At 43.0% G+C, this 115343-nt stretch carries 107 protein-coding genes (2 of these 107 only partly in view); 50 read left to right on the plus strand and 57 right to left on the minus strand.

Annotated features, from left to right (window positions below; genetic code table 11):
• Window positions 1–2258, minus strand: the 5' portion of a protein-coding gene (locus tag FPZ43_RS06000; RefSeq protein ID WP_146380948.1) for an NADP-dependent malic enzyme. The gene continues 52 nt to the left of window position 1, outside the view; 2258 of the gene's 2310 nt are visible here — the first part of the coding sequence; its start codon is at window positions 2256–2258; its stop codon lies off the left edge, out of view.
• Between the two features lie 117 nt (window positions 2259–2375).
• Here FPZ43_RS06000 and FPZ43_RS06005 point away from each other — a divergent pair, with 117 nt between their 5' ends.
• Window positions 2376–2882 carry an SMI1/KNR4 family protein gene (locus FPZ43_RS06005; protein WP_146380949.1) on the plus strand — a complete coding sequence of 169 codons (507 nt, stop codon included), beginning with the start codon at window positions 2376–2378 and terminating at the stop codon, window positions 2880–2882.
• A gap of 59 nt (window positions 2883–2941) precedes the next feature.
• Here FPZ43_RS06005 and FPZ43_RS06010 read toward each other — a convergent pair whose 3' ends face one another.
• The 10 genes from FPZ43_RS06010 to FPZ43_RS06055 all read right to left on the minus strand — a co-directional run bounded on the left by FPZ43_RS06010 (window position 2942) and on the right by FPZ43_RS06055 (window position 13489).
• Window positions 2942–4192, minus strand: a complete 1251-nt coding sequence (locus FPZ43_RS06010) for a lytic transglycosylase domain-containing protein (protein ID WP_146380950.1) — start codon at window positions 4190–4192, stop codon at window positions 2942–2944.
• A gap of 60 nt (window positions 4193–4252) precedes the next feature.
• Window positions 4253–5677 (minus strand): Asp-tRNA(Asn)/Glu-tRNA(Gln) amidotransferase subunit GatA, encoded by a 1425-nt coding sequence (gene gatA, locus FPZ43_RS06015; protein ID WP_146380951.1) that lies wholly within the window; start codon window positions 5675–5677, stop codon window positions 4253–4255.
• A gap of 107 nt (window positions 5678–5784) precedes the next feature.
• Complete coding sequence (tatA, locus tag FPZ43_RS06020; RefSeq protein ID WP_146380952.1) at window positions 5785–5967, minus strand: twin-arginine translocase TatA/TatE family subunit; 183 nt, start codon at window positions 5965–5967, stop codon at window positions 5785–5787.
• 32 nt (window positions 5968–5999) lie between these two features.
• A complete protein-coding gene (locus tag FPZ43_RS06025; RefSeq protein ID WP_146380953.1) occupies window positions 6000–6488 on the minus strand; it encodes a Sec-independent protein translocase subunit TatA/TatB in 489 nt (162 codons plus the stop codon).
• A gap of 59 nt (window positions 6489–6547) precedes the next feature.
• Complete coding sequence (locus tag FPZ43_RS06030) at window positions 6548–7855, minus strand: murein hydrolase activator EnvC family protein (protein ID WP_146380954.1); 1308 nt, start codon at window positions 7853–7855, stop codon at window positions 6548–6550.
• Between the two features lie 18 nt (window positions 7856–7873).
• Window positions 7874–8665 (minus strand): DUF4292 domain-containing protein, encoded by a 792-nt coding sequence (locus FPZ43_RS06035; protein ID WP_146380955.1) that lies wholly within the window; start codon window positions 8663–8665, stop codon window positions 7874–7876.
• A complete protein-coding gene (locus FPZ43_RS06040) occupies window positions 8643–10376 on the minus strand; it encodes a tetratricopeptide repeat protein (protein ID WP_186461771.1) in 1734 nt (577 codons plus the stop codon). Before FPZ43_RS06040 ends, FPZ43_RS06035 begins: the two co-directional genes overlap by 23 nt.
• A 55-nt stretch (window positions 10377–10431) precedes the next feature.
• Window positions 10432–11931: an oligosaccharide flippase family protein gene (locus tag FPZ43_RS06045; RefSeq protein WP_146380957.1), complete on the minus strand. Its 1500-nt coding sequence runs from the start codon at window positions 11929–11931 to the stop codon at window positions 10432–10434.
• Between the two features lie 31 nt (window positions 11932–11962).
• Complete coding sequence (locus FPZ43_RS06050) at window positions 11963–12235, minus strand: acylphosphatase (RefSeq protein WP_146380958.1); 273 nt, start codon at window positions 12233–12235, stop codon at window positions 11963–11965.
• Window positions 12236–12313: 78 nt separating this feature from the next.
• Window positions 12314–13489 (minus strand): amidohydrolase family protein, encoded by a 1176-nt coding sequence (locus FPZ43_RS06055; protein ID WP_146380959.1) that lies wholly within the window; start codon window positions 13487–13489, stop codon window positions 12314–12316.
• Between the two features lie 150 nt (window positions 13490–13639).
• Between FPZ43_RS06055 and rlmN the strand changes: the two genes are divergently transcribed.
• The 4 genes from rlmN to FPZ43_RS06075 are packed head-to-tail and all read left to right on the plus strand — an operon-like array spanning window position 13640 to window position 16130.
• A complete protein-coding gene (gene rlmN, locus FPZ43_RS06060) occupies window positions 13640–14716 on the plus strand; it encodes a 23S rRNA (adenine(2503)-C(2))-methyltransferase RlmN (protein ID WP_146380960.1) in 1077 nt (358 codons plus the stop codon).
• Window positions 14717–14755: 39 nt separating this feature from the next.
• Window positions 14756–15004: a hypothetical protein gene (locus tag FPZ43_RS06065; protein WP_146380961.1), complete on the plus strand. Its 249-nt coding sequence runs from the start codon at window positions 14756–14758 to the stop codon at window positions 15002–15004.
• 3 nt (window positions 15005–15007) lie between these two features.
• On the plus strand, window positions 15008–15415 hold the full coding sequence (locus tag FPZ43_RS06070) for a type II toxin-antitoxin system VapC family toxin (protein WP_146380962.1): 408 nt from the start codon (window positions 15008–15010) through the stop codon (window positions 15413–15415).
• Between the two features lie 16 nt (window positions 15416–15431).
• On the plus strand, window positions 15432–16130 hold the full coding sequence (locus tag FPZ43_RS06075; protein WP_146380963.1) for a ComF family protein: 699 nt from the start codon (window positions 15432–15434) through the stop codon (window positions 16128–16130).
• A gap of 91 nt (window positions 16131–16221) precedes the next feature.
• Here FPZ43_RS06075 and FPZ43_RS06080 read toward each other — a convergent pair whose 3' ends face one another.
• The 4 genes from FPZ43_RS06080 to FPZ43_RS06095 all read right to left on the minus strand — a co-directional run bounded on the left by FPZ43_RS06080 (window position 16222) and on the right by FPZ43_RS06095 (window position 22103).
• Entirely contained in the window at window positions 16222–19347 is a 3126-nt protein-coding gene (locus FPZ43_RS06080; RefSeq protein WP_146380964.1) for a PAS domain S-box protein, read from the minus strand.
• Between the two features lie 7 nt (window positions 19348–19354).
• Window positions 19355–20641: a serine hydroxymethyltransferase gene (gene glyA / locus FPZ43_RS06085; protein WP_146380965.1), complete on the minus strand. Its 1287-nt coding sequence runs from the start codon at window positions 20639–20641 to the stop codon at window positions 19355–19357.
• Between the two features lie 186 nt (window positions 20642–20827).
• The gene (locus tag FPZ43_RS06090; protein WP_146380966.1) at window positions 20828–21280 is read right to left on the minus strand and encodes a lipocalin family protein; all 453 of its coding nucleotides are present in this window, start codon (window positions 21278–21280) and stop codon (window positions 20828–20830) included.
• A gap of 70 nt (window positions 21281–21350) precedes the next feature.
• Complete coding sequence (locus tag FPZ43_RS06095; protein WP_146380967.1) at window positions 21351–22103, minus strand: segregation and condensation protein A; 753 nt, start codon at window positions 22101–22103, stop codon at window positions 21351–21353.
• Window positions 22104–22231: 128 nt separating this feature from the next.
• Between FPZ43_RS06095 and dxs the strand changes: the two genes are divergently transcribed.
• Complete coding sequence (dxs, locus tag FPZ43_RS06100) at window positions 22232–24160, plus strand: 1-deoxy-D-xylulose-5-phosphate synthase (protein ID WP_146380968.1); 1929 nt, start codon at window positions 22232–22234, stop codon at window positions 24158–24160.
• A 504-nt stretch (window positions 24161–24664) separates the two neighbouring features.
• Here dxs and FPZ43_RS06105 read toward each other — a convergent pair.
• Together FPZ43_RS06105 and FPZ43_RS06110 are read right to left on the minus strand one after the other, a co-directional pair.
• Window positions 24665–26233 carry a M28 family metallopeptidase gene (locus FPZ43_RS06105; protein ID WP_261380997.1) on the minus strand — a complete coding sequence of 523 codons (1569 nt, stop codon included), beginning with the start codon at window positions 26231–26233 and terminating at the stop codon, window positions 24665–24667.
• 172 nt (window positions 26234–26405) lie between these two features.
• Window positions 26406–26984 (minus strand): outer membrane beta-barrel protein, encoded by a 579-nt coding sequence (locus tag FPZ43_RS06110; protein WP_146380969.1) that lies wholly within the window; start codon window positions 26982–26984, stop codon window positions 26406–26408.
• 252 nt (window positions 26985–27236) lie between these two features.
• On the opposite strand from FPZ43_RS06110, the gene FPZ43_RS06115 reads away from it, so the two are divergent.
• Complete coding sequence (locus FPZ43_RS06115) at window positions 27237–27584, plus strand: bleomycin resistance protein (protein WP_146380970.1); 348 nt, start codon at window positions 27237–27239, stop codon at window positions 27582–27584.
• On the opposite strand, the gene FPZ43_RS06120 is transcribed toward FPZ43_RS06115, so the two are convergent.
• The gene (locus FPZ43_RS06120) at window positions 27581–28273 is read right to left on the minus strand and encodes a response regulator transcription factor (protein WP_146380971.1); all 693 of its coding nucleotides are present in this window, start codon (window positions 28271–28273) and stop codon (window positions 27581–27583) included. The genes FPZ43_RS06115 and FPZ43_RS06120 overlap by 4 nt on opposite strands.
• Window positions 28274–28417: 144 nt before the next feature.
• On the minus strand, window positions 28418–30241 hold the full coding sequence (locus FPZ43_RS06125) for a sensor histidine kinase (protein WP_261380998.1): 1824 nt from the start codon (window positions 30239–30241) through the stop codon (window positions 28418–28420).
• Between the two features lie 128 nt (window positions 30242–30369).
• On the opposite strand from FPZ43_RS06125, the gene FPZ43_RS06130 reads away from it, so the two are divergent.
• Window positions 30370–31206 carry a T9SS type A sorting domain-containing protein gene (locus FPZ43_RS06130; RefSeq protein ID WP_186461772.1) on the plus strand — a complete coding sequence of 279 codons (837 nt, stop codon included), beginning with the start codon at window positions 30370–30372 and terminating at the stop codon, window positions 31204–31206.
• A gap of 133 nt (window positions 31207–31339) precedes the next feature.
• On the opposite strand, the gene FPZ43_RS06135 is transcribed toward FPZ43_RS06130, so the two are convergent.
• A complete protein-coding gene (locus tag FPZ43_RS06135; protein ID WP_146380973.1) occupies window positions 31340–31699 on the minus strand; it encodes a DUF3127 domain-containing protein in 360 nt (119 codons plus the stop codon).
• An 85-nt stretch (window positions 31700–31784) separates the two neighbouring features.
• Here FPZ43_RS06135 and FPZ43_RS06140 point away from each other — a divergent pair, with 85 nt between their 5' ends.
• Both FPZ43_RS06140 and FPZ43_RS06145 read left to right on the plus strand, forming a co-directional pair.
• Window positions 31785–32957 (plus strand): THUMP domain-containing class I SAM-dependent RNA methyltransferase, encoded by a 1173-nt coding sequence (locus FPZ43_RS06140; protein WP_146380974.1) that lies wholly within the window; start codon window positions 31785–31787, stop codon window positions 32955–32957.
• Window positions 32958–33455 (plus strand): hypothetical protein, encoded by a 498-nt coding sequence (locus tag FPZ43_RS06145; protein WP_146380975.1) that lies wholly within the window; start codon window positions 32958–32960, stop codon window positions 33453–33455. It begins immediately after the preceding gene.
• A 75-nt stretch (window positions 33456–33530) separates the two neighbouring features.
• On the opposite strand, the gene FPZ43_RS06150 is transcribed toward FPZ43_RS06145, so the two are convergent.
• Window positions 33531–35468 carry a vWA domain-containing protein gene (locus tag FPZ43_RS06150; protein ID WP_146380976.1) on the minus strand — a complete coding sequence of 646 codons (1938 nt, stop codon included), beginning with the start codon at window positions 35466–35468 and terminating at the stop codon, window positions 33531–33533.
• Between the two features lie 78 nt (window positions 35469–35546).
• On the opposite strand from FPZ43_RS06150, the gene FPZ43_RS06155 reads away from it, so the two are divergent.
• Both FPZ43_RS06155 and FPZ43_RS06160 read left to right on the plus strand, forming a co-directional pair.
• Window positions 35547–36119 carry an RNA polymerase sigma factor gene (locus FPZ43_RS06155; RefSeq protein ID WP_146380977.1) on the plus strand — a complete coding sequence of 191 codons (573 nt, stop codon included), beginning with the start codon at window positions 35547–35549 and terminating at the stop codon, window positions 36117–36119.
• A complete protein-coding gene (locus tag FPZ43_RS06160; RefSeq protein ID WP_146380978.1) occupies window positions 36109–37467 on the plus strand; it encodes a carboxypeptidase-like regulatory domain-containing protein in 1359 nt (452 codons plus the stop codon). The genes FPZ43_RS06155 and FPZ43_RS06160 overlap by 11 nt, the downstream gene beginning before the upstream one ends.
• Window positions 37468–37522: 55 nt before the next feature.
• Here FPZ43_RS06160 and FPZ43_RS06165 read toward each other — a convergent pair whose 3' ends face one another.
• The gene (locus tag FPZ43_RS06165; protein WP_146380979.1) at window positions 37523–38761 is read right to left on the minus strand and encodes a TlpA disulfide reductase family protein; all 1239 of its coding nucleotides are present in this window, start codon (window positions 38759–38761) and stop codon (window positions 37523–37525) included.
• A gap of 59 nt (window positions 38762–38820) precedes the next feature.
• Window positions 38821–39960 (minus strand): acyl-CoA dehydrogenase, encoded by a 1140-nt coding sequence (locus tag FPZ43_RS06170; RefSeq protein WP_146380980.1) that lies wholly within the window; start codon window positions 39958–39960, stop codon window positions 38821–38823.
• 660 nt (window positions 39961–40620) lie between these two features.
• On the opposite strand from FPZ43_RS06170, the gene pnuC reads away from it, so the two are divergent.
• The 6 genes from pnuC (at window position 40621) to FPZ43_RS06200 (ending at window position 45298) form a co-directional block, all read left to right on the plus strand.
• Window positions 40621–41241 (plus strand): nicotinamide riboside transporter PnuC, encoded by a 621-nt coding sequence (pnuC, locus tag FPZ43_RS06175; RefSeq protein WP_146380981.1) that lies wholly within the window; start codon window positions 40621–40623, stop codon window positions 41239–41241.
• A gap of 7 nt (window positions 41242–41248) precedes the next feature.
• The gene (locus tag FPZ43_RS06180; RefSeq protein WP_146381135.1) at window positions 41249–41788 is read left to right on the plus strand and encodes an AAA family ATPase; all 540 of its coding nucleotides are present in this window, start codon (window positions 41249–41251) and stop codon (window positions 41786–41788) included.
• Between the two features lie 214 nt (window positions 41789–42002).
• Window positions 42003–42563 (plus strand): RNA polymerase sigma factor, encoded by a 561-nt coding sequence (locus tag FPZ43_RS06185; protein ID WP_146380982.1) that lies wholly within the window; start codon window positions 42003–42005, stop codon window positions 42561–42563.
• On the plus strand, window positions 42560–43123 hold the full coding sequence (locus tag FPZ43_RS06190) for a hypothetical protein (protein WP_146380983.1): 564 nt from the start codon (window positions 42560–42562) through the stop codon (window positions 43121–43123). Before FPZ43_RS06185 ends, FPZ43_RS06190 begins: the two co-directional genes overlap by 4 nt.
• On the plus strand, window positions 43104–44444 hold the full coding sequence (locus FPZ43_RS06195; RefSeq protein WP_146380984.1) for a hypothetical protein: 1341 nt from the start codon (window positions 43104–43106) through the stop codon (window positions 44442–44444). The genes FPZ43_RS06190 and FPZ43_RS06195 overlap by 20 nt, the downstream gene beginning before the upstream one ends.
• Before the next feature lie 86 nt (window positions 44445–44530).
• Complete coding sequence (locus tag FPZ43_RS06200; protein ID WP_146380985.1) at window positions 44531–45298, plus strand: TerC family protein; 768 nt, start codon at window positions 44531–44533, stop codon at window positions 45296–45298.
• A gap of 83 nt (window positions 45299–45381) precedes the next feature.
• Here FPZ43_RS06200 and gltX read toward each other — a convergent pair whose 3' ends face one another.
• Complete coding sequence (gene gltX, locus FPZ43_RS06205) at window positions 45382–46902, minus strand: glutamate--tRNA ligase (protein ID WP_146380986.1); 1521 nt, start codon at window positions 46900–46902, stop codon at window positions 45382–45384.
• Window positions 46903–47053: 151 nt separating this feature from the next.
• Here gltX and FPZ43_RS06210 point away from each other — a divergent pair, with 151 nt between their 5' ends.
• Both FPZ43_RS06210 and FPZ43_RS06215 read left to right on the plus strand, forming a co-directional pair.
• The gene (locus FPZ43_RS06210; protein ID WP_146380987.1) at window positions 47054–48274 is read left to right on the plus strand and encodes a sensor histidine kinase; all 1221 of its coding nucleotides are present in this window, start codon (window positions 47054–47056) and stop codon (window positions 48272–48274) included.
• On the plus strand, window positions 48252–48824 hold the full coding sequence (locus tag FPZ43_RS06215) for a DinB family protein (RefSeq protein WP_146380988.1): 573 nt from the start codon (window positions 48252–48254) through the stop codon (window positions 48822–48824). The genes FPZ43_RS06210 and FPZ43_RS06215 overlap by 23 nt, the downstream gene beginning before the upstream one ends.
• Here the strand turns inward: FPZ43_RS06215 and FPZ43_RS06220 are convergent.
• Window positions 48821–49498, minus strand: coding sequence for a hypothetical protein (locus FPZ43_RS06220; RefSeq protein ID WP_146380989.1), 678 nt, complete (start codon window positions 49496–49498; stop codon window positions 48821–48823). The two genes, FPZ43_RS06215 and FPZ43_RS06220, sit on opposite strands and share 4 nt — an antisense overlap.
• A 151-nt stretch (window positions 49499–49649) precedes the next feature.
• Window positions 49650–50000 carry a DUF6249 domain-containing protein gene (locus FPZ43_RS06225; RefSeq protein WP_146380990.1) on the minus strand — a complete coding sequence of 117 codons (351 nt, stop codon included), beginning with the start codon at window positions 49998–50000 and terminating at the stop codon, window positions 49650–49652.
• A gap of 253 nt (window positions 50001–50253) precedes the next feature.
• Between FPZ43_RS06225 and FPZ43_RS06230 the strand changes: the two genes are divergently transcribed.
• The 4 genes from FPZ43_RS06230 to FPZ43_RS06245 all read left to right on the plus strand — a co-directional run bounded on the left by FPZ43_RS06230 (window position 50254) and on the right by FPZ43_RS06245 (window position 55742).
• Window positions 50254–50835, plus strand: coding sequence for an RNA polymerase sigma factor (locus FPZ43_RS06230; protein WP_146380991.1), 582 nt, complete (start codon window positions 50254–50256; stop codon window positions 50833–50835).
• A complete protein-coding gene (locus FPZ43_RS06235; protein ID WP_146380992.1) occupies window positions 50832–51347 on the plus strand; it encodes an anti-sigma factor in 516 nt (171 codons plus the stop codon). The genes FPZ43_RS06230 and FPZ43_RS06235 overlap by 4 nt, the downstream gene beginning before the upstream one ends.
• A 273-nt stretch (window positions 51348–51620) precedes the next feature.
• Window positions 51621–52481 (plus strand): DUF2911 domain-containing protein, encoded by an 861-nt coding sequence (locus FPZ43_RS06240; RefSeq protein ID WP_146380993.1) that lies wholly within the window; start codon window positions 51621–51623, stop codon window positions 52479–52481.
• A 90-nt stretch (window positions 52482–52571) separates the two neighbouring features.
• Window positions 52572–55742 carry an ATP-dependent helicase gene (locus FPZ43_RS06245; protein WP_146380994.1) on the plus strand — a complete coding sequence of 1057 codons (3171 nt, stop codon included), beginning with the start codon at window positions 52572–52574 and terminating at the stop codon, window positions 55740–55742.
• Between the two features lie 137 nt (window positions 55743–55879).
• On the opposite strand, the gene FPZ43_RS06250 is transcribed toward FPZ43_RS06245, so the two are convergent.
• Genes FPZ43_RS06250 through FPZ43_RS06260 form a run of 3 tightly spaced genes read right to left on the minus strand, consistent with a single transcriptional unit; the run spans window position 55880 to window position 57806 of the window.
• Window positions 55880–56689: an ABC transporter permease gene (locus FPZ43_RS06250; protein ID WP_146380995.1), complete on the minus strand. Its 810-nt coding sequence runs from the start codon at window positions 56687–56689 to the stop codon at window positions 55880–55882.
• Between the two features lie 8 nt (window positions 56690–56697).
• A complete protein-coding gene (locus tag FPZ43_RS06255; RefSeq protein ID WP_146380996.1) occupies window positions 56698–57597 on the minus strand; it encodes an ABC transporter ATP-binding protein in 900 nt (299 codons plus the stop codon).
• Entirely contained in the window at window positions 57591–57806 is a 216-nt protein-coding gene (locus FPZ43_RS06260; RefSeq protein ID WP_146380997.1) for a hypothetical protein, read from the minus strand. Before FPZ43_RS06260 ends, FPZ43_RS06255 begins: the two co-directional genes overlap by 7 nt.
• A gap of 161 nt (window positions 57807–57967) precedes the next feature.
• Between FPZ43_RS06260 and FPZ43_RS06265 the strand changes: the two genes are divergently transcribed.
• On the plus strand, window positions 57968–59038 hold the full coding sequence (locus tag FPZ43_RS06265; protein ID WP_261380999.1) for a sensor histidine kinase: 1071 nt from the start codon (window positions 57968–57970) through the stop codon (window positions 59036–59038).
• A gap of 2 nt (window positions 59039–59040) precedes the next feature.
• The gene (locus FPZ43_RS06270; protein ID WP_146380998.1) at window positions 59041–59766 is read left to right on the plus strand and encodes a LytR/AlgR family response regulator transcription factor; all 726 of its coding nucleotides are present in this window, start codon (window positions 59041–59043) and stop codon (window positions 59764–59766) included.
• A gap of 188 nt (window positions 59767–59954) precedes the next feature.
• Here the strand turns inward: FPZ43_RS06270 and FPZ43_RS06275 are convergent, their stop codons facing one another.
• The 5 genes from FPZ43_RS06275 to FPZ43_RS06295 all read right to left on the minus strand — a co-directional run bounded on the left by FPZ43_RS06275 (window position 59955) and on the right by FPZ43_RS06295 (window position 65870).
• Entirely contained in the window at window positions 59955–61709 is a 1755-nt protein-coding gene (locus FPZ43_RS06275; RefSeq protein ID WP_146380999.1) for an ABC transporter ATP-binding protein, read from the minus strand.
• A 109-nt stretch (window positions 61710–61818) separates the two neighbouring features.
• Window positions 61819–62313, minus strand: a complete 495-nt coding sequence (locus FPZ43_RS06280) for a GNAT family N-acetyltransferase (protein ID WP_146381000.1) — start codon at window positions 62311–62313, stop codon at window positions 61819–61821.
• Window positions 62314–62315: 2 nt separating this feature from the next.
• Entirely contained in the window at window positions 62316–63062 is a 747-nt protein-coding gene (locus FPZ43_RS06285; protein WP_146381001.1) for an ABC transporter ATP-binding protein, read from the minus strand.
• A 6-nt stretch (window positions 63063–63068) separates the two neighbouring features.
• Window positions 63069–64541, minus strand: coding sequence for a DUF5687 family protein (locus FPZ43_RS06290; protein WP_146381002.1), 1473 nt, complete (start codon window positions 64539–64541; stop codon window positions 63069–63071).
• A 48-nt stretch (window positions 64542–64589) separates the two neighbouring features.
• Window positions 64590–65870, minus strand: coding sequence for a replication-associated recombination protein A (locus FPZ43_RS06295; protein WP_146381003.1), 1281 nt, complete (start codon window positions 65868–65870; stop codon window positions 64590–64592).
• A 215-nt stretch (window positions 65871–66085) separates the two neighbouring features.
• Between FPZ43_RS06295 and FPZ43_RS06300 the strand changes: the two genes are divergently transcribed.
• The 8 genes from FPZ43_RS06300 to FPZ43_RS06335 all read left to right on the plus strand — a co-directional run bounded on the left by FPZ43_RS06300 (window position 66086) and on the right by FPZ43_RS06335 (window position 75446).
• Complete coding sequence (locus FPZ43_RS06300; protein WP_146381004.1) at window positions 66086–66712, plus strand: DNA-3-methyladenine glycosylase family protein; 627 nt, start codon at window positions 66086–66088, stop codon at window positions 66710–66712.
• 167 nt (window positions 66713–66879) lie between these two features.
• Window positions 66880–67497 carry a hypothetical protein gene (locus FPZ43_RS06305; RefSeq protein ID WP_146381005.1) on the plus strand — a complete coding sequence of 206 codons (618 nt, stop codon included), beginning with the start codon at window positions 66880–66882 and terminating at the stop codon, window positions 67495–67497.
• Between the two features lie 196 nt (window positions 67498–67693).
• Entirely contained in the window at window positions 67694–69832 is a 2139-nt protein-coding gene (locus FPZ43_RS06310; RefSeq protein ID WP_146381006.1) for a carboxy terminal-processing peptidase, read from the plus strand.
• Between the two features lie 369 nt (window positions 69833–70201).
• A complete protein-coding gene (locus tag FPZ43_RS06315) occupies window positions 70202–70426 on the plus strand; it encodes a hypervirulence associated TUDOR domain-containing protein (RefSeq protein ID WP_146381007.1) in 225 nt (74 codons plus the stop codon).
• A gap of 83 nt (window positions 70427–70509) precedes the next feature.
• The gene (locus FPZ43_RS06320) at window positions 70510–71244 is read left to right on the plus strand and encodes a DUF2490 domain-containing protein (protein WP_146381008.1); all 735 of its coding nucleotides are present in this window, start codon (window positions 70510–70512) and stop codon (window positions 71242–71244) included.
• A 105-nt stretch (window positions 71245–71349) separates the two neighbouring features.
• Complete coding sequence (gene eno, locus FPZ43_RS06325; protein ID WP_146381009.1) at window positions 71350–72648, plus strand: phosphopyruvate hydratase; 1299 nt, start codon at window positions 71350–71352, stop codon at window positions 72646–72648.
• 111 nt (window positions 72649–72759) lie between these two features.
• Window positions 72760–73827: a ligase-associated DNA damage response exonuclease gene (locus FPZ43_RS06330; RefSeq protein ID WP_146381010.1), complete on the plus strand. Its 1068-nt coding sequence runs from the start codon at window positions 72760–72762 to the stop codon at window positions 73825–73827.
• Window positions 73824–75446: an ATP-dependent DNA ligase gene (locus FPZ43_RS06335; protein ID WP_146381011.1), complete on the plus strand. Its 1623-nt coding sequence runs from the start codon at window positions 73824–73826 to the stop codon at window positions 75444–75446. Before FPZ43_RS06330 ends, FPZ43_RS06335 begins: the two co-directional genes overlap by 4 nt.
• 2 nt (window positions 75447–75448) lie before the next feature.
• On the opposite strand, the gene FPZ43_RS06340 is transcribed toward FPZ43_RS06335, so the two are convergent.
• Window positions 75449–76993, minus strand: a complete 1545-nt coding sequence (locus FPZ43_RS06340) for a glycoside hydrolase family 10 protein (RefSeq protein ID WP_146381012.1) — start codon at window positions 76991–76993, stop codon at window positions 75449–75451.
• A 256-nt stretch (window positions 76994–77249) separates the two neighbouring features.
• On the opposite strand from FPZ43_RS06340, the gene FPZ43_RS06345 reads away from it, so the two are divergent.
• On the plus strand, window positions 77250–78173 hold the full coding sequence (locus FPZ43_RS06345; RefSeq protein WP_146381013.1) for a hypothetical protein: 924 nt from the start codon (window positions 77250–77252) through the stop codon (window positions 78171–78173).
• 277 nt (window positions 78174–78450) lie between these two features.
• Here the strand turns inward: FPZ43_RS06345 and FPZ43_RS06350 are convergent, their stop codons facing one another.
• The 11 genes from FPZ43_RS06350 to pdhA all read right to left on the minus strand — a co-directional run bounded on the left by FPZ43_RS06350 (window position 78451) and on the right by pdhA (window position 89099).
• Entirely contained in the window at window positions 78451–79173 is a 723-nt protein-coding gene (locus FPZ43_RS06350; protein WP_146381014.1) for a DUF4197 domain-containing protein, read from the minus strand.
• Between the two features lie 39 nt (window positions 79174–79212).
• Complete coding sequence (locus tag FPZ43_RS06355) at window positions 79213–80241, minus strand: inorganic phosphate transporter (protein WP_146381015.1); 1029 nt, start codon at window positions 80239–80241, stop codon at window positions 79213–79215.
• A 19-nt stretch (window positions 80242–80260) separates the two neighbouring features.
• Window positions 80261–80911 carry a DUF47 domain-containing protein gene (locus tag FPZ43_RS06360; protein WP_146381016.1) on the minus strand — a complete coding sequence of 217 codons (651 nt, stop codon included), beginning with the start codon at window positions 80909–80911 and terminating at the stop codon, window positions 80261–80263.
• Window positions 80912–80960: 49 nt separating this feature from the next.
• The gene (locus FPZ43_RS06365) at window positions 80961–82025 is read right to left on the minus strand and encodes a sensor histidine kinase (protein ID WP_146381017.1); all 1065 of its coding nucleotides are present in this window, start codon (window positions 82023–82025) and stop codon (window positions 80961–80963) included.
• A 123-nt stretch (window positions 82026–82148) separates the two neighbouring features.
• On the minus strand, window positions 82149–83462 hold the full coding sequence (locus FPZ43_RS06370; RefSeq protein ID WP_146381018.1) for a carbohydrate porin: 1314 nt from the start codon (window positions 83460–83462) through the stop codon (window positions 82149–82151).
• Between the two features lie 39 nt (window positions 83463–83501).
• On the minus strand, window positions 83502–84146 hold the full coding sequence (locus FPZ43_RS06375) for an HD domain-containing protein (protein WP_146381019.1): 645 nt from the start codon (window positions 84144–84146) through the stop codon (window positions 83502–83504).
• 55 nt (window positions 84147–84201) lie between these two features.
• Window positions 84202–84429, minus strand: coding sequence for a helix-turn-helix domain-containing protein (locus FPZ43_RS06380; RefSeq protein WP_261381000.1), 228 nt, complete (start codon window positions 84427–84429; stop codon window positions 84202–84204).
• Between the two features lie 239 nt (window positions 84430–84668).
• Window positions 84669–85442, minus strand: coding sequence for a M90 family metallopeptidase (locus FPZ43_RS06385; protein ID WP_146381021.1), 774 nt, complete (start codon window positions 85440–85442; stop codon window positions 84669–84671).
• 26 nt (window positions 85443–85468) lie between these two features.
• Window positions 85469–86188 (minus strand): DUF3667 domain-containing protein, encoded by a 720-nt coding sequence (locus FPZ43_RS06390; RefSeq protein ID WP_146381022.1) that lies wholly within the window; start codon window positions 86186–86188, stop codon window positions 85469–85471.
• A 184-nt stretch (window positions 86189–86372) separates the two neighbouring features.
• Window positions 86373–88064, minus strand: a complete 1692-nt coding sequence (locus FPZ43_RS06395) for a pyruvate dehydrogenase complex dihydrolipoamide acetyltransferase (protein WP_146381023.1) — start codon at window positions 88062–88064, stop codon at window positions 86373–86375.
• Window positions 88065–88103: 39 nt separating this feature from the next.
• Window positions 88104–89099, minus strand: coding sequence for a pyruvate dehydrogenase (acetyl-transferring) E1 component subunit alpha (gene pdhA / locus FPZ43_RS06400; protein WP_146381024.1), 996 nt, complete (start codon window positions 89097–89099; stop codon window positions 88104–88106).
• A gap of 461 nt (window positions 89100–89560) precedes the next feature.
• On the opposite strand from pdhA, the gene FPZ43_RS06405 reads away from it, so the two are divergent.
• Both FPZ43_RS06405 and FPZ43_RS06410 read left to right on the plus strand, forming a co-directional pair.
• Entirely contained in the window at window positions 89561–90142 is a 582-nt protein-coding gene (locus FPZ43_RS06405) for a C40 family peptidase (RefSeq protein WP_146381025.1), read from the plus strand.
• Window positions 90143–90199: 57 nt separating this feature from the next.
• A complete protein-coding gene (locus FPZ43_RS06410; protein WP_146381026.1) occupies window positions 90200–91345 on the plus strand; it encodes a CapA family protein in 1146 nt (381 codons plus the stop codon).
• On the opposite strand, the gene FPZ43_RS06415 is transcribed toward FPZ43_RS06410, so the two are convergent.
• Window positions 91342–91527, minus strand: a complete 186-nt coding sequence (locus FPZ43_RS06415; protein WP_146381027.1) for a hypothetical protein — start codon at window positions 91525–91527, stop codon at window positions 91342–91344. The two genes, FPZ43_RS06410 and FPZ43_RS06415, sit on opposite strands and share 4 nt — an antisense overlap.
• 532 nt (window positions 91528–92059) lie before the next feature.
• On the opposite strand from FPZ43_RS06415, the gene FPZ43_RS06420 reads away from it, so the two are divergent.
• From FPZ43_RS06420 to FPZ43_RS06435, 4 genes are all read left to right on the plus strand, one after another.
• Window positions 92060–92512 carry a 3-oxoacyl-ACP synthase gene (locus FPZ43_RS06420; RefSeq protein ID WP_146381028.1) on the plus strand — a complete coding sequence of 151 codons (453 nt, stop codon included), beginning with the start codon at window positions 92060–92062 and terminating at the stop codon, window positions 92510–92512.
• 145 nt (window positions 92513–92657) lie between these two features.
• Complete coding sequence (locus FPZ43_RS06425) at window positions 92658–93044, plus strand: RNA recognition motif domain-containing protein (protein WP_146381029.1); 387 nt, start codon at window positions 92658–92660, stop codon at window positions 93042–93044.
• 235 nt (window positions 93045–93279) lie between these two features.
• A complete protein-coding gene (gene frr, locus FPZ43_RS06430) occupies window positions 93280–93843 on the plus strand; it encodes a ribosome recycling factor (RefSeq protein WP_146381030.1) in 564 nt (187 codons plus the stop codon).
• A 119-nt stretch (window positions 93844–93962) separates the two neighbouring features.
• Window positions 93963–94910, plus strand: coding sequence for a bifunctional helix-turn-helix transcriptional regulator/GNAT family N-acetyltransferase (locus tag FPZ43_RS06435; RefSeq protein ID WP_146381031.1), 948 nt, complete (start codon window positions 93963–93965; stop codon window positions 94908–94910).
• A gap of 157 nt (window positions 94911–95067) precedes the next feature.
• On the opposite strand, the gene FPZ43_RS06440 is transcribed toward FPZ43_RS06435, so the two are convergent.
• From FPZ43_RS06440 to mqnB, 3 genes are read right to left on the minus strand one after another with little or no spacing between them, the layout of a single operon-like run.
• Window positions 95068–95910, minus strand: a complete 843-nt coding sequence (locus FPZ43_RS06440) for a menaquinone biosynthesis family protein (RefSeq protein WP_146381032.1) — start codon at window positions 95908–95910, stop codon at window positions 95068–95070.
• A 4-nt stretch (window positions 95911–95914) separates the two neighbouring features.
• The gene (locus FPZ43_RS06445) at window positions 95915–96352 is read right to left on the minus strand and encodes a hypothetical protein (protein WP_146381033.1); all 438 of its coding nucleotides are present in this window, start codon (window positions 96350–96352) and stop codon (window positions 95915–95917) included.
• Window position 96353: 1 nt separating this feature from the next.
• The gene (gene mqnB / locus FPZ43_RS06450; protein WP_146381034.1) at window positions 96354–97055 is read right to left on the minus strand and encodes a futalosine hydrolase; all 702 of its coding nucleotides are present in this window, start codon (window positions 97053–97055) and stop codon (window positions 96354–96356) included.
• 75 nt (window positions 97056–97130) lie between these two features.
• Here mqnB and FPZ43_RS06455 point away from each other — a divergent pair, with 75 nt between their 5' ends.
• From FPZ43_RS06455 to FPZ43_RS06470, 4 genes are all read left to right on the plus strand, one after another.
• Window positions 97131–97547 carry a 6-pyruvoyl trahydropterin synthase family protein gene (locus FPZ43_RS06455; RefSeq protein ID WP_146381137.1) on the plus strand — a complete coding sequence of 139 codons (417 nt, stop codon included), beginning with the start codon at window positions 97131–97133 and terminating at the stop codon, window positions 97545–97547.
• A 9-nt stretch (window positions 97548–97556) separates the two neighbouring features.
• Window positions 97557–98195 carry a GTP cyclohydrolase I FolE gene (gene folE, locus FPZ43_RS06460; protein ID WP_146381035.1) on the plus strand — a complete coding sequence of 213 codons (639 nt, stop codon included), beginning with the start codon at window positions 97557–97559 and terminating at the stop codon, window positions 98193–98195.
• An 87-nt stretch (window positions 98196–98282) separates the two neighbouring features.
• Complete coding sequence (gene fabD, locus FPZ43_RS06465) at window positions 98283–99167, plus strand: ACP S-malonyltransferase (RefSeq protein WP_146381036.1); 885 nt, start codon at window positions 98283–98285, stop codon at window positions 99165–99167.
• Between the two features lie 72 nt (window positions 99168–99239).
• Window positions 99240–102980 carry a sensor histidine kinase gene (locus tag FPZ43_RS06470; protein ID WP_146381037.1) on the plus strand — a complete coding sequence of 1247 codons (3741 nt, stop codon included), beginning with the start codon at window positions 99240–99242 and terminating at the stop codon, window positions 102978–102980.
• Window positions 102981–103058: 78 nt separating this feature from the next.
• Here the strand turns inward: FPZ43_RS06470 and efp are convergent, their stop codons facing one another.
• The 6 genes from efp to FPZ43_RS06500 form a co-directional block, all read right to left on the minus strand.
• Window positions 103059–103622 carry an elongation factor P gene (efp, locus tag FPZ43_RS06475; RefSeq protein ID WP_146381038.1) on the minus strand — a complete coding sequence of 188 codons (564 nt, stop codon included), beginning with the start codon at window positions 103620–103622 and terminating at the stop codon, window positions 103059–103061.
• 92 nt (window positions 103623–103714) lie between these two features.
• Window positions 103715–104335: an ABC transporter ATP-binding protein gene (locus FPZ43_RS06480; RefSeq protein WP_146381039.1), complete on the minus strand. Its 621-nt coding sequence runs from the start codon at window positions 104333–104335 to the stop codon at window positions 103715–103717.
• A 122-nt stretch (window positions 104336–104457) separates the two neighbouring features.
• Window positions 104458–105243, minus strand: coding sequence for an acyl-ACP--UDP-N-acetylglucosamine O-acyltransferase (gene lpxA, locus FPZ43_RS06485; protein WP_146381040.1), 786 nt, complete (start codon window positions 105241–105243; stop codon window positions 104458–104460).
• A 2-nt stretch (window positions 105244–105245) separates the two neighbouring features.
• Window positions 105246–106643 carry a bifunctional UDP-3-O-[3-hydroxymyristoyl] N-acetylglucosamine deacetylase/3-hydroxyacyl-ACP dehydratase gene (locus tag FPZ43_RS06490; RefSeq protein ID WP_146381041.1) on the minus strand — a complete coding sequence of 466 codons (1398 nt, stop codon included), beginning with the start codon at window positions 106641–106643 and terminating at the stop codon, window positions 105246–105248.
• A gap of 73 nt (window positions 106644–106716) precedes the next feature.
• Complete coding sequence (lpxD, locus tag FPZ43_RS06495; protein ID WP_146381138.1) at window positions 106717–107751, minus strand: UDP-3-O-(3-hydroxymyristoyl)glucosamine N-acyltransferase; 1035 nt, start codon at window positions 107749–107751, stop codon at window positions 106717–106719.
• A 107-nt stretch (window positions 107752–107858) separates the two neighbouring features.
• Entirely contained in the window at window positions 107859–109085 is a 1227-nt protein-coding gene (locus tag FPZ43_RS06500) for an HD domain-containing protein (protein ID WP_146381042.1), read from the minus strand.
• A 137-nt stretch (window positions 109086–109222) separates the two neighbouring features.
• On the opposite strand from FPZ43_RS06500, the gene porX reads away from it, so the two are divergent.
• The 3 genes from porX to FPZ43_RS06515 all read left to right on the plus strand — a co-directional run bounded on the left by porX (window position 109223) and on the right by FPZ43_RS06515 (window position 112610).
• On the plus strand, window positions 109223–110776 hold the full coding sequence (gene porX / locus FPZ43_RS06505; RefSeq protein ID WP_146381043.1) for a T9SS response regulator signal transducer PorX: 1554 nt from the start codon (window positions 109223–109225) through the stop codon (window positions 110774–110776).
• 132 nt (window positions 110777–110908) lie between these two features.
• Window positions 110909–111325: a tRNA (adenosine(37)-N6)-threonylcarbamoyltransferase complex ATPase subunit type 1 TsaE gene (tsaE, locus tag FPZ43_RS06510; protein WP_146381044.1), complete on the plus strand. Its 417-nt coding sequence runs from the start codon at window positions 110909–110911 to the stop codon at window positions 111323–111325.
• A gap of 58 nt (window positions 111326–111383) precedes the next feature.
• A complete protein-coding gene (locus tag FPZ43_RS06515) occupies window positions 111384–112610 on the plus strand; it encodes an alanine dehydrogenase (protein ID WP_146381045.1) in 1227 nt (408 codons plus the stop codon).
• On the opposite strand, the gene FPZ43_RS06520 is transcribed toward FPZ43_RS06515, so the two are convergent.
• Entirely contained in the window at window positions 112607–113209 is a 603-nt protein-coding gene (locus tag FPZ43_RS06520) for a phosphoglycerate mutase family protein (RefSeq protein WP_146381046.1), read from the minus strand. The genes FPZ43_RS06515 and FPZ43_RS06520 overlap by 4 nt on opposite strands.
• A 56-nt stretch (window positions 113210–113265) precedes the next feature.
• Here FPZ43_RS06520 and FPZ43_RS06525 point away from each other — a divergent pair, with 56 nt between their 5' ends.
• Both FPZ43_RS06525 and FPZ43_RS06530 read left to right on the plus strand, forming a co-directional pair.
• Window positions 113266–114291: a YihY/virulence factor BrkB family protein gene (locus FPZ43_RS06525; RefSeq protein ID WP_146381047.1), complete on the plus strand. Its 1026-nt coding sequence runs from the start codon at window positions 113266–113268 to the stop codon at window positions 114289–114291.
• A gap of 93 nt (window positions 114292–114384) precedes the next feature.
• A protein-coding gene (locus FPZ43_RS06530) for an aspartyl protease family protein (protein ID WP_146381048.1) crosses the window boundary here: on the plus strand, window positions 114385–115343 show its 5' portion. Its footprint extends 280 nt past the window's final position; 959 of the gene's 1239 nt are visible here — the first part of the coding sequence; it begins with the start codon at window positions 114385–114387; its stop codon lies beyond the right edge, outside the window.

A 115343-nucleotide genomic window follows, 5' to 3' on the forward strand; every position in this document is an offset into this window, starting at 1 on the left:
TGCGCATCAATCACCGCAATGGTAACCATGTTTACAATCTCGCGTACCGAACTACCCAATTGTAACACATGTACCGGTTTTTTCATACCCAAAAGAATAGGCCCAACAGCCTCGGCACCACCAATTTCCTGCAATAGCTTGTAGGCAATGTTACCCGACTCAAGTGTCGGGAAGATCAAGGTGTTGGCAGGCTTTCCATTCAGTGTCGAAAATTCAAAATTCTCGGCAAGCAGCCTTGGGTTAAGCGCGAAGTTGGCCTGCATCTCGCCGTCAACTATCATATCCGGGTATTTTTCATGCAAAATGCGCACAGCTTCACGGGTTTTCTCAGGTATCTCCCCTTCGTTCGAGCCGAAGTTTGAGTATGATAGTACCGCTATCCTTGGTTTGATATTCAGCTGGGCTATCGAACGCTCCATCAATACTGTAATGTCCACCAGCTCCTGCGCGGTTGGGTTTACATTGATAGTAGTATCGCCAAAAAACACAGGGCCCTTTTCGGTTATCATGAGGTACATACCGGCAACGCGGTTAACACCTTCTTCGGTACCGATGATTTGCAAGGCGGGTTTTACCGTTGTTGCATAGTTTTTAGTAAGGCCCGATATCAGCGCATCGGCTTCGCCAAACTGAACCATGCATGCACCGTAATAGTTACGGTCGGTCATTAGCTTTTCCGCCTCGTATAAGGTTATACCACGACGCTGACGCTTTTTAAAGAAATATTCGGCAAACTCCTGGCGGCGCTCTGTTTCAAGCTTAGGATCAATGATCTGCACATCGCCAAGATCAAGCTCATTCTCGCGCATGATCTTTTTAATGCGCTCAACATCGCCCAACAATATGGGGGTAGCCACGCCTTCGTCTTTAACAATCTGCGCAGCACGTAGTATTTTATAAGTATCGGCCTCGGCAAAAACAATGCGTTTTGGTTCCTGCTTGGCCTTGTTGGTCATATCGCGCAGCAGCTTGTTATTGTTGCCCAGTCGCGATAGTAGCTCTTCGTGGTAAGCATTCCAATCGGTAATTACCTTACGCGCCACACCCGATTCGATAGCCGCCCTTGCCACTGCCGATGACACCTCGGTTATCAGCCTTTGATCCATTGGTTTCGGGATGATATAATCGCGGCCGAATTTCAGATTGGTAATGTTATATGCCAGGTTTACCGCTTCGGGCACAGGCTTTTTAGCCATCTCGGCAATTGCTTTAACAGCGGCAATCTTCATCTCCTCGTTAATAGCAGTTGCCCTTACATCAAGCGCACCACGAAAAATGTACGGGAAGCCCAATACGTTGTTTACCTGGTTAGGAAAATCTGACCGGCCGGTTGCCATGATGATATCCTTACGGGCAGCCTTGGCTACGTCGTAATTGATCTCGGGCTCGGGGTTGGCCATTGCAAAGATAATAGGGTTTTTAGCCATGCTAACCACCATATCTGCAGTAACAACGTTACCTGCCGATAAGCCCACAAATACGTCGGCACCTTTCATGGCATCTGCCAAGGTAGTAACATCGGTACGCTGAGTAGCAAACTGCATACGCAACTCATCCAGGTCATCACGTTGCGGGGTAAGTACGCCGTTGATATCAAACATTACAACGTTTTCCTTTTTAACCCCAAGTGACAGGTACATTTTGGTACATGATACGGCAGCCGCACCGGCACCGTTCACCACCATTTTAATTTTATCAAGCTTTTTACCTTGTATTTCGCAGGCGTTCATCAGCGCAGCGCCCGATATTATGGCGGTACCATGCTGATCATCGTGCATTACTGGAATGTTCATTTCTGCTTTTAACCTGCGTTCGATCTCGAAACAAGTAGGGGCCGATATATCTTCAAGGTTTACACCGCCAAAAGTTGGCTCAAGTGCCTTTACTATGTTTACAAACTCGTCAACATTCTGGGTATTTACCTCCAGGTCGAACACATCAATATCAGCATATATTTTAAACAGCAGGCCTTTACCTTCCATTACCGGCTTGCTTGCCTCAGGGCCAATATTACCCAAACCCAGTACTGCAGTACCATTACTAATAACAGCTACAAGGTTGCTTTTTGCAGTATACTTGTAAACATCCTCAACATTTTCGGCAATGCGAAGACAAGGCTCGGCTACACCCGGCGAATAGGCTAAAGTTAAGTCGCGTTGAGAATTGGTTGGTTTGGTAGGTACTACCTGTATCTTACCCGGGCGGCCATTTGAATGATAATTCAATGCGTCCTGCTTACGGTTGCTGCTTTTATTCATCTCTTCTCTTAGGTTATGAGGCCTCAAAATTACAATTACTTTTTTTGAACTGGCTAATAAAAACCTTTAAATTACCCTCTTGTATAGCATGTAGTTTTACTAATCCAAAACATCATAATGGAAAACATCCTGAAAGAAATATCAATATTGGCAATCGATTTAGATAAAGATGCCTTTACAAACAAGCAGATAGAAGATAAATGGCTTGGCATAGATGCTGCGACATTAGCAGATATTACAGCGGCAGAAGAACGTTTAGGTATTACCTTACCGGACGATTATAAAAATTTCCTTTTAATAACAAATGGTTTTTTCACCCCAGCAGATAGTACTGAGCCAACATTTGAAGAGATTAGGAAAATTGACTATTTAAAAAACATTGATGAATTTCTCCTTGAAATTTGGAACCGGGAGGAATTGGCAGATGAAGGGAATGAGCTAAGCAAAAGTATTGTTATTGGTGGAATAGATGATGAACAATATTATTTGTTAGTACCTCCAATCGATAAAACAGGAGAATGGAAGTATTTTAAATTTGCTAATTGGATACCAGGAGTATATTCTTACAATAACTTAGAAAGTTATTTCACTTCAGTTAAAGAGCTTTTGATAAATCATGGGTAATCCCAATAAAAAAGCCCGGCTTCGAAATTCATCAAAGCCGGGCGCTGTATATTGTTTAATTAACCTCTTGTAATTCTGATTGATAAACCGGGTTGTAATTGCACTGTTTTACTGTTACCAAACTCAAGATTCATCTTAAGCAAGTCATCAACCTTAACACCGTATTTGGCGGCAATATCATTAAAAGTGTCGCCTTTCTGGGTAATATGCCAGGCAGGCAGGGTTTTACCGTTTGCTTGTATAGAGCCTGCAGACGGTGTTTGCATAGCCTGGTTTATGGCAGACATAGGAATTTGATTTGGCTGCGCCGATGCCATAAATACCGGCGGCTGCTCGCGCACTACCGGCACAGGTCCGTCCGGGTTGGTAAGCACCTGTGTAAGCGCAGCATAACGCAGCTTTGATATTTGTGGTATTATAATGCTGCGTGGCTCCTTGGCCGATCCGTTTACGATGAGCTGTTTGTAGCTTGGGTTAAGGGCTATTGCGTCCTTCATGGTTATACCAAGCACCTGCGCTATTTTGCTAAGCGGAACAAGTTTTGATACCGTTACCGTATCTGTTTGAGTAAACATTTGGCAGGCGTAGGCCGGTATGCCGTGCCTGTTGTAATAATTCATGACGTAATTAACCGCGATGAATGCCGGTACGTATCCACGCGTTTCGGCAGGTAATAATTGGCGGATTGACCAATAGTCATGCGCACCGCTCTGCTCAAGGGCTTTGGTAACATTGCTTTTACCGCAATTGTATGAGGCAATGGCCAGCAGCCAGTCGCCAAATTGTTGGTATGCGTCTCTTAAATATGCAGCAGCAGCGTAACTTGCCTGTACAGGATCGCGACGCTCATCTACATAGTCGTTCATTTTTAATCCGTAGATCTTGGCCGTTTCTGACATAAACTGCCATGGGCCCGCGGCACCTACTCTTGAGTTTGCAGCCGGGTTAAGTGCCGACTCAACTATCGACAAGTACTTAATCTCATCGGGTATACCGGCTTCACGAAAAGCCTTTTCATAAATCGGAAAGTAGTATTTTGAGCGGCCAATAATAAGCCCCATCTCGTTGCGGCGGCTCATATAGGTATCAATATAGCTTTGCACGTATTGGTTGTAATCTAACTGCACATCCTTTCGGATGGAATCCAGGCGGCGTTTGTAAATTACATTTTGGTAGGGCGATACGGCTACCTGCGCAACGGGTAGTAGCTCGGTTGTATCTGCCGCGGTAAGGGCGACAGACTGAACAAAATTGGCTTTTACTACTTGTAGGAAAGATGTACAAATAATTAAAGTAAATAGTCTCTTCATACTTTGAGGTTAAAAAGGGCTTATTTAAAGCAGCAAACTATTTACTAATATATTAATAATTTATAGCTGCAAGAAATACTCAGAAAAATTCAATAACTCTTGTTCGGAAAAGGCGCGGGTAAGAAATTGTAATCCTAACGGCAAACCTTTGCTGTTATTGCCTGCCGGTACAGAAATTGCCGGTAACCCCGCAAGCGATGCCTGCACTGTAAAAATATCGTACAGGTAAGTTACAACCGGGTCTTTTTCAGTTTTACCAAGTTCAAATGCAGGCTCGGGAGCTGTTGGGGTTAAAATAAAATCGTACTCGGCGAGTAATTCATTCGTTTTCTGGCGAATAAGCCTGCGTACCTTTTGCGCCTTTGCATAGTACGCGTCATAATAGCCCGCACTAAGTACAAATGTGCCCAGCATGATACGGCGTTTTACTTCTTTACCAAACCCTTCTGAGCGGGATAGTTTATAGGTGGATGTAAGGTCGGTAGCGTTTGGGCTGCGATAACCATAATGTACACCATCGTAACGGGCCAGATTTGACGATGCTTCTGCAGTTGCCAGGATGTAGTATGATGGTACCAAATAATCTAATAGCTCGAAACTTACCGGTTTAACCGTATGCCCTTCGGCACGTAGTTTTTCTATCGAAGTGATTAAAGCGTTTTTAACTTCGGGATCGACTCCCGGGCTGGATATGGCCTCCTGCAGATAAGCTATCTTTTTTTTACCAGGCGCGGCAATTTCTGCAGCATAAGCCGGAACCGCCTTTTGAGATAACGTACCGTCGAAATCGTCTGCACCGGCCATTATCTCTAACAACAGCGCTGCATCATAAACAGACTTTGTTAAAGTGCCTACCTGGTCAAACGATGATGCGTAAGATATGATGCCGTTACGTGATATGCGGCCGTATGTTGGTTTGAGGCCCACTAATCCACAAAACGATGCGGGCTGCCTTACTGAACCGCCCGTATCTGTACCGATAGCGGCATGGCACATATTGGCCTGCACAGCCACAGCGGAGCCGCCCGATGAACCACCTGAAACCCGCGTTTCATCTGCATAGTTTTTTACCGGGCCAAAGTATGATGTTTCATTAGCGGCGCCCATTGCAAACTCGTCGCAATTACAGCGGCCTATAATGATGGCATCCTCCGCAAGCAAACGCTCAACAATGGTAGCCGAATATACAGAAGTAAAATCTTCAAGAATTTTTGACGACGCTGATACCTTGTGACCTTTGTAACAGATATTATCTTTAATACCGATTACCATACCGGCTAACCTGCCGACGGTACCATTTTGTATACGGGCATCAACATCAGCCGCTTTTGCAAGTGCACTTTGCTCAAATACCTCGTTAAAAACATTTAACCGGGCATTGGCTTCTATTTGCTGTAAGTAACCTTTTACAAGACCTGTTGCCGTAACATCTCCGTTTTGCAACCCTCTTTTTAAATCCTTATAAGAGGCATAGTTTATAGACATGCGCCTAAAATAAAAAACTTATCTGTTGAAGCATAAAAATTTCAACAGATAAGTTATCAGTTATGCAGCCGCCTAAACAGCTGCCGTTAAAAAGGAAGTTTAATTACTTAAACTTTTGGCTTCTCTTCAGTAACAGTGTTAGCAGTGGTGCCGTCGCTGTTTTGTGCGTCTTTAAATTCTTTAACGCCTTTGCCTAAACCTCTCATCAGTTCAGGAATTTTTTTACCGCCAAACAATAATAGTATTGCGATGATGATCAAAATGATCTCTGGTGCGCCTAATCCACCCATGATTTCTAAATTTATGTAATTAAATATTTTTGTTAATTGTGTTCTTCTCTCTTAGTTTCCTCAGCTCCGTGATTCTTGGTTAAATCAATGGTGCTGGTGTGCGTATCTGTTGCCACGGGTTTTTCCTCAGCGTTGTTATAGGTTTCAGGTGCCTCTGGGTTGCCCAATTCAGGTGCATCCTCAATAGCATCAGTTGCCGCATGGCTATTATATGCCGAAATGGTACCGGCTACCGGTTCGTAGTTATAATTACGAGCAGTTTCTTCAAGTGGTTCTTCAGCTACAGGCTCGCTATCTGCAATTTGTTTGGTTTCGGGTTTTTTGCTCTCGTAATTGTTGATTTGGTTATTTATTTCGCGTTTAACATCATCAGATGCATCTTTAAAATCACGAATACCTTTACCTAACCCACGGGCAAGTTCAGGAAGTTTTTCACCACCAAACAGCATTAGCGCTGCTAAAACGATCAAAATCATTTCGCCGCCGCCAATGTTTAAAAACAAAAAAACTGAACTTAACATCTTCTCTCCTTAACCTTATAATTACAAATATAAACAAATAATATACGAATGTTTGTTTATTAATTGTCAGCAAGCCAATACTTAGGGTCGGTTGCTGCTGTACCTTTATATAATGAAAACAACACTTCCGACTCGCCCGTTGCCGAGTCTGTAGCCACTGTTCCTATACTCTGTTTAGTATTCACTTTTTGACCCTTTGACACGTTTACCGACTTTAAGTTACCATAAGCCGTTAAATATTCGCCGTGCTTAATAATGACCAAATAAGTACCATAAACATCCCTAACAGCCGATACTTCTCCCTCAAATACTGCCCTTACGGTAGCATCCTTACCGGTGCGTATCTCGTAACCCGAACTTTCATTACGGATACCCTCTGCATCGGTATAAGTACCAAAACCATGCAACAACTGCCCGCTGGCTACTGGCCATGGTAAACGGCCCCGGTTGCCCAAAAAGTCGTTTGATAGCCTTGCAGCCTCCGGTGTAGCATTTAGCACCTCGCTGTTGGTTGATGATTTTGTAATGGCCTTACGTGTAGGCGCCGGTGCAACCTCACGGTTCTCGGCCCTGGCTTTGGCTGCTGCTATTGCTGCCGCCCTTGCCCTTTCACGCTCCTCTGCTTCGGCCTTGCGCCTTGCCTCTTCTACCTCGCGGCGTACGGCTGCATTAATTGCGGCACGTAATTGCGATAGCCTTTTTGTAACATCGCGCTGCTGTTTTTTAAGCTCGCCCTGATGTTTGGATATATCGCTTATAACTTTTACCTGGTTGTTTTTCTCTTTACCAAGTGTTTCTTTTTCTTTCTCCTGCTCGCTCAGCAAATTGTTCTTTTCTTTTTTGCTGCGGTCGAGCTGGTTTATCTTAACATGCAAGTCCTGCTGGGTACCTTGTATATAACCGGCCTGGCGCTCACGATACGTACCGAACTGCTGTAAATACTTTAAACGGCGATAAGCCTGATTAAAGTCTTTAGCGGCAAAAATAAACATCAGCTTATTGTATGCACTTTGGTTGCGGTAAGCAAAAAGCACCATGCCCGCATAATCTTTTTTAAGCTGATCAAGCTGCTGCTGTAATGTACGTACGGTATTATTGTTCTGCGAGATTTGATTATCTAAATTTCTTACCTCGGAGTTTATATTGGTTATCTTTTCTTCACGCAAATTAATCTGCGCTTTCAGGATATTAAGCTGTTTTAACGAAACCTTTTTACTGCTTGCTGTTTGCTCGTATTCGCGGTTAAGCTGATCCAGCTCGGCGCTAAGCCGCTCACGACGGCGCTTAAGTTCAGCACTACTTTGCGCAAATGCGCCGGTAGCAACCAGTAAGCCAACACCAATCAGGGCAATTTTAAAAAACTTCATCCACCAAAAATATAACTTTTAATTAGCAGGTTGGTAACTTTTTGGAATACTGAAAGGATATTCTAACGGTATATCAAAGTCCACCTTAGTATAACGCAGGCTTGCAACTATCTTTTTATTGCCGGCTGTAGAGTTTATATCAATTTGCGACGGAATTACCCTGGTGCCTGCCTGTGTAAACGCGCCATTCGTAACCTGCAACGATTGCTTTACCGCCTGGTTGGTAAGTGAGGTTTGTGACACCTTGAGATCGGCCCCTAACAATAGCTTGTAAATATAACCCTGCAAGTTGCCTGTTACGGCTGTGTTAGTGCCCTCGGGTGTGTAAACTGCGCTTTCTGTAAGTAACTCGCTAATGGCATTACCTATTAAAATGGATTGTATTGTTTTGAAATTTACCTGCCTGCCTGCAAATTGCTGCACATAATTAAAAGGCTTTTTAAGATATAAGCCCTGCAAGCGGTTTACAACCAATAAACTATCAGGCGTGATAACTGCACGTGCCACCTCAATACCGGCAATAGCGGTTATAGATACCCAGATCTTTTGATCGCGATTGATGCGGATATTTAGGGTAACATCATTGGCATCGCCATTAACATCAAGCTTGGCCTTAGCCTTACCGCTAAAGGTATTAAAAGTGGTTTGCTTTGATCTGATAGCTGCCAGCCTGGTTTCGGTATCGTTAACTTTCGCTGCGGCAACCGAGTCCACAACGGGGCGTTTCACTACCGCTAATTTTTTGGAACAGCTTGCTGCCAAGACCAAAAACGCCAGCAGTGCTATTTTATTCAATATATTTTTTCTCATTTATCTTACGGTCTATAAGGGTTGATGCGCCACCAATTGATTTTGCCTTTTCCCATTTTTGTACAGCAGCATCGGTGTTACCCAGTAAAAACAAAATATCGCCATAATGTTCTGTTTGTACTGCGCTGCTATTTGCTCCATGTTGGATAGCTTTTTCCATCCAAAGTTTAGCCTCGGCATATTTTTTCTGCCTGAAAAGTATCCATGCGTAGGTATCTTCGAACGATGCGTTATTAGCTTTTAGCTCGTTACTGCGCTTTGACATTGTTGCAGCTTTCTCTAATTGCTCGTTCCTTACAGATAGGTAATAGGCGTAATTATTTAACACGAAGGCATTGTCCGGGTCGTAGCTTAAGGCTTTCTCATAAGCTGCGTCCGAGCTTTTATTATCGCTTACAGCATGGTAACAATCGCCCAGTGCCGAATAGCTTTGAGCCAGTATTTCTTTATCATCTGTTTCCAGGCTCACCACATTTTTAAGATAACCAATGGCTTTGTTGTAATCCTTTTTCTGCTGCCATGCCACGCCTACAAAGTAATTCATCAGTGCCTGGTTTGGAAAGTAAGATAATGCATTCTCACCGTCGCGGATGGCGTCATCAATTAGGTTATCAGCAAGTTCTATGCGCACTAATTGCTCGTGTACAATATAAAATTGCGGGTTAAGCGTTAACGCTTTTTTATAGGCCACTCGCGCCTCGGGCACTTTTGAGTTTTGTAAAAGCATATCGCCATAAATAGCAAATGCTTTGTCGCTTGCTGGGTGAGCCTTTATCAAAAGTGTGCTTAATTCAAGTGCGCTTGCCCTCGCGTTAGCATCCGGAAACTTGGGTACATAGCCTAAAATAATTCGCAGCTTTTGTTCGATATCAATGTCGGGCACAGCGAAGGCCACCTCAAGTTCCTTAAAACTGGCATCGTAACTTTTCCGATCGCGGTAAATATCGGCCAGCGCCAGGTGCACTAACCCATTTTTAGGATCCGCCTTTTTTGCACGCTCCAAAACGGCTATAGCTTTATCATTCAGGTTATTTGAATTATAAATTTCGGCCAGCATCAGGTAATATTTAATTTGCCCGGGGTTGGCTGCAATCATTTGTTCAATCGCATCGGCAGCCTTCGTTATATTTCCCTGTTTTAAATAAATCTTTTGTCGGCTGGCCAGTAATTCATCGCTCGGGCCGGATATTTCCTCAACTCTATCGTAAAACTTTAGGGCTTCGTCATATCTCTTTAATAAATAAAGCGCGTTTGCCTTATCAAAGTAATAGTCGGCCTTTTCGGGATTAATGCGTATCAACTGGTTGAACACATTCTCGAGCTTGGCTACATCATTGCTACGCTCGTAATTATCAGCAAGGGCCACCCAGTACCATTCGTTATCGGGCTTTATGGAAGCGGCTTTCTCAAGCAGCGGGCGGGCGGCCGCGTAATTATTTTGATTCTTCTGCAGGTTGGCCAGCTCAAATAACGAGGCATCATTAGCCGGATCAATCTGCAAAATCCTGTTAAACAGTTCTGATGCCTGCTTGTAATTTTCGACTGTCTTTTCGCGCAGGCCGGTAAAAAAAAGCTGTTTTACAAGACCGCTGTCTGCATAGGTAAGCGGTTTGCCACCCGCAGCCAAAACCTTATTAGGCACACTGTTATTTTGAGCAAACCCTGTTGCCGATAAACCTAAACCCAATAAAATTAATGCAGGTATCCTCATTATTTTGCCGGTGCGAAACATACCCAAAGGGCAGTTGATGTATCGATTAAGTTATTTAACGTTTAAATATAGCTTTAAGTTCGTTACGCTCCAGATAAAGCGCGCCCAAAGCAAATAAAATAAACAAACCATTACCGATAAATATATTCCGTTTAAAAACCACGAACGATAAATAAACGAGTACCACCGATATTAAGATGTAAGCGAGGTTTTTATTTAAGTTATAGGGAATAGGGTAGTTTTTTTGACCCCATATGTATGACATGATCATCATGCTGGCATAGGCTATAAGCGAAATCCAAGCGGAAGCGATGTAACTATACTTTGGTATGTAAATGTAATTCAACACGATAGTTAAAAAAGCCCCGATAACAGAGATATAAAGCCCATATTTGGTCTGATCCGACAATTTATACCAGATAGATAAGTTGCCATAAATGCCAAGGCTTACGTAGCCAAACAACAACGGCGGTACCACACCTATGCCCGTCCAATATACATTGCCCGGTTTATTCGCACCCATAATTATGTAAGCAAATATATTTACGTTTGCTACCAAGCCAACGCATATTACTGTAACCACAATTACAAAGTAATTCATAACCTTGGCATAGATCTCCCCTGCATTTTTATTTTTTGCATGGCTAAAGAAAAATGGCTCAGCGCCAAGCCTGAATGCACTTACAGTAATACTTAAAAACAAAGCTATTTTGGCGCACATGCCGTAAATACCTACCTCTTTATCACTTATCTCGGTAGGTAGCAATTGCTTAAGCATCGTCTTATCAATCGACTCGTTTATTATAAAAGATATATTAGCAATTAGCACGGGCCAGCTATAAACGAACATATTCTTAAGCATTTGCATATCAAACCTTAACCTGAGTTTGGATATTTCTGGCAGTAACAATAAAATTGTGAATACGCTGGCAGCAGCATTTGATAAAAATACATACCCAACCCACTTTGCCCTATACCACGAAGCAAACCACTCAGCACTTGCCATGTGATGCCTTAGGATATATGGTATTACAAACAAAAAAAACAGGTTGAAAGACAGCATCAGGATGATGTTCGCCAGCTTTATGGCTCCAAAACGCATAGGCCTTCCGTCAGCCCGTATTTTTGCGAACGGAATTACACAAAAGGCATCACATACAAGAATGAAAAGAAAACACTTTAGATAGAATTTGTAATCCCGACTGTCTTGCGTGGCATCGGCCGACAGAAACTCCACTATGGGATTCAAAAACAACAAACAAGAGAGCAGGAAGATCAAGGATACTGCGATAATAACGCCAAAGGAATTATTATAGACCTGCTGCTTACGATCTGAATGCTTGTTAAGATATCTGAAAAATGTACTTTCCATACCAAATGCCAGTACAGCATTTGCCAGGGATGCGGTACCGTAAAGCGAGGTAAAAATGCCGTTGCCTGCAACGGGCAAAGTGCGGGCGTAAAGCGGAGTAAGGATAAAGGCTATCAGCCTTGAAACCATAGTACTCAGACCATAAATTAAGGTTTGCCCGGCAAATTTTTTAGCTGTTGACAATTATCGAGAGGGGGCTATGTGGGTAGATGGACTATTTTTTAACTACCTCAAAATTACGATAGTTTTTCAATTCGCCTTCATGCGTTTCAACGTCGGCAACAAGAGCATCTTCGGGTCCTTCGTTGCACCAGTCCAAAAACATATCGAGCGTGGCTTCGTCGGCCTCGGCCTCAATAAAAACGCTGCCATCAACCTGATTACGCACTACACCGCGCACACCAAGCTGATCGGCCACTGCCTTTGTAGATTTGCGAAAGAAAACGCCCTGCACCGTCCCGGTTACAGTTATATCAAGATGTTTCATTTTTTACTGATGCAAATAATTCACGCAAAGGTAAACGTATAACTGCCACCATTAAAAAAGATTGTATCGAAAATTCAACTAAACCAGCTTTCTAACTGTGGTTTCGGGCGTGAGTTTGGTACCATCCATGCCGGTAAGCAGGTTTAGTCCGGGCGTTTTGCCGGGCTCTATGGAACCCTTACTATCATCGATACCTAAAAATTCGGCCCCGTTTATTGTAGCCCACTTAATTAGGGTATCAAAACCTATTGATGGGAAATTTTTATCGATGGTTTGCATTTCACTTAAAATGCAAAGTTTTGTATTTGAAGCCAGGCTATCTGTACCGAGGGTGATATTCATATCCTGGTTTAAGAACAACTCAATTTTTGGCAACCTTTTTTCGATGTAAATATTGGCATTGGGGCAAAAGCACCAATTGATCTTACGGTCGAACCGTTTTATGAAGTATATATCCTTAAGATTGGTGCAGGTGTTATGAACCAGCAATACTTTTTGCCTATTCGAGAGCAATGGCACTATGGATTGTAAGGAGTTGCGCGCCTGCGGCTTAAAAAAGTCGATATTAATATTCAGGTGCTTGTACAGGTCTAAAAATGCGCCAAGCTTGTAGCGGTAAAATTTATTCTCCTCCTCGCACTCCTGGTTGTGAATGCTCAGCAGGTTGGTTCCGGTATCACTGTACTTCTTAATCAGCTTGAAAAGCTCTTTGGACACCGTGTAAGGAGCATGTGCAGTGATTGAGGCAGACTGCGGTTTAAATTTTTCAAGAGTTGCCAAAGCTCCCTGAAAAGCGGCCTCGGCACCGGATGGTACAAAACCCAGTATCTCTACAAAAGTATGATAGTAAAGATTACTCGCGGCTTTTAAATTGGCAGTAAAAGAAGTGTTTGATATATCGCCAACTGCTACAATACCGTTATCGCGCATTTGCTTATCCGCACGCTCAGCTGCTTCTTTGATAATGGCATCCTCAAATTTTCCTCTGAAACCCAGAATGTCCTGGATAAAAGGGATAAGGCTGTTGCCAGGTGCTATTTGCCCTTCAAGGTGGGATAACTCGGTATGGCAGTGCGTGTTTATGAAACCCGGGGTAATTACGCCACTAAGGGTTTCGATTTCGGTATCAGCGGGAAGTGTTGTTTTATCATCAGTTACAGAGAGAATCTTTCCGGCATCATCAACGGTAACAATTCCATTCTTTAAGGGATCGGCTTGTATGGTATAAACGTAATCGGCTATAAAACTTCTCATTCAATATAACTTGGTATCTTCAAATAATCCTTCAAAGCACGCTAATTAATTTATTAAAAACAACGTTAACCTATAGTTATTGTTTTTAATGTTATAAAAGAATGACTTAAAAGGGGGCAGTAATTTTTTAAAATTAAGTACTTTTGCAACGTGAACAACAAAAAAGGAAAAATAGACATCCGTAGCCTTACACTTGAAGCTCTGCAACAGCACTTTATCAACATGGATGAAAAGGGCTTTAGAGCTAAACAGGTGTATGAATGGCTTTGGAAAAAATCTTGCTTATCCTTTGATGAAATGAGCAATATTTCAAAAGAACTTCGTACTAAACTTAACGAAAACTTTGTAATTAATAACGTCAAAGTTAATTCGTCACAGATAAGCGCGGATAAAACTATAAAAAATTCTTTTATATTGCATGACACGCACTTAATTGAGGGCGTTTTAATACCTACAACCGACAGGATGACGGCCTGCGTATCATCACAAGTGGGTTGCAGCCTTACCTGCAAGTTTTGTGCTACCGGCTACATGGAGCGCAAACGCAACCTTAATCCTGATGAAATTTATGACCAGGTAGTGCTTATTGACAAGCAAGCGCGAGAGAACTACGGCATACCGCTTTCAAACATTGTATACATGGGTATGGGCGAACCTTTGCTTAACTATGCCAATGTTTTAAAATCTATTGAACGCATTACAGCCGAAGATGGCCTTAACATGGCGGCTAAACGCATAACGGTTTCTACAGCGGGTATTGCCAAGATGATTCGTAAACTTGGCGACGATCAGGTAAAATTTAATCTTGCCCTTTCGTTACACGCCGCAAATGACGAAAAGCGTAATGCCATTATGCCTATAAATGAGCAAAACTCATTAAAGGCACTTGCAGACGCGCTTAAATATTACTACGCCAAAACCAAAAACCCTGTTACCTATGAGTACATTGTTTTTGATGGTGTGAACGATGGCCTTGAAGACGCTAAAGAGCTTGCCCGCTTTTGTAAACACCTGCCATGCAAGGTAAATATCATTGAATACAATCCTATATCATTCGCAAATTTTTTAAATGCGGATGAGGACCGCATCGAGAAATTTGCCGATTATCTACGCAGCCAGGGCGTAAATACTCATATACGCCGCAGCCGTGGTAAGGATATTGACGCAGCCTGTGGCCAGCTTGCCATAAAAGAAAATGAAAAAGATGCTGCTGCTGTGGTAGCGTAGCTTTTGAGAACATTTTTGTTTTGCTTATATTTGATTATCATGCAAACAACATACCGACTTAAAGCGAAGGAGTTAAGCATAGATTTTTTGGAATCTGTTAAATCTGTATTTACAGGAAAAGAACTTGAGATTACTGTTAAATCTATCGAAAGCAACGAACAAAAAACCGCGGCAAATAGAAATGCTTTACTTAAGATGATGGAAAACATCAGCAAAAACGCGCCGGTTATTGCTCATGATGTAGACATACGCTCAATTATTGACGACTCGCACGCTGCCGGATTTTAATGTATGTATTATATAGATACCGATGTACTGATACATTTTTTAGTCAATCAAAATTCTTCCCTCCACTCACAAGCTAAAATATTACTGCATCAATTTGTTGAAGAAGGTAATCTGTCTTTATCCTGGTTAAGCATACAGGAAGCGGCATTTGTATTGGCAAAACTTAATCAACCCAATGATGTCATAATAACAAGCTTGGATTTTTTAACTGCAACTATTCCGATTAATTATGGACCTGCAGAATTTGCCCGAGCTGTGACACTTGCCAAATTAGTCGGATTTAAAAATTTCAATGATTGCCTGCACACGGCTATAGCTGAACAATATTGCACAGACCTTTATACATGCAACATTAAAGACTTTGGAATCATAAAAGATCACACTTTCCTAAATATACACTTTGTACGATAGCCATTGACCAAAACAAATGAGCATAGCACGCAGCTACCTGTCAAACTTCGTATCACTGATATTTCCGCAGTTGTGCGTGGCCTGCAACCAGAGCCTTATTGGCGGCGAAGATTTACTTTGTACTAACTGCCGCTATAGTCTGCCGCAAACCAATTTCCATCTACATTCAAATAATATAGTTGCCCAGCAATTTTGGGGGAAGTTGCCTTTTGAGGCTGCGTACGCCCTTTACCACTTTAATAAAGGTGGCGCTGTGCAAAACATGATGCACAACTTTAAATATAACGGGATGAAAGAGATTGGCAACTTACTTGGCAACATTGCCGGCGCGCAGCTGGCGGATAATGAAATATTTAAAACTGTTAATTTTATTATCCCGGTGCCGCTTCACAAAAAACGATTGCGCGAACGGGGCTATAACCAAAGCGAGTGCTTTGCCTACGGCCTGGCTGATAAATTAACGGCTGAAGTAAGCACAGGAAATTTGATACGAACGGTGGCTACAAAAACGCAAACACATAAATCGCGCTTTGCAAGGTTCGAGAATATGAAAGAGGTATTTGAAGTAGCCAATCCGGACCTGCTGGCTAATAAGCACGTGTTGCTGGTTGATGATATAGTTACCACTGGCTCAACATTGGAAGCCTGCGGCGCCGAATTACTTAAAGTTCCCGGACTAAAACTGAGCATTGCCACTATAGCGTATGCGGAGTAGTCCACTTAGGTATTTGTAATTAGTTATTAGTAGTCAGTGAAAGTCCTATTTACTGATTACGGTTCACTGCTAACTATAGCTAATCAACTAATTACTGCCTCTGATAGCGGCTTAATTTTTCGAAAAGAGTTTTTGGGTCAAAAGGTTTCAAGATATAGTCGTTCATGCCGGCGCCTTCAATCTCGCCCATTTCGTTGCTTAGCATCGAGGCAGTAAGGGCAATAATTGGCAGGTTCTGAAAATATGCATCAGCTTTGCCCCTGATGATGCCGGTAGCTTCAAGACCGCCCATTATCGGCATGTGTATATCCATCAAAACAACGTCAAAGCTTTTAGATGCTTCCAGCTTGCTGATGGCTTCCTGTCCGTTCTCGGCAAAATCGGCTGTCGCACCCCATTTTTTCAGCACCTTGTTTATAAGGAGCCTGTTAATCTGGTTATCGTCAACCACCAATACGTTAATAGTTAGTCCTTGTTCCACTTTATTGTAATTAATAACTATATGGTCTTCAACCCTTGTAAAGGTAATTGCAAACCAAAACGTCGAGCCTTCATTCAATACACTTTCTACGCTTATCCGTGAGTCGTGCAGTTCAATAAGGCGTTTGCTAATAGCTAAACCAAGGCCGGTACCGCCATAATTACGGGTTGTATCTGCCTCAGCTTGTTTAAAAGATTCAAATATGGTGTTTAATTTGTTTTTTGCAATACCAATTCCGGTATCTGTTATGGCAAAACGTATTCTTATAGTGTTTTTTGTTTGCTCAAGTACCTTCAAATCTATCATTACACCACCCTTATTGGTAAACTTGACTGAATTGGTTACCAGGTTAAGCAATATTTGAGTAAGCCGCGCACGGTCGCCAATTACCAATTCGGGCACTTCGGGGTCTATATCACATTTAAGGTAAATATTATTCTGGGCAACCTTATATTGCATAGATGCCGTAATTGTTTCAACCAGATCGCGCAGGTTTACACGGGCCTTTTCCAGTTCGATGTTGCCGGTTTCGATCTTGGTAAAATCAAGCACATCGTTTATTAGGTTCATCAGGTTTTCTGCCGAAAACTTGAGGATGTTCAAATTCTCCTTCTGGCTCTCCAGCGGACTCTCATCAAGCAACAGGTGCGACATCCCTATCACCGCATTTAGCGATGTACGGATTTCATGACTCATCACACCAATAAACATATCCTTGGCGCGGCTTAGCTGCAAAGCTTCTTCTTTCGCAGCAATTAATTCCAGTTCGGCCTTTTTCTTGGCTGTTATGTCAATGATAACTTCAATGTATTTTTCAACTTTGCCATCATCATCGGTAATTACCGAGTTGATAACCGTTATCCATAGCGGTTGACCGTCTTTACGGTAAATCAACAAGTCGACCTCAAAAGATTGCTTTAGTTGCGACAGCTCGCGGGCTTTTTGAATGATAGAAGCATCAGTAAGTTCGCCCTTAAGCGAATCGCCCAGGTGCTTACCGCTCACCTCGATAAGGCTGTAACCCGTAATTTTTTCGAAGGCGCTGTTTACCCACTCTACCTTTCCATCGGCGTTGTTTATAACCACACCGCTGGTGGTGCTGCTGGCTACTAAAGACAAGGTCATGAGTTGCTCTTCGGTCTCTTTACGCTCGGTAATGTCAACCATTACTCCTATCTGGCGCTCTACGCTACCTGCATCATTAAACAATGGGCTGTTTGATACATGCACCCAGGTTTTTGACCCATCCTTACGGTAAATTTTTATCTCAACCTCATAAGGCTTATTTTCTTTTACAGATTGTACCGCATGATTGTAAACAGATAAATCCGACTCGGGGCCGATCAGCTTTTCGCCGATAGTATGCCCTTTAAGTTCGGCAAGTTCATAGCCGATGATCTTTTCCAATGACTCGTTCATCCAAATTATCCGGCCGTCGCCCCCCCGTATCATGATACCGCTCGGCGATTTTCGGGCAGCGAACGATAATATTTCAACGTCATGCTCAGCTATCTTCCTTGCAGTGATATCGATAATTATACGTATACACTTCTCAACAGTATTGCCCGGTCCGTAAATGGTTGAATTTGTAACAGAAATCCAAATGGGCTGCCCGCTTTTGGTGTGCATAAAAAGCTCAACCTCGTACGATTGATTTTTGTCGCGGGCGTCAAGCAACTTGCTTTCGGTTTGTATATTTTCCGTTTTGCCTTTTAACACATCGCCAAGAAACTGGCCCTCAATATCCTGTTGCGAGTAACCCGTTATGGCCTCAAATGCATCATTTGTCCACACCACTTTATCGTGTGCATCGCTTATTACTACACCATTCTTGATCTTACTGGCCACTAAAGATAACTGCTCCGTTTGCAGTACCAACTGCTTTTGGAAGGTAATATCCCTGCCGCTGGCATACCATTTACCCGCTTTGTTTACAGCGGTCCAGCTGAGCCATTTAACATCACCGGCTGCGGTAAGCGTTTGCGTTTCCAGCTCAATTGGCTTTTCGCTGGCTTTAGCTTTCTCGATAAGTGGCACATATAGCTCCCGGCTACGTCCTGCTACAAAATCCCATAACGATTTACCAATGGCTTGTTGCTGTGTATAGCCTAAGATATCGAGCACGGTATTATTAATGATCTCGATATTAGCCTCAGCATTAGCAATAAAATGTATTTCAGACGAGTTGTTGAAAAGCGTTGCAAACTCCTGGTGCAGGTTTATATTCTGTTCCAGCTCTTTCTTTTGTTTACGAAGCAACAGGTGTGACATTACCTCGCCTGCCAGCGTGGTGAGCGCGTCGCGTTGCTCTGCCGTAAGCTGGCGGGGTACCACGTCGAGCACGCAAAGGGCACCAAGTCGGTAGCCATCAGGATCAATAAGCGGGGCTCCGGCATAAAATCGTACGCCGTTATCAGTATCTACAAAAGGATTGGACTTAAAGTCGCGGTGCAGTTTGGTATCTGGCACCTCAAAAATTTCATTGCCCTGTATAGTATAGCGGCAAAACGAATCTTGTATAGGGGTTTCGGAGATATCTAACCCAATCTTTGATTTAAACCACTGCTTTTCATCATCCAGCAGTGTTATTAACGCCATTGGCGCCTGGCATATATAGTATGCCAGGCGCGTTATGGCATCAAATTCTTTTTCGGGCAATGTATCTAAAACATCATATGAAGCTAAGGCCGATAGGCGGCTTTTGGTTTCGTCATGATGTTTTAGCTCATTATCCATTTATCTATCAACTCAAATCTTTATCGCGGTATAACGGAAAATCCTCCATCAGCTTGTGAACCTTTTTACGGATTTTATTTAGCGATGTTTCATTTTCCGGATCAGTAATTACAGCATCTATCAGGTCAACAATGGTATCCATGTGTTTTTCCTTTAAACCGCGCGTTGTAATAGCCGCAGTACCCAGGCGGATACCCGACGTAACAAACGGCGACTTATCATCAAACGGAACCATGTTTTTATTGGCAGTAATATCGGCTTTAACAAGTGCATTTTCTGCCGCCTTACCTGTTATATTTTTATTGCGCAGGTCGATAAGCATTAAATGGTTATCGGTACCGCCGGATATGATATCATAACCTTTTGCAACAAAAGCCTTTGCCATAGCAGCGGCGTTAAGCTTAACCTGCAAAATGTATTTCATATAGCTATCGCTAAGTGCTTCGCCAAACGCAATAGCTTTAGCAGCTATAATATGCTCGAGCGGGCCACCCTGCGTACCGGGGAAAACAGCCATATCTAGCAATGACGACATCATCCTCACCTCGCCCTTAGGTGTTTTGTGGCCCCAAGGGTTCTCAAAATCCTTACCTAACAAAATAAGGCCGCCACGCGGGCCGCGCAATGTTTTGTGGGTGGTGGTGGTAACAATATGGCAATGCGGCAGCGGGTCTGTTAATAAACCGCGGGCAATTAAGCCTGCCGGGTGCGAAATATCTGCTAGTACCAAAGCGCCAACTTTATCGGCGACGCTACGGATAAATGCATAATCCCAATCGCGTGAGTAGGCAGATGCACCGCAGATTATTAATTTTGGTTTTTGCTCAAGTGCAACCTTTTCAAGCTGAGCATAATCTATTAAACCGGTTTCTTTAACCACGCCGTAAAAATGCGGCTCGTAAAGCTTACCAGAAAAGTTTACAGGCGAGCCATGTGTTAAGTGGCCGCCATGAGAAAGGTCGAATCCTAATATTTTATCGCCTGGCTGCAGGCAGGCCAGCATAACCGCTGCATTTGCCTGTGCGCCAGAGTGAGGCTGTACGTTTGCCCACTCGGCATTGAATAATTGCTTGGCGCGCTCAATAGCGATGGTTTCAATTTCATCAACTATTTCGCAACCGCCATAGTAGCGCTTGCCCGGCAGGCCTTCGGCGTATTTATTGGTAGCTACAGAACCTGCAGCCTCCATTACCTGTGGGCTCACAAAGTTTTCTGAAGCAATAAGCTCGATACCTTCTTCCTGGCGTTGCTGCTCTTCATCCAACAGCTTAAAAATTAGTTTATCTCTTTTCATTGTTGTAGTTAAAACGCCGTAAAAATAGATATTTGATTTGTAATGTGGCTTTTGGATGAAAACTTTATGTTATTAACAATCAGTAATAACGATGCGGTTGAGTTTAAGATTACATAGCTACTGAAAAGTAAAATCGATAGTCAAAACCCTAAATTAGAGTATTACAAAATATACAACAAAACTTAATTATCTTGTAAAATACTCAATATAGGTTGATCGACGGCCCGGTGTACCAAACTGTTCTGTAAATAGCACCAGGTTATGTTCGTTAAGCGTTTTTATAGTGAAGGTTACCTTGCTATCATAACGTGGCTCATACATCGTAAATTGGTTGCCGGATACCGTATAAGTACCTGTCTGATTTTCGGTAGTATTTAAATCTTCTCTTGCAATATATGAACCATCTGCTTTGAGGTTAAGAAATCCATCGCTTGGCCCGGTTGCATCAACTGAAGAAACGGAGCCATTGGTATTGTATTGGACAAGGGTATCTTTGGCAAATTTCCAATTACCAACAATGCTTATTGCAGCGGGTGCCGGGGAAGGAGTGGGTGTGTTAGAATCATTTTTACTGCAGCTTGCAACGATAACTCCCACAAAGACAAGTAACAATAAATTAAGGTTTAGTTTATTTTTCATCCGATGAATATAAAAAATAAATTCAGACCTTACTTTAAGATTTTCTAATTGAATTTCTTAGGGCAGCTTTCTACGTCTCAACATCTCTTGGTTCTATCCAAAAATTGTTGAAACCCAAGCCAATAGTTATATGTATAAGTTCCTGCTGAAGCATCTCCAGCACAGCTAAAAAATTATAAACGAAGTGCACTTTATTTTCCGACCGGGCGGCAATATTACTAAAATCGAGTTTGCTGTTTATGCGTAGCAAGTCGGCAATGGCTGTTTTTTGCTGCTCGATGGTGTAGGGGTATTGCGTTACGGTATGCGTTACCTGTTCGGTGCGGCTCATAAACTGGCGCATAACACGGCTATAAACCATCATGAGGCGATAAAGGCTTAGTTCTGACAACTCCTCACCGGGGGTGGCAACTTTTTCTACCTGCTCCAGATCGGCTTTAATGTTGCCACGTTTCTCCTGCATAAAACGCTCCTCTTCAAAGGGGCGCAACTCATCACAAAGCTCCTTAAACTTTTTATACTCAATAAGCTTGCGTATCAGCCCTTCCTTGGTATCCATCTCGTTTTCTTCGCCTTCGGCATTGTGACGTGGCAGCAGCATTTTAGCCTTGATACGCATCAGGGTGGCGGCCACAAAAATAAACTCACTGGCAATATCCATGTTCAGGATACTCATCTGGTGGATGTAGTCCAGAAAATCGTTGGCAATACGGGCGATGGGGATATCATGTATATCCAGCTCGTCCCGCTCGATAAAAAAGAGCAGCAGATCAAAGGGTCCCTCAAACTGGGGCAGCCTTATAGCAAAGGACTCGTCTGTCATACAACTCAAATTTACATCATATTAAGTATAACTTTTAAACTATTGTTATTTACAAAACAATAGTTACCTTTATTATATTCCATGTAAATACTTACTTTTGTGAGTTATCATACTCTATTAAATTGTCCATGCAGGTACCCGCCGGTAATCTTTTAAAACGCATTAACAACCCTTCTGATTTAAAGCAGTTTAAGGAAGACGAGCTTGAACAAGTATGCGATGAATTACGCCAGTATATTATTGATGTTGTATCGGTAAATGGCGGCCACTTTGCGGCAAGCCTTGGTGTGGTTGAGCTTACTGTAGCGCTGCAATACGTGCTTAACACGCCTTACGACCAATTGGTGTGGGACGTTGGCCACCAGGCATACGGGCACAAAATACTTACCGGCCGTCGGGATGACTTTCATACCAACCGTTTACATGGGGGCATAAGCGGTTTTCCTAAACGCAGCGAAAGCATTTATGACACTTTTGGCGTTGGCCACTCGTCAACCTCAATTTCTGCAGCTTTGGGTATGGCTGTTGCCTCGCAATACAAAGGCGAGACTGACAGGCAGCACGTAGCCGTTATTGGCGACGGCAGCATGACCGCAGGTATGGCTTTCGAGGCGCTTAACCATGCCGGTATCGAGAACAGCAATTTGCTGGTGATACTGAACGATAATAACATGGCCATTGACCCTAACGTTGGTGCGCTGAAAGAATACCTTACAGATATTACCACCTCTAAGCCATACAACCGGTTTAGGGATGATATTGCTAATGTGTTAACCAAGCTGTCCTCAATTGGGCCTGATGCTTTCAAGATTGCCAAGAAGATCGAAAAAAGCATAAAAGGCACATTGCTTAAAAAGAGCAACTTTTTTGAGGCGCTTAAATTCCGCTATTTCGGCCCGGTTGACGGCCATGATGTAAAACACCTGGTAAAATTGCTGCAGGATTTGCGCGAGATTCCCGGACCAAAACTTTTACATTGCATTACCACCAAAGGCAAGGGCTATGCCCTGGCCGAAAAGGACCAAACCAAGTGGCACGCTCCCGGCTTGTTCGACAAGATAACCGGCGAGATTAAAAAGACCTATTACGACAAACCGCAGCCGCCTAAATACCAGGATGTTTTTGGCCATACCATTATTGAACTTGCCGAGGCCAACCCTAAAATAATGGGTATTACCCCGGCAATGCCATCGGGATGCTCATTAAACCTGATGATGAAAGCCATGCCTCATCGCGCTTTTGACGTGGGTATTGCCGAGCAGCACGCGGTTACTTTTAGTGCTGGTTTAGCAACACAAGGGTTAACACCTTTTTGCAACATATACTCGAGCTTTATGCAACGCGCGTATGACCAGGTTATTCATGACGTGGCTATACAAAACCTTAATGTTGTGTTTTGCCTTGACCGCGCAGGTTTTGCCGGGGCCGACGGCGCTACACACCATGGTGCCTATGATTTGGCTTACATGCGTTGTATCCCGAACATGACGGTAGCTGCACCAATGAACGAAGAGGAGCTGCGTAACCTGATGTACACTGCCCAGTTAGATAATATGGGTCCGTTTGTTATACGCTACCCTCGTGGTAACGGTGTTATGGTTGATTGGCAACGCCCAATGAAGGCTATAACCGTAGGCAAGGGCCGCAAGGTTTGTGACGGCGAAGAAGTTGCCATACTGTCTATCGGCGCTATAGGTAACGAAGTAGTTAAGGCTACCACTGCGCTGAACGAGGAAGGTTACTACCCGGCACATTACGATATCCGCTTTGTAAAACCACTTGATGCCGACTTGCTGCACGAGGTTTTCCAAAAGTATCCAAACGTTATAACTGTTGAGGATGGTTGCCTTGAAGGCGGGATGGGATCTGCCATTTTAGAATTTATGGCCGATAATAAATACAGCGCAAACGTTGTTCGTCTGGGTATACCGGATAAAGTTATCGAACACGGCGAACAGCCCGAACTTTGGGCCGAATGCGGTTACGATGCAGCTTCTATAGCCATGCAGGTAAAAAAATCAGGCATCACGTTGAATAAGCATATTATAGCGTCGTAATTCGTTGCTTTCAAAATTTAGAGAAACCCTCTTTGCATTAGCAAAGGGGGTTTTTGTTTTCGTAAGAGTGAATGTAAGCAGTTTAGTATTGCACCTACGGCGCAAAGGCGTTTGCGTCGGGACGCTACAAAGCTTTAGTCCCTAACGGGGCAGGGCTATTTTAAGTGATAACTGCTATTTATTTATAGAAAAAAGGTATGCGAACAGCTCTTTAGTAAAGAAAAACTGCAAATGACCTTACGGGGGAATCGCTAAGAGAACTTATCCTGTATTTAGGTTAATATCATAAACATCAATTAAGATGGTTAGCTACCATGTGTACTTACATCTTCCAAACAAAATATTTGCTCCGTAGGAGCTACAGCTTTGTAGCAGATAGCGCAAAGCCATTTTTGCGCCGTAGGTGCTAAACGTAATAAATTTCACAAAACAACAAAGGCGATGAGTTTGTGCTCATCGCCTTTAAAATATTTGTTCCCCTTTAGGGGGGGTTATGGGAATAACTTATCGCGCCGGTGGAGGCGTTGGTAATGTTTTGCGTGGGATCATTTCCTTACGCTCTGATGTGTTGTAAACAAACGATGCTACAATGGTAGCTGCCTGCTTCAAATCTTCTTCGCTAAGGCGGTCATAGGTATCCTGGTTGCTGTGGTGTGTACGGGTGTTGTAATCCATACCATCCTGGATGAACTGGAAACCCGGTAAGCCCAAAGCATCGTATGATTGATGATCCGTACCGCCGGTGTTACCCACGGTCACTGAACCTGCTCCTAAATCCTTAAACGGCGCTAACCACGCTTTAAATATCGGCCCTGCGGCGCTGTCGCCTTGCAGGTATATACCACGTATTTTACCTGTACCGTTATCTAAGTTGTAGTAAGCATCCAGTTTAGCGTGCTCCGGTTTAAGAGCCATGGTAGCACGGTCGCCAAAGTGCTGGGCAACATACCCGCGAGAACCGAATAAACCCTGCTCCTCGCTGCTCCAAAGCGCAATACGGATAGTACGTTTTGGCTTATAGTTAATAGCTTTCAGGATACGCATAGCTTCCATCATAACGGCACTGCCGGCAGCATTATCAGTTGCACCGGTTGCACCATGCCATGAATCGAGGTGGCCGCCTATCATAATTACCTGGTCCTTCAGTTTTTTATCAGTACCCGGTATCTCGGCAATCACGTTGTAACCTTGCAGGTCTTTATTGAAAAACTCCGTTTTGATATCGGCTTCCAGTTCAACCTTTTGGCCTGCTTTAACCAAGCGCAAAATACGCAGGTAATCTTCACCGCTGGTTTCCAGCTCAGGCGCTACAGCCTTTGCGGTGTCAGCGTACGATGCACCGTTGGTAGTAAAAGTAGTACCATCGGTACCTCGGCCCTGGGCCAGTATTAAACCTACCTTCTCGTTCAACAAAAATTCGTTGATGGTAGCACGCATTGCCCTTGCACGGCGCATAGCTGCAAATTGCGGCGAGTTGGCATCAAACTGCCTGCGCGGTGCACCACCCGCAGGAGCCAAAGTAGCAGCTTCCATTTTTGCCAGTTCCTCGTCGGTATAACGGGACAGGTCGGGATTTTTACTGCGCTGCAGTTTTGCCTGCGTGTCAAATATTACAATTTTACCTGCAAGCTTGCCTTTATATTTATCTAAATCGGTAGTGGTATCGGCCTTTACAAGTACCACTTCGCCTTTTATCAAACCGTTGGTGCTTGGTGTCCATGCTTTAGGAATAGCAATGATGGCGTGATAATAAGGAACCGTGATAGCAGCATAATTTTTCTGCACTTCCCAGCCTTTACCAAATTTGCCCCAAGGCTCCAATTTGGCGTTTACCATACCCCATGAGGTGAGTTGTTTAACGGCCCAATCCTGAGCGCGTTTTAAGCCGGGCGAGTTTGACAAACGCGGACCGGCAACATCTGTTAAGTAAAAAGCGGTTTCCATTACCTTTGAATGGTTTAAACCCTCTTCACGAATTTTAGCAACAGCAGCCTGATCCACAACCTCTTGCGCCATGGCCGATCCTGCCAGGCCTGCAGCAGCCATGCAGGTGTAAAGTAATTTTAATTTCATATAAGTCAGTTAGTTAATTACAACAAACTTATTTAATTAAAACTGCAATTAATGTTGCACGGGCTTAACAAAGTTGTTACAGTGAATATTTATTGGCGTGGGAAAACACCATAAAACAAAAAGGGCATTGCTTCATCGCAATACCCTTTTTGAACTTAAAAGAATAGGTTAACTATCTAACATCGCCTTGTACTTTCCTTGCGGTGCTTCTGCCCGGCAGGTAAATCTGGAAACCAAAAGATAAGTTAAGATTGCTTTGTGAAGTTTGATTGCCAAAACCAACAAGGTTGTTGTATTTAAGCAGTGTTTCTAAACCGATGCTTGGTGTAATAAAGTATGCAAAGCCCGGACCAACGCTTAAGTTAAGACCGTTGGTTTTGCCACCACCGTCGCTTACGTTAGCACCGCCAACACCTACTGTTGCCTCGCCAAAAATACGGCCATGTTTCAATACCTCAACGTCTGACCCTGTGTAGTAACGGCCCAAAGCACCAACACCATAAGTTGTTGTAGTAGGCGTATTTTTAGCAGTTTGGATACCTAAATTTAAATAACCACCCAACGCAACATTATCCTGAATAAACCAGGCGGCTTTAGGGGTAATATCAAAACTGAAAATTTTAGGATCATCTAAACCCAGGTTGATGTTGGAAAGGTTTCCACCCATCAATACATTGCCCTTTTGGATTTGAGCATTCGCTTTAAAACCCAATGCGGCGGCTAATACAAATAGTAAAGTAAATTTTTTCATAATATTATTTTCATAACTATAGGCAATTGAGGTGCCATCCGTCAATAACAAAGCTTTAACTTAAAGCAAATAAGAATAATTGCCGAGAAATAAAATTATATTATACTTAAAATCAGGCTAAAAGAACATAAATTTATCAGGAAATAAAATTGGCATTTATTAGTGTTAAAAATGTTTGATTGACAATTACATCTCTTAATTAATACATATTGCGCATAATACCCTACATTTATCTTTACAAATGCAACTTATATGTTACAAACGGCTGTACCGGTATTAGCATCATTAAATGCTGATGAAACTATCACTTTTTATACCCAAAAGCTTGGATTTATTTTAGATGCCAATTGGGATGGTTACCTGATATTTCATCGTGATAATATCATTATTCATCATTGGGCCACTACCGACCCTGAGGTACCAAAGGCAACCGGCTGCTACGTACACGTTACCGAGGTAGATAAACTTTATGCCGAGTACCTTGCGCAAGGTGTTGTGCACCCTAATGATCCATTAAAGAACCGCCCCTGGAACAAACGAGAATTTTCTATTTTAGATAATAACGGAAACCTTATACGGCTTGGCGAAGATATAGCTTAGTTGATAAGCAGTTTGTAACCCCGGCCATGCACGTTGATGATCTCTACTGATGGATCGTCCTTTAAATACTTACGTATTTTGCTTAAAAACACATCCATGCTGCGGCCGTTAAAATAGTTATCATCGTGCCATATGTTAAGCAATGCCTCCTCACGGGTTAGTACCTCGTTCTTTTTAAGGCAAAGCAACCTTAATAGTTCGGCCTCTTTGGTCGAGAGCTTTTGGGTATTGCCATTGCGTGTGATAATTTGCGAGGTGTAATCAAAGTCGTAGCTCCCCAGGCTAAATTGTGCGGGTTTTTCATCGTCAGTTTTCTCGGCAGCTTGTGTACGTTTCAACAACGCGTTAATGCGCAACAGTAATTCCTCTATCCTGAAGGGCTTGGTTATATAATCATCCCCGCCTAGAGTAAACGCCTGAGTTTTATCCTCAATCATTGCCTTGGCAGTTGCAAAAATGATGGGCACAGTGGGGTTTATCTTTCTAATCTCCTTGCCTAATGTAAATCCATCCTTTTTGGGCATCATCACATCGAGGATCAGCAAATCATAAGCTTGTTTTGTAAATGCACGCAGGCCTTCCTCGCCATCTTTACAAAGTACAACATCAAACTTACCCTTAAGCTGCAGGTAATCCTGTAATAACAGGCCCAGGTTAGGATCATCTTCAACAAGTAGTATTTTCTTCATGAGTATTTTTTTAAGAAGTCGGGGAGTCCGAAAGTCCGAGAAGTCCGAAAGATAGAAACAAAGCATCTTTCTGACTTATCTGACTTTCCAACTAATTAAATCTTTCGGACTTCCCAACTTTCGGACTTTCCGGACTAAAAATCATCACACCGCCGCAAATTTGAGTTCAAACTCCGAGCCTTTATCTTTTTCGGACCGTACGCTTATCGTACCATCCAGCCTTTTTACAATGGTGTTTACATAGCTTAACCCAAGGCCAAAGCCTTTAACATCATGCAAATTACCGGTTGGTATACGGTAAAACTGCTCGAATATTTTGGCTTGCTGATCGCGGTTCATTCCTATACCTTTATCAGCAACCCGAATGTACACCTGGCCGCCTTTATTAAATGTGCTGATAGTTATAACCGGGGCATCTTTACTGTACTTTATGGCATTATCAATAAGGTTATAAAGCACATTGCTAAAATGCAGTTCGTCGGCAATAATAACCGGGTTTTCGGCTTCCAGATGCAAGTTGGCTTCCGCACCGCACTTCTGTAGTTTCAAATTCATGCTATCCAACACTACGCCAATCATTTCATTAACATCAACCGGCTTTTGTTCCAGCTTGAAATCGTTTTTTTCTATCCGGGCAATATTAAGCACACGCTCGATATGGCTGCCGAGGCGCACATTTTCTTCATATATAACATTGGCAAGACGGGCCACCCTGGCCTTATCTTCGGCAATTTCATCATCCTTTAAAGCCTCGCTGGCAATCATAATGGTTGATACCGGCGTCTTAAACTCGTGCGTCATGTTATTAATGAAGTCTATCTTCATCTCCGATATCTTCTTTTGCTTTAATATCGACATGATGGTATAACCGAAACAGAAAATCAGCACCAACAGCAATCCGGCAGTACTGCCCATGGTGGCTGTCATGTTACCTAATATAAAAGAGCTTTTTTCGGGGAAGGTAATTTTAATCTTGCCAGGGTCGTTCACCACCTCGTTGCTGAAGATGGGCTTTTCATAAGTATTAGCTTCCACAAAATGCGGCTTTTCGCCCTGATTCATGGCGCTCGAGAAAATGAGCGAGTCGCTGTTGGCTGTGCTTACTTCATAACTAAACGGAAGCGAAATACCGCGATTATGCAGCTCAAAACGCAAGAGTGAATCTATCCAGATTGTGTTGATACGCTTATAAAGCGGCTCGTTAGATTTTCGGTACTCCTCGGCAATGCTTTCAATAACACTGGTTTTTGTAGGCAACGTTTGCGAAATATTCTGCAGCGAGTCTGCCTCGAGCATCTTCTTTACTTCTTTAAAACGGCGTTCCTTTTCATGCCTTATCTGCTCCTGCTGCCAAAGCGGATTAATGCGGGCCTCTGATATCACCTGACGGCCAAATTGCGGGTCGATGTAGGTGTATCGCAGGGTATCATATTTATTAAGCTTGCGCTTAGGGTTACGCACAGGTGCCGGGGTTTTAACTATCTCGGGTATAAAGCGGCCATGCACATCGCCAAACTCATCGGTAAACTCCTCTATCCTGATGCGCAGGTTTACTGTCCCCATCTGGGCCATACGCGCCAAATCATCATCCATTTGTTTATGCATGATCATGCGCTTAAGGCTATCGCGCAGCATGGCAAGTTTACGCTCACGCTTGCTTTTTTTATTGCGAATGGTAACCGAATCGAGCGATGTATTTTTTCCGTTGATGCTGATCTGGGTAATCTTATCTACCCTTTGTAATGATGTGAATGATTGCTGCCTGTCGGTTTTGGCGTTCAAAAAGTTAATGGCATCGCGTTTGGCAACTTTGTTAACCACGCTGTTCAGCGCCTCGTTAACCGACCGGTTAAAAAGCTCGGATTGCATTTTGTATGACTGGCGCAAAAAATAAAGCTGCATAGCCACCACGCCTACCAACGCAAAACCCATCAACCCTATAATTAAACCAATACTCCGCTTTTTCATGCAAATACAAATTTATTTTTAATTGACTTACCGTAGAGGCTTTTAACAAATTTTAACAAATGCTACGTTTGTTTTAATCTGCTGATATGCAAGCATTTTATAACTTTGGTATGCAAAACCATATCATCATGAAAAAGATATTGACCAAACCCGGCTTCGAAGTAATTTTTTCGCTGACCCTGATAACCATAATGGCCCTGCCACCGCTGGTACTGGCGCAAACACAAAAGAGCATTGAAATTAAAATAGTTAATGGCGACACCACCATTAACGGGAAAAATATTAAAAAACTTAATGCTGCAGAGCGCAAAGACGCCTTAGCAGTTATGAGTGAGGCACCTGTGCCACCGCCAACGCCACCCGTGCCCGGCAATAATTCTGCTTACACCCTTAACCAAAATAAGGACGGCAATACCGTGATAATTGAAAAGCAAGTTACAACAGATAATGATAGCCGCACACTTGCAGGCGGCGCACCAAAACGCATTCGTTTAAAAAGGATAACTACCGATAGTACTTACAGTACCCGCCTGGATGGCGAGCCGGCACCGATGAAGTTTCGTTTAAGCCGCCGGGTAAAAAATGGAATGGATAGCCGTAACAGCCAATCGGCCAGCTACTCCAATACCGACAGCGATGGCATTACCACTACGTTTAGCTACACCGTGAACGATGCACCGGCCGATAAGTTAAAAGCCTTAACAGGCGCAGATAAGGCAACGCTGGATATAAGCGACCTTTACTTAAGTTACGAGTTCAGTACAGCTAAAAGCATCATTTCATTAAATGTGCCCGCCGGTAGTACCGAGCTAAAATTAACCAACAGTAATGGCAACACCATCTGGGCAGAGAAGACATCTGCAACAAGCTTTACCAAAAAATTTGTATTGCCGGTAAATGGTGTTTACTACTTGCAGGCTAAACAGGGCAGCAAAGTAGCACTTAAGAAAATTGTTAAAGAGTAACTTGCAGTTGCCGGTTAGGCAGTTAGCAGATAAAAAGGCCCTCTCGAATATTTCAAGAGGGCCTTTTTTATCTTTCATCAGTTTTTAGCAAATCTTAATAGAGCAAACTGTGAACTAAATACTGCAACTAATATTAGAATGGCAAATCGTCATCATCTGGTGCAGAGCTGATATCAGCTGGCGGGGCGTATTGCGGTGCTGGTGCGCCGGCGCCACCAAGCTGGTTAATTTTCCATAACTGCAGCGAGTTGAAATAGCTTTTTTTGCCTGACTTGTCTGTCCATGGGCGGCCGCGCAGGTTAAAAAACACTTCTATATCATCACCAACCTTAACATTATCCAACAAATTGCAACGATCCTGTATAGCTTCGAACTTTAAATACTCGGGATACTGTGGGTTCTCGATGTATTCAAGTATCAATTCTCTCTTCTTCAATGATTCGGTTACCTGTTGGGTTGCCGAAACTTCGTGTACCTTACCTTTAACTTCCATAGTTTCCAGAAAATATTTAAAATGTAAAGTTAATAGTATGAAATTAAATAGCGGCGTATTTAATTCATAAATTCGCAGAATAATTATGCAAGTTTTCCACACCGAGAGTAAAATCATTATTACCTGCAATAAGCGCCTGTCGCCCTACCTGCAGCACGAAGTTGAGGCACTGGGCTACAAGCCAACCCGCGTTTTCCAAACAGGGGTTGAGCTGCAGGGCACCGTTACCGACACCATTCCACTTAACCTTAACCTGCGCTGCGCCAGCCAGATATTATACTTGCTTAAAAGCTTTGAGGCCGAAAACCCGCAAGAGCTTTATGACGAACTGGTTAAAATTGAATGGGAACAGCTTATTGATTTTACAGGTTATTTTTCAGTAACTTCAAACGTAAATAACGAGCATATACTTACCCCGCTTTTTGCCAACGTAAAGGTTAAGGATGCCATTGTAGACAGGATTAAATCTGTTAAAGGCATACGCCCAAACTCGGGCGCGGATGTAAACAAAACGGTTATACATCTGTACTGGCAGGATAACAAAGCCGACATCTTCATAGATACATCTGGCGAAACCCTGGCCAAACATAGCTACCGTAAAATACCGGGCAAGGCACCTATGCTGGAGGCGTTGGCCACATCAACCATTATGGCTACCAACTGGGACAGGAAAAGCACCTTTATTAACCCCATGTGCGGATCGGGCACGCTGGCTATCGAGGCGGCGCTTTTAGCCACCGATAAACACCCCGGCCTTTTCAGAATGAACTATGGCTTTATGCACATTATGGGATATGATGAGCAGGTTTTTTTTGTTGAGCGCCGTAAATTGAAAGACAAGGCAACCAAGGCTGTCGACTTCAAAATTATTGCAACAGATATTTCTGAAGATGCTATTGATATTGCCCGCCGTAACGCAAACACTGCAGGCGTAGAACATTTGATTGACTTTTACGTTTGTGACTTTGAAGAAACGGAAGTACCTGAGCAACCAGGTGTGGTAATGTTTAACCCCGAATACGGCGAGCGCTTAGGCACGCACAGCAAGTTAGAGGTTACCTACAAGCGCATGGGTGATTATCTTAAAAAGAAGTGCCTGGGATACCGCGGATACGTTTTTACCGGCAACCCGGACTTAGCCAAGAAAATTGGCCTGCGCCCAAGCCGCCGCATTGAGTTTTATAACGGTAAGCTTGATTGCCGCTTGTTTGAGTACGAGCTGTATGAAGGCACCAAACGCGAACCAAAAGCAGAATAAATGAAAAAGCTGATCATATTTGCACTTTTACTATCAACCGCATTTTTTGCGCAGGCGCAGCAAACCGAGCTATCGTTCCCTTTTCAGGGTGGCGCACCGGTAATGACAAAGTTTTTTAAAGACAGCATTACGGTAAGCCCGGAAATTAAGGCCAAAAAAGCTACGGGCATGGCAATCTTAAAGTTTACGGCTGATGAGTACGGAACAATATCAAAAATTGTGATCTACTACGCTGATGATTACATGCTGACCGTACCTGTTATTGAGGCCCTGAAAAAATCAACCAAAAAATGGATAATCCCCGATAAAGAGAAGTTCCATGATTTTATTATCCCGGTATCAATAGGCTTTAATAAGCCAACAACCGGCATTGCAGAAGTGCAGAAGGCTAATTACGATTTCTACAAAACCCGCAGGCCAATTTTAACCAAAGACCAATTGCCTTTAAACTCGGCCACGTTGCTGCCTACCGTTATGGTAAGCTACGATTTGAAATAATATAGGCTGACACAATATTGAAAAGCCCTTGCAAACTCAATTTTGCAAGGGCTTTTTGTTAAGGGGCATTTTTAATTATTCATCATCCTCGTCCACACGGGCAATGGCACCGCTTTTCTTGAGCAACTTTGCACTTTCTGCCAGGCGAATAAACTCCGCACGATAGCCTTCACTATCTGTACCCCTGCCTGCACGTGCGGTAGCAATGGCATGATCGAAGTTGGATTTTTGTTTAAACTTCGAATCGCGCAGCAGGATACCAAACTCCGCCACGGCCGACGCAAATTTAAAATCAACTGATGTGGCATTAAAATCAACCGGGCTGTCGTTTACTGACACCTGGCTCACTTTACTTTTAGCAGATACGGGTTCTTTGTATCTGAATTTTACAGTCAGCATTTCCCCGGCGCCAGTTGCAAGTACCAAAGTATCATTTTTTTGATACTTTAAAGGATCTACAATTCGCGCATAGTCATCTTTAATCCCTGCCGGTACAATTTCATAAAAGGCGGTAACAGCATGGCCGCTGCCCATATCTCCTGCATCTTTTTTATCGTCATTAAAATCTTCTTTGGCCAGCAAACGGTTTTCATATCCTAACAAACGGTAAGCCTGTACTTTTGCAGGGTTAAACTCCACCTGCAGTTTAACATCCTTTGCAACGGTAAACAGGGTACCGCCAAACTCATTAACCAGGGTTTTACGCGCCTCGGTAATGTTATCTATATAAGCATAATTACCGTTGCCTTTATCGGCAAGGGTTTCCATCTTGCTATCTTTATAGTTACCCATGCCGTAGCCCAACACAGAAAGAAAAATGCCGCTCTCGCGCACTTTTTCAATCAGCTTTTCCATATCATCATCGCTTGATGCACCCACGTTAAAGTCGCCGTCGGTTGCCAGTATAATGCGGTTATTGCCTTTGGCTATCAGGTTTTCGGCAGCAATTTTATAAGCTAACTTTATACCCGCACCACCTGCGGTTGACCCGCCCGACTCAAGATTGTCGATAGCGTTTTTTATAGTTTGCTTTTTATCGCCGGGGGTTGAAGGCAGTACCACACCGGCCGCGCCTGCATAAACCACTAAGGCAACCCTATCTTGTGGGCGCAACTGATCTACAAGCAACTTTAATGACGATTTTACAAGCGGCAGCTTATTTACTTCACTCATTGAGCCGGATACATCTATCAGGAAAACCAGGTTTGATGCAGGCAATTTATCCGTTGCAATGGTCTTTGCTTTTAAAGCCAGGCGAAGCAACCTGTGTTTAGGCTTCCTCGGGGCCGATGAAAGTTCGGTATGTATAGCAACAGGTGCATCGTCTTTAGGGCCTGCAAGGTTATAATTAAAGTAATTGATCATCTCCTCAACACGCACCGCATCAGCAGGCGGCAGTTGCCCCCCGTTTATAAAACGGCGCATGTTACTGTACGACGCTGCATCAACATCGGTAGAAAAAGTTGAAAGCGGGCTTTCCTTTACGCTGGTAAAACCGTTTTCTTTAATGCCTTTGTAGCTTTCGGTGTTTTTTGGCATCGGGGCGTTATACCCATAACTTTTATTATTTCCCCGGATATACATGGCCGATGTTGCGCCCGGTGCACCGCTTACTTGTACACCGGCAACACGCCCGTTTAAGGTACTTACACTACCTGTTATGCTTTTCGCCTTTCTTTGGACCCCATAGGCCGTAACAACAACCTCCTGGAGCGAGCGAGTATCTGCCTTAAGCACAACATTTACGAGGTTACTATTGCCAAGTTTTATAACTTGTGTTGCATAACCTATAAATGCAAATTGCAATTTGGATGAGCCATCTGGCATATTTATACTATAGCGGCCACTTGGGTCGGTTTGCGTGCCGATGCCTGAACCTACTACGTTTACACTTACACCTGCTATTACCAATCCATCATCGCCGGTAACAACACCGGTAACGGTGCGGCTTGTTGCCATCCTGAAACCTGTAAGCACGGCCAGGGCAATCATCATAAATAATATCTTTTTCATATCTATTGAGTTTAGTAGATAGATGCGGCACACAATAGATTTCCATAAGCCATTTAAAAAAATTATTTTGGAGCTTTAATGAACTTCTTCAGCAAGCCAAATAAACCGGAAGATAAAGCAGATGATGAGTTGGTTAGCAGCTATCGCCAGCATGGCGATGTGCAAGTGCTGGGCAAACTTTACGAGCGCTATATGCCGCTGGTATATGGTGTTTGCCTTAAATACCTTACTGATGATGAGCTTGCAAAAGATGCCGTAATGGCCATTTTTGAAGAATTGATTACCAAGGCAAGGCAGCATGACATTAAACAATTCAGGAGCTGGTTGTATGTACTGGCGCGTAACCATTGCCTCATGCAAATAAGGGCTGGCAAAAAAATGGAAACCGTAAACCTGGACGACTTTGTGGAATTTACCCCGGTTTTGCATCATGATACCGAAAACCGGGAAGAGGCCCTGCAAGCTTTGGAACGATGTATGCAGAAGCTGACATTACCACAAAAGCAAAGTGTAAGCATGTTTTACCTGCACGAAAAATGTTATAAAGAAATTGCCGATGCAACCGGCTATACCATGAACGAAGTTAAAAGCTACATACAAAACGGTAAGCGCAACCTTAAAATTTGCCTGGAAAAGAACAGTGGAAAATAAACGGGCCAACATATCGCAGATACGCAAGTACCTTAATGGCGAGCTTGATGCAAAAGCTATGCACCAGCTGGAACTTGAGGCACAGCACGATCCGTTTTTGATGGACGCACTGGAAGGCTATACCCCTAAACCGGATAACATTGATACCGGCCTTGCCGACCTTAACCAGCGCCTTGCCAACCGAACCCAGCCAGCAAAAGTAAAGCAACTTATACCATGGCTCAGCATAGCCATTGCTGCCGGTGTTATTGGCTTCATGATAGTTGCAGGTATATTTTATAATACGAGGCAGCCACAGCAACCAAACGTTGTTGCTAATAATGTTCCTGTTGATAAATCTGTTACACCTCAATTAGCCACTCCGCGTGAGCAAATATCCGATAGCGTTACACTATCGGTGACAAACCCTACCAGCTTAGCTGCATCACCAGGTAAAAAATATAATAATGCCAAGACAATTGCGGCTCAGGGCAATACGGTGTCGCGCTACAACAAAGCGCAGCCAGCGGCAACAACGCCTGATAGAACCTTGGGTGACAAACCAGAGATAACCAACCCGCTTTTAAAAAGCGACAGTATGCCGCTTGACGAAATGGTTGTACTGACCTACACCTCCCGCAAAAAAGACAGCACTGTAAAACCGGACATGCCTGCAACTGTGGCCATAGCTAAAAGGCCGCAATCGCAAAGCATAAATAGCAAGGCCGAAGGTGTTGCTGTGCCGCAACCGGTTGGCAAAAAGGAAGATCTTAACAAGTACGGGCTGGGCTACCTGGCTCCCAAAACACCATCGGCAGGGCTTATTGCTGGCAGGGTTACCAGCCAAACAGACGGGCAGCCATTACCGGGCGTGACAGTAAAGGTTGACGGGAAAAATACCGCCGCACAAACAGATGCCAATGGCTATTTTAAGGTATCGGCTGTAAAAGATAAAGAAACGCTTACTATATCATATTTGGGCTATCAAACCAAAACAGTAAAACCCGGCGATAGCGTAAACGTTGCTTTAACAGAACAGCACAACAGTTTAAATGAAGTTGTTGTTGTAAGCAAACCAAATAACGATATAACTGACATAAACAAAGCACACCCACAAACCGGCTGGCAGGCTTTCAAAAACTATTTATACCAAGGGGCCAAGTTGACCGACGGTAAGGCAAAAGGCACCGTAAAACTTAAGTTTACTATTACCGAAGATGGATCAGTTTCCGATATCATTATCGTTAAAGGGCTTGATGCTGAAAGTAATAAACGCGCCATCGAACTTATAAAAAACGGCCCGGGCTGGATAAGCAATATAAACGGCAAGCCTGAAACAGTTACCGTTGCCGTAGATTTCCATAAATAAAGGCAACCAAATACCACGAATGCATCTGGTTGCCTTTATATAAATTTGTTAAATCTTAATTTAGCTTTTCGGCCAGCAAATCATTCGTCAGTTTTTCAAACTCGCTGATGAATTCGGTATAATGGCTGCCGGTACCCGGGCCGCTAAAGCCTGTATGTATTTTACGCACGTCGCCTTTTTTATCGATGATAATAGTCGTTGGGAAACCCACCACTTTAGCCAACATTGGCAGGCTTTTGGCCGTCTCGGCTTTATTGCTTGTATAACCGGTAATTAATAGCGGGTACTTAATATCGAAGCGATTTTTCATTTGGGTAACCGTACGTTGCGATTTCGCAAAATCGGCTGTACGCTCATAAGCCAGGCCAACAACTTCAACACCTTTGGGTTGATATTTTTTATAGTAGTTAACCATGTAAGCGGTTTCGTCCATACAGTTTGGGCACCACGAGCCAAGTATTTGTACAATTACTACTTTATTTTTAAAGCGGGCATCATCTAAAGAAACCGGTTGCCCGTTAAGATCCTTAAAGTTAAAAGCCAGTTTCTTGTAACCAGGCTTAAGCGCAGTAAGCGAGTAGGCATCAGGTAGTTTGGCTTGTTCGTTTCTTATGGCTCCCCAAACGTCTTTGCCTGTTACACCCGAAAAGAACTTACCATCCGCAAGTGTATTGTTATCCTTAATTTTTGCTGTGAATAAGAAAGCGTGGCCCCCGTCAAAGCACGACAGGTAAAGACTATCACCTGCAACTGTACCTTCTAAAAAGCGGTAGTCGCCGGTAGTAGTTAAAAAGGTTCCTGTTACTTTGGCACCTGCCTGCTTAAATTCGCCAACGGTAGTATCGCGGCCTTCACCTTCGCCAAACACGGCCGACCATCTGCCGCTTACATTAAAGGCTGGCTTAGCCGGGTTCTTAAAAAAGCGATAAGGAGTGGCTGCAGTTGCTGCAAATTCCATAGGTACATCTTTATCGCCCAGGTGGCGTATGTACTGGCCCTGCAGTTTGTTTGCTGCCAATCTTAGTTTAAACTCCGAATCAAACAAAGGCATTTTAATAAATACCGAATCGCCGCGGCTGCTGATGTCTGTAACCTTAAAACGCTCCGTACTGTTTATTATGGCCAGCTGCTGCTTGCCGCCTGCGTTGGTAACATCAAAGTTAAAAGGAATGTCCTGCCCACCCGCTGTTTTTAAGGCACCGCGCCAAGTGCCGGGTTTTAAAGTAGCCTGAGCCTGCACGGTGTAATTGATGGCGGTAAGTAAAAACGTGCCTAAAATGAATTGCTTTATCATAAATGAAAAAATAGTCTACTAATTTAATATACTTTTCAAAAGTAAATAAATCAGGGCAACTATTTTAGTACCTCGCGCGAAATTACAATCCGCTGAATTTCAGATGTACCTTCATAAATCTGGGTTATTTTGGCATCTCGCATCAGGCGCTCAACATGATATTCCTTAACGTAACCGTAGCCGCCATGTATTTGTACCGCCTCGGTTGTAACCCGCATGGCGGTATCCGACGCAAAGAGTTTTGCCATTGCAGCAGCCTGTGCGTAGGGTTTGCCATTATCTTTTAACCATGCCGCCTTATGGCAAAGCAGCCTGGCAGCGTCAATCTCTGTAGCCATATCGGCCAGTTTAAATTGTATGGCCTGCAACTCGGCCAGTGGCTTGCCAAATGCTTTTCGCTCTTTGGCGTACTGGAGAGATAGCTCATAGGCACCGGCCGCTATACCCAACGCCTGCGACGCTATTCCTATTCGCCCGCCCTCTAATACGGCCATGGCAAACTTAAACCCAAAGCCCTCGTCGCCTATGCGATTAGCCTTTGGTACTCTAACATCATTAAACATCAGCGAGTGTGTGTCAGATCCCCGAATGCCCATCTTATTTTCCTTGGCACCAACTTCAAAGCCATCCATGTCTTTTTCAACTATCAGGGCATTTATGCCACGGTGCTTTTGCGAGGCATCGGTTTGGGCCATTACAATAAATGTTGATGCCGTGCTGCCGCTGGTTATCCAGTTTTTGATGCCGTTGAGCAAATAATAGTCGCCCATATCAGTAGCAGTAGTGCGCTGCGATGTAGCGTCCGACCCGGCCTCGGGCTCGCTTAAACAAAATGCACCTATAACCTGTCCTGTAGCAAGAGGCACTAAATACTTTTGTTTTTGCTCCTCATTACCAAAGCGCTCCAACCCGTAGCAAACCAACGAATTGTTTACAGATAGCACTACCGACGTTGAGGCATCAATTTTTGATAATTCCTCCATCACCAATGAATATGATACGGCATCCATACCACTACCGCCGTATTGCGGCGAAACCATCATACCCATAAAGCCCAATTCACCTAATTTCTTGATCTGCCCGGCCGGGAATTTTTGGTGCTCGTCGCGTTCAATCACACCCGGCTTTAGCTCGGTTTGTGCAAAATCGCGAGCGGCCTGGCGTATCATGAGTTGCTCTTCGGTAAGGTTAAATTGCATACGGCAATATAACAAATACTATGCATGCATAGTAAAAGTATATAAACAAAAAAAGAGAGCTTTTTGTGAAGCTCCCTTTTCCCCTAATTAATTTAAACTATTGATTAAACCCAAAACAAAAGAACATTTGCATCTCAGCTTGGGCGCCCGAGAATTCTTAACTAAACCTTACTACCAAAAACGTTTTAACATAGGTAGATGTAAATGTTTTCTTTGCGGTAATGCAGGATCGATAACTAATAGACAAACATGAGGCCAAACAACATTTTTGATAGACGATAATATTATAAAAATGGCTTTCGAAAATCCACCTCATGAAATTGAAATATTGCCGGCTCGTTTGTACTTCCTACAAATGCCTATTAATTAGTCGATTAAGCAATATCATTACATATATTAATTACCCGATAAAGCCTCGTTACAAGTCAAGTTAAGCATTAAATAAAACGCCTTTAATATTGTCACTTTTTAGTTACATAAGACATAGTAGAACTTTATACGACTTCAACGACAATCATCTGATGTCCTAAAAATTATTATTTCTGCTATTTGATACAACGCCTGTACCATATCCTGTACAAACACTGTTCGATTATTTTATTAAAAGGCAAGGCCAGCGATTTCAACTTGTTACTACAGTAACCTTAGCTATATTTACAAATGCAAATTGTACACTTAGTACAAACTTGGTGGCAACACCAAACCCTCACAGAAGTTGTAGCAGTTATAACCGGGCTGCTCTGTGTTTACCTCGCTGCAAAAAATAATATCTGGAACTGGCCTTTCGCCATTGTAAGTGTTACATTGTATTTATACATATTTTATGAAGCCAGGCTCTTTGCAGATATGGGCCTGCAGGTTTATTTTTTAGCGGTAAATATTTATGGATGGTATTACTGGAGCCACAAGCCTGCTACCGAAAATAAACAACCTGTAAAGCAGATATCCAAGATGCAAACTCTCATTGCAGCACCCGCGATTTTAATATTCTCATTTATTCTTGGATCGGTACTGAAGTATACGACAGCTTCTTATCCTTACATTGATAGCTTTTGCGCTGCATGCAGTTTGGTGGCACAGGTGTTACTGGCCCGCAAGGTGGTACAAAACTGGCTCATATGGGTTTTTGTAGATATTATATATGTCGCAGTTTATATGCTTAAGGACCTTCATCTCACCGCCGCCATGTATGCCGTGTATGTAGTAATTGCAGCCATAGGCTACCGCGATTGGCAGCGCGACTGGAAAAACGAAAACAGTGAATTGCGAGTTAAACAATAATATAGACATGGAGCAGGCGTATCAGGATAAATCATCAATCAAAAAAATAGCCGTTGTAGGCCCCGAGTCGACGGGTAAATCAACCATGTCGGCTTATTTGGCCGAACATTTAAACACCGTGTGGGTGCCCGAGTTTGCCCGCGGCTATTGCGAGAACCTAACCGAGCCATGCACCTGGCAGGACGAGATCAATATGTTTTACGGTCAAATAGCGCTTGAAGAGGAATATCTTCCCAAAGCCAATAAAATACTGATATGCGATACCACTTTTATTACCGTAAAAATTTGGAGTGATGAAGTATTTGGCAGCACGCCGCAGGTTGTATTGGATGCATTGCCAAAATATAAATATGATTTATACCTCCTGCTCAACATCGACCTACCTTGGCAAGACGACCCCCTGCGCGATTTTCCTCACAAGCGCGAACATTTTATGCAAGTTTGGCACCACGAACTACAGGCGCTTGATGCCAACTATGTGGTTATCTCCGGTACTGGTAATGAAAGGTACGATGCGGCAGTTAAAGCCATCAATGACCTTGATTAAGCAGATTTACAGGATTATAAAGATTACATCCGTTTTGTAAAGTAAAAACAGGTCACCTAATTACTATAAGGATATCCATACAAAATCTGCAATACTTTTAAAGTCATCAAGCATCCCTAAATCAAATAAATTTGCCTAATACCGGTCTTTTTTTATCGCGCCGTGCAACGTTGTAAAATGCCCTGCGTCATTTAACCTGAAACCTGTCATTAATTTGGAAGCTGCATACGTTGATAAACATTACAACCTGGTGGTTGAGTGTAAGCAGGGAAGTAAAAAAGCCTGCTACGAATTGTACCGACTATACTCGAAAGCGATGTTGAACGTCGCCTTCAGGATAGTGGGCAACGTTGGCGAAGCTGAAGATATTTTGCAGGAAGCTTTTACAGATGCTTTTAACAGGTTAAAAGATTTTAGGCAGGAAACAACCTTTGGCCTTTGGCTAAAACAAATTGTAGTACATAGGTCAATAAACCTTTTGCGCAAACGTAAACTTGAATTTGTAAAAGTTGAAGACGGCCATTTGGATAACGTGGCTGACGAAGAACCCTGGGACGACGACGATGTGCAATACCAGGTGGCCCAAATTAAAGATGCCATGAAGCTGTTACCCGAGGGATACAGGGTTGTACTGTCGCTTTACTTACTGGAAGGATACGACCACGAGGAAATAGGGCAGGTTTTAAACATAAGTGAAAATACATCGCGCACACAGTTTTTACGTGCAAAACGCAAACTGAGCGAAATATTAACCAGCAGAGGAGTTATAAGATGAGCAAGCGTTTAGAAGATTTTATACAAGATAACAGGGCCGAATTTGATGACCTTGAGCCAAGGGCCGATATGTGGGCCAATATATCGCGCGAGCTGGATGCCTGGGATGAGGAACAGCAGCCAAAAAAGCGCGAGGCAAAAACGTTTTCGCTTGGTTTTGTGCTGCGGGTAGCCGCCATGATCATCGTTATTATGGGCGCAGGCTTCGGCATCTATTTAAAAAACCAAAAACCAGAGGGCGTTAACCTGGCCGATATTAACCCAACTTATGCCAAACAGCAGGTGCACCTGGTATCGGTAATTGAAAATCAGCGTACCGAGCTAAAACAGATAGCCAAGTTTGACCCGCAACTTTACCAGGAGTTTAGCGGCGATATAGCCAAAATACAAACCACCTATAAAAAACTAAACAGCGAATTAGCCACCAGCCCAAACAAGGAGCGTGTTTTACGTGCAATGATCCGGAACTTGCAAATACAAACCGAGGTGCTTAATCAGCAACTAAGTGTAATACAACAATTTAACGAAAGCAAGAACCAACATGAAAACAAAGATATTTAACTATGCCATTATTGCACTTTTAGTGATAGTGGCCTGCAGCACCACCGTGTTTGCCCAGGTAGAACCTGCCCTGCCGCCTACCCCGCCTGATAATGTAATACTTGAGAAAGATTTTGACCAGGCCAAGTTTGATAAGGCCATGGGCGAGCTTAAAGTAAAAATGAAAGAGCTAAGCAAAAACATGGCTAAGCTATCGGTAGAGCAAAGTAAATCGATGAACCTTAAAATGAAGGAACTCAATAAAGATTTGAGTAAAAACATTCACGCCGATTTAAGTAAAACATTTCAGGACTTTGGAAAAAATTTTGCCGGCAGTTTTAATGATATTGTGCCTAAAGGCGACTATAACTTTAATTACAGCTACAACGGCAAAAAGATATCCGAAAAAGAGTTTGCAAAACGCATTGCCAGCGGCGAGCTTACCGAGAAGGTAAAAAATTACAGTAAAACCTACAGCGTTGATGCTAACGACGTATTGCAGATAAGCAACAGCTTTGGCCGCGTGACAGTGAATACCTGGAACAAGAACGAATTTAAGGTTGATGTACAAATGAAGTTTAGCTCAACAAGCGAGCAAAAGGTTAATGAAATGATCAACGGGTCATCAATCAGCGACAGTAAGGCGGGGTCTGTAGTATCATTTAAAACCAACATCTATAAAAATAATAACGGCAGGAACGATGATAATAACATGGAAATAAACTATACCGTTTATATGCCGGCCGGTAACGCGCTTGATCTGAGCAACAAATTTGGTAACGTTACCCTGCCATCACTTAGCGGTAAAGTATTATTAAAGCTGCAGTTTGGTGTGCTTACAGCACAGCAGCTTACTAATGACCAAAATGAGGTAACTATTAAGTTCTCGCAAGACGCGCCATCAAGAATTGCTGTTTTTAATGGCACCATGCTAAAAGTTGAATTTAGCGGCTTTAAAGCCGGCGTCATTGATAATGCAGCCGCCACGTTCAGTTTTTCGGATGTGGTGATAGACAGGCTCAAAAGCTCGTCAGACATCAGCATCAAATTTGGCGACGGTTTAAGGATTGGCGCTATTGACAAGGCAGCCAAAAACGTGAAGATAAATGCATCAAACACCAAGCTTGATCTGGACCTGAATGAAAGCTTCAACTTTGATATAACCACCCGCCTTGGCAGTTTTAAGTTTGATGACGATAAGGTAAAGGTTGTCTCGAAAACACCGGGCGACGACGAACGCGGATGGTCATCAACCAAAACCTACAAAGGTTATGTTGGCCGCAGCGGTGCCAGCAACAATATTATTGTAACTGCACGCTTTGCAGATGTAAATATCAAGTAACCGGGTGTTACAATCTAAATATGCAGCCCCTGCCAAAAACGGCAGGGGTTTTGTATTTTAGGCCTTTGTAATACACCTTTAGCACTATGGAAATATTAAGCTCGCCGGAAACCTGGATATCACTCATCACCCTTACGTTTTTAGAAATTGTTTTGGGGATAGATAACGTGATATTTATTTCCATACTCGCCGATAAACTACCTAAAGAGCAGCAAGACAGGGGGCGAAAGGTAGGTATGGGCATGGCCCTGATAACCCGTATATTATTGCTACTCTCATTGAACTGGGTTATGACACTTACTGCACCGCTTTTCCATATGTCGGGCTGGTTTGGCATAACCGATAAGGACTGGGTAGAAAAATTAGCCATATCCGGCCGGGACATGATCCTGATTTTAGGTGGCTTATTCCTGATATATAAAAGCACAGCAGAGATCCATCAAAAAATTGAGGGAGAAGAAGATGAAACAGGCGATGGTAAAAAGCATTCGTTTTGGGGAACCATATTCCAGATCATGCTGCTGGATATTGTGTTTTCGCTGGATTCGGTAATTACTGCCGTGGGTATGGCCCAGCATATCGAGATTATGATAGCCGCCGTAGTAATAGCGGTAGGCATTATGATATGGTCATCAAACTCGGTAGCAGGTTTTGTAAACAAACACCCAACGGTTAAAATGCTGGCTTTATCATTCCTGTTACTTATAGGTGTTTCCCTGCTTGCCGAAGCATTTGAACAACACATCCCGAAAGGGTATATTTATTTTGCGATGGCCTTCTCAGTATTGGTAGAGATGCTGAACCTGAAAATGAAAGCAAAAGCCAAAGCAAGGCGCACTGAAAAGGGTGTGTAAATATTTTTTTATTTCCACTGGGTAATTAAATAAGAAAGGCGCATATAATGTATGCGCCTTTAATTTTTTACTGAAGTACTGCATTAAGCTGTAAAAGCTTCCAAGGCTTTTTCTATTCTTATTATGGTTTCGCTTTCGCCAAGCAATGTAGCAATATCAAATACGTGCGGGCCAAACTTACCGCCCACCAGCATAATACGGAAAGGCAACATCACTTCGCCTACTTTTATACCTTTTTCTTCGGCAAGGGCTTTAAAGCGGGCTTCAAGTGCGGCTGGTTCAAATACATCCAATTGCGGAATTACTTTTACCAGCGTATTAAAGAAATCTGTTTTAGCATCAGTCCATTTTGGCTTAACGGCCGGCAAATCATATTCTGCAGGTTGTTTAAAAAAGAATGAGGCTTGCTGATAAAAATCGGGCAGCAAAGTACAGCGCTCCTTAACTATATCAATTACTTTAAGCAGGTAGGCTTCGTCTTTAATAACAATGCCGTTTGCCTTTAAGATTTCCCAAACTTTAAGTTTCAGGCTTTCGTCGGTGCTGCGCTTTATCCACTCGGCATTAAACCACTTCGCCTTCTCAAAATCAAATTTTGCCCCTGCTTTGCTGATACGTTCGATAGAGAACTTTTCTATCAACTCATCCATCGAAAACAGTTCCTGGTCGGTACCGTCGTTCCATCCTAACATGGCAAGCAGGTTCATAAAAGCTTCGGGCAAAAAGCCCAGCTCACGGAAACCCTGCGTTAAGTCACCTGTTTTGGCATCGGTCCAGTTCATGGCATAAACCGGGAAACCAAGCCTTGCACCATCGCGTTTGCTTAGTTTACCATGCCCATCCGGTTTTAAAATTAATGGCAGGTGCGCCCATTCGGGCATTTCAGCTTTCCAACCCAGGTATTCCCACAACAGCAGGTGCACCGGGGCAGACGGCAGCCATTCTTCGCCGCGAAAAGCGTGCGATATCTTCATCAGGTAATCATCAACCACTACAGCTAAGTGATAGGTGGGCATGCCATCGGCTTTTAACAAAACCTTGTCATCAACCTGGTTAGTTTCAAAACTAACGTGGCCGCGTATCATATCATTAAAGCTGATGGTTTCATCCTCCGGCATTTTAATACGTATTACATGCGGCGCGCCCTCATGCAATAACTTGTCAACTTCCTGCAAAGGCAGGCTAAGCGAGTTACGCAGTTCATGCCTGTGGGCATGCCCGTATTGAAAATTAGGGATATCCTTACGCTTTTGGTCAAGTTCTTCGGGCGTATCAAAAGCGTAGTAAGCATGGCCCTGTGCAACAAGGCGTTCGGCGTATTCTCGGTATATAGGTTTGCGCTCACTTTGGCGGTAAGGCGCATACTGTCCGCCGACTACCGGGCTTTCGTCGGCAACAATGCCGCACCATTGCAGGCAATCCAGTATATACTGCTCTGCCCCTTCAACATATCGGGTTTGGTCGGTATCCTCGATACGTAATATAAAATCGCCGCCATGTTTTTTGGCAAAGAGGTAATTAAACAATACGGTGCGCACGCCACCAAGGTGCAGGCCACCTGTTGGGCTAGGTGCAAAACGGACTCTTACTTTTTTATCAGACATGATGCCGCAAAGATAGGGTTTAACGGCAATTGTATAAACCGGGCACAGCTAATTGTTTAACATGACATTATGGAGATAGAAGTCGCTCCGGGCAAATATTTAAGAAGATGAGCAACCCTTTGCAATTTTTTCCGTTATTTGAACAGCTTATATGAACCCTTACCAACAAAAACGCCGATGGAAATATTTACTGCTTGCCTTTGCGGTAGTTATAGCCAGCGGATCGTTATTGTACACCAGCTACCTGGTACGCAACATTTCGCACTCCGAACGAACGCGTGCACAGGTTTGGGCACTCAGCATTAAACAGGTTGTAAACACTTACGACAGCGAATCACTCAGCTATGTATCTGCCGTGCGGGATAGTCTTAGCGTCCCCGCCATCATTACTGATGGTAAAGGCGACATAAAATTTGTGCGCGGGCTTGATACTACCAAAACCTATATCAAGCTTGACGCGGAAGAGTTGAAAGAGAAGAAATGGAAATACGATCCGGATTACTTTCGTAACGAGCTGGTTTACATGAAGGGCCAGCATGAGCCCATACACCTTAATGTACTTAACGAATCGTGGTTGGTTTACTATAAGGATTCAGCATTGCTTACGCAGTTAAAGATGTTCCCGTACGTGCAGCTTACGGTTATTGCCATATTTTTAATAACGGCATATACTGCATTTAGTTCCGCCCGTAAATCCGAACAAAACCAGGTTTGGGTAGGTTTGGCCAAAGAAACGGCGCACCAATTAGGTACGCCAATATCCTCATTAATGGCATGGATAGAGCTGTTGAAAGATAAGTTTAATGCTGAAGACGACCCGTTGATGGCCGAAATGGAAAACGATGTAAAGCGCCTGGAAATAGTTGCCGACAGGTTTTCAAAAATAGGGTCGAAACCGCAATTGGAAGAGCATCCGGTTTACGATGTGGTTAAAGATTTTGTTGACTATTTTAAGGTGCGTGTCAGTAACAAAATAACATTTGAGCTTACTGGCAATCGCCGATTGATAGCCGGCTTGAATATCCCACTATTTGACTGGGTGCTTGAGAACCTGCTTAAAAATGCCGTTAATGCTATTGAAGGTACAGGTAATATTAAGGTAGAAATAAGCGGCAGCCGGGTTAAAAAATTAGTTTTCATTGATGTAACCGATACTGGCAAAGGTATTCCGCGTTCAAAATTTGACACCGTTTTCCAGCCAGGCTACACTACCCGTAAACGTGGCTGGGGTTTGGGTTTATCGTTAACCAAAAGAATGATACAGAATTACCATAACGGGCAAATTTTTGTGAAAGACTCTGAAATTGGTAAAGGCACCACATTTAGGATTGTATTAAAAAGCATTAAACATGACAGCACGACCGCAGCCTGACGAATACCAGCCATACGCCGAAACCTACGTTTCGCAGGTACCGCATGACAAAGATGTGTTAACTGTGCTGGCCGAAAGCTTAAAACACACTTATGAACTGTTTACAGGTATAGACAGTGAAAAGGCAATGTATGCCTACGCCCTAAACAAGTGGACCATTAAAGAAGTGCTTGGCCACATGATAGATACCGAACGCGTTTTTGCATTTCGTGCTTTTTGCTTTTCGAGAGAAGAGGCTGTGTTACCGGGCTTTGATCAGGATGTGTATGTAAACAATACCGATTACAATGCGCGCAGCATACAGGATTTGGCCGAGGAGTTTAGGGTTACGCGATTGTCAAACCTGTATATGTTCAAAAGCCTTACTAATGCCCAGTTAAACAGGCGCGGCACAGCTATCGGTTTTGCAGTAAGCGTAAGGGCATTGCTGTTTTGCGCAGCCGGGCATGAGCTGCACCATATCAAAATATTAAAGGAGCGTTATCTATTAATAAAAAAGCGGCATCTCTTTACAAGAGATGCCGCTTTTTTATTAACTATACTTATTTAGTCGTTCCAACGGAAACGTCTGTAGTTGCTGGTACCATTGCCTTGAACCTGTGCATACACCACAAACTTTGAGGCAATTGGCTTGCCTTTGTACATAGCGGGTATCCAATCAATATTAAAGTGATCTTGCGGTACATTTAGGCTGTTTGTAATTACCTTTTTATTAACGCCTCTAAATTTAGCCGTGTAAGTAGCAGTTCCATCTGTAGCAACCTCTGCGGTTATTTCGGCCTCAAACGGGTCATTTCCACCATCGTTCTTATCGTTAACTTTGCTTGCAACAATAGACGCGTAAAGCTCTATTGGGCATAAAGGCAGTGGGGCAGTTGCACTTTTCTTTGTTTCACTGTCATCACTTAAAATCTCAACAGTTACATCTTTAAGCATGTCATTGTTAAAAAACAACAGCTTTTTTTGGTCATAGCTATATCTTAAATCAAGCTCTTTTTTGGAATTAAAGAAATACCATGTGCCTGTGCGAGCATCATTTTTGTAATTACCCTGCACCCAAACCCCATCGTTCTTCAGATTTTTTATTTGGTATAAACCCTCTCTGTCTCCTTTTACACCTGCGTAAACAAGCTGTGTACTATCGCTTAGTTTAACTTTTTCTTGTGCGTTAACAGTGCCGGCTAAGCCAACCAATACAACCGCGATTAATTGTGATATTTTCATGGTATTAAATTTTAACATAAAAATACACAGGTTTTTAATCAATTCATATTATAAGCAAATATTTATTTAACGTTAATTGCTTACAGATTATTAAGCAAAAAGAGTATTGCCTTCAGCAAAGCAATACTCTTAATTTAAAATTCAACAACTCCTATAAATTATTATTATAAAGCTCCTTCTTTTCAATGTTATAAGAAATTACAAGGCCTATACCACCAAATAATGCTATAAGTGCGCAATAAACCGCTTCGTTATCGTCTTGAGTAGAATTAAATGTGGTGTGGTCAAGTACACAAGCCAGGAAGAGGCCAAGGCCGGCACCAATCAATAAAAGTCCCCACTTTAGGTTTTGATAAGGGGCCGGTTGCGCTTTGTAGCTACGCGGGTCCATTCCGCGCTCTATCATTGCCATCCGTTCGCGGTTACGCAGGTACACTATGCCAAAGATCATTGCAAATAAGCCAAGGCAGATAGAAATTGGTATTAATACTTTCTCGTCCATAGTATGTAATTTTAAAAATTGATTGGGTTCGTTTATTAATGCACCACCGTGGTGTATTTGTATGCTATGACCACACACTTTTTAAGCAGGTTACACTCATCTCAACAAAATTTGAAAATACTTTGGCGGCGGCTAAGCTTATTACATACAGTTGCTTATATACTTATGGTGGTTTTATAAATTACCTCTTAAAAATTATTGCCCTAATCGTGTAACCTGTTTACCAAAGGCGTTGTCTGATACGGTAAGTAATATGCAGAACAAGTTTACAGATACCGAGTTAATAGAACAAACCCTGGCGGGCAACCAGTCGGCATATGCTGATCTGGTAAAGCGCCATCAGCGTTTTGTTTTTACGCTTGCTATGCGTTTTGCAAAAGGCCGGGAAGATGCTGAGGAGATAGCACAAGACTGTTTTATAAAAGCATATAAGTCGTTATCATCTTTTCAGCAGCAGTCAAAATTCAGCACCTGGCTATATAGCATTGTATACACTACGTCCATGACTTTTTTGCGAAAAAAACGGGTGGATACAACATCTATTGATGATGAGGCTACATTTATTCAGATTGAAGGCAGGGCAAGCGGCTTTGACGAGCATAGTGCCGACAACCGCTCCCGCTCATTTTATTTGAACCAGGCCATTGGGCAGCTACTGCCCGATGATGCCACTATTATCACAATGTTTTACAAGGGCGAGCAATCACTTGAAGAAATAGCACAGGTTTTAGGTATCGAGGCCAATACGGTTAAGGTAAAACTATTCAGAGCGAGGCAGCGTTTAAAGGAGCGGCTGGAGCGCAATTTGAAACACGAAGTAAATGAACTGATATGAACAGTATAGAAGAAAAACTATGGAACTATATTGACGGATCGTGCACGTTGCAGGAACGGCAAGCTATAGCTATGCTTATTGAGCAGGACGAAGTTTACAGGAAAAAGTACGATGAACTGCTAACACTAAATCAGGAGTTCAGCACCATGGAAGTTGATGAACCATCAATGGCATTTACGTATAACGTGATGGAGGCCATTCGTACCGAAAAGGCTATGCAGCCTTTAAAGTCGGCCATTAATAAACGTATTATTTTAAGCATAGCAGCATTTTTTATACTTACCATTAGTGTACTGGTGGTGATGATATTAAGCAAGGTTAACTGGCACTGGGGTAACAGTTCCGCCCTCGATGTTACTGTACCTGTACCTACACAAATTGCGGCGAATGTTACACATGTAAACAGCTTTTTTTCGGGGCCGCTACTAAAGGGGTTCTTGTTTTTTGATATTGTGATAGGCTTGTTTTTACTTGACAACTATTTCCGCAAAAAACACCTTTATGGGCGTTAAACTGTACAATTTACATTACATAAAATTGTACACATAGTGCAGCTAACGCAGCAGAAAAAGTCAATTTAAAAGAGCCTGGCATATTGGTACAGTATTTGTATAACCACTAACATACCGGTAATCTTACCGGTTAATTGTGATAAGGTTTAGGTTGAAAGTCTCCCGACGCAAGGTTGGGAGGCTTTTATTTTTTACAACAATTACAACCACCCCGTTAAACCTTTTCACAAAATTTTCATCCTACAATTATTACCTTAGTGCTAAATTTCAAGCATGAGAAACTCTATCATAGGCGCGTGTTGCCTTTTTTTATTTACTTTTTTTAGTACTGCTGCATTTGCGCAGCAGGATCAGCCGCGCATTCCCGAATCAAGTTCTACACAAACTATAATACAGGATTTTGGCCTTGGTAAAATAACCATCACCTACTCCAGGCCCAATGTAAAAGGCCGCAAAATATTTGGAGGCATCAACCCTTTTGGCGAGGTTTGGCGCACAGGAGCAAATGCCGCCACCATTATCACTTTTAGCGAAAATGTAATTATAGAAGGCAATAAAGTGCCGGCCGGTACCTATTCGTTATTTAGCATCCCGAACAAAAATGAGTGGACCATCATCTTAAACAAAACCGCTAAACAATGGGGTGCCTACACCTACAAGCAAGAGGACGATTTGCTGCGCTTTAACGTAAAGCCTATTGATGTGAAGGAAAAACGCGAAACGTTTACCATGCAGTTTGCCAACTCCACTACAAAATCTACAGACCTTTATATTGTTTGGGACCATACCGGCGTACCTATCCATATGCAGACCGACGATGATGCCCAGATTACTGCCAACATTGAAAAGTTAATGCAGGGCGATATTCGTAAGCGCCCATACTTCAATGCAATACAATACTTTTACGAGAACGATAAGGACTTGAATAAAGCTATGCAGTGGGCGCTGGAGGCCGAAAAGCTGGAGCCCAAAGGCCCGTGGTATAAATTATGGAAAGCCCGCATTCAGCTAAAACAAGGTAAAAAAGCTGAGGCCATTGCTACAGCGCAGCAAGGTGTAAATCTGGCAAAAGCTGCAGACGACGAAGAATATGTACGCCTTAACGAGGCCGTTATATACCAGGCAAAAAACTAAAATATTATTTACAGCATTGAGTAGCCCGGTTGCATAGCAGCCGGGCTTTTTATTTTTACTTACCTTTACTATTCCTTTCAAAAGCCATATATGCAAGCCAATCTTAATAAATATAACGCTAAATTTCAGGAAGCACTGGCAGGTTTAAATCCCGAGCAATTTGCCGCAGTAAATAAAATGGATGGCCCTGTGCTGGTGGTTGCCGGGCCGGGTACCGGTAAAACCCAGATCCTTGCTGCCCGTATAGGTAAAATCTTAACCGATACCGACGCTCAGCCTAACGAGATACTTTGCCTTACCTACACCGATGCCGGTGCGGTGGCTATGCGTAAGCGTTTGTTTGACTTTATTGGCCCTGATGCTTATCGTATAAACATCTATACGTTCCATGCATTTTGCAATGAGATAATACAGGAGAACCTTGAATATTTTGGCAAGCTAAATCTGGAAGCTTTATCTGATCTTGAATCGGCCATGATGTTTAGGGAGTTGGTTGACGCTTTCCCGAACGATCATTTACTAAAGCGTTTTACCGGCGATATTTACTATGACGCTCCACGCTTAAAGGCCCTGTTTTCGACCATGAAACGCGAAAACTGGACCGAGGATTTAATTGCTGCCGCCGTTAAAGATTACATAGACGACCTGCCCAACCGTGAGGAGTTTATATATAAAAGGCCGAATGCTAAGGCCGGTATAAAAGTAGGCGACCTTAAGCAAAAGGATATTGACAAGGTTACCGAGAGCATGGACAAACTGCTGGCAGCAGTTGGCGAATACAAAAACTACACGGCTAAAATGAAAGCCCTGGGGCGGTATGATTATGATGACATGATTATATGGGTACTAAAAGCTTTTCGCGAAAATGAAGAAATATTGCGCCGCTACCAGGAGCGCTATCAATACATATTGGTTGATGAGTTTCAGGATACCAGCGGCTCACAAAACGAACTGCTCAGATTTCTGCTCAATTATTGGGATACGCCAAACGTATTTGTGGTGGGCGACGATGATCAATCGATCTTCAAGTTTCAGGGGGCAAACATGAAAAACATCCTTGACTTTGCCGGCGACTATGTTAATACATTGCATACCGTTGTACTTAAGCATAACTATCGTTCCAACCAGCATATTCTTGATATTTCGCGCGCGCTTATTAACAACAATCGTGAAAGATTAACCAATCAGCTCAAGCTTGATAAAAATTTGCGGTCATCGCATCCGAGGTTTGACAGCCTTACTGTTGAGCCCATAATAAAGGAATATGAAAACCCTTCACAAGAGTTGGTTGATGTTGCAATGCAGATAAAGGAGTTAATAGACGAAGGCACGCAGCCGGGCGAAATTGCTGTAGTTTACCGTAACCATAGCCAAGTAGAGGAACTGCTACACTTCCTGGAGACGCAGGATATAGCCGTAAATACAAAGCGCAAAATTGATATCCTTACAACGCCTTTCGGCGAAAAGATCATCAATATACTGCGCTACCTTGCTGCCGAACTGGATTCACCCTACAGTGGCGATGATTTGCTGTTTACCATATTGCATTATGACTTTTTTGATATACCGCCAATTGAGATAGCAAAGGCAAGCATTGCGGTAGCGGCAGCAAATTTTTCGTCCACCAGTAAATCCGAGGCTCGTACGTCAATACGCCGTTATATTACCGAATTAAAGGTTGCGGCACAGCAGGATCTTTTCAGCCAGCAATCGGCTACGCAAACCATGAAGTTTTTAATGGGCGACATCGAGTCGCTGCTCGAATCGGCTGTGAGTGAAACATTGCAGCAATTTTTTCAGCATGTCATCGCTAAAATGGGCATCCTCAAATACATTATTCAGCAGCCAGATAAGGGTACGCACATGCAAATGTTAACCAGCTTTTTTGATTTCCTGAAAGATGAGAGCCGTAAAAATCCAGAGATAAAATTACATGAGCTGATCAACACTATCGACCTCATGAAAAAGAATGGCATCAGGATGGAGTTGAATAAAGTGATCTTTAGCGACAACGGCATCAATTTCCTTACAGCGCATGGGTCAAAAGGATTGGAGTACGAGCACGTGTTTTTTATTGGCTGCGATAAAAAGACATGGGACAGCAAGGGTCGCAACAGCGGTTTTGCCTACCCGGATACGTTAACGCATTCGGCATCTGACGACATTGCGCAGAAGGAGGAGTCGAGGAGGTTGTTTTACGTAGCACTCACCCGGGCGAAGCAGTGCCTGCACATCTCCTACGCGTCGAAAGATAAAAATGGGAAGGACCAGGAAGCATCACAATTTGTTGGCGAAATACTAGCCGATACTCATTTGCAAGTAAAGCATCCTAAAGTTACCGAAGATCAAATGGTTGATTTTATAGCCACCCAATTTAGCGAGGCCGATAAGCCTGTGGTTCAACTGCTGGATCATAACTACATCAACCAACTGCTGCAGAATTACACCTTGTCTGTAACGCATTTGAGTAATTACCTTGATTGCCCGCTGCGCTTTTATTTCCAATGCTTAATACGGGTACCATCAGGCAAGAGCCCGTCGGCCACTTTTGGGCAGGCTGTACACTGGGCTCTGAATAAAGCCTTCCGCAAATTGCCTTTGTACGATGGTGAATTTATGCCGACTGAAGACTTTATGCAGGAGTTTAGGTGGTATATGTCGCGCAATCGCGACTCGTTTACCAAAGAGGAATTTAAACGCCGGGTTGATTATGGCGAAAAGATACTGCCGCCCTATTATCAGCAAAACGTTGCTCAGTGGAACAAGGTTGCCCAAACCGAGCGCAGTATTAAAAACATTGAGGTAGCCGGTGTGCCTATAAAAGGTAACCTGGATAAAATTGAATTTAACGGCAAGCAGGTAAATGTGGTTGATTATAAAACGGGCCGTGTGCGCAACGCCAAAGACAAGCTGATGCGCCCAACACCCGACCATGAAACGGGCGGCGATTACTGGCGCCAGGCCGTGTTTTACAAGATACTAATAGATAATGATCACACTACCGACTGGGAAGTAATTAACACCGTTTTTGAATTTGTAGAGCCTGTGAAGGATAATGAATACTACAAGGAAAAAATTGTGATAACGCCGCAGGATGTTGAAATTGTAACCTCGCAGATAACGGATGTTTACAAGAGAATTATGGATCACGACTTTGCTACCGGTTGCGGTAAAAAAGAATGCGATTGGTGCCACTTTGTTAAAAGCAACTTTAAGCAACAAGGCCAAATGCTGGCTATAGAGGAGGGTGAAGAAGAATAACCGCTTTTAAAGGCACACAGCGTTGTGTTTATTTGGCAATACGAAAACCACCATGCTTTTTGCATTGTAGAGACGCGATACCTCGCGTCTCTTTTGCTCGCGATACTTCGCGTCTTTCTTGTATGCAGTTTACCAGCCTACTTTACACTCCTTTTGCGCACAATGAAGTAACCTGCAATAAATACCACTACTGCTACACCAAGTGCAACATAAACGTCATTGGTTAATATATTTATTACAAATTCACTTGCAGGCCCGCGACGTGCACCTGGCCCACGTTTTATGGCGCTTGCAAGCGCAGCCATTGGGTGCGCGTACGGAAATGCATAGGCGTATTCCCAATCTTTAGATGCCATAATAACGCCTGTTATGGTAGCTACAAAGCCAATTCCCATAGGCTTTAAAAAGTCGGCCCATAGTAGGCTCAGCAAAAACTGGATAGAAAGAATACCTAACGACGACAGGAACATTTTAAAGTATAACTGCAGCAGCTGCTTTTCCATGTGGTACTGGCCAAATTTTAATTCCGGCTTTATGGATGCCAAAAGGTTACCAAAACCAATGGTAAATATGGCAAACAGCGCCAGGCATAAAAACACCAAAAACATGGCGTAAAAATATTTAGCGCTGTAAACGGCCCAACGCGATATAGGCAAGCTGAAAAGCGTTTTCCATGTATCTGCCTTATGTTCTATGCTGTTTACCGAGTATGCTACAAATATGGTGTACATGGGTAGCAATAAGGAGCCCATAATGCCCAGGCTTATCATGGAAAATTGCACCCAAAGCATCATTGGGTCCATACGTACAAATTTGTGGCTTTGGGTGTAAAATATAACTAACGCCAATGCACTTATAAGTAACGGCAGCAGTATGGCGGCCCAAAAGCCAAGTGTTTTACGGCTCTTGTAAAACTCCGAGCGAAACGATAGTAAAAATCCTTTCATGTGATATTTTAATTGGCTTTGGTAATATCCAAAAACAGTTCTTCCAGATCTTTCTGCTGCTTGTTTATGCTAAAAACGGTGAGGCCGTTTTGTACAAGCAAGGCGTTTATCTCGCCTATTTGCTGCCGCGATGTAAACGGAACATGCAGGTGGGTATCAAATACGTCGGTAACGGTATAGCTGTTACGCGTAAGCAGGTTGGCTGCATCAACCGTGTTATCTGTTTCAATATAAACCATGGGCTGGCTTATGCTTTCAAGATCCTTAATTTCGCCCTGAAAAAGCATAGCTCCATTGTTGATAATGCCCACATGGGTTGCCATACGTTCAATTTCCGAAAGCAGGTGGCTCGATATAAAAACAGTTTTGCCATGCTGCCTCACAAGGCGCATTAGCAACTCGCGTATCTCAATGATACCGTTTGGGTCGAGGCCGTTAGTGGGCTCGTCAAGTATTAAAAGTTTGGGGTCGGTTAACAGGGCCAGGGCTATTCCAAGGCGCTGTTTCATACCCAAGGAGTATTGGCCGGCCTTTTTATTTGCAGCGGCGTTAAGCTGCACCAGGGCCAGCATTTCATCAACACGTTTTTCGGTTACGCTCAGCAGCATTGCGCGGTTTATCAGGTTTTCCTTACCCGTCATGTGCTGGTAAATGGCAGGTTGCTCTATAAGTGAACCGATCTGCGACATGATGCTAATGCGGTTGCTTTGCAGATCCTGACCAAAAATACGGATGCTGCCATCCTGTGTGTTTAACAGATTGAGCAGCAATTTGATGGTAGTGGTTTTACCCGCTCCGTTTGGGCCCAAAAAACCGTAAATACTACCGGCAGGCACCTGCAACGACAGCGATTTAACAACCAACTGATCGGCAAAGCTAAATGATAGCTCCTGGGTTTCTATTACCATACGTTATCGGTAGCAATTGAAGCAACTGTTTTAACTAAACCAATGCTCTTTACAAATAATGATTTTGCCTCTTTTACCGAAGCTACACCATTTTCAATCTGCAAGGTTGGTTTTTGTTCGAACTGGTAGCTTACGCCCATTACTATTGCAAATACTACTGGTGCAAGTACAAGTAAAAATGGGTTTGCGTTTGTAAGTAACTTTTTCATTTTGTGATCGTTTTGATGATACAAAGGAATATCAAAATAATTTCCTGCTAAAATCAATTAGACGAACTGCCAGCAATTATAGATGAACAGCCAATAGCGCCTGTAAAACCGTTCGTCGGCTTTTTAAGGGTGTTCATCTAAAATATGCGCAGCTATATATAATGGAAAGCCTAATAACAAGGCAAAATGCTACATTAGTTGCCGGGCGTATGAGTATAAACTTAAATAAGGGCTGGCAAATATTTATCCATGCAGCAGTTTGGCTGGTGCTGATAGCGTTTTTTATGCTGCTGGCACACACCACAGGCAAAGTAAGTTTCTCTAAACTTGCCATTATATTCCTGGTTTTCGGTGTAGTCAACATCGGGTTATTCTATCTTAACTACCTGCTGCTTATTCCGCGTTTTCTGGATAAAAAGAAATACAAGCTGTACGCACTTGCTATTATAAGCACGCTAATTTTATCGGGACTGGCAAAGTATGGGCTGGCACTGGTATTTAAATCAGTCATATTGGTGCGCCTGGGTAAGGATGTAAGTGTGGGTATTTACCTGTTCAACGTAACGTTCACCAGCATTATATTTGTGTTCTTAAGCACAGTACTTAAGTTTTCAATAGATTGGTTCCTGAACGAGCGGATACAGCATGACCTAGAAAATCAGCGCCTGACGGCCGAACTATCTTTTCTTAAATCGCAAATAAACCCGCATTTCCTGTTCAACTCGCTTAACAGCATCTACTCGCTGGCCTATCAAAAATCTGATACCACACCCGAGGCTGTTTTAAAGCTGTCAGAAATTATGCGCTACATGCTTTACGAGTGTAACGATAACAAGGTTGATCTCGAAAAAGAGTTGCAATACCTGCACAACTACATCGACTTGCAGAAAATCCGTTTTGGTAACAAAGCATTTATCGATTTTGAGGTTACCGGCGAGGTTACCAATCAGCAAATTGTACCCTTGCTACTGATAGCCTTTATAGAAAACGCATTTAAGCACGGCATTGCCAATGATGCTATGGCTCCTATAAAGTTGCGTATCAATATTGACGCCGGCAAGCTTTACTTCTTTATCCAGAACAAGAAAAATACACACAACCGCGATGCTTCGGGCGGTATTGGGCTTAGCAATGTAAAGCGAAGGCTCGACCTGTTATACCCTCGAAAATATAATATGGAAATTCGTGACGAAGCAGATACCTACACTTCTCAATTATCATTAGTTTTATAGCCATGATCAGATGCCTTGTAGTTGATGATGAGCCTTTGGCTCTGAATATACTGGAAGATTATATTTCCAAGATCCCTTTTTTGCAACTGGTTAAAGCTACCACCAACCCAATTGAGGCGCTTACCCTTGTGCAGGATGGCACCATAGACCTTGTTTTCCTCGATGTGCAAATGCCCGAGCTTACCGGCATCCAGTTCCTGAAAATTGCCAATGGTAAAGCAAAAGTGATATTAACTACGGCCTACTCACAGTATGCGCTTGAAGGCTATGAACTTGATGTGATTGATTACCTATTGAAGCCAATTGCCTTCGACAGATTTTTCAAATCGGTGCAAAAAGCGCAAACCGTTATTCAGCCTGCGGCCAAACCTGCTCCGTTAGCAGAGCCGGCTAAACAGGATGATTTTGCCAGCGATTTTATTTTCGTAAAAACCGAGCATAAGATACAAAAGGTCTATCTGCATGATATTTTATTCATCGAGGGCCTGAAGGATTATATCTCCATTTTTACCCCTGCCGAGCGTATCATCACGCTGCAGAACATGAAAAAAATGGAGGATGCCCTGCCCGAGCGCCATTTTATCCGCGTGCATAAATCATACATCGTGTCAATAAACAAAATAGACAGTATAGAACGCAGCCGCATTTTTATAGGCGACAAGGTTATCCCTGTTGGCGATACCTACCGCGATGAGTTTTTCAAAATTGTGGACGGTAAGAATATTTGATGAAAAGTCATTTGTTTTTTTGAGCCCTGTTGAGCTTGTCGAAACACTCAAGGGCTAATTAGGCCTTCGACAAGCACAGACCGACGGAAAACAAAAGAAACGGTCATGCTGAACTCGTTTCAGCACCCCACAAGTCCTTATGATGAGATGCCGATATGCATCGGCATGACCAAAATTAAGATACGCTATTAAGCATCAACTGTATGCTTTTCGCCGATTTGCTGCCTCCACATGGCGTAGTACAAACCTTTTTGATCTAACAAATCATGGTGGCGGCCCGACTCTACGATGTTGCCTTTCTCAAGCACGAATATGCAATCGGCATGCATAATGGTTGACAGGCGGTGGGCTATCAGTATTGTAATATGATCGTTAAGTACCGACACATCACGAATGGTAGCCGTAATTTCTTCTTCAGTTATCGAATCCAGCGCAGACGTTGCTTCGTCAAACACCAAAATATCCGGCCTGCGCAGCAATGCACGCGCTATGGAAAGGCGCTGCTTTTCGCCACCTGATACTTTTACGCCACCTTCACCAATCACAGTGCTTAGTCCTTTGTCGGCACGGGCAAGCAGGGTTTGGCAAGCTGCACGCTGCATTACGTTTAAACACTCCTCATCAGTTGCATCCGGCCGTACAAATAACAGGTTTTCACGAATGGTTCCGGAGAACAGCTGCGTATCCTGCGTTACAAAGCCAATTTTTTCACGCAGTTGATCAAGGTCAATTTCTTTGCTCGCAATATCGTTGTATAAAATATCGCCTACGGCAGGCTGATAAAGGCCAACCAGCAATTTTACCAATGTTGTTTTGCCTGAACCTGATGGGCCAACAAAGGCAATTGTTTGCCCGGTGCGCGTTGTAAAATTGATGTGGTTAAGTGCATTGCGGTTTGCTGTTAGGTGCTTAAAGCTTACGTCTTCAAAAGTCAGTTTGTTAATTTTTTCCAACAGTACCGGTTTTTCGGGCTTTACATCGATAGGCGTGCTTAAGATTTTTTTAAAGTTACCTAAAGATACTTCTGCCTCGCGCCAGCTTAATATTACGTTTCCAAGCTCCTGCAATGGGTTAAATAAGAAGAATGAGTAAAACAGAAAACTGAAATATTGTCCCGGCGATATGCCGCCCTTAAATATAAGCATCAGCAAAACCACTACCATCGCGCTGCGCACCAGGTTTACTGTGGTGCCTTGAACAAAGCTCATGCTGCGTACATACTTTACCTTTTTTAATTCAAGGTCCAATATTTTATAAGTGGTTGTATTAAGTCGTTTGATTTCCTGTTTGGCAAGGCCAAGGCTTTTTATCAACTCAATATTACGCAACGACTCTGTTGTTGAACCGGCAAGGGCGGTAGTTTCGGCTACTATGTTTTTCTGGATGCGTTTTATACGGCGGCTCATGGCCATGCTCACCAATGTAATAATAGGTATTGCGGCAAAATAAACCAGCAATACCTGGTAGCTAACACTTGCCGAGTAAACCATTACAAACACCATCCCGATGATAGAAACGAACAGGATGCTGATAAACTGGGTAATAAACTTTTCACAATCCAGGCGCACCTTTTGCAAAATGCCCAGTGTTTCACCGCTGCGCTGGTCTTCAAATACCTGATAAGGTAACTCAAGGGAATGACTCAACCCGTCGGCATACATTTCGGCACCAACCTTTTGGGTAATGATATTGGTAAAATAATCCTGAAAGTTCTTGGCTATGCGCGATACCATTGCGACGCCGATAGCCATACCCACCAGCATAATAACGCGGTTAAAATATTCTGATTCGCTTAGTGCCGTACGTTTCTCGATAACCTGGTCAACAATGCGGCCGGTAATATATGGATCGAGCAGTGAGAAACCGATGTTCATGGCGGCCAAAAACAAGGCCAGCACAACTATCCAGCGATGCTTTTTTAAGTAAGTAATTAAAATATTCATGTATGGCTGCAAAAATATGCAAACCACATGGCTATGTAATGCGCCGGAGCGCAATATGACAATGCCGTTAAGTATAGCTTCTACACTATTGCTTGTTAAGTGCCATTGGCTACAACTCCTTGCGCATCACGTAATCGTTCATCCAATAAGGGCCAATGGCAATATCTTCTTCGTAAGCCACCACGAAGCCCATCTTCTCGTAAAAGCTTTTGGCGTTATTATAGCGGTTAACATTAAGCTCCAGCACATGCTTGCCGGCCTCTTTAGTTTTATCAGCCACTGCATTAATCAATACCTTGCCGTAGCCTTTCCCTTGTGTTACGGGCAGGCAATACAGCTTATGTAATTTGTAAACATCGGCATCCTCCTCACGGGGCGAATAAGCAGCAAAGGCTACCGGTGTTCCCTCTTCAATTAATATTAAAAAGGTCTGCTCATGCTTAGCCAACTGTGCCGTTATTTTATCTTCGGCATAAATGGTACTTAGCATATAGGCAATTTGCTCCTTTGATAATATTGAGGAGTAAGTTGGCCACCAGGTTTGCTCTGCTATCTGCAAAATTGCATTAACGTCATCGACAGTGGCTTCGCGTATCAGGTACATGTTTAATGGTTTTCTTCCCTATCAAATTCAAAAGTAGTATTGCTAACGGTTTGCCCGACACCAAAATACTCTTCTAACTCGGCAAGAGTTGATGAACTGGTGGCAATATCTTTAATAATGCGGCCTTTTTCCATTAGTAATATGCGTTCGCAAACGTCGGTAACGTGGTTAAGGTCATGGCTTGAAACAATAGTAGTAACGCCGTTTTGCTTATTTTGCTGCTTAAGAATATTTTTCAGCCTGAACTGTGTACTTGGGTCAATATTGGCGAAGGGTTCATCAAGCATCAGCAAATCGGGCTTTTGCAACAAACAGGCACCCACACCTACTTTGCATTGGTTACCCTTGCTCAGATCGCGGATGTATTTTCCTTTCCTGATGATCTCTCCATTAAAAAACTCTGTTAGGGTAAGCAGGTATTCATCTACCTGAGCCTTTTTTTGCCCATGCAGCCCGCCAATAAAATACAGGTACTCTTCGGGTGTAAGGTAATCTATCAAAAAGCCTTCATCCAGGTATGATGCTGTGTAGTTTTTCCACTCTTCGCCACCTGCCACAACCTGGCCCTTTGATAAAACCTCACCTTCATCCGGGCGAATAAGGTCGAGTATCATCCGGAACAGGGTAGTTTTACCCGCGCCATTGTTACCGATAAGGCCAATGCTTTCGCCCCGTTTAATCTCAAACGAAGGTACGTTTACAACAGTAACACCATTATAAACCTTTTTCAAGTTCTTTATTTCTATCATTGCTGATTATTTATTTCTGAAGCCTTCGGCTATTTTATACTTTTTAGTTTCAAAATCGGCGGTAAGTTTACCTATCCAAAAATTACGGGTGGCAATAAATAATATACCAATACTTGCCAACACTACATAGGCTGTGTTTTGCAGCCCGAATGCAATAAATGGCCAGTAAACCAGGTAAGGCATTAACATAAGCGGGAAAGACAGCAGCAATTGTGTTGCACCTACACCTTCCCAGTTAAATGAGGCACCCTTACTCAAATCGATACGTTTGTAATTGCGGTTTGCAAAAAACAGCACCACGGTCGTGTTCACGCCAATATTCCAGATGTACATAATAAAGTGGATCATTACTATCTTCCAGCCAAAGTATGCGTAAGGCACAGTCAATAAAAACGCCACGGTTGATACAATGGTAAACAGCATGTATTTGGCTTTCAAAAAATCGGCAAACTTTACCTTGCTCACCATAATGCCATCAAAATGGGCACCCTGCCAGCTAAACATAAACTGGCCATAGTTGATAATGAAAATGCCTGTCATAAACATACCCACAAATATGTTAAAGCCTTTGGGCATGGCAGGATTAGTATAAAATATCAAGCCGTAGAACATAAACAACAAGCCCATGGTGAGGGCGCTGCGGGGGCGCTTATTACGCAGTATCAGTTTAATTTCGTTTGCTACCAGGTCACCCACTCGCCCAAAGCGATCAAGTACCGGGAATTCGGTGCTGCTTTTGTGCTCGTTTTTACGGGTGGTTAACTCTTCAAGGTACAGGTTGCTTTTCAGGTAGGCAAAGTTGATGTAATACATTACCACAGCCAGTATCAACGGCAATAAAACCAATGCCGGCATTTTAATAAGATTGCCAAAAAACAGGTAAGATATTTTGCTGAGCGAGAAAAGATGCCAAACGAAATCGCCGGCAGATATTAGTGCAAGCAGGCCACCCGCAATTAATAATACAAAGCCATTTAGGTTTGCTTTGCGTTTAATATATAAAGCCAGGTAATTATTTAAAAGCGCCAGCGCTATTATAGCTATAATAAAAGTTACAACCGCCAAAGCGCCGGATGCCGGAAGGATAATTTTTAAAATAAAAGGCACAAACAGTACAATGGGCCATAAGTTAAAAAAGGAGAATAAAGCAGTAAACGCCAGGTAGCCAACTACGGTATTGCGCTTTACAGGCAGGTGCAGGTAGGGTTGTACCTTAAGCGTGGGCAGCTCCTGCAACTGCAGCCTTAGCAGTATATCATATAAATAGTAAATCAGCAATATGCCGCAAAAAGCTACGGTAAGGTTTTCATTAGGCTGTGCTTTTTCCAGTATTCTATCTAAGAAAAGGCCCAGCGCCAACACGTACATAAATAAAATGAGGATGAGTATCCCCATTACAATTTTAATTGCAAGTGTTTTACCTGTGTTTGCCGAGCGCCAAAATGATTTAAGCTCGTGGGTAAAGAATAGTGAAAACATAGTTAGGTTTTGCAGATAAACAGAAACATTGTAAGATAGCGATACCTGTTAATATTTGTATCTGTCGCCCCAAAGTTTCTTTAGTTTCTCTTTCGACTCGTTTTCGCGTGCATTGTTACCGGGATCATAAATTTTTGTTCCGCGGATAGCTTCCGGCAAAAAGTCGAGATCGGCAAAATTGCCTTCGTAGTTATGCGCGTACTTATAGTTTTTGCCATAACCTATATTCTTCATCAGTTTGGTTGGGGCATTACGAAGGTGCAACGGCACGGGCAAATCCCCGGTTTGCTTAACCAGGGCAATGGCAGCACCAATGGCCGTAGTGGCCGAATTACTTTTGGGTGATGTTGCCAGGTAAATACAGGTTTGCGACAGTATCAATTGCGACTCGGGCATACCTATTTTGTTTACCGCTTCAAAACAACTTTGAGCAAGCAGCAGGGCGTTTGGGTTGGCATTTCCAATATCTTCAGATGCAAGGATGAGCATACGGCGGGCAATAAACAAAGGGTCTTCTCCGCCGACTATCATGCGGGCCAGCCAGTATACTGCTCCGTTGGGATCACTGCCGCGCATAGATTTAATAAAGGCCGAGATGATATCGTAATGCTGCTCACCCGTTTTATCATACAAAGCCATATTTTGCTGCACATGATCCAGCACCACATCATTGGTCAGCACAATATCCTTTCCGTCGAAAGCGTTTACCAGCAGTTCAAAAATATTGAGCAGTTTGCGGGCATCGCCACCACTTAATCTCAATAGCGCTTCATGCTCCGGCAGGCTGATGTTCTTATCTTTCAAAACAACGTCCTCGGCCTTGGCTTTATCAAGCAAATCCAGCAGATCCTGCTCGGCAAGGGGCTGTAAAATATAAACCTGGCAGCGCGATAATAACGCCGAAATAACCTCGAACGACGGGTTCTCTGTAGTAGCGCCTATCAGCGTAACAATCCCACGCTCAACCGCACCAAGCAGTGAATCTTGCTGGGACTTAGAAAACCTATGGATTTCGTCAATAAACAAAACCGGCAATACCTGCCCCTGCTCTTTCAACTGGGAAGCTTTCTCGATAACCTCGCGCACATCCTTCACACCAGAATTAATGGCACTTAACGAAAAGAAAGGCCTGTACAACGATTGTGATATGATGTAAGCCAGGGTAGTTTTACCCACGCCCGGCGGCCCCCAAAATATCATGGACGGCAAAGAGCCGCTTTCAATGGCTTTGCGCAGCACGGCACCCGGCCCAACAAGATGTTTCTGCCCGACATAATCATCAAGTGATTTGGGGCGCATACGTTCGGCTAATGGGGGCAGGTTATTCATTCATGTAAAATTGAGGATTTGAAACGCTATATCCTAAAAAAGTTAGTAATTTTAGAAATTTGTAGTTTTAAACATAACGGAGAAACTATTCGGTAATTGATTATTAGTTCCTCCTTATGACAGCGTTAAAAAAAAAGTTTTGTCATTCTGAGCGAGAGCGAAGAATCTAAATAGCGGATATACCCGTAGCCTCTAGCACATATTAAAAAGAACCAATGCCGCAACAGTTCACCCAAGCCACTTTCCATACCATCTGCGATGAACTTGCCAATATGGATTCAGATTTGGCGAGCGTTATCAAAACCTATGACTATCCACCTATGTGGAGCAGGCCAAATAGTTTTGAAAGCCTGGTGCATATCATACTCGAGCAGCAAGTATCGCTGGCATCAGCATTGTCGGCACTAAATAAATTGCGTGAACGCATTGAGGATATCACACCTGCAAAAGTGCTTTTACTAACGGATGCCGAGTTCAAAGCCTGCTATTTTAGCCGGCAAAAAACTGCCTATACCCGCTACCTTGCCGAGGCCATCATCAGCAAACAGCTAAACCTTGATGATTTTAAAGAGATGGAGGACGAGGACATCCGCAAACAGCTTTGCGCCCTTAAAGGCATAGGTAACTGGACGGTTGACGTCTACCTGATGTTCGCCCTCCAGCATGCCGATATTTTCCCGATTGGCGATTTGGCTGTGGTAAATGCAGTAAAGCGTCTAAAAGATTTGCCTAAGGAAACTACCCGCGATGAACTGGTTGAGCTATCCCGGCAATGGCAGCCCTACCGCACAGTAGCCACCATGATACTGTGGCACTTTTATTTAAGTGCACCGCGCAAATAATCAGGTATATTAGGATACTAATACTTCCATAATATTTTGTTCGATTAACAGTTTTATCTGCAAAATGTAAGTTAATTTGCTTTATCTTTAAGCTATTGTAAACCATCACAATGCTTGCTATATTTGCATACCAGTTAATTTAACTATACTTCAGCGAAAAACATTTAATGAGATACATCATTTTGGTTCTCCTTTGCGCTATTAACTTAACGGCTTCGGCCCAATGGTGGCGCGGCGATTTCAAAAAACACACACGTTATCCGCAGATTGAATTAGCCAAAAGCTATAATGCAAAGCGCATAAGCATCGCCCCAACTCCAAAAACAAAACTCAGATTGCCAACCTTGCCGCGCACGCCTTACAACCTGCAAATATGTGAGGCTTTGGTGATGAAAGCGGCTCAACATCATATGCGTTTTAGGGAGTGGGCTTTAGCCAGCTATAAGTTTAGCGAGTTAGCGCAGATGTATGTGCTGGAAAACCGCCTTTCTGAAGCCAAATGGTATTACCTACAAAGCATATTGCTCTCAAAAAACCAGGCCGATCATGAGCTTACTATCAGCAGCTTAATTAACCTTGCCATGATAAAGGCCGACCTTGGGGATTTCGCACAGGCTCAAAACGACCTTGCCGAAGCAAAAAACCTTGCCCGCTCGCTTGGCCGTGGTAATGATATTAAGTTGATTGATGCAAAAGCCAAATATGTGGAGAGTAATAAAACCTGGCTTCCAAAATCAGAACTACGTTACGCCGAGGCAGTTGAAAAGGATAACAAGAGCAAATAATACTCTGAAATCTGCGCTTTGTAACAATTGAGTAAAATGCAACTCTTATTGTAAAATATAATAAACATTATTGTAATATTGTTATTCAGTATATAATAAGACGGCTTTGTAGCCGTCTATTTTTTTATATATGTAATTAAAACAGGCACAAGTATTGATGTTCCAGCTATATCCGGATTTAAAGACTGCAAAAGATATGTTTAAAAAATTTTATACAGTGGTTGTAGTGGCTGCCACACTGGCCTGCAACGCATCTCCTACCGTTACAACCAATGCTCCTCAACGTAAAGTTGGCGCGGCAGATTTAACGCCGGATTTGCAGCAAAGCGTGGTTTGCCGCCAGGTAGCCGAAATGGTTACGCGTTTCAACTATAAAAAAGTACCGCTTAATGATTCGATCTCAGCGATAATCTATACCAACTACCTTAAAAGGCTCGATGAAAACCACAGCTATTTGTTAGCTACAGATGTTGCCGACTTTAATCAGTATAAAACTACGCTTGATGATGACATTAAAGCGGGCAACCTTAACAACGCCTTTTATATTTTCAATGTATTCCAGAAACGCTATACCGAGTATGTTAATTTTTCGATAGCTCAATTGGCAAAAAGCTTTGATTTTACCAAGAACGAAACTTTTGTTTACGACCGTGACAGCCTGCCATACGCAGCTGATGTTAATGAGTTGCACAACCTTTGGGCGCAACGCGTAAAGTACGATTTACTCAACCTGCAGCTTACCGGCAAGTCATTGGCAGAGAACAAGGAGACGTTGAAAAAACGTTATTCAAATATCCTTTCACAATCCAACAAGCTAAACAACCAGGACGTCTTCCAGGCGTTTATGGATGCTTTTACTGAAGCTATCGATCCGCATACCAACTACTTTACGCCTCAAAACGCAGCCAATTTTAATATTGACATGTCGCGCTCTTTGGAAGGTATTGGTGCTACCCTGCAATCGGTAAACGAGTATGTAACAATTAAATCAATTGTTGCCGGTGGCCCTGCCGATAAAAGCAAGCAGGTGAATGTTGAGGACCGTATCATAGCCGTAGCGCAAGGCAAAACCGGTGCTTTCCAGGATATTGTAGGTTGGAGAATAGAGAACGCTATCGCGCTAATACGTGGTGCAAAAGGCACAACTGTACGCTTACAGTTATTGCGCACAGGCGTTAACGGCAAACCACGTACTATTGAACTGGTGCGCGAGAAGATCATCCTGAAAGATATTTCTGCTCAAAAGGAAATACGCACGTATAACAACAACGGCAAACAAGTTAAAATTGGAGTAATATCTATCCCTGCTTTCTACCTTGACTTTAACGATTACAAAGCCGGCAACCCAAATTACAAAAGCACCACACGCGATGTTAAGTTGATTTTGGACACCCTTAAACGCGAAAACGTTGACGGTATAGTAATCGATCTTCGCGAAAACGGCGGTGGTTCATTAATGGAAGCCATTGAGCTAACCGGTTTATTTATCAAAACCGGCCCTGTAGTGCAGGTTAGAGATGCCCGTAACCAGGTTGAAGTTGACCCGGATGAAGACCCGGCAATAGCTTATGCAGGGCCGATGGCTGTATTGGTTGACCGCTTTAGTGCATCTGCATCAGAGATCTTCTCGGCAGCTATCCAGGATTATGGCCGCGGAATTATCCTGGGTACACAAACCTATGGTAAAGGCTCTGTGCAAAATGCAATCGATTTGGATAAGGTAATTAATCCTACCATAAAAGATAAGTTAGCTTCGTTGACAGGTAAAAATAAATCGGTAGCTGTTGGCAGCCAAAATAAATTTGGCCAGCTTAACCTTACTATAGCTAAGTTTTACCGTATAAGCGGCGGTGCTACCCAGCACAAAGGCGTTATACCTGATATTCAGTTCCCGTCTGTTATTCCTTTGGATAAATATGGCGAGGATACCGAGCCGTCTGCTATGCCATACGATGTTATTGCTAAAACTGACTTTACCAAGTTTGGCAATTTTACGCCGGTAGTACCTGAGCTTAAAAAGTTGCATGACCAACGCATGAGCACTAGCGACAGCTACAAATACTTGCTCGAGGATATTGCTGAAGTAAAAAAACAAAGTGCCGAAAAAAGCATTACGCTTAACGAGGTTCAATTGAAGAAGCAGCGCGATGCCGACGAGCAGAAAGCACTTGAGCGTAATAATTTACGCAGGGTGGCATTAGGTTTAAAACCGCTCAAAAAAGGTGAAGCTAAACCTAAAAACGAGGACCTCGATTTCCTTAAACGCGAAGCCGGTCAAATCCTTACCGACTATATTTCGCTTGATAACAAGATAATGTCTGTAACTCAGAAATAATTTATAGGTACTTATACCGCAAGAGGCTGCCCAAAAGGTAGCCTCTTTTGTTTTACGCCGCCTAATGATTTTGATTTAAAAAGTCTGACGATCATTAACCGATAGCAGCCCTTAATACGGCTCCCGCAAGTGTGCACTTACCGACTAATTATCCCCGTTAGCCTAATATCTCTAACGTTAGGCTCGTATTTGATACAACTTTGTACCAACAAAACACAAAAACTTAACTATCATGATCACGCTATTTACAATCCCCGCAGCATTGATAATGTCTTTAATAACCACCGCTATTATCCTTATTGGGCTTATTGGTAAATTAATTTGCTGATTGGCAGGCATCTTGCTTATTCCTTATTCAAATACATCAACATGAAAAAGGGAGACACCGTACACTGGGCCTGGGGCTCATCAGAAGCCGAAGGCAAAATTGAGAAAAAGCATACCGAGCCTGTAACTAAAACGATTAAAGGCAGCAAAGTAAAACGTAATGCCAGTAAAGACAAGCCCGCTTTTGAAGTGAAACAAAAACACGGCGGGAAAGTACTTAAGTCGGAAAGTGAACTTAAAAGGGCGGCAAATAAAAACGCTTCTTAACATTATAATAACATTAAGTGATTTTTAATTAACGCAGAGGTAACATTGCCGAAATACATTTGCATTAAAATAATATTAAGCAAATGTTAAAACTTGTTTTCAAGGCTGCGTTAACTATCATTTTCACAATAAGTTTAAGTACAGTACTAAAAGCCCAAAATTACAAAACCGGTACCTGGGGGATTGCTACCATCACCTTACCAGGTGATAGTGCTCATCATTGGGGCGGCTACATTGAATTACAAGCCCGCGCTAATGAAATAGCCAACCAATTTTTTTACTACGAAACCAAAGGTGGTGTAAGTTATGACATTGCTAAAAATTACATAGCACTCATTGGTACCGGCCGTTATGTTACCAAAGACTTTACCAATCTTGAAGCCCCGCCTACCGTTCAGGAGTTTAGGTTATGGGAGCAGTTCACCATCAACTCTTTTCTAGACAGGCTAAAACTTGAGCACCGCTATCGTGCAGAGCAGCGCTGGCTTAACGGCATATATCGCAATCGCTTCCGCTACAGGCTTAACGTGGTAGTGCCACTTAATCACAAAAAGGTTGAGGCCAAAACATACTTTATATCCGTTTTCGACGAGTTGTTTTTCAACAATAAGGCACCGCATTTTGAACGTAACCGCTTTTCGGCAGCATTTGGTTACCAGTTTGATAAATCATTAAGTGTGCAAGCCGGCTACCTTGATCAGTATAATTACAACTTAACATCTTCCGGGGCAAAAAATAATATTGCCATAGTTGTGCAGTACCGCATCAATCGTAAAAACAGCAAACCTAAAGAACATATACCCGGTGCTAACGATTAAATAATCATTAAATACAAAATTTCAATTGCACTTTCCTGTTTTTGCGCTTAACTTAGCCTCCCAATCAGTATTTTAACACACACTTAAACAAATCTGACATAAAAAATGAGTTTAATAATTGATGTACATGCCCGCCAGATACTTGACTCGCGCGGTAACCCTACAATTGAGGTAGACGTTTTAACCGAAAATGGCGCATTTGGTCGCGCTGCAGTTCCATCTGGCGCATCAACCGGTGTGCACGAAGCTGTTGAGCTTCGCGATAACGATAAAGCTGTTTACATGGGCAAAGGCGTTTTAAAAGCCGTTGAAAATGTTAACGACATTATTGCTGCCGAATTAAAAGGCATTGATGTATTTGAGCAGAACACTATCGATAAGATCATGATAGATCTTGACGGTAGCGAAAATAAAGGCAAACTTGGTGCTAACGCCATCCTTGGCGTATCATTGGCAGTAGCTAAGGCCGCTGCACAAGAGAGCCGCCAGCCGCTATACCGCTACATTGGCGGTGTAAACGCAAACACATTGCCTATCCCGATGATGAACATTGTAAACGGTGGTTCGCACTCTGATGCGCCTATCGCTTTCCAGGAGTTCATGATCATGCCGGTTGGCGCTTCATCATTCTCTGAAGCTTTACGTTGGGGTACCGAAGTGTTCCACAATCTTAAGAAGATATTACACGACCGAGGCTTGTCTACCGCAGTAGGCGACGAAGGTGGTTTTGCCCCAACTTTTGAAGGTACCGAAGATGGTGTTGAAACCATTTTACAGGCTATTGAAAAAGCGGGTTACACTCCGGGTGAGCAAATTTGCCTTGCGTTTGACTGTGCTGCATCTGAGTTTTACAAAGACGGTAAATACGATTACACCAAGTTTGAAGGCGAAAAAGGTGCAATCCGCACAAGCGCCGAGCAGGCTGATTACCTTGCAGAGTTGGCTGCTAAATACCCTATCATTTCTATTGAAGACGGTATGGGCGAAGACGACTGGGAAGGCTGGAAATTATTGACCGAAAAAATCGGTGATAAAGTACAATTAGTAGGTGACGATTTATTTGTTACCAACGTTAAACGTTTACAGCAGGGTATCGACACCCATACTGCAAACTCTATCCTAGTAAAAGTTAACCAGATTGGTTCATTAACTGAAACTATTAACGCGGTTACTTTAGCGCAAACCAATGGTTACACATCAGTAATGAGCCACCGTAGCGGCGAAACTGAAGATGTTACCATTGCCGATTTAGCTGTTGCCCTTAACTGCGGCCAGATAAAAACCGGTTCTGCTTCACGTAGCGACAGGATCGCAAAATACAACCAGTTATTGCGTATCGAAGAAGAGCTAGGTTCTGCTGCACGCTTTATTGGTAAAGATTTTAAATACTTTCCAAAGAAATAGCTTATAGCAAATAGCTAAAGCACTAAGCCCTGGCATATGTCAGGGCTTTTTTGTTATCTGGCTTTGCCACTGCTCAAACCTTATTGGCACTCTGCAGGTTATTTATAAGCTATGGCTACACCACTGCTTCAATTTACCGACCGCGGCATTTACTGCGAACAGGGCCGATTTTACATCGACCCATGGAAACCTGTTGATGATGCGGTGATAACCCACGCCCACGCAGATCACGCCTATTTTGGTCATAAAAACTACCTGGCGCATCATTTGTCTCGCGAGGTGATGCTATACCGCCTTGGCGATATAAACCTGCGCACAATTGAGTACGGAGAAACCGTTACCAAGCACGGGGTTAAAATAACCTTATACCCGGCAGGGCACGTGATAGGTTCGGCTCAAATTAGGGTGGAATATAAAGGGCAGGTTTGGGTAGTATCAGGAGACTATAAAACTGAAGATGATGGCATATCAACACCATTTGAGCCGGTAAAGTGTCATCATTTCATATCAGAGTGTACATTCGGTATGCCTATTTACAACTGGAAACCCCAGGCAGACCTTTTTGTAGACGTTAATAACTGGTGGGCTAATAACGTTCAAAACGGGGTTGCCACGGTAATAGTTGGCTACTCGTTAGGCAAAGCCCAGCGCATCCTGCAAAATCTTGATCTTAGCATTGGCAAGGTTTACACGCATGGTGTTATAGAAAACACGAATGAAGCATTGCGGCGCAACGGCATCATTTTAAACCCAACCGAGCGTATTACCATCGACTCCAAAAAAGAAGAGGTACGTAAAGGCATTATACTGGCCCCGCCATCGGCAGTAGGTACGCCCTGGATGCGTAAGTTTCAGCCGTATAGCTTTGGTTATTGCAGCGGATGGATGGCGCTTCGTGGTGCCAAACGCCGCCGCGCGGCCGACAGGGGTTTCATCATGTCTGATCATGCCGACTTCCCTGGCTTGGTAAGTGCAATTGATGCTACCGGTTGCGAGTGCGTTTACCTTACACACGGATACACGGCATCATTTAGCCGTTACCTGAGCGAGATAGGTTTTAACGCCCGCGAAGTGCATACCCTTTACGGCGGCGAGGAAGAAGATGCGAGCATTACAGAAGGCGAAGAAAAGGACGAAACTGCCCCGTCGGGCGATATTAAAAAAGAGCTTGCTGTATGAAAAATTTTGCACAACTTTTTTTGGCGCTCGATGAAACCAATAAAACCAACGAGAAGGTAAAGGTTATTAAGGATTACTTTATTAAAGTACCTGATACCGATAAAATGAATATGCTGGCGCTGTTTACAGGCCGCAGGCCTAAACGCCCAATCAATTCAACGCTTATACGCACTTGGGCCGTTGAGGCATCGCATATACCGGCATGGCTTTTTGAAGAAAGCTACCACGTTGTGGGCGATCTGGCCGAAACCATGTCATTATTGATGCCCGAGAGCACCAATACAAGCAGCAAGACACTTACCGAGTGGATAGCAGAGATAAACATGCAGGCTGCACGTACGGAAGACGAAAGAAAGGAATGGCTCCTGGCATCATGGGCCATGCTTGACAGGCAGGAGCGGTTTGTGTTTAACAAAATACTTACCGGAAGCTTCCGTGTGGGGGTGTCACAAAATTTGGTCATTAAAGCATTGGCAGATGTAACCGGCATTGAGGCGCCGGCACTTACCCACCGTATAATGGGTAGTTGGATGCCCGATAATTATACGTTTGACCAGCTGGTGCAGGAGCAAAGCGCGGCTGACAATATCTCCCGCCCTTACCCTTTCTTTCTTGCCTACCCTATCCAGGAAACGTCAGAAAAAAGCAAAACTGCCGATGAAATACAGGCAGCCCTTGGCCCTGCCGAAGAATGGCAGGCCGAGTGGAAATGGGACGGCATACGTGCCCAAATGATAAAGCGCGATGGGCAGATATTTATTTGGAGCCGCGGCGAGGATTTGGCTACAGAAAAGTTTCCGGAGCTGCATCCATTTCTTAATGCCCTGCCAGATGGTACCGTGCTTGACGGCGAGATATTAAGCTTCCAGAGCGGTCTGCCCTTACCTTTCGGCATATTGCAAACACGCATTGGCCGTAAAACGCTGAGCAAAAAAATATTGACCGATAGCCCGGTAGCTACCATTGTATATGATTGCCTGGAGTATAACGGCGAAGACATCAGGCAAAAAACCCAAAGCGAGCGCAGGCTGATACTGGAGAAATTGCAGCAACAAACGGAGTTTCCGGAAGTGTTCAGAATTTCGGCACTTATTGATTTTAGCAGCTGGAACGAGTTGGCTGTTACACGCGAACAGTCGAGAGCGATGATAGCCGAAGGCATTATGCTTAAGCGTAAAAACGCCACATACCAGGTGGGCCGCCGCCGTGGCGATTGGTGGAAATGGAAAATAGACCCGCTATCGGTAGATGCAGTTATGATATACGCCCAAAAGGGGCACGGCCGCCGCGCCGACCTTTATACCGACTACACCTTTGCCGTTTGGGATGGTGACAAGCTGGTGCCCTTTGCCAAAGCATACTCGGGCCTTACAGATCAGGAAATAAACAAGGTAGACTACTTTATAAAACGCAACACGCTCGAAAAATTTGGTCCTGTGCGCACCGTTAAGCCGGAGTTAGTTTTTGAAATTGGCTTTGAGGGCATCAATAAATCAAACCGGCACAAGTCGGGCATTGCATTGCGCTTTCCCCGCATACTGCGTTGGCGGCAGGACAAACCTAAAGAAGAGGCCGACACCATTGAAAGCCTGCGCGCGCTGCTTGGCGAAAATGAGTAAGCTTACTGCTTTATAACCGCTATGGTTGGCGATCGCTCACTTTCATTCTTCATCCTATCTATAGCCGTAATTACATAAAAATAAGTTTGCCCCTGGCGCACATTGCTATCCTGGTAAAGTGTAGCAGTATCATATTGTATGTGCAGGATATTTCTAGGGTCGTTAAGGTCGATGTTTTTGTTATCTTCAAAACGGTATATCACGTAGCCATATGCAGCTTCGCCATCGCTGGCCGGCAAAGGTGCCTCCCATTTAAGCATAACGCCACTGCGGTCTTGCGCTGCGGTAAAACTTTGAGGCGGCAACGGCGGTACCGAGTCGCGCCAAAGCATTGGCGGGGGCAAAGCCGGGTATTTGTAAAAATCATGCTTCAGAGTATCGGCCAGGTGATTTGCATTTGCCATCAGCGTTTGCGAACGGAAGTAAACACTTCCCTGTACCCTTGGGTTAGCTCTCATCAGCCTCAACTGGTTGGGTATTTCTGACGGATTCTTAAAAGCGGGGCTGCGTTGTTCGTAAAAGCGGTACGGGCCCTGGCCTATGTATAAGTGGCGGTTATAAGTATTCAGGCTCCACCAGTTAAGCAACTTATCAAAAGCAGCAGCTCGGTTACCAATTTGCCAGTATATCTGCGGGTTAATATAATCAATCCAACCCTCACGCGTCCATTTGCGGGTATCAGCAAAGTTTTCGAAGTAAGACGAACCACCGGCGGTTTCAGAGCCATCGGGATGCTGCCTGATGTTCGCCCAGATGCCAAAGGGACTGATACCAAACTTCATACGTGGTTTGTATTTATGTATGCTATCATTAAGCATATGTACCAGTTTATCCACATTGTCGCGGCGCCAATCACGTATATCATCAAAACCTTCACCGTACTGGGCAAAAGCATCGGCATCATTAATAACCTGACCGCGCACGGGGTATGGATAAAAATAATCGTCCATGTGTATCCCGTCTACATCGTAATTTTTAACTACGTCTAAAATTACCTGTACTATGTATTCCCTCACCTCCGGTATGCCGGGATTAAACAACTTTATCCCCTCATAAATAAAAAACCACTCGGGCTTGGTGCGCGTAATGTGATTATCGGCAATCAGGTTAAAACGGCCATCAAATGTAGCACGGTATGGGTTAAACCAAGCATGCAACTCCATGCCACGCTTGTGCGCCTCGGTAACCGCAAACTCCAACGGGTCGTAAGTTGGTGCCTTGCCTTGGGTACCTGTCAGGTATTTTGACCACGGCTCGCGGCTTTTGCTATAAAAAGCATCGGCAGCAGGTCTTACCTGGAACATAATTGCATTTATGCCCATTTGCTGGTGGGTATTAAACTGGCTCAACAAATCTCGTTTTTGCACTTCGGCAGTAGCAAGCGAGTTGCGCGGCCAGTCAAGGTTTACCACGGTGGCTATCCAAACGCCTCTAAACTCGTACTTAGGTTCGGTTTTGGGCGCAGTGGCAAGCGTATCCTGGGCTATTGAAAAAGAGTGTGTAGAAACAAGAAGAATTAAGGCAAACAGTATTTTATAGAAACGCATTAAGCAGCATATTTTTATTAGGGAGTCGCAAAGATATAAACTCCCGGTTAAGCAGTTTTATTATCGATATAATAATTACGGCCATTTTGTGTTTTAATCATAATGTACTTATTTTAGCCGTTCACCTGCAATTACAGGCGTTTAAAACCGGTTACATTTTAAGTATGCCGTTAATTTTTGCTAATTTTAATTATCTATTGCTAACGTAGCAACAATACAAGCTTATTGTAGTTACATTAACTTTAACTAATAAACTATGGAGTACGTTCCACAACCCGAGCAACAGGCACCTAAAAACAACTCGAACGTTATATACTTTTTGATAGCGGTTGTTATAGCCCTTTTGGGTACCGACGTTTATCTGTATACACAGAAAAAGCAGTCGGATACGAAGATTGTTTATCAAAACGATGAGAAAACAAGGTTACAAACAGAACTTGACAGCCTTGAAGCGCAAATAGAACAGGTTAACGCGGGCCGTGCAAAAATGACTGCAGAAATGCAGGCTAAAAATGATTCGTTACGTTCAAAAATCCGAGTACTGCGTAAGGAGCTGGCCAAAGGTAAGCTTACCAAAGCCGAGCTTAGCCGTGCTCAGGAAGATGTTAAGCAGCTGCGTTATTTTGTAACCAAGTATACTGCAGATATTGAAGAGCTTAAAAAACAAAATACATCCTTAGTGACAGAGCGTGATACGCTGAAGAGCAGTTTGAACACCGTGAGCCAAAAGGCCACCGCGCTCGAGCAAAAAAACCAGGAGTTGGATACCAAGGTAAAAATAGCATCGGCCATTAAGGTTGGTAGTGCCGAGGTTGTAGCTTATAAGGTTAAAAGCAATGGTAAAGAAGATGATGTTACTAAAGCCAAACAGGCAACTAAGCTGAAAGTAAACTTCACGGTAGCAAGTAATGCCGTTGCCGAGAAGGGCCTGCATGATGTTTACCTGCGCGTTATTGACCCTACAGGCAATTTAATTGTACAATCAGATTCGGGAACCTTTAACGCCGATAGCCAGGACTTACAGTTTACGTATAAAACGGCTATTGATTTCCGTGACGATGGCAGTGCTTACACTATCGATTGGGTTAACCCGACGCTGCCTTTCCAAAAAGGCACCTACACAATTATCCTTTATGCAGATGGTTATACGATGGGCAAAAGCAGCGTAACACTTAAATAACTTTTATAAAGCCTTTAGATGCGAAATCCCGATGGTTAAATACCATCGGGATTTTTTGTGCTGTGAATTTATCGCATAAACTGTTGCAGTAACGCTTTACTCGTAACCTGCTACAAGTATATTAAATACAAAGGTCATGCTGAATTTATTTCAGCATCTCACAAGCCTTTTAATTCGACTTTATATGAGATGCCGAATTAATTCGGCATGACTGGACAAAGGCATCCCCCAATATGCTAAAGATAGAACCCTCCCTGAATACATCAGGAAGCACAATTTATTTCTTGACTTTATCGTAGTAACCAAATACCTTCTGTAGTAATGGAGTAGTGCGCGCCGAAAGGTTTTGGCGAATGTTTAGTTCCTCCTGAGCAATTACCACAAACAGGCCGTCGATAGCTTTTTGTGTAACATAGTTCTTGATATCCGGGTTTACCTTTTTTACCAGCGGCACCCTGTTGTACGTATTGGCTGCATCGGTGTAGTAGCGTGTTGCACCAACTTTGTTGAGGCTGGCTTGTACTATCGGCTCAAACTTATCTGTTAATTGCTGGGTGGTGGTGCGTTTAAAATAGTTGGTTGCGGCATCCTGGCTGCCCAGCAATATGTTGGTTACATCCTGAATGGTCATTTGCTTAATAGCACTCACAAAGATAGGCTTGGCTTGCGAGGCAGCATCCTCAGCGGCACGGTTAAGGGAAAGCACAACGTTATCGGCCAGTTTACCAAGGCCAATGCTGCGTAACGTTTTTTCAACTTTCTGTGCCTCTGGTGGGAACAGTATTTTGACAGCTGCATTGCCGAAAAAACCATTAACGGCCGATAGTTGATCGGCACTTTTACCTGTACCTAATTCAAGTGCTTGCTTGAGCCCGCTGCTCATTTCGAGCGAGGTTGGGTTAGCCGATTGTTTAACGGTAGTTTGTGCCACCTGGCTCAGTGTATCGCAGCTGGATAGGATCAGGCAAAAAAATGGGATAATTAGTAGCGCTTTTTTCATACGATTCCCCATACAAATTAAGCGCCAAAATACGGCTAGTTACCAGTTACGAACCAGCGCATACACCAAACCCGCTAATAAAGCAGAAATAGGGATAGTAATAATCCAGGCCCACACCAAGTTAATGGTTACGCCCCAGCGCACTGCTGACACACGTTTTGTTAAGCCAACACCGATGATTGAGCCGGTAATTGTATGTGTAGTCGATACCGGGATACCAAAATTTTCTGTAATAAACAAGGTAATAGCACCTGCACTTTCGGCAGCAACACCCTCAAGCGGAGTAACCTTGGTTATTTTGGTACCCATTGTTTTAACGATCTTCCAACCGCCAGACATGGTACCCAACGCAATAGCGCTATAGCAGGCAATAGGGATCCAGTTAGGCATTGGAGTGCCTTCGGTAATAACCTGCTGAGAAACCAGCGCTACGTAAATGATACCCATTACCTTTTGCGCATCATTACCACCATGTGCAAAGCTTAAAGCTGCAGATGATATCAACTGGCCGGTTTTAAACCATTTTTCGGCCTTGGCAGGACGGGCATTTTTGCAGATGTGTAAAATGATAATGGTTACCACGTAAGCAATAAACAAACCTATAAACGGCGCAAGGAAGATATACGCAACTGTTTTTATCACTACCGAGCCGTTTACCGCGTTAAAGGCATTGGCCCCCATAAACAAAGCGTTAGTCATGCCGGCGCCTGCAAAGCCACCAATCAACGTATGTGATGAGCTGGATGGGATACCAAACCACCAGGTAATTAAATTCCAGGTAATAGCAGCTATAAGGCCGGCAAGTACCACGTGGATATTGATAAATTGAAGAAGTACTGTTTTGGCAACCGTATTAGCTACCTCAAAATTGCCCCCATGAAAGCCCCAGTATCGTACAGCTATGTAAGCCAAAAAGTTAAAGAATGCTGCCCAAAGCACCGCCTGAAACGGCGTTAACACCTTGGTTGATACAATAGTTGCAATAGAGTTTGCAGCATCGTGAAAACCGTTGATGAAATCAAAAATTATAGCAAGGCAAACTACAGCGACAAGAAGGATAGTAACCATTTAATAAAGGTTAATTTGCTTAAGCGTTTTTAACTAAAATAGATTCCATTACGTTAGCTGCATCTTCGCACATATCTGTAGCGGTTTCTAAAGCGGCGTATATTTCTTTGTATTTGATAAGGCGTATAGCATCTGTTTCGTAAAGGAACAAATCGGCCACGGCACGGTCAAACACATAGTCGGCCTGGTTTTCCACGCTGTTTATACGGATGCATGAATCTGCAATAGCACGCACGTTACGCAGGTCTTTCAGTTCGCGAACGGCCTTTTCAAGCTCGTTGCCGCCCTGTAAAACCAATTCAGATAGTTTGCGGATATGCTCGTTGTAATCGTCAATCCTGTAAAGGCTCATGCGATTTGCAGCACCTTGTATGTAGTCGGCTACATCATCAATGGCTGTAGCCAATGAGTGAATGTCTTCCCTGTCAAATGGTGTTATAAAGTTTTTACCCAATTCAAGGTAAATCTGGTGGGTAAGCTCATCGCCTTTATTTTCCAGCTTATCTATCTGCCTGAACAGTTCTTCACGATTGCTATCGCTTTTTGTGTTAACAGCCTCAACCAAAATGGTGGACATAACAATAACGTTATTTGCTGCCTGCTCAAATAAAGGGAAAAATATTTTTTTATCCTTTGGTACAAAATACTGGAAAATGCTGTTTAGTGACATCGTCTACATTAATTTGCCGTAAAGGTACGCTTGCTATGTTAAGTTAATGTTAACTTTTTAACGCCGGGATGTTTGGAAAAGGTAAAGACTGCTTGGCTTTTTGTAATGTAAATCCAAAAGTTGATCCTAAACCTTCGGTGCTACGCACATTAATTGTTTGCTGGTGTGCCTCTATAATGTGTTTTACAATAGCCAAACCCAAGCCAGAGCCACCAATCTGTCGCGAACGGCTCGTATCTGTACGGAAAAAACGCTCGAATAAACGCGGTAAAAATTTTTCTTCAATGCCTATACCGTCGTCGGTAACTTCTACCAAAACCTGGTCGTGCAGGGTGAATATGCTGATGGCTGTGCTGCCGCCGTCTTTACCGTATTTAAATGAGTTGTCGATAAGGTTTACAAGTACCTGCTGTATCTTTTGCCTGTCGGCGTTAACAAAAATACCTTCATCATACTTTTGCTTAAAAATCATTTTAATATTGTGCTGGCTCGCTTTAAACTCCAGCGAATCCATCACTTCTTTTACAAGATCATTGATCCTGAATTTGGTATAATTGATAGGTATCTCGCCCGACTCGAGTTTTGAAATCTCATCCAGATCTTTGATAAGATAGCTTAGCCTGTCAACATTTTTTGATGCCTTGTTTAAAAACTGGTGCGCAAGGTCCTTGTCTTCCAAATCATCATCCTGCAGCGCCTCGATGTAACCCTGTATGGCAAAAAGTGGTGTTTTAAACTCGTGCGAGATATTTGATAAGAAATCGCGGCGAAACTTCTCCTGCTTTTTCAGATCGTCAATTTCCATCTTTTTTAAACGGGCCCATTCTTTCACTTCCTGCTCCACATCATTTATTGGATCGGCAGTTACATGTTCGCCCAAAGCATCGCGCAGGTCGCGGCCAAGTTTAAGGTTATGAATAAGTTTATATATCAGCTTTATTTTTGAATAAATGTATTTTTCTATGAGGTAATAAAACACAATATAGCTGCTGATGAGTGTTACTAAAAAGGTAATCATCATATCATACCACTTGTGTTGAAAATAATAATTTACAGCAGAAAGGCTTATGGCAACCGCAGCCGAGTTGATCAATACCAGTACACGAAGGTTCATATTTGTAAAGGTAATATTTGTATTGAAACTTACACTAAATAGCCTGAGCGCGTTGATGTTAAATTACCGTTATCAAATCGAAAAATTTATAAGGTACCAATTTTCGACCGCATGTGGATATCGCTAAAATTCTACATGCGCACGCAACGAGAATACGTTTACCGGCCCCCTGTCTTTATTGTAAGCCGGGTTGACTATAAACTGATAATCGGGCGAGAGCCATAGCTTTTTTTGGTAGGCGTTTACCTTGTAGTAAACTTCAGTGATAAACTCTGTAGCGTAGTTTAAACGGCCATCGCCAATAATGAAGCCGTAACCACCGGCAGCCAGATAATCGCGGTGCGGGCCCGATATACCGTTACCAACAAAGGCAAGGCCAAGCTCATCATCCTCTCGTCTCCAGGATGCGCCTTTTAATACGGCACCCAAACTTACCGATCTGTCAATCTCTGTAAAGGCCCATGTTTCGGTATGGCCGTCGTTCCAGCTGGCCTTGGCAAATACACCGAAGTTTTTGGTAAGATACTGATCGGCACTTACGCCAAAGCCATATTTGTGCTTACCATAGGTAAGGTTGGTATCAATAACAGGTGCTGTTAGGTTGGCGGCAATAGCCTCACGGTAACGGCCCATTTTACCATTGTTGCGGAAGCCTAACAGGCGTACCGTACCATTATAACCGTTAAGCTGGTAGCGCTTTTCATATTCAAGCGTCATGGTGTTGGCTCGGCCAATGCGCTCATCCCATATGGCGCCGTTGGCGGTGGTGGTGGTCATGGTAAAGGCGGCGCGCAAAGCCCAGGTTGGCTGCCCAAGCTCGGCCATGACACCCATTACATAACCACGTGTGTTGGCAGGGTAATCCCAGGCGGCATTATCCATTAAAGCCCAATTCATAAATTGCGAGCGGGCATCGTGGCTAAACTCATTGCCGTCAAAAAAATCGGCCATGCCAAACTTTCCTACAGTTACTTTAAAATACCGTTTGCTGCGCAAGCCGGCTAACTGGTTTACATCGTCGGCCTGGTATTCTTTATCATCGCCCCACTCAAAGTTTTGTGTGAAATATAAACGTGCAATATAAATTTTAGGCTCCGCGGCACCTACCCTAAATGTTTCGCCGTTAGGGAAACCCGCTATACCAAGCGTTTTGCTAAGCCCCGAACCGCCCGAAAGCTCCGGGTTAAAATATGCTTCGGCACCTTTCCATAACCTGGCACCGCCAAAAAATGTTGTAGTGAGTGATGATTGAGTTTCCTTACCGGTTGTTAAGCTGTTTGCACCAGTATAGGGCGCGCTAAATCCTGGTTTAAATTGCGTAATTACTGTTTGCTGGAAATGGTAGTTAAAGTTTTGCTGTTTAGCGGCACTGTCTTGCGCGCGTACAAAGCTTGCTGTACAAAGCAGTGTTACTAACACAAATAGGGGCTTGTTCATGTTAAAAGTTATGTTGAAGGGGTATAAATAAAAAAACGACTATCTAACCTCGCTGTAAAACTGGGTTAAAAAATCGTGCATAAATATATGCCTTTGCTGCGCCATTTGCCTACCTGTATCGGTATTCATTTTATCTTTCAGCAGCAGCAGCTTTTCATAGAAATGGTTAATGGTTGGGGCAGTTGTATTTTTATACTGCTCTTTGGTCATATTCAGGTTAGGCTCAATTTCCGGATTGTATATTTCGCGGTTTTTAAAACCGCCATACGTAAAGGCCCTTGCTATACCAATAGCACCAATGGCATCAAGCCTGTCGGCGTCCTGCACAATAAAAAGTTCCTTTGATTGAAATGAGGCTTTATCAAAGCTCGCCTTAAAAGACATGTGCCTGATGATTTGCTGAACATGCGCCACAATGTGCTCATCGACGTTGATACTACTGAGGAATGTACCGGCTGTAGCGGGGCCTATTTCTTCGTCACCATTATGAAATTTACTATCGGCAATATCATGCAATAATGCGGCAAGTTCAACTGTGAGGGTGTCGCAGTCTTCTGCTTCGGCAATGCGCCTTGCGTTAATCCAAACACGGTTTATATGCCACCAATCGTGGCCGCCTTCAGCATCCTGAAGGGTTTGTTTAACGTAAGTAACTGTTTTATCAATTATATCTGCACTGTTCATACCGCGAGGATTCAAGAGTGCAAATATAATTGCGTTGCCGATACAAACGTATTTTTTAAGCAGCTTCTGCTTTGTCTGTATTGATGAGTTCCATCAGGTCTGTCTCTAAGATTTCAGCAATTTGAAACAAGCGTTCAACGGTGATCTTAGTGTAACCAAGTTCAATTTTGCTGTATGCGTTTTGCGATATGCTGAGTTTTGCAGCCAGGTATTCTTGTGTGTAATTGAGTTCTTCGCGTTTATTTCTAATGTTGGCCGCTACGGCTTTAACTTTAAATGCCATATTTTTCATCTAGTATATTCGGTTCTTATCTCCACATACAAACGATATTATTTTAGGCCCGGATTTCGAAAATTCACCTTTAATGAAAATTATTTTCAGATATTATAATAATTATTTCATAACCCTACTGTTAAATTTACTCTAATGAGTTGTACCAGAGGCACTTTCTCAATATATCTAACAAGCATTCAAAAAGATCAGTGTGATGAAATAAATTTCGATTTAGCTACCGATTACCTCTACTCAGCCGGATCCTGGCCAAAGGTTTTGCTTAGCAAATCGTAAAGCTCGGGGTGCTTTGTTTGGAATTGATTAGGCTTTTCAAAAAAATATTCAGATACTACGGCGAAAAACTCAGCTTCATTTGTGGAAGCATACACGTCAATGTCAGACTTACCAGCCTCTATTTTATGAATATCTTTGTGCATCATTCGCACCCAGGGTTCAACGTACTCATGTGGCAAAAAGCCTTCCGGCACACCGTCGGTAGCGCCGTCGCTTTTATCAATAAGGTGCACAAACTCGTGGATGCCGGTATTACTCATGCCCGATTGCTTTGAGAACCCTTTTGTTAATGCAGCTCGAGATAAAATCATTTGCCCGTTCATGTATCCGCTGCCCACCATACCCATGATGTTGCGGTCGGTGCTCTCTTCGTATTGAAAATCTTTGTCGAAAGTGTCGGGGTAAAGCAATACGTTGGTTACGTTGCGAAAGCGCCAGTCCTTAAAACCAAAGATGGGTATCACCGCGCTTGATGCAATCATAAGCCTATCCAGGTCTGTTACTTGCAGGCCAACACCTTCAATATTAACGTCGTTAAAAAACTGCTCAATCTTGCTTTCAAAAGTGGATTTATCAGCATCAGATAGCTTTTGATAAAACTCGATATGCTGATTTAGTAATTGTTTACGTTCATCGTTTACTATTACTTCAGAAGCGTTTTTGGTTTTACTTGGGCGGATAAAGAAAACACCTATTATTACGGCGATAACAAGAATGGCATATATCATAATAAACTATCAACCGTATTAGAAGCTTAGTGTTTTATAAACATATCGATAGTGGTACCCACCGCTAAAGCAACAAGCATAAATGTAATCATACCAAAGGCATAAGCAAAAAAAGCTTTTACATAACTACCTATCTTACGTTTCTCAAAAAATTGGCCAATGCCCCAGGCGCAGTAAATTATACCCAGGCAGCCGCCATACTGCATTAGTTTAATGTGGCTTATACCCTGTGCAATTGCAAACACAGTAAAAATGAGCATACCCATTCCTATAATAAAGCACAGCAGGATAAGTATTTCAAAGAAATTGTACTTATGCTTCCTGAAAAAAATCTTTATCCATAAGGCTATAAAAATGCCCATTATAATATTGCCGTAACCATAATGATCCTGCACCCATTTAAAAATGTAACCGGTTGTAGATTTATGTTCCTCTTTAAATTGCATGTACCCTTCCTCGATATGGAAAAAGTGGTTCACTACGGAGTATATAAGAGAAGTGATGATGATAAAGATGATGGGCTTTACTAAACGGCTTCTGTCTTCATCTATAAAATTTCTCACGGTTTTCCCGGGGGCTATCAGGAGCTCTTTAACAGTATATAATATCCCACGCTCAAAGTGCAGAACGTGTTCAATTTCATGAGCTATATAGTGTCCGTCAATTCGCTTCAGCACCACGGCTTGCCCGCAATTTCCACAGTATTTCTGGCTAACTTCGGTATGGCAATTTGTACAATTTGGCATGTTTGTGATGTTTATGCCAGCTTAGGCAGCAGGCAAAGTTCAGGTGCCCGGCAGATTGCTTATGATTACCGACCAGGCAATGCTAAGATAAAAATAAAACGTGCGGGTTGGTAAAAGAATTTGCCCACAAAAAAAGCGATGGGTAAAACCCATCGCTTTTTAATATTTAATCCTTTAAAATGAATTATATCAATAACCTAACCGGCTCTTCAAGCAATTGCTTTAAAGTTTGCAGGAATGCAGCAGCCAGGGCACCATCAACCACGCGGTGATCGGCACTTAGGGTAACCTTCATAACATTACCCGGTACCACAGCACCATTTTTAACAACAGGTACTTGCTGTATACCGCTAACTGCAAGGATACAAGCATTTGGTGTATTAATAATAGCTGTAAACTCATCAACACCAAACATACCTAAGTTAGATATGGTAAATGTTGAGCCTTCCATTTCGGCTGGCTGTAATTTTTTAGATTTGGCTTTACCGGCAAAGTCTTTAACCTCTAAAGATATATGACTTAGTGATTTACCGTCGGCAAATTTTATTACCGGTACCAGCAAGCCTTCATCAACTGCTACAGCTACACCAATGTGTACATGCTCGTTGGTGCGGATCTTATCACCCTGGAAAGATGAGTTAATAGCAGGGTGTTGTTTTAAGGCAACTGCAACAGCTTTAACTACAAAATCGTTAAATGATATTTTAACCGGCGCAACATCGTTCATTTTACCACGGGCAGCAATTGCCTGGTCCATATCGATAGACATGGTAACATAGAAGTGCGGAGCAGTAAACAAGCTCTCAGATAATCTGCGGCTAATGGCTTTACGCATTTGCGTAACAGGCCTTTCGCTAAATTTCTCTTCGCCTGTAAATGTCGGCAATACAATTGGCGCTTTGTCGGCTTTAGCAGCAGGTGCAGGTGCAGCCTCTTGTTTAGCGGCAGCTTGTTCCTGTACTTGTTTGGTTGAAGGTGTAAAGCCTTCAATATCCTTTTTAATGATACGGCCGCCATCGGCAGTGCCTTTTACATCATTAAGGTTAATGCCTTTTTCTTTAGCAATTTTACGAGCTAGTGGAGACGCTTTTACGCGGCTATCATCAGCTGATGAACCGGTTGAAGCAGCAGGCGCTGATGATGATTCTTCAGCTTTTGGCGCTTCTTCTGCAGCAGGTGCTTCGGCTGCATTGCCATCGGCACCATCAGCATTATCAAGTAATGGCTGTATATCTGTACCTTCTTTGCCTACAATGGCAATAATGTCATTAACCTTTGCAGCTTCGCCTTCTTTAACACCAATGTATAATAATGTACCTTCTTCATAACCTACAACTTCCATTGTCGCCTTATCCGTAGCAACATCAGCAAGTGAGTCATCAGATTTTACTTTGTCACCTACCTTAAAGTTCCATTTCTCAATGGTACCCTCGGTCATGGTATCGCTAAGCAACGGCATACGTATTACGGTAGCCGGTATGTTTGATGTATCAGCTTTTGGTTTTGCAGCAGCAGATTTTTCGGCTGTTGCAGCAGGAGCCTTATCAGCACTTGCAGCAGGCTTAGTTTCTTCAGCTGGTTTCTCCTCGGTTTTGGCAGGTGCACCTTCGCCTTCCAATGCCGATTTATAATCTTCGCCTTCTTTACCTAAAACGGCAATAACGCTATCAACAGGAGCGGCAGCGCCTTCATCTATACCGATGTAAAGCAACACCCCATCCTGGTATGATTCAAAGTCCATCGTGGCTTTATCAGTTTCAATCTCGGCCAATACATCGCCGGATTTTACCTTATCGCCAACTTTTTTATGCCATTTAGCTACCACACCTTCGGTCATGGTATCGCTCATTTTAGGCATTTTAACTACTTCAGCCATATACTGTTTTAATGAATCTTTTTAAGTATTAAAATAATATTAGTCGCGGATGTAAGGATAATCGTGCTGCACATAAACATCTGTGTACAGTTCGCTTGCCTCGGGCCAAGGAGACTCTTCAGCAAATTTAACTGCTTCGTCCACCTGTGCTTTTACTTTAGCTTCGATTTCCTCAAACCACTTCTCATCAGCATAACCTTCTTTTTGGATGGTTAGTTTGGTAACCTCTATAGGATCTTTTGCTTTGTAGCTTTCAAGTTCCTCTTTGGTACGGTACTTTTGCGGATCGGACATGGAATGACCTTTGAAACGGTAAGTACGCATTTCAAGGAAAGTTGGCCCTTCGCCGCGGCGTGCGCGTTGTACAGCCTCATCCATTGCATTATGTACAGCCACAGGGTCCATACCGTCAACCGCTGCTGATGGGATACCATATGGTAAACCTAATTTATAGATATCTGTTTGCGCAGTAGTACGCTCAACAGATGTACCCATCGCGTAACCATTGTTTTCGCAAACAAATATTACAGGCAATTTCCAAAGGGCTGCCATGTTAAATGTTTCGGTTAAAGCACCCTGGCGCACTGCACCATCGCCCATGTAGGCAATGTTTACATTGTCGGTACCTTTAAATTTTTCTGCAAATGCAATACCTGCACCCAGTGGTACCTGGCCGCCCACAATACCGTGGCCGCCATAAAAATGGTTCTCTTTGTCGAACATGTGCATCGAGCCACCTTTACCTTTCGAGCATCCGGTTGCTTTGCCGTACATCTCGGCCATAATAGCGTTAGGGTGTGTACCTTTTGCAAGGGCGTGTGCGTGATCGCGATAAGCCGTGATCATGCTATCCTCGTGGCGTATAACAGACATGGCACCGGCTAACACCGCTTCCTGACCGATATACAGGTGGCAAAACCCGCGAATTTTTTGCTGACCATATAACTGACCAGTTTTTTCTTCAAACTTACGCATCAATAGCATAGACTCGTACCACATCAGGTAGGTGTCTTTATTTATTTCGATTGAACTCATTTATAAAAACAAATTTCTATGAGAGGAAAGTGCAAATCTAATTATATCCTGCAAATAACCGAAACTGCAACGAATTTGTTGGAAAGATTTATTAGTGATTGTTACACCGCGTTAAACCGACACATTGGCAAGCCGCTCATTTGCAAAATTTGATTTGGCGACACGGTAATGTTTGAAATTTTTTATTTTGAAATAAATCGAGGTGACGCCTAAAGACTGGTCGTAAAACAGAGAAAAAAAATTATGCAGGCATATTAAAATTACAAATAAGCCAATATTAATTAACTGAAGCGATTGATTTATTAAAGTTTGTGGATAAAATTTTTACTTTGACGACCAAAAAATATCGCCGAATAAATTTGGATAATTAAAATTATTGGATAGTTTTGTATCCAACAATAGACACAGTGTCTGATTTAATAAACATTTGTCGCCCTAATTCGACAGATTAAAGCCATTAAATGAAGAAAATTACAATTGCTATTGCACTATTTTTGAGCGTTTTAGCTGCTCAAGCGCAAACAAAAACTGTTCCAGCACAACAACCATCAGAGGCAGAGGAACAGGAATCTTTAGCAAAAGATTATCTTTCACAGATCATGGGTGTTGCAGTTTCTGCCACTTCAAACATGAAACTTTTCCACTTTGTGTATGATTGGATTGGTACTCCTTACCGTTTTGGCGGTAGCTCACGCAGGGGTATTGATTGCTCTGCATTTACAAAGGAGTTATACAGCCAGGTATTTAACACCACTATACGCCGCAGCTCACGCGACATTTTTAGCATGGTAAGCCCGGTAAGCAAAGACGACCTTAAGGAAGGCGATCTTGTATTTTTCAAGATTCACAGCCGCAGCATATCACACGTGGGCATTTACCTTGGCAACAACAGGTTTGCGCACGCATCATCAAAGGGTGTTGCCGTAAGCAGCCTTGACGATGCTTATTACAGCCGTTTCTTTTACAAAGGCGGCCGCATGCTCGAGTCATTCAAAAACGAACTTTCGGCATCAGCAGTTGCGAAAGAGGAACCAGCGAACTAAACAAACCTAAATTATACAATTATCCTCTCATTTATATGGGGGGATTTTTTTTGCCCTATGCGTACTGCAACCCGTTATTCTTTTATGGTTTTAACCATTGTTGGCTTGTGCTGCTGCAAACCCAAACCCGCTTCCATTCGCTCCAGCGACTTCAAAGCCACCGAAAAGGATACGACTAAAATTGAAACAGCACCGGAAAACATCGTTCCTGATAGTGCCATAACAATAGCTGCTGTAGGCGATATGATGCTGGGTACTGCATATCCGGACGAGTCGCACCTGCCACCTGATAGCGCCAAAGGCAGTTTTAAATATGCGCTTAAACACCTGCGCGAAGCCGATGTAGCCTTCGGCAACCTGGAAGGCGTGTTGCTTGACAGCGGCGCAGCACTGCAAATGAAACTAAACTTCCGTAGTAAGCCTTATCTTTTTAAAATGCCCGAGCATTATGGCCGCATATTTAAAGATGCAGGATTTGATGTAATAAGTGTAGCAAATAATCACTCCAATGATTTTGGGCTTGCCGGGCGCAAAAAAACCGTCGGGATATTGGATAGCCTTGGTATACACTACGCAGGCTTGCGCACCAACCCCACTAAGTTGTTTACCATTAAAGGTGTTAAGTACGGCTTTTGCGCCTTTTCGCCTAATAGCCAAACGGTGCCCTTGCTGGATACTAAAAACGCTGCTAAAATTATACATCATTTAAAGGAGCAGGCCGATATTGTAATTGTGTCATTTCACGGCGGTGGTGAAGGCGTAGACTTTGAGCATGTAAGCTGCACAAATGAGCGTTTTAAAGGGGAGCGCCGCGGCAACGTAAATGCTTTTGCGCACGCCGCTATTGATGCCGGGGCAGATATTGTTTTAGGGCATGGCCCACATGTAGCCCGGGCAATGGAACTTTATAACAATAGGCTTATAGCTTACAGTTTAGGAAACTTTTGCACGTACCGCTCGGTAAGTGTGAGCGGCATTTGCGGTTTGGCCCCGCTGCTAAAAGTACGTTTAAATAAAAAAGGCCACTTTTTAGATGGCCATATTATATCATACCAACAAACCCATGCAGGTGGGTTGGTACCCGACAGCCTTAATAAAGCTGCCGCCCGTATAAAAATGCTTACGCAAACCGACTTTGAGGCAAGCGGATTGCAAATTTCATCAACCGGCAAAATCTTGCGCGGCACTCAAAACTTAAATTAAGCTTCGTCTTTAGTGTTACGTACCAGGCTAATGCCGGTAAAGAAGAAAATTATTGATATAAGCCCTACAACAATTTGAGTTGTTGCCTGCCCGCTGTGGTTAATAATTTGCATACCTGTATATATAAGGCCAATAATACCCAATACAGTAAGTATAGCTCCAAAAGTCCGTTTTAAGTTCATTGTAATGTGTTTGTTTTTCGGTTAGTAATTATATTAATTAAACACATTAACCGTACTAAGCATACTTTGTTTGTTGGCTACAACACAATTAAATATGTAAGCTTACTTTAACGGAACAATCACAAACAGAGCCATTAGCGTTACCAAAATTGTCAATAGAACCAGGGTGGCGGTGTAGCTCTCAAGGTTGGGGCTAATAAATTTTTTAATCATGGCAGTTGGGGTTTTATACCTATAACGATTTTAACTATGAAAGCGCAACAGTCACCTGTTAATAATGTTGTAAATTTTTTTACCCTATTTTGTGATACTTAATGTAATTACAGCCTCATTAGTAAATTTTTTTTATGTTTGGCGTATCTATTGGCGCATCTCGTGCGTTAGTAGATCAATATAAGTGCAACACACTTATAATTGTGATAAGGTTTAGGTTGAAAGTCCCCGGGCAGCGAGTGCCCGGGGCTTTTATTTTTACACCACTTTTTAACTATAAAATTCACTCTATCATATCTGCAATTTCCCTTTATAATAAATGAGTACTATAAAACAAAAGCTGCATGCCTTGTGCCTTGCATATGTACAAAAACGTATAGCTGCAGCTGAAGAAGCTATTGCGGAAGCCCAGCAAGCCGCCAATGACGACACAAAAAGCAGCGCAGGCGACAAGTATGAAACCGGCCGTGAAATGATGCAGCAGGAAACCAACAGAAACCTTGCCCAACTTAACGAGGCAAATAAGCTTTTGGTGGCGTTAAATCACACAAGCACAACAGGTTCATCACAAATGGTGGATGCCGGGAGCATAGTTTATACCAACAATGGCGATTTTTATTTGGCCATAAGCGCCGGGCAAATACTGCTGGATGGGAAAAACTATATAGCTGTATCTCCCGCATCTCCAATCGGCTATAAGTTAAAAGGTCTTGCGCCCGGTAACTCATTCGATTTAAATGGCAAAACCTATCAAATCATATCTGTTGAGTGATATTTAGCGAGAATTTTCCTTTTATTTAAAATAAAAAGTGCTGTTTAATAAAATATTTGTACAAGTGATGAATATCTATTCTATATTTGGTGTAAACAAAATAAATGGACAGGCAACAACCTGGGCATTACTAAACTAATTTTTAATGAACATATTCGTAGGAAGCCTTCCGTACTCATTGCAGGAAGCAGATTTACAGCAGCTTTTTGAAGCTTATGGTGAAGTAAGCACCGTTAAAATTATTATTGACAGAGAAACCGGCAGAAGTAAAGGCTTTGGTTTTGTTGAAATGCCAGACGATGAAACTGCACAAAGTGCTATATCAGGCTTAAACGGATCACAAGTAGCTGGCCGTTCAATTGCTGTTAGCCAGGCAGAAGACAAAAAAACCGGCGGCGGTGGCCGTAGCGGTGGTTTTGGTGGCGGCAACCGCGGTGGCGGTGGCGGTGGCGGCTATTCAAGAGATAATCGTGGTGGTGGCGGTGGCTACAACAAAGATAATAACAGAGGCGGCGGCGGTAGCCGTTGGTAATAAACCTCTTGCACTATTAAAGCAAGGCGCCTGTCCTACGGGTGCTTTGCTTTAGTATTTTACACGCTTACATTTTATGGGGCGTGCTTTTTATTGCCTTTTAGTTTGGGCCTCTTAGCACCCATTATCCGGGTAAGAAACTGCTGCTGCATTTATTTGTTACAACCCTTAAGCGCTTTAAAGTTGTTTGAGCGGCTTTGATACTTTTTATTATTTTTGTTGAAAATTATTAAAAATGAGCGAACTCATTAAAAAACAGGTTAATGATGCAAAGGCTTTAATGGAGAAAGCTATTGCCCATACAGATAACGAATTAAATAAGATACGTGCCGGCAAAGCAAGCCCATCAATGTTAGATGACGTTATGGTTGAGTATTATGGTACCCCAACACCATTGAGCCAGGTAGGTAGTGTAAACACGCCCGATGCTCGTACCATTGTTGTGCAGCCGTGGGAAAAATCCTTGCTTAACCCTATCGAGAAAGCAATAATGGAAGCTAACCTGGGCGTTAACCCACAGAACGACGGTGTTATTATCCGTATAAATGTACCACCGTTGACAGAAGAGCGCCGTCGTGATCTTGTTAAAAAAGCAAAAGGCGAGGCCGAAAGTGGCAAGATTGCCATTCGCAACATTCGTAAAGATGCTAACGAAAAAATTAAGAAACTGAAGCCAGAGGGTGTTTCTGAAGACGAGATTAAAGTTGGCGAAGCTGATGTGCAAAAATTAACTGATGCTTACATCGTAAAAGTTGACCAGCTTACCGAAGCTAAGGAAAAAGAAATCATGACTGTCTAATCACCGGTTGAATATATAGGGAAAGGGATTGCATTGATGCAATCCCTTTTTTTGTTTAAAGATTTTGCTTCCAAAAAATTAATTATTAAATTACGTAATTAATTACGTAATCATTTTTTATGGATTTTTACGATAAGGCTGGGAAGATGGCGCTCGGCAGCAGGCTGCGACGCTTGAGTGAGAAAATAACAGATCAGGCGGCGCAGGTTTATGACATATATGGCATTAATATGAACCCTAAATGGTTCCCGGTATTTTATGCTTTGGCTGAACCGGGGCATAAATCAATTATGCAGATAGCGCAGGAGATTGGCCACTCTCACCCATCCGTAAGTACTATTGTAAAAGAGATGATAAAAGCCGGGATTGTAAAAAATGTAGAAAGCAAAGCAGACGCCCGCAAAACTTTTATTGTGCTTACAGATGAGGGCTTACAAATAAATCAGCGTATACAACTACAATACGCGGATGTAAATGCAGCTGTAGAAACTGCGCTGGCCCAATCACAATACAATATTTGGAAAGCCATTGAAGAATGGGAGTTTCTGCTTGATCAGAAAGATTTATTAAAACGGGTTATGGACGAGAAAAAATCACGCGAAAGCAGCGAAGTGCAAATAGTAGAATATCTGCCTAAACATCAGTCGGCATTTAAACAGCTTAACGAAGAATGGATAAGTACCTGGTTTAAAATGGAAGCAACGGACTATAAATCTTTAGACCATCCGGACGATTATATCCTTAATAAAGGCGGGCACATATTAATTGCATTATTTAATGGGGAACCCATCGGCACTTGCGCGCTCATCAAAATGGGTGATGACATGTTTGAGCTGGCAAAAATGGCAGTATCTCCTGCGGCAAAAGGCAAGGGTATTGGGTACCTGCTTGGCAAGGCTGCCATTGAAAAAGCCGCAGAATTAGATGCAAAGAAGATCTATCTGGAAAGTAATACGATATTAAAACCGGCAATTAGTCTTTACCACAAACTTGGCTTTAAAAAAGTAAGCGGCATACCTTCGCCTTATGAGCGTTGTAATATCCAAATGATGCTGGAGTTGGGATAGTGCTATAATGTTGGTTTTGTTCAGAGCGCCTTATTTAATAGATGCCGAAAAGATAGGTCATGCTGAACTTGTTTCAGCATCTCACTGTTTAAGTTAGCGCAAAGCTTATCCTAATGGGATGCCGAAACAAGTTAGTTATGACGGTTGATATAGTAGACTATTCGTTTAAAAATAAACTTTCGTTGATGCCTGGGATAATACCTTTTTCCAGAGCGGTATCAAACATCAGCTTAACGGCTTTTTTGCCTTCTACCCCCAGGTCTACCGAAAATTTATTTACGTACAAGTCGATGTGTTTGTACATCACTTCTTCGCTCATTTCCTGCGCGTGGCTGCGGATATATTCCAGCCCCGATTTTGGGTTGGCAAAAGCAAACTCTACTGAGCGTTTAATAACCCTGTTTATCTTTTGCTGAACATCATCAGGCAGGTTACGATTAGCAACTATACCACCAAGCGGAATAGCACAGCCTGTGCGTTTTTCCCAATAGTCGCCTAGGTCGATAACCTTGCTCAGCCCTTTATCCTGGTAAGTAAAGCGGTTTTCGTGGATGATCAGGCCTATATCTACACGTCCGTCTAACACAGCGTTTTCAATATCCGAAAAAACAAGCTCCTGTTTGTTTGTAGCTTCGGGGAAAGCCAGTCCCAATAAAAAATTAGCGGTTGTGTATTTACCGGGAATGCCTACGGTTAGATTTGAGATGTTAGATTTGAGATATGAGACATCTTGATTTTTTGAGATCAAAAGAGGGCCGACGCCAAAACCAAGCGCGCTGCCGGCATCAAGTAAAACGTATTTATCTGCCGCGTAGGCAAATGCATGATAGCTTAGTTTGGTTATATCCAGTTCGCCGCGAAAAGCTTTTTGGTTAAGGGTTTCCACGTCATCATAATACACCTCAAATTTTAAACCTTCGGTATCAATTTTATGGTGTATCAGCGCGTCAAAAATAAAAGTATCGTTAGGGCATGGCGAAAAGCCTATAGTTAACTTCATAGTTTTATAGATATGTTCTTTCTATACCCAAATCTCCAAACGTGTAGAGATGAAAGGCTATTAATGCAACAAAAAGCAGAATTGGTGTGCGCTCAACAAACTTCGATGCTTTTAAACCGATTGCTAAAAGCAGCGTTGCTGGCATTAAGCCTAAAAACAACATCATGTTAATCCAACCCATTCCTTCAAAATCATGAATCCCGCCGGCGTATAATTTAATTCCGATATCGTTTATTGCTAATAACAAATAAACTAAGGTTACGTGCGTCCAAGAGTTAAATTTGTCCCCGTTTAGGCTTATTATCAAAGTACATATAGCCATTACAATTGGAGTCATCAAAATACCTGCTGGCGCGAAATACCTTCCTATAAGTATATTGCAAATTATGATTATAAATGCGGTGGCTACGCCAATAAGTTTATTAAACTTAAACCAACTCATCTCAAAAATTCAAAAGTTCCATCGCAAAGGTATTCAGATTTTTAATGGCACTACCTATTTGCCAGGCATCGCGGTTGCGTTTCTCCACATAATTTGACACTGCCCTGATTTGCAGGCATGGCACCCCCGCTTCCCGGCAGACATAAAAAAATGCAGCGCCTTCCATACTCTCAATCTGCACAGCCAATCGTTGCTGTAGCTTTTGAATAGAAGCCTCATTACCATGAACTGTGTTCACGGTAATAGCCGATGCTTGCTTTAATTCAATGTCTTTATAAAAATCAGATAACTTGGCGGTCGCTACAAACTCGCCTTCGCCAAAACCCATTTGGTTTATCGGTATAAAAGTTTCCTCGTCCTCAGCTCCTAATTCAGCTAATGTATCCTGGGTTATTTCCACAACATCACCCAGGGCAATGCTGCGGTCAAAGCTGCCTGCAATGCCCAAGTTTATTGCCAGGTCGTATTTATTAATTGCAAGCTCGCGCCCCAAAGCATATGCAGTAGCCACCATGCCCACGCCGGTTACGAGTAGCGAATAGTGATTAGTTATTAGTGATTTGTTGTCAGTTATTGGGGATTGTTGAGAGCTCTCCAATCCCTGATTCTTGACTCTTAAGTCTTGACTGTCTTCAATATTTTGAATTTTGACTTTTAAATTTTGAATTTCAAACTCCGTTGCCGCAACAAATAATACTCGCATTATGCTTTTTTTGACAGCTAAGTTAAAACAACTGGCCTGTTTTTGTTTTGTATATTTGCACCATTAATTGCTATGATGATACACGTAACGCGCAGAGAACATTTTAATGCGGCACACCGTATGTACCGCGAAGAGTGGAGCGCAGAGAAAAATGCCGAAGTTTTTGGCAAATGCGCAAACCCCAACTGGCACGGCCACAACTATAACCTTTTTGTAACCGTTAAGGGCGAGGTTACCCACGCCACAGGTTACCTTATCGACCTTAAAGAGCTTAAGGAAATTATACATAAGTATGTGATTGACAAGCTCGACCACAGCAACATCAACAAGGATGTTGATTTTATGGCAGGCAAAATGGCATCTACAGAGCTGCTTTGTATAGAGATATTTAACCAGTTAAAGGGGCCTGTTGAAGCTTACGAAGGTGTTTTTCTACACTCTGTTAAGTTGCATGAAACTGAAAACAACTCTGCCGAGTACTTTGGCGGATAACCAATAACCATGACAGATCACGATGAAATCCCGGACAGGGATGCAGGTATTAACGGCTACCAAAAAATAGACCGTTACAACCCCGAACTAATAGCCAATTTATCGGGCCACTACCATGAGGTTTTAAAAGAAATTGGTGAAGATCCAAACCGCGAAGGTTTACTTAAAACTCCGGAGCGTATTGCAAAAGCCATGCTTTACCTTACCCATGGTTATGATCTTGATGCAAAAGAGATCCTGAACTCGGCCATGTTTAAGGAAGAATACAGCCAAATGGTAATAGTGAAAGACATTGAAGTTTATTCGATGTGCGAGCACCACATGCTGCCATTTTTTGGCAAAGCACACGTTGCTTATATACCAAACGGATATGTGGTTGGCCTAAGCAAAATACCGCGCGTGGTTGATGTGTTTTCGCGCCGGCTGCAGGTGCAGGAGCGCCTAACAAATGAGATACGCGATTGCATACAGCAAACGCTCAACCCTATTGGAGTTGGCGTTGTGATTGAATGCCGCCACCTGTGTATGAGCATGCGTGGGGTGCAAAAACAAAATTCGGTAACCACCACATCGGCATTTACAGGCGAATTTTTAAAAGAAAAAACAAGAACAGAGTTTTTAAACTTAATCTCGTCGAGACTTAGTTAAGCCCCCCACCCCCTGAAGGGGGAGCAGGTGAGGCATCATTTTATAACAATTAAATCTTATTCCCCCTTTAGGGGGTTAGGGGGCAACATGAAAGCATATATATTTCCTGGGCAGGGCGCCCAGTTTCCGGGCATGGGTAAAGACCTTTATGAGCAAAGCGAGCAGGCTCGTGAGCTTTTTGAAAAGGCAAACGAAATATTGGGTTTCAGCATTACCGATGTAATGTTTAACGGAACCGAAGAAGATCTAAAACAAACCAATGTAACGCAACCTGCAATATTTTTACACTCGGTTGTTTTGGCGAAGGTATTGGGCGATGATTTTAAGCCTGAAATGGTTGCAGGCCACTCTCTGGGCGAATTTTCGGCATTGGTATCGGCAGATGCGCTATCTTTTGAAGATGGATTACGCCTTGTTGCGGCACGTGCCAACGCAATGCAAAAGGCCTGCGAAATACAACCCGGTGCAATGGCTGCTATTTTAGCGCTCGACGATTTTACTGTTGAGGATATTTGCGAGCAGGTAAGTGATGTTGTAGTTCCGGCAAACTATAATTGCCCGGGCCAATTGGTAATATCTGGTACTGTTGCCGGTGTTGACGCAGCCTGTGAAAAAATGACTGCTGCCGGCGCTAAACGCGCTATGAAGCTTAATGTTGGCGGTGCATTCCACTCTCCGCTGATGGAAGCTGCAAGGGTTGAACTGGAACAGGCTATTGTTGCTACTAACTTTAACGAGCCTGTTTGCCCGGTTTATCAAAACATAGATGCAAAACCATATACGGACATTGAGCAGATCAAAAAAAATCTTATTGCCCAGTTAACAGGCCCTGTGCGCTGGACACAAACAGTAATGCACATGCTAGAAGACGGCGCAACATCATTTACTGAAGTTGGCCCGGGCAAGGTGCTACAGGGCCTTGTAAAAAAAGTTAACCGCGACGTTGCCACTGCAAGCGCGTTGATATCATAAATATCTATCAAGCCATCCGTTAATTGCGGATGGCTTTGCTTTTCACATCCATAATAGCTTACAACTACCCAATTGACAACTGCCGCCAAAATACGTTTACTGCTTGGCTTGCTCTTTGCCAGCCTTTTATTTACAGCAACCGTTGTCGAAAAAACCTATACTCCTGCCAACAACCTTGCTCAAACGGCAAAAGCCTTTGAAAATAACCTGCACGGGCAGGAAAACTATGTTTACAATGCGCTAAACGACCCGGATACTTTTGCCGATATGATGTCGCTTTCGGTTAATCATCCGCGGGCAATATCGTTTATCAACAACTTTACTATAAACAGGAATATCTGGTTCATTACGTTAAGGAACGGCAAATTGTCTTTCTACAGCGGCGCCAAGGTAGTACCCGAAAGTTATGACAGAATAAGAGAAGGCAGTTCCTTTATAAAATATGCTAATGGTAATTACGAGGTAATTAAGCACACACGTGGCAATAGTACCATCATCTTTTTTATACTGGTAAAAAACAACTTTAAAATACAGAACAAGTTTCTGCAAAACGGCTTTGCGAAGTTTATATCGCAGGACAAGAATATTGATATTGCCGACATAAGCGACCATAACGTATACGCCGTACATGATGTAAAAGGCAGTTATCTGTTTTCGCTTAAGCTTATTGACGGCAAGGTCAACAACCGCTTTTTCTATTTTCAATTAGGTATATGGATAGTAGCCATTATTACCCTGTGCATACTAATACATGATATAGTTACCTACCTGGCCAATAAGCGCAACCAGGTATATCTTGCTTTATTGGCATTAGCATCCTTTATAATATTGTTCAGGTTTATCAACCTATATTATGGCTGGCCAAGCTTTACACAGCCGCTTGTACTTTTTAGTCCGTCTTTATACGCGTCCAACAAAGTATTTCCATCCCTTGGCGATTTTTGCCTCAACGTGCTCGCGTTAACCTGGTTCACTGCTTTTTTATACACCCAGCGCAATAAGCTTATTAATACCCTACCGGGCAAATATGCAAGCTGGCTTATCTATGCGGTTTGTGTGCTGGTGTTATTTGTAACATCAACTGCCTTATTAAACCTGTTTGAGGGCCTGGTGCTTAATTCAAAAATAAGCTTTGATGTAAACAATGTACTCAACCTATCTGGCTACAGCTTTTTGGGCGTGTTAATGCTATGCTTTAGCTTTCTGCTGTTCGTGTTGGCTACCGAAGTTGTGCTTACCATATGTGCTACGTTAAGTATATCGGCATTTTACCAGGCACTGGTATTTGTAGCCTGCAGCCTGCTGGCAACTATTTATACAATTTATGCAGGCCATTTTAGCCTGTTTTATTTGTTATGGGCTGCACTGGTTATTGTTAGAGGCTACACCTACCTGTTTGAAGGGAAAAAATTTGGCGCAACATCATTTGTGCTCATTGTACTGGTGTGTGCGCTCATATCTTCGGTTAAACTGGCATACTTTCAATCGGTAAAAGAGAATGAAACCCGTAAGCTACTCATACAGCGCCTTGAAGTACCGGACGACCTTACTGCCGACGCATTATTTAAAAACGTTGAACGTGATATAACTGTTGACGCTGCTGTTGTATCTTATTTTAAGGATACCGAACACGACAATGCTTTTTTAAAAATGCGCCTGCAAAAGGCCTATTTTGACAGGTACCTGTCGCGGTATGATTTTAAGGTACACGATTTCGACGCGCAGGATCGACCACTATCGTCAGACGGGGATTACTCTGTAGACAATTTTAAGGACCTGGTTCTTTACAGCTCAATAAAGGTATCAGACTATTTTTATCGTGCCAATGATTCATTTGGTTCGCAAAGCTACTTTGCTATTTTACCGGTAAAAGATGGCGACCGTACTTTAGGTACCCTTATCATCGAACTAAAATCGAAACCGCTGCTTGCCCCCGGCACCTTCCCTGAACTGCTTATTGATAAAGAACTGCAGGCTGATGCGGAGTACAAAAATTACTCATACGCTTTTTATGCCGATAACCGGCTTGTTGAGCAAAGCGGCACATTCATTTATAACATAACCAATAAGGGGTTTAAAGGCGCGCTAAAAAAGTACGTAGTACAAAATACCGAAAGCACCCGCCCGGGATGGTTTGAGCGTTTTGTACGCTACAGCCACCTCATTTACATGCCTGGCCCTCGCAACATGATTGTAGTTAGCATGGAGCAAAATATGCTCCTGACAAACATAACTGCACTTACATTTTTCTTTGTGGTTTTACTGGCCTTTGGCGCGTTGATATTGCTTATCCGTTTATTATGGATACGTGTGAGGCTATTTAACGTTAACAACGATACCATTAAATGGAACTTCAGGATAAGTTTTGATAACATACTTTACCGCACGCGTATACAGTTTTCGGTAATCATTGCCGTAGTGGTTACCCTTGTAATGGTGGGTATTATTACCTTCCTCTCCATCAGCAGGCAATACCAGGAGCAGCAGGACAGGCTAATACGGTCCAAAATTCTGCAGATAACCTCCGCACTTGAAAGTAACTGGATTAACAACATAGATAACATTACTGAGCAAAGCCGAGTGGAGTTTGACCAGTTGGCGGCCACCTACTCAACCGATGTTACGTTGTTTAATCTTGCAGGGCAACCGCTTATTACTACCCAACCTAAAATTTATGATTACGGCTTGCTTTGCCGCCACATAAACACCCGCGCGTTTATTGCACTGGCCGGGCAGCAGCAATCAGAATACGTAAGTGAAGAGCACATAAGCGGGTTGGCTTACAAAGCGGCTTACACCCCCGTGCGTAACAGCAAGCACCAAACCGTTGCTTATCTGCAACTGCCATACTTCTCCAACCTGGCCGATTATACCGAGCAAATTGGCTCGTTGCTTAACATCATGATAAACGTTTATGCGCTTGTTTTTATAGCCATTGGTTTGTTTGCCGTGATCATAGCAAGGCAAATAACAGCGCCTTTAAACTTTATACAATACAACCTTAGCCGTACCATTTATGGTAAAAAGAACGAGCCTATTAAATGGGAGCGCGACGATGAAATTGGCGCATTGGTAAAGGAGTACAATAACATGATTGCTGCGCTGGAAAACAGCGCAATTAAACTGGCACAATCTGAAAGGGAAACGGCCTGGCGTGAAATGGCCAAGCAGGTAGCGCATGAAATAAAAAACCCGCTTACGCCATTAAAGTTGGGCTTGCAGTTGCTTGATAAATCATGGAAGGACAAAGACCCTAAGTTTGATCAGAAGTTTGAGCGATTCAGCAAATCGTTTGTTGAGCAAATTGAAAGCCTTTCATCAATAGCATCCGAGTTTTCGGCTTTTGCAAAAATGCCTGATACCCGGATAGAGAATATTGACATCTTCGAGATGCTTAACCAGGCGGTTATCATCTTTAAGCAGATGGATAATGTAAGCATTACGTTTACCAAACCCGGCACGCCGTTCATTATCGGTGCCGACCGCGACCAGCTTTTGCGCTGCTTTAACAACCTGCTTAAAAATGCCATTGAGGCTACTCCGCAAGATCGCCGTTGCGAAATTGATATTGAGTACTTAATTACCAATAAAAACATCCTCTTTACTATAAAAGATAACGGCAACGGCATCCCGGAAAACATGCGCGATAAAATATTTGAGCCTAACTTTACTACCAAAAGCTCGGGCACGGGCCTGGGGCTGGCGTTTGTTAAAAACTCTATTGAGAATGCTAACGGCAAGGTTTGGTTTGAAACTACCACAGGGGTGGGCACAACTTTTTACCTAAGCTTCCCGGCGGCTGAGAAAGTTTGATAAGCTATGCTTGCTCATAAGACAAAAGAGGCCACGAAATTCGCGGCCTCTTTTGTCTTATATATTCAGGAATAATGATTATCCTTTTGCACGCTCAACATACGAGCCTGATGCAGTATCAACTTTAATTCTGTCGCCAATGTTGATGAATAACGGTACGCGAACTTCGGCACCTGTTTCAAGCGTGGCATTTTTAAGCGCGCCGCTTGATGTGTCACCTTTAACGGCAGGCTCGGTATAGGTAACTTCCAACTCGGCCGAACCAGGGATAGAACCCATGATAGGCTCATCGCTTTCAAAGGCAACAATCACATTCATGCCTTCTTTTAAAAATTTAACCGGTGCGCCAAATAATGATTTTGGTACGTTATGCTGATCGTAAGTGGTGTTATCCATTACTACTAATGAGTCACCATCTTCGTAAAGGTATTGGTAATCGTTCGTTTCAACGCGGGCAATATCAACCTCCTCATCTGTACGGAAGCGGTACTCAACCAATTTGCCCGATCTAACGTTGCGCATACGTGCCTGATAAAAAGCGCGCAGGTTGCCCGGTGTACGGTGTATAAATTCTTCTACCTGCACCAACTCGCCGTTAAAACGCAGTATGTTTCCATTTTTTATGTCAGATGCTTTTGCCATATCTAATTATAATTGAGGCGCAAACTTAGGAATTTGTATTGAGATGTGATATATCCGCAACAACATTTTTGCCTTACCGGTGCGGTGCTCAACTATGGCTTATAGTCGGTTATGCTGAGGCGATTTTCGCAAAAGGCATATTCATGCTCTTGGTTTGAGCAAATAATGGTTAGCCTGCCTGCACTATATTTTTCAACCAGGCCCAGGTACCAATCTATCCCCTGGTTATCGAGGTTTGATGTTGGTTCGTCAAGCATGAGCATTTTCGTGTCCGAGCAAAAGGCCAGCGCAAGCTTTAAACGCTGTTTCATGCCCGACGAAAAATACCTGATAGCTTTATTTCGGCTGCCTTGCAGGTTTAATATGTCGGCAACGGCTGCCCTATCAACCCCTGGCTTGTAGCTTTTAAATTTGAAGTGAAAGTCGATCATTTCTGATAGAGAAAATTCCTCTATCAACTCAAGATACGGTGCGGCAAGGCTCAGATAATTAAAAACATTCTCGGGCTCGATATTTTTACCGCCATCCTCAAAAGCAAGCTTACCTGTAGACGGTGCAAGGCTGCCGTTAAGCACCTGCAGCAATGTTGATTTACCGGAACCGTTGGAGCCTAAAATGGCGTAGCTGTTACCCTGCTCAAATGTATAATCAACCCCCCTGAAGATCCATTCACGGTTAAAACGGCGACCAATGTTTTGCAGCGAGATGTTCAAAATAGTTATTGGTTGATAGTTAATAGTTCATAGAGTTCAAATGAACTATTAAAATTTGGGAACAATAAGGGCTTAGCCAAGAGCTCGCTATGGTCTATGAACCATTAGCTATCTACCAAAAACTATACCGCTCCGAAACCTTTCATGATACCACGCTGTGAGTTTTGTACGAAGTTTATAATCTCGTCGCGCTCAACAGTTGGGTTAAATTGCGCTTCAATGATATCAAGTGCTTTGGTAACGTTGTATTTCTTTAAGAAGATAATACGGTAAATCTCCTGGATTTCATTGATACTTTCTGCAGAAAAACCGCGTCGGCGCAGACCCACCGAGTTAATACCAATATAAGATAATGGCTCGCGACCGGCCTTGGTATAAGGTGGCACATCCTTACGCACAAGCGACCCGCCCGATATCATGCTATGTGCCCCAATCTCTACAAATTGATGCACGGCAGATGTACCGCCAACAAAAGCATGATCGTGCACTTTAATGTGCCCTGCAAGCTGTACCGAGTTAGCAATGATAACATTATTACCAATAATACAATCGTGCGCCACGTGTACGTAGGCCATGAGCAGGCAGTTGCTGCCAATGTTAGTGGTGTTTTTATCAAGAGCAGTACCACGGTTAAGCGTTACACACTCGCGTATTACCGTGTTGTCGCCAATGGTTACGGTGCTGGCCTCGCCGCGGTATTTCAAATCCTGTGGCGGTGCTGATACAACAGCACCCGGAAAAATACGGCAGTTTTTACCGATGCGTGCACCATCCATAATAACCGAATTTGAACCAACCCAGGTACCTTCGCCAATTTCAACGTCCTTATGTATAGTTACAAAGGGTTCTATTACAACGTTATCGGCTATTTTTGCCTGCGGGTGTATATATGCTAACGGCTGTATCATGCTTACTTATATTTAACTATCTGCGCCATCAGCTCGGCCTCAACAACAATTTTTTCACCTACCATACCAATACCTTTCATTTGCGCAATGCCACGGCGTATAGGCGCAACCAGGTCGCAACGGAATATTAACGTGCTACCCGGCAAAACCTTGTCTTTAAAGCGTGCATTTTCAATTTTAAGGAACAGGGTAAGGTAGTTTTCAGGATCAGGAACGGTATTTAAAACAAGTATACCGCCTGTCTGTGCCATTGCCTCTATCTGCAATACGCCCGGCATTACCGGTGCGCCCGGGAAGTGGCCAACAAAGAACGGCTCGTTCATGGTAACGGCTTTTAAGCCTACCACGTGTGTTTTGGTTAATTCAAGAATTTTATCAATAAGCAGCAACGGTGGGCGATGCGGCAATATTTCCATAATCTGCACGGTATCATATACTGGTGTCATATTTGGGTCGTAAACCTTAACGTGTTTACGGCTGCGCTCTTTTTTAATTAAAGCCTTTATCTTTTTGGCGAAGGCTACGTTAGCAGCATGGCCCGGCCTTGCTGCCATAATGTGGCCCTTGAGCGGAACACCAACCAAAGCCAAATCGCCAATCATGTCAAGTAACTTATGGCGGGCCGGCTCGTTTTGATGGCGCAACTCAATATTGTTAAGGATACCCTGCGGCGCTACGCTGATGTCTTTACGGTTAAAAAGTTTTGCCAGGTGGTCAAGTTCTTCCTGGTCAACTTCCTTATCAACTACAACAATAGCATTGTTAAGATCGCCCCCTTTTATAAGATCATGCTTTAGCAAAGCCTCAAGCTCATGCAAAAAGCAAAAAGTACGGCTCGATGCAATTTCCTTTTTAAATTCTTTTATGCTTGATATGGTAGCATGCTGGCTACCCAATACCTGCGAGTTATAATCAACCATGCAGGTAAAACGGTAATCATCATCTAACGGCATAGCAACCATGTCAACTTTACGGTCGGCCTCCGAGTAATGAATGTTGTAAGGGATATGGTAATATTCGCGATCAGCCTCCTGATCAACAAAGCCGGTTTCTTCAATGGTGTTGATGAACTGGATAGAGCTGCCATCCATAATTGGCATTTCCTGCGCGTCAATATCAATAAGTACGTTATCAATCTCCAAACCTACCAGGGCTGCCAGCACATGTTCAACCGTGCTTACGCTTGCCCCATTTTGGGTAAGCGTAGTACCCCTTGATGTATCCGTAACGTTATCGCAATCGGCATCAATAACGGGCTGTCCCGGTAAATCTACACGGCGAAATTTGTAGCCATGCTTCTCGGGAGCCGGGTTAAAAGTCATGGTAACTGCTTGCCCGGTGTGTAAACCAACGCCCGATAAAGATACGGGCGCCTTAATAGTTCTCTGTTTCACATTCATTTTATGTAGGTCATTTATTCATTGGTTCACAAGCTCGTGGGCACGTATCCCGGCGAGGGTGAATTACTGAACATTATTTTTTAATGTCTTTTATGATATCTTCTAATTCGCGCACACGCTTTTCAAGATCAGGCAAACGGCGGATGTTTACATGCGCACGCAGGTAATCTTTATATGGCAAATAGGGCGAACCACCCCATTGTTTGCCGGCTTCTTTTACAGAGCTGTTTATACCAGTTTGTGCTCCAAACTGGCTGCCATCTGCAATGTTTAAATGACCAGCAAAACCAACCTGCCCACCTATAACAACACGGGCACCAATTTTAGTACTGCCGGATACGCCGCTTTGTGCTGCAATAACCGTGTTACTGCCCACCTCAACGTTGTGTGCTACCTGTACAAGGTTATCAATTTTTGCCCCTTTGCGAATAACGGTCGACCCCATAGTGGCACGGTCTATCGTAGCGTTTGAGCCAATTTCAACATCGTCTTCAATAATAACGTTGCCTATCTGCGCAATTTTGGTGTAAGTTCCGTCGGCATTTGGCGCAAAGCCAAAACCATCGCTGCCAATTACCGCGCCGGAGTGCACTACTACGTTGTTACCAAGCACACAATCAAAGTAAACGGTAACACCGGCAAATAATGTAACATTATCACCCAGCTTTACATTGTCGGCAATATAGCAGTTTGGGTATATTTTACAGTTGTTGCCTATGGTTACTCCCTGGCTGATGTAAGCGAAGGCACCAATATACGCATCGGTGCCAACTGCTGCCGTTTGGTGTATAAAACTTGGCTGTTCAATACCTTCTTTATGAAGCTTAAATGTATTATATTTTTCCAACAGCAAAGTAAAGGCGCTGTACGCATTCTCTACCCGTATCAAAGTGCATTTAACAGGCGAGGTAAGCTCCTGGCTGTTGTTAATAATTACTATTGAAGCATTGGTGGTGTACAGGTACTGCTCATACTTGGGATTTGCCAAAAAAGACAGCGATCCGTTGCCAGCTTCTTCTATTTTGGCTAACTGGTTTACTGCTGCAAGGGGGTCGCCTTCAACTGTACCTTTAAGCAATAAGGCTATATCCTTTGCGGTAAATTGCATCATGCAAATTTATAGTGTTAAACCCAAAGCAACAAATATGTAATATATACTTAACCTGCAGGGCGTTTTATACGGTTTTGGATATTAACGGATAAGGTATAAAAAACTTATACCAGCTCCTTGTTATAGCATAGTATATATTTTTGCACCGTACGTGACAGTGCCTCCAGGTTGGAATTGTCACTCGCCAGCGTAATATCAGTAAGCTTGCCGTTCTTCATCAACAAGTGTATATTACCATCGCCTTTGTTATAGGCGTTGTTACGAATGCTGTCATCAAACACAAAGTACGATGCCTCATGTTCGCTGATGTTGAACCGATCCATTGCCTTTTGTTTAAGTGTTTGTATCAGGGTAGCATCGGGCTGCCCGGCCGTGATATCAACGTGGTAAAGGTTACGGTTAATTAAGTTTTTGCAAAGCGTTGCCAGTACAAAGTCATCAGCATTGGCCCATACCTTAACGGCGGCCATTACATCCGTGTCATCCAACAATGCAAATGTGTCCAAATGTTCACGGCTGTTAATAAATGCTTCTTTTGATATCAGGTTTTCCAAAAAATAGGCAAGCGCAGGCGTAAGCGGGTATCGGGCACCGGTTAATGATAGTTCGCGGCTGCGCTTAAAAATCTTACACAAAAGCTGCTCGCCGGCTATTACCGTTTTATGCAGATATACCTGCCAATACATTAGGCGACGGGCAATCAAAAACTTTTCAATCGAGTAAATACCCTTTTCCTCAATAGCAACAACATCATCCTTAACGTTCAGCATCTTTATAATACGGTCCGAACTGATTACCCCTTCAGATACTCCTGTAAAATAGCTGTCGCGATTAAGGTAATCCATACGGTCCATATCCAACTGGCTGCTCACCAATTGATGCAAAAACTTTTTATGGTAAGTGTTTTTAAATATGCTGATAGCCAAACCAAGGCGCCCGTCAAATTCCTCATTTAGCCTATCCATCAATAAAATGGAAATATCCTCGTGGCTTATGTCCTGCACAATGGTATGCTCCAGCGCATGCGAGAATGGCCCGTGTCCAACATCATGCAGTAAAATGGCAATAATTAAGCCTTCCTTTTCTTCGGGCGTAATATCTATACCTTTGTAGCAAAGTGTTTCTACAGCGGTGCCCATTAAATGCATGGCACCCAGGGCGTGATGGAAACGGGTATGCAAGGCACCCGGATAAACCAAATGCGTCATCCCTAATTGTTTAATATAACGAAGGCGCTGAAAGTAGGGATGTGCGATGAGATCGAAAACCAGCTCTGAGGGAATGTTGATGAATCCGTAAACGGGATCGTTAATGATTTTCTTTTTATTCAAAACAGATGATATGTTGGCGCAAAGGTGGCTATTTATGGTAATACCAACGCAATATGATTGTTAATTTATGTTAATCGTTTATATTTTTACAACAAAATATACTGCCGAAAGGTTATAGGGTGGTAAAATTAAATATTATGCAGGACACCACAATATTATGGGCCGATGATGAGATAGATTTGCTGAAACCGCATATACTGTTTTTAAATGAAAAGGGATATAAGGTAACCACCGTAACTAATGGTTACGACGCTATAGATGAGTTTAAAAAGAACTATTTTGATGTAGTTTTTTTGGATGAGAATATGCCTGGCATAACCGGACTTGAAACCCTATCGCAGATTAAGAATATAAAAAGCGATATACCTATTGTACTGATTACAAAGAATGAGGAAGAGTATTTAATGGAGGATGCAATTGGCTCCAAAATTGACGACTACCTTATTAAACCCGTACACCCAAAGCAGATATTGCTTACCATAAAAAAGCTTACTGAAAATAAACGACTGGTTACCGAGAAAACCACCATGGCTTACCAGCAGGATTTCCGTACGCTTGGTATGACACTTAATGATAATCTGAGCTATCAGGAATGGGTTGATGTTTATAAGAAATTGATTTACTGGGAACTCGAGCTGGAAACACTTGAAGACGCCGGTATGCACGAAATACTGACGCTGCAAAAAGCCGAGGCCAACGTACAATTTTGCAAGTTTGTTGAACGTAACTATCTTGATTGGTTAAAAGACCCCGACAACGCGCCTACCAATTCGCCGCAGTTGTTCAGAAAAAAGGTATTTCCGAAGCTGGGTAATAATGTACCGGTGTTTTTTATTTTAATAGATAACTTAAGGTATGATCAGTTTAAGATCATCAACCCAATTATATCAGAATATTTCAGGCTCGAAGACGAGGATACTTATTACAGTATATTACCAACCGCAACGCAATATGCGCGTAACGCCATATTTTCGGGCCTTATGCCTTTAGAGATGGAAAAGCGTTATCCGGGCATGTGGCAAAATGATGAGGACGAGGGTGGCAAGAACCTTTATGAAGCCGATTTCCTGGCCGACCAGCTTAAGCGCTCGCTTCGTAAAGATATAAAGCATTCGTATCATAAGATATTGAACATTGACGAGGGACGTGCGCTTAATGAATCGGTAAATAACCTGATGAACAACGAACTGAACGTGGTGGTTTACAACTTTGTTGATATGCTGAGCCATGCCCGTACCGACATGCAGATGATACGCGAGTTGGCGAGCGATGATGCAGCCTACCGCTCGTTAACGCTTTCATGGTTTGAGCATTCGCCATTGTTCGATTTGTTAAAATTCCTTGCAACCAAACAGGTTAAAGTTGTGATCACTACAGACCACGGTACCATCCGCGTTAAAAACCCAAGCAAAATAATAGGCGACCGTAATACCAATACCAACCTGCGTTACAAACAGGGCAAAAATCTGAACTATAACGCAAAAGAGGTATTCCATATCCGCAACCCGCATGATGCGCAATTGCCAAAATTGCACGTAAGCTCGAGCTTTGTATTTGCCAAAAGCGACAGCTATTTTGTTTACCCTAACAATTACAATCATTTTGTAAATTTCTACAATGAGACCTTCCAGCATGGCGGTATCTCATTAGAAGAAATGATCATCCCAATTGTAACCTATGGGTCTAAATAGTATTTAGTATATTTAAAATAATCCACGCGTCATTGCGAGGCACGAAGCAATCCCAGACATGCATAGCCGATATGCCTAAAGCGATATTGCTTCGTACCTCGCAATGACGCTTTAACAATAAGCGATTTCGGTATGGAAATCCATATTAACAATACAAACGAACTTGATAGCGCTGCTGCAGATATTATAAAATATGCGGCCGACAACCGCCTGTTTTTATTTTATGGTGAAATGGGCGCAGGTAAAACCACGCTGATTAAATCGCTTTGCGCTGCGGTAGGCGTGCATGATGCAGTAACAAGCCCAACCTTTTCTATTGTGAACGAGTACGAAGGTGCCAGCGGTCCGGTATTTCATTTCGATTTTTACCGGTTGAAAGATCAAAGCGAAGCTATGGATATGGGATACGAAGAATATTTCTATTCGGGTAACTATTGCTTTGTGGAATGGCCCGAAAAAATTGCCAGCCTTGTACCAAATCGTTACACAGGCATTCGCATCCAATTGCAAGATAACGGCGGCCGGCAAATCACTGTAGAAAACATTTAACAGACGAGTCGCGTTTTTTTACTAACTTCATCATCCGGAAACGTACGCACATATCATCATGAACTTAGGGAAAGTTAGCGGATTTTCTGACATCGCCAAACAGGCAATGATGCAGCCGCAAGAATCAATGTTAGAGATTAAAAGCAAAAAAAACAAGCTTTACATTGGTATCCCAAAGGAAATAAGTTTTCAGGAAAACCGCATCCCACTTACACCGCTTTCTGTTGCATTGCTGGTAAATAACGGCCATGATGTAATGCTTGAAAGCAATGCAGGCCTGGCCGCCAACTTTACCGATAGCAATTACAGCGAACAAGGTGCACAGATTGTTTACGACACCAAAAAAGTTTACGAAGCCGATATCATCATCAAAATAGCGCCGCCAACCATGGAGGAAATTGAGATGATGAAACCAGGGCAGTTGCTTATTTCAACACTGCAGGTTGCTACCTTAAAAGCAGAAACGCTACACGCCCTGCTGGCCAAAAAGATAACCGCACTTGCTTTTGAAAACTTAGAGGATGAGGGGGGCTCGCTTACTGTTGTGCGTGCTATGAGCGAGATTGTAGGAGCTACATCTATCCTGATAGCGGCGGAATACCTCAGCAACATTTTTGAAGGAAAAGGCCTTATGCTTGGCGGCATAACCGGCGTACCACCTACCGAAATTGTAATATTAGGTGCCGGTACCGTTGGTGAATATGCGGCCCGCACCGCCATATCATTGGGCGCCGAAGTGAAGGTGTTTGATCCATCACTTTACAAGTTGCGCAGGCTGCAAAATAATATCGGTACACGCATCTTCACATCGGTAGTGCAGCCTATAGTGCTCGAGAAAGCTATCACGACCTGCGATGTTGCCATAGGCGCTATCCGTGCCGATGATGGCCGTAGCCCCTGCATAGTATCTGAAGAAACAGTAAGCCGCATGAAACCCAATTCGGTGATTATTGATGTGAGTATCGACCAGGGGGGCTGTTTTGAAACTTCGGAAGTTACTAACCACACACACCCCGTTTTCCGCAAGTATGATGTTATACATTACTGCGTACCAAACATTGCATCTCGCGTGGCGCGTACAGCAACTTATGCGCTTACCAATATTTTTGCCCCCATCTTAGTAGATATCGGCGAAATGGGCGGCCTGAAAAATCTGATCTGGCAAAAGGCCGGCATTCGTAATGCAGTATATATTTACAACGGCCATCTAACCAACAAACACATGGGCGACAGGTTTAATATTCCTTGTAAAGACCTGGATCTGCTTGTGGTATCTAACCACTAATAACTGTTTATTGGCCTGGTAAATTGCTGGGCATCTACATTAAGCTGGTATTTAACCGGCATCTCTGTACTATGATGAGTTTTGCCGTAATAGGTGATATCTAAATCAACCCTTCCCGAATCATTAATGGTTACTTTAAAAAGCATATCATAATCGTCATCGGCTAAAGTTTCAAACGGCTGCTCGGCCCCTAGTGCCGTTAAAAGAGGCATAATTGTATTAGAATGCCCAATTATTAAAACATTATTGCCCTTAAAGTTTTTAACTATAGTGTTGGCATATTGCTTAATACTATCAGTGTAAACGCGAGGTAATATACGCTGCTCATCGGCCAGGGGCTTGGCTGTTTGGCCGGTGCGTTTGTAACGGGTTACGTAAATAGCTTTTATTTTTTTATGCTTAAGCGTTTTTGCAAGGTCTTTGGCCCGCTGTAAACCCTCGGCAGATAACGCCGGATCATCGCTTTGCGGAGCATTTAGTTTTTCCGCATGGCGTACCACCCAAATGGTGGTTTTTTGAGCAGAAGCGCTCAGGTTGCCAAGCAGCAATACAGCTATAAAAAACGTAAAAAAGCGTATAAAGCAAAAAGCGTTTTTCATTACAACACATTTATGTACTTGTAAAGATACCAACAAATAAAGTTTATTATACAGATATGAAATTTTGGAGTAAAGAATATTTTAAGCAGTTGTGGAAGGTAATTTTGGCAACCTTTAGCGGCTTTTCAAACGATAACGGATTAAAGCTTAGCGCATCTTTGGCTTATTATACTGTGTTCTCGTTGGCGCCATTGCTTTTGTTGATACTTGCTTTGGCAGGCATTTTTTTAAAAGACGGAAGTTACCGCCAGGATTTTTACGATCAAATACAGCATTACATTGGTAAGCAGGGCGCGCTGCAAATACAGAGTACAATAAAATCTCAAGACATTGCAGGCAAAAGCGGCATAGGCCTGGCCATTAGTATTGTTACTTTGCTTTTGGGTGCAAGTTCGATTTTCCTTGAGATACAAGATTCTCTTAACACCATTTGGCGCGTTAAAGCCAAACCAAAACGCGGCTGGGTACAAATGTTAAAAAACAGATTCCTGTCTTTTTCGCTTATTGTAAGCCTTGGTTTCTTGTTATTGGCTTCCCTGCTTGTAAACCTTGTTATAAGTGCCATAAGCGATAAATTAGTTGCCTTTTTACCAAAAATTTTGGGTAAAGACATAGCCGGCGTAGTTGGCGAAGGTTTTCTGTTTGCCGTTAACTTCGGCATTACGCTGGTAGTTATCAGTGTGCTTTTCGGTATTATTTTTAAAGTACTGCCTGATGTTAAGATCAAGTGGAAGGACGTTCGCTCGGGCGCTATATTTACCGCGATATTATTTATAATCGGCCAGTACATTATTAGCCTGTATATCCAGTATACGGCACAGGGCTCGGCATATGGCACAGCCGGCGCGCTGATTGTGATATTGGTGTGGATTTATTATACCGCAGCCATTTTGTATATAGGCGCAGAATTTACGCAGGTATATGCCGAAGCCCAGGGCAGCCATATTGAACCGGCGCCTTACGCTGTAGTTATTCAACAAACAGAAGTGGAGAAAAAAGTGGCTGCGCTACCTTTACAAAATCCGGACCTTGAAGGTGTGCTAAAATGTGATACCGACACGCCCGAAAAGGATAAGAAGTAGGCATATCTGTTTGTTAAACAGTTATTTATTATAAAATAAATTAGGATTTATAATTGGCTAATCTTTATGTTTGGTTAACCAATTATAAATCTTTTGTTTGCTTACAGGCATTTTCGGTCGAAAGTGCACCTGTTGCTTACAGCCCTGTTTTGTTACCTAAGCGCTGCATTATTTGCACAAAGCTTTAAGCTTGATGATAGCACCGATAAGGTAACCCTGCCTTTTAAGGCTGTGCGCAATATGGTGGTTGTACAGCTGCGCATAAACAGCAAGGGCCCGTTTAATTTTCTGCTGGATACCGGCGTTGGTATCATGATCATTACAGAGCCGGGCATTGTCGACTCGTTAAGCATAGCGCATAAGCGTAAAATAAGGATATCGGGCCTTGGCGATGGCGAGGATTACGAAGCGCAGGTTACATCCGTGCTGGATATCCAAATGCCCGGCTTGCATAGCGAAGGTGTGGCAGCCGCGGTGCTTAAGCAAGATTACTTTAATTTATCCAGTTATGCCGGTATGCCTATTCATGGCATTGTGGGATACGATTTTTTTAATTCGCTGGCAGTAAAATTGAGTTTTAGGGACAGCACTGTTACGGTTTGCCGGCCAAAAGACCTTCGCGGTATTCGTAAATACAGTTGGGTACCCCTATCTATCGAAGACAAAAAACCTTATATTCAAACCCTTATCACCCTACCAAACGGCAACACTACGCATAGTAAGTTTGTTGTAGATTTAGGAGCAGGCCACCCGCTCCTGCTCGAAAACATGATAGCAAAAAGCGGCCTGCCTGCAAAATTTATAGTGGCAAACCTTGGGGTCGCCATCAATGGCCCCATTAAGGGCTACCTTAGTAGAGTTAAGGAATTGTCGCTTGGGCGTTATAAGCTCAAAGATGTTTTAACATCGTTCCCCGATGACCCGGATACTACCAATAGGTACAAAATAGCAAGAGACGGAAATATTGGCATTGGCATCCTCAAAAAATTTGATGTGGTTTTTGATTACTCAAACAGCTCGCTATACCTAAAAGCTAATAAGCAATTTAAACA

The organism is Mucilaginibacter pallidiroseus (genome assembly GCF_007846085.1).
Lineage (GTDB): Bacteria > Bacteroidota > Bacteroidia > Sphingobacteriales > Sphingobacteriaceae > Mucilaginibacter > Mucilaginibacter pallidiroseus.

Bases quoted from the DNA above. Each gene is read 5' to 3' on its own strand.
- FPZ43_RS06005 (WP_146380949.1), top strand. From the start codon at position 2,376: ATGGAAAACATCCTGAAAGAAATATCAATATTGGCAATCGATTTAGAT.
- FPZ43_RS06010 (WP_146380950.1), bottom strand. From the start codon at position 4,192: ATGAAGAGACTATTTACTTTAATTATTTGTACATCTTTCCTACAAGTA.
- gatA (WP_146380951.1), bottom strand. From the start codon at position 5,677: ATGTCTATAAACTATGCCTCTTATAAGGATTTAAAAAGAGGGTTGCAA.
- tatA (WP_146380952.1), bottom strand. From the start codon at position 5,967: ATGGGTGGATTAGGCGCACCAGAGATCATTTTGATCATCATCGCAATA.
- FPZ43_RS06025 (WP_146380953.1), bottom strand. From the start codon at position 6,488: ATGTTAAGTTCAGTTTTTTTGTTTTTAAACATTGGCGGCGGCGAAATG.
- FPZ43_RS06030 (WP_146380954.1), bottom strand. From the start codon at position 7,855: ATGAAGTTTTTTAAAATTGCCCTGATTGGTGTTGGCTTACTGGTTGCT.
- FPZ43_RS06035 (WP_146380955.1), bottom strand. From the start codon at position 8,665: ATGAGAAAAAATATATTGAATAAAATAGCACTGCTGGCGTTTTTGGTC.
- FPZ43_RS06040 (WP_186461771.1), bottom strand. From the start codon at position 10,376: ATGAGGATACCTGCATTAATTTTATTGGGTTTAGGTTTATCGGCAACA.
- FPZ43_RS06050 (WP_146380958.1), bottom strand. From the start codon at position 12,235: ATGAAACATCTTGATATAACTGTAACCGGGACGGTGCAGGGCGTTTTC.
- FPZ43_RS06055 (WP_146380959.1), bottom strand. From the start codon at position 13,489: ATGAGAAGTTTTATAGCCGATTACGTTTATACCATACAAGCCGATCCC.
- FPZ43_RS06065 (WP_146380961.1), top strand. From the start codon at position 14,756: ATGCAAACAACATACCGACTTAAAGCGAAGGAGTTAAGCATAGATTTT.
- FPZ43_RS06070 (WP_146380962.1), top strand. From the start codon at position 15,008: ATGTATTATATAGATACCGATGTACTGATACATTTTTTAGTCAATCAA.
- FPZ43_RS06075 (WP_146380963.1), top strand. From the start codon at position 15,432: ATGAGCATAGCACGCAGCTACCTGTCAAACTTCGTATCACTGATATTT.
- FPZ43_RS06080 (WP_146380964.1), bottom strand. From the start codon at position 19,347: ATGGATAATGAGCTAAAACATCATGACGAAACCAAAAGCCGCCTATCG.
- glyA (WP_146380965.1), bottom strand. From the start codon at position 20,641: ATGAAAAGAGATAAACTAATTTTTAAGCTGTTGGATGAAGAGCAGCAA.
- FPZ43_RS06090 (WP_146380966.1), bottom strand. From the start codon at position 21,280: ATGAAAAATAAACTAAACCTTAATTTATTGTTACTTGTCTTTGTGGGA.
- FPZ43_RS06095 (WP_146380967.1), bottom strand. From the start codon at position 22,103: ATGACAGACGAGTCCTTTGCTATAAGGCTGCCCCAGTTTGAGGGACCC.
- dxs (WP_146380968.1), top strand. From the start codon at position 22,232: ATGCAGGTACCCGCCGGTAATCTTTTAAAACGCATTAACAACCCTTCT.
- FPZ43_RS06105 (WP_261380997.1), bottom strand. From the start codon at position 26,233: ATGAAATTAAAATTACTTTACACCTGCATGGCTGCTGCAGGCCTGGCA.
- FPZ43_RS06110 (WP_146380969.1), bottom strand. From the start codon at position 26,984: ATGAAAAAATTTACTTTACTATTTGTATTAGCCGCCGCATTGGGTTTT.
- FPZ43_RS06115 (WP_146380970.1), top strand. From the start codon at position 27,237: ATGTTACAAACGGCTGTACCGGTATTAGCATCATTAAATGCTGATGAA.
- FPZ43_RS06120 (WP_146380971.1), bottom strand. From the start codon at position 28,273: ATGAAGAAAATACTACTTGTTGAAGATGATCCTAACCTGGGCCTGTTA.
- FPZ43_RS06125 (WP_261380998.1), bottom strand. From the start codon at position 30,241: ATGAAAAAGCGGAGTATTGGTTTAATTATAGGGTTGATGGGTTTTGCG.
- FPZ43_RS06130 (WP_186461772.1), top strand. From the start codon at position 30,370: ATGAAAAAGATATTGACCAAACCCGGCTTCGAAGTAATTTTTTCGCTG.
- FPZ43_RS06135 (WP_146380973.1), bottom strand. From the start codon at position 31,699: ATGGAAGTTAAAGGTAAGGTACACGAAGTTTCGGCAACCCAACAGGTA.
- FPZ43_RS06140 (WP_146380974.1), top strand. From the start codon at position 31,785: ATGCAAGTTTTCCACACCGAGAGTAAAATCATTATTACCTGCAATAAG.
- FPZ43_RS06145 (WP_146380975.1), top strand. From the start codon at position 32,958: ATGAAAAAGCTGATCATATTTGCACTTTTACTATCAACCGCATTTTTT.
- FPZ43_RS06150 (WP_146380976.1), bottom strand. From the start codon at position 35,468: ATGAAAAAGATATTATTTATGATGATTGCCCTGGCCGTGCTTACAGGT.
- FPZ43_RS06155 (WP_146380977.1), top strand. From the start codon at position 35,547: ATGAACTTCTTCAGCAAGCCAAATAAACCGGAAGATAAAGCAGATGAT.
- FPZ43_RS06165 (WP_146380979.1), bottom strand. From the start codon at position 38,761: ATGATAAAGCAATTCATTTTAGGCACGTTTTTACTTACCGCCATCAAT.
- FPZ43_RS06170 (WP_146380980.1), bottom strand. From the start codon at position 39,960: ATGCAATTTAACCTTACCGAAGAGCAACTCATGATACGCCAGGCCGCT.
- pnuC (WP_146380981.1), top strand. From the start codon at position 40,621: ATGCAAATTGTACACTTAGTACAAACTTGGTGGCAACACCAAACCCTC.
- FPZ43_RS06180 (WP_146381135.1), top strand. From the start codon at position 41,249: ATGGAGCAGGCGTATCAGGATAAATCATCAATCAAAAAAATAGCCGTT.
- FPZ43_RS06190 (WP_146380983.1), top strand. From the start codon at position 42,560: ATGAGCAAGCGTTTAGAAGATTTTATACAAGATAACAGGGCCGAATTT.
- FPZ43_RS06195 (WP_146380984.1), top strand. From the start codon at position 43,104: ATGAAAACAAAGATATTTAACTATGCCATTATTGCACTTTTAGTGATA.
- FPZ43_RS06200 (WP_146380985.1), top strand. From the start codon at position 44,531: ATGGAAATATTAAGCTCGCCGGAAACCTGGATATCACTCATCACCCTT.
- gltX (WP_146380986.1), bottom strand. From the start codon at position 46,902: ATGTCTGATAAAAAAGTAAGAGTCCGTTTTGCACCTAGCCCAACAGGT.
- FPZ43_RS06210 (WP_146380987.1), top strand. From the start codon at position 47,054: ATGAACCCTTACCAACAAAAACGCCGATGGAAATATTTACTGCTTGCC.
- FPZ43_RS06215 (WP_146380988.1), top strand. From the start codon at position 48,252: ATGACAGCACGACCGCAGCCTGACGAATACCAGCCATACGCCGAAACC.
- FPZ43_RS06220 (WP_146380989.1), bottom strand. From the start codon at position 49,498: ATGAAAATATCACAATTAATCGCGGTTGTATTGGTTGGCTTAGCCGGC.
- FPZ43_RS06225 (WP_146380990.1), bottom strand. From the start codon at position 50,000: ATGGACGAGAAAGTATTAATACCAATTTCTATCTGCCTTGGCTTATTT.
- FPZ43_RS06230 (WP_146380991.1), top strand. From the start codon at position 50,254: ATGCAGAACAAGTTTACAGATACCGAGTTAATAGAACAAACCCTGGCG.
- FPZ43_RS06235 (WP_146380992.1), top strand. From the start codon at position 50,832: ATGAACAGTATAGAAGAAAAACTATGGAACTATATTGACGGATCGTGC.
- FPZ43_RS06240 (WP_146380993.1), top strand. From the start codon at position 51,621: ATGAGAAACTCTATCATAGGCGCGTGTTGCCTTTTTTTATTTACTTTT.
- FPZ43_RS06245 (WP_146380994.1), top strand. From the start codon at position 52,572: ATGCAAGCCAATCTTAATAAATATAACGCTAAATTTCAGGAAGCACTG.
- FPZ43_RS06250 (WP_146380995.1), bottom strand. From the start codon at position 56,689: ATGAAAGGATTTTTACTATCGTTTCGCTCGGAGTTTTACAAGAGCCGT.
- FPZ43_RS06255 (WP_146380996.1), bottom strand. From the start codon at position 57,597: ATGGTAATAGAAACCCAGGAGCTATCATTTAGCTTTGCCGATCAGTTG.
- FPZ43_RS06260 (WP_146380997.1), bottom strand. From the start codon at position 57,806: ATGAAAAAGTTACTTACAAACGCAAACCCATTTTTACTTGTACTTGCA.
- FPZ43_RS06265 (WP_261380999.1), top strand. From the start codon at position 57,968: ATGGAAAGCCTAATAACAAGGCAAAATGCTACATTAGTTGCCGGGCGT.
- FPZ43_RS06270 (WP_146380998.1), top strand. From the start codon at position 59,041: ATGATCAGATGCCTTGTAGTTGATGATGAGCCTTTGGCTCTGAATATA.
- FPZ43_RS06275 (WP_146380999.1), bottom strand. From the start codon at position 61,709: ATGAATATTTTAATTACTTACTTAAAAAAGCATCGCTGGATAGTTGTG.
- FPZ43_RS06280 (WP_146381000.1), bottom strand. From the start codon at position 62,313: ATGTACCTGATACGCGAAGCCACTGTCGATGACGTTAATGCAATTTTG.
- FPZ43_RS06285 (WP_146381001.1), bottom strand. From the start codon at position 63,062: ATGATAGAAATAAAGAACTTGAAAAAGGTTTATAATGGTGTTACTGTT.
- FPZ43_RS06290 (WP_146381002.1), bottom strand. From the start codon at position 64,541: ATGTTTTCACTATTCTTTACCCACGAGCTTAAATCATTTTGGCGCTCG.
- FPZ43_RS06295 (WP_146381003.1), bottom strand. From the start codon at position 65,870: ATGAATAACCTGCCCCCATTAGCCGAACGTATGCGCCCCAAATCACTT.
- FPZ43_RS06300 (WP_146381004.1), top strand. From the start codon at position 66,086: ATGCCGCAACAGTTCACCCAAGCCACTTTCCATACCATCTGCGATGAA.
- FPZ43_RS06305 (WP_146381005.1), top strand. From the start codon at position 66,880: ATGAGATACATCATTTTGGTTCTCCTTTGCGCTATTAACTTAACGGCT.
- FPZ43_RS06310 (WP_146381006.1), top strand. From the start codon at position 67,694: ATGTTTAAAAAATTTTATACAGTGGTTGTAGTGGCTGCCACACTGGCC.
- FPZ43_RS06315 (WP_146381007.1), top strand. From the start codon at position 70,202: ATGAAAAAGGGAGACACCGTACACTGGGCCTGGGGCTCATCAGAAGCC.
- FPZ43_RS06320 (WP_146381008.1), top strand. From the start codon at position 70,510: ATGTTAAAACTTGTTTTCAAGGCTGCGTTAACTATCATTTTCACAATA.
- eno (WP_146381009.1), top strand. From the start codon at position 71,350: ATGAGTTTAATAATTGATGTACATGCCCGCCAGATACTTGACTCGCGC.
- FPZ43_RS06330 (WP_146381010.1), top strand. From the start codon at position 72,760: ATGGCTACACCACTGCTTCAATTTACCGACCGCGGCATTTACTGCGAA.
- FPZ43_RS06335 (WP_146381011.1), top strand. From the start codon at position 73,824: ATGAAAAATTTTGCACAACTTTTTTTGGCGCTCGATGAAACCAATAAA.
- FPZ43_RS06340 (WP_146381012.1), bottom strand. From the start codon at position 76,993: ATGCGTTTCTATAAAATACTGTTTGCCTTAATTCTTCTTGTTTCTACA.
- FPZ43_RS06345 (WP_146381013.1), top strand. From the start codon at position 77,250: ATGGAGTACGTTCCACAACCCGAGCAACAGGCACCTAAAAACAACTCG.
- FPZ43_RS06350 (WP_146381014.1), bottom strand. From the start codon at position 79,173: ATGAAAAAAGCGCTACTAATTATCCCATTTTTTTGCCTGATCCTATCC.
- FPZ43_RS06355 (WP_146381015.1), bottom strand. From the start codon at position 80,241: ATGGTTACTATCCTTCTTGTCGCTGTAGTTTGCCTTGCTATAATTTTT.
- FPZ43_RS06360 (WP_146381016.1), bottom strand. From the start codon at position 80,911: ATGTCACTAAACAGCATTTTCCAGTATTTTGTACCAAAGGATAAAAAA.
- FPZ43_RS06365 (WP_146381017.1), bottom strand. From the start codon at position 82,025: ATGAACCTTCGTGTACTGGTATTGATCAACTCGGCTGCGGTTGCCATA.
- FPZ43_RS06370 (WP_146381018.1), bottom strand. From the start codon at position 83,462: ATGAACAAGCCCCTATTTGTGTTAGTAACACTGCTTTGTACAGCAAGC.
- FPZ43_RS06375 (WP_146381019.1), bottom strand. From the start codon at position 84,146: ATGAACAGTGCAGATATAATTGATAAAACAGTTACTTACGTTAAACAA.
- FPZ43_RS06380 (WP_261381000.1), bottom strand. From the start codon at position 84,429: ATGGCATTTAAAGTTAAAGCCGTAGCGGCCAACATTAGAAATAAACGC.
- FPZ43_RS06385 (WP_146381021.1), bottom strand. From the start codon at position 85,442: ATGATATATGCCATTCTTGTTATCGCCGTAATAATAGGTGTTTTCTTT.
- FPZ43_RS06390 (WP_146381022.1), bottom strand. From the start codon at position 86,188: ATGCCAAATTGTACAAATTGCCATACCGAAGTTAGCCAGAAATACTGT.
- FPZ43_RS06395 (WP_146381023.1), bottom strand. From the start codon at position 88,064: ATGGCTGAAGTAGTTAAAATGCCTAAAATGAGCGATACCATGACCGAA.
- pdhA (WP_146381024.1), bottom strand. From the start codon at position 89,099: ATGAGTTCAATCGAAATAAATAAAGACACCTACCTGATGTGGTACGAG.
- FPZ43_RS06405 (WP_146381025.1), top strand. From the start codon at position 89,561: ATGAAGAAAATTACAATTGCTATTGCACTATTTTTGAGCGTTTTAGCT.
- FPZ43_RS06410 (WP_146381026.1), top strand. From the start codon at position 90,200: ATGCGTACTGCAACCCGTTATTCTTTTATGGTTTTAACCATTGTTGGC.
- FPZ43_RS06415 (WP_146381027.1), bottom strand. From the start codon at position 91,527: ATGAACTTAAAACGGACTTTTGGAGCTATACTTACTGTATTGGGTATT.
- FPZ43_RS06420 (WP_146381028.1), top strand. From the start codon at position 92,060: ATGAGTACTATAAAACAAAAGCTGCATGCCTTGTGCCTTGCATATGTA.
- FPZ43_RS06425 (WP_146381029.1), top strand. From the start codon at position 92,658: ATGAACATATTCGTAGGAAGCCTTCCGTACTCATTGCAGGAAGCAGAT.
- frr (WP_146381030.1), top strand. From the start codon at position 93,280: ATGAGCGAACTCATTAAAAAACAGGTTAATGATGCAAAGGCTTTAATG.
- FPZ43_RS06435 (WP_146381031.1), top strand. From the start codon at position 93,963: ATGGATTTTTACGATAAGGCTGGGAAGATGGCGCTCGGCAGCAGGCTG.
- FPZ43_RS06440 (WP_146381032.1), bottom strand. From the start codon at position 95,910: ATGAAGTTAACTATAGGCTTTTCGCCATGCCCTAACGATACTTTTATT.
- FPZ43_RS06445 (WP_146381033.1), bottom strand. From the start codon at position 96,352: ATGAGTTGGTTTAAGTTTAATAAACTTATTGGCGTAGCCACCGCATTT.
- mqnB (WP_146381034.1), bottom strand. From the start codon at position 97,055: ATGCGAGTATTATTTGTTGCGGCAACGGAGTTTGAAATTCAAAATTTA.
- FPZ43_RS06455 (WP_146381137.1), top strand. From the start codon at position 97,131: ATGATACACGTAACGCGCAGAGAACATTTTAATGCGGCACACCGTATG.
- folE (WP_146381035.1), top strand. From the start codon at position 97,557: ATGACAGATCACGATGAAATCCCGGACAGGGATGCAGGTATTAACGGC.
- fabD (WP_146381036.1), top strand. From the start codon at position 98,283: ATGAAAGCATATATATTTCCTGGGCAGGGCGCCCAGTTTCCGGGCATG.
- efp (WP_146381038.1), bottom strand. From the start codon at position 103,622: ATGGCAAAAGCATCTGACATAAAAAATGGAAACATACTGCGTTTTAAC.
- lpxA (WP_146381040.1), bottom strand. From the start codon at position 105,243: ATGATACAGCCGTTAGCATATATACACCCGCAGGCAAAAATAGCCGAT.
- FPZ43_RS06490 (WP_146381041.1), bottom strand. From the start codon at position 106,643: ATGAATGTGAAACAGAGAACTATTAAGGCGCCCGTATCTTTATCGGGC.
- lpxD (WP_146381138.1), bottom strand. From the start codon at position 107,751: ATGCAATTTACCGCAAAGGATATAGCCTTATTGCTTAAAGGTACAGTT.
- porX (WP_146381043.1), top strand. From the start codon at position 109,223: ATGCAGGACACCACAATATTATGGGCCGATGATGAGATAGATTTGCTG.
- tsaE (WP_146381044.1), top strand. From the start codon at position 110,909: ATGGAAATCCATATTAACAATACAAACGAACTTGATAGCGCTGCTGCA.
- FPZ43_RS06515 (WP_146381045.1), top strand. From the start codon at position 111,384: ATGAACTTAGGGAAAGTTAGCGGATTTTCTGACATCGCCAAACAGGCA.
- FPZ43_RS06520 (WP_146381046.1), bottom strand. From the start codon at position 113,209: ATGAAAAACGCTTTTTGCTTTATACGCTTTTTTACGTTTTTTATAGCT.
- FPZ43_RS06525 (WP_146381047.1), top strand. From the start codon at position 113,266: ATGAAATTTTGGAGTAAAGAATATTTTAAGCAGTTGTGGAAGGTAATT.